Here is a 113961-nt window from a genome sequence, read left to right on the forward strand (position 1 = left end):
TGTCGGCTCCGGCCCCTTCCCGACCGAGCTCCTCGACGAGCAGGGGATCTGGCTGCGCACCCAGGGCCACGAGTACGGCGTCACCACCGGCCGCGACCGCCGCTGCGGCTGGTTCGACGCGCCGATCGCCCGCTACGCCACGCGCGTCAACGGCATCACGGACTTCTTCCTGACCAAGCTCGACGTGCTCACCGGCCTGGACCGCATCCCCGTGTGCGTGGCCTACGACGTGGACGGCGTGCGTCACGACGAGATCCCGATGACGCAGACCGACTTCCACCACGCGACGCCGATCTACGAGTACTTCGACGGCTGGTCCGAGGACATCACGGGCGCGCGCAAATTCGAGGAGCTCCCCAAGAACGCGCAGGACTACGTGCGTACTCTTGAGAAGATGGCCGGAGCCCCGATCTCCGCCATCGGTGTCGGGCCGGGCCGCGAGGAGACCCTTCAGCTGCGTTCCCTGGTCTGACCGGCGACCACCCGTTCTTCCCTTCAGTAGAAGAAGAGGCCCACTGTAGTGAAAGCCCTCGTTCTCGGCGGCGGAGGCCGCGAGCACGCACTCGTCCGAGCTCTGTCCCTTGATCCGGGCGTCACCAGCATTCACAGCGCTCCCGGCAACCCGGGGATCTCCGACCTGGCCGAGAACCACGTCATCAACGTGACGGACGGGCTGGCCGTGACCGAACTGGCCGCGCGCCTGCGCGCCGAGCTGGTCGTGATCGGCCCGGAGGCGCCGCTGGTGGCCGGGGTGGCCGACGCCCTGCGCGACCGCGGTATCCCGGTCTTCGGCCCCGACAAGGAGGCCGCGCACCTGGAGGGCTCCAAGGCCTTCGCCAAGGAGGTCATGGAGGCGGCCGGGGTACCCACCGCCAAGGCGCGCGTGTGCCGTAGCGCCGGCCAGGTCTCCGAGGCCCTCGACGAGTTCGGGGCACCCTACGTCGTCAAGAACGACGGGTTGGCCGCGGGCAAGGGCGTCGTGGTGACCGAGGACCGCGCGCTCGCTGAGCAGCACGCCCGCGAGTGCGGCCGGGTCGTCATCGAGGAGTTCCTCGACGGCCCCGAGGTCTCGCTGTTCGTGCTCACCGACGGCGCGCACGCGCTGCCGCTGCTGCCCGCCCAGGACTTCAAGCGCGCCTACGACGGCGACCAGGGCCCCAACACGGGCGGTATGGGCGCCTACGCCCCGGTGCCGTGGGCTCCCGCCGGTCTGGTGGACGAGGTCATGGAGTCGGTCGTGCGGCCGACCGTGTCGGAGATGAACCGCCGCGGCCACCGCTACCAGGGTCTGCTCTACGTGGGCCTGGCGCTGACCTCGAAGGGTCCGCGCGTGGTGGAGTTCAACGCGCGTTTCGGCGACCCGGAGACCCAGGTCGTGCTGGACCGGCTGGCCACCCCGATCGGCGCGGTCCTGCAGGCGACCGACACCGGTGGTCTGGGTTCGATCGGTTCGCTCCAGTGGAAGTCGGGTGCCGCGGTGACCGTCGTGGTCGCCGCCGAGAACTACCCGGGCGACCCGGTCAAGGGCGACCTCATCGGCGGCCTGGACGCCGCGAACGCCCTTGAGGGCGCCTACGTGCTGCACGCGGGCACCGCCTGGGACGGGGTGCGCGACATCAAGTCCAACGGCGGCCGCGTGCTGAACGTGGTCGGGACCGGCGCGGACCTGCGCCAGGCCCGTGAACGCGCCTACGAGGCGGCCAGCCGCCTCGAACTGCGCGGTTCGTTCTACCGCACCGACATCGCCGAACGTGCCGCGGCCGAGGTCTAGTACCCGGAAGCGACGCGAGAGCGTGAGAGGGGCCCTCGGCAACCGCCGGGGGCCCTTCGCCGTGCGCGGGCGGGCCCGCTGTATCGCGCACGCCGTGTCCCGTGCGGTCCGTGGGGGCCGCCTGAACGTTCGGAACAGCGGGAACGCGATACTGGAGGGGTTCGCACCGAAACCCAGAGATTGGCATCCTCCCCGCCGGGTACTGACGGGGATTCCGACTCGCCCTCGCGGGCCAGTGGCACTGCGCGCCTCGCGGCGACAGCTGGTTCCTGTTTCACCGGCCTGTGCCGGAAAAGCGAGTTCCCCGGTCTTACCTGGCCTCCGCAGGCATTTCACGTCTCCGCCTGCCCGGCGGCGACGCAGCGACAAGTGTGGTTATCACCAGCCACCAATACAGAACGTACGTAACCATGAGCGCATCGTGCAAATCAGACCCGATTCACCTCCGGGCTGAAGGCCGGAGCACTCTCGACAAGACAGGTAGCGTCATGAGCGGCTTCGTCACCGTCCCCGAGCCCGTCGAGGTTCCGGGGCTCACCCACCTGCACACCGGCAAGGTGCGCGACCTGTACTCGACGGCCTCCGGCGAGCTGGTGATGGTGGCCAGCGACCGGGTCTCGGCGTACGACTGGGTGCTGCCCACGGAGATCCCCGGCAAGGGCCGCCTGCTCACCCAGCTGTCCCTGTGGTGGTTCGAGCGGCTCGGCGACCTGGTGGCCAACCACGTCGTCTCGGACACCCCTCCCGAGGGCGCACCCGCCGACTGGGCCGGTCGCACGCTGGTCTGTGAGCGGCTGGACATGGTCCCGGTGGAGTGCGTGGCCCGCGGCTACCTGGCCGGTTCCGGACTGGCCGAGTACCGGATGGACCGCACGGTGTGCGGGGTGCCGCTCCCCGAAGGGCTCACCGACGGCTCCGAACTGCCCGAGGCGATCTTCACCCCGGCCACCAAGGCCGAGGTCGGCGACCACGACGAGAACGTGTCGTTCGAGGTCGTGGCGGACCGGCACGGGGAGAAGCTCGCCGCGGAGCTGCGGGACCTGACCCTGCGGGTGTACGGGCGCGGCCGGGACATCGCCCGGGAACGCGGTGTCCTCCTGGCCGACACCAAGTTCGAGTTCGGCCGCAACACCGCCGGTGACCTGGTGCTGGCCGACGAGGTGTTCACCCCGGACTCGTCCCGTTACTGGCCGGCCGACGAGTGGAGCCCGGGACGCGCCCAGCCGTCCTTCGACAAGCAGGTCCTGCGCGACTGGCTGACCTCGTCGGCCTCCGGCTGGGACCGCGCGTCGGACACGCCCCCGCCGGAACTTCCGGCCGACGTGGTGGAGCACACTCTGTCCCGTTACACGGAGATCTACGAGCGCTTGACCGGCACCAAGCCCGCCCTGTGACCGACGCCGTCCGCGTGATTCAGCGCACGCGGACGTCGTTTCGGCTGTGGGAGCGCGTATGGTGGTGTGGTCGTATGCAACGCCGAAGTAACGGACAGCCATGCGTACGACCCTCGGTCTCTCCCTCCGGCGTAATGCCTCTTTGGCCGTTTGGCGGGACTTCAACCGCGATCTGCGGGTATACCACGTTCTGGGCCTGTTCATGTGTAGTGCTTGCTATAGAGTCATCGCGAACCCACCGGTTCAAGGCTGCGCAGGTCACACGCAAGATGGCCGCAACATTTCGGGGCAAACCCGCGTCTTAAACGCAAACAGGCGAAACCCGACGAGGGTGTCCCTCTTTTTCACATCTGCCTCACAAAGGAGCACATGAGCATGGGCCAGGAGGTTCGTTACCGCGTCCGCGGCGGACGCCCCCTCAGCGGAACGGCGTTCATCCAAGGCGCGAAGAACGCCGTCCTGCCGATGATCGGAGCCGCCCTGCTGGCGGCCAAGGGCCGTACTGTGCTGCGGAACGTTCCGGTCATCGAGGACGTCTACCGCGCGCTTGAGCTCGCCGAACACGTGGGAGCCAAGGTCGCTTTCCACGAGTCCGAGCGCACCGTCGTCATCGACGCTTCCGGTCTCAACGACCCCGAGCGCGCAGTCCTGCCCGCCGACATCGCGGCCCGCTTCCGCGGCTCCGTGCTCTTCGTCCCCGCGCTGATGCACCGCACCGGCCGCGCCCGCATCGAGGGCGTCGGCGGCTGCAACCTCGGCAGCCGGAACCTCGACTTCCACTACCGCGGCTTCGCCCGGCTGGGCGCCGAGGTCACCGAGGACCTCGAGCTGAACCACATCAACGTGGAGGCCAGCAAGCTCCGCGGCGGTCACCTGTACCTGGACACCCCGTCCCACACCGGTACCGAGAACCTCCTCATGGCGGCCGTGCTGGCTCCCGGCACCACCGTCATCGAGCACGCGGCTCTCGAGCCCGAGGTCATCGACGTCATCAACTTCCTCTCCGCCATGGGCGCGAAGATCAGCGGTGGCGGCACCGGCCTGATCACCGTCGAGGGCGTCGAGGAGCTCACCGCCGTCGAGCACACCATCATGTCCGACCGCATCGACGCCGGTGTGTTCGCGATGACCGTCGCTGCCACCGGTGGCGAGGTCAGCCTGGTGGGCGCCAACCTGGACCACCTGGGTGTGGCCCGTTGGAAACTCGAGCAGATGGGCGTCGGCTTCTCCCAGGAGGGCGCCGTCCTGCACGTCCAGCGGGACCCGTCCGTGCCGCTGCGCCCGATCAACGCGGTGACCTCGCCGTTCCCGGGCTTCGCAACGGACCTCCAGTCCCCGCTGATGGCCCTGGCCACCCTGGCCGAGGGTGAGAGCTACATCCACGAGGCCATCTACGACGGCCGCTTCGCGCTGGCCGACGAGCTCAACAAGATGGGCGCGAAGATCGAGGTCGAGGGCACCCGCGCCATCGTGCACGGTTCCACGAACCTGCACGGCGCCGAGGTGATCGCGCACGACCTCCGCACCGGTGCGGCCCTGGTTCTCGCCGGACTGGTCGCCGAAGGTGAGACAATCGTGGCGCCCGGTTATCTGGTGGACCGCGGTCACGCTCAGTTCGCTTCGCGGCTCGCCGCGCTGGGCGGCGACGTGGAGCGCGTCACCGTCTCGTAGAGCCGTAAGCGCAGTTCAAGCCGGGGTGGGGGGCTTCCTCCCACCCGGGCTTTCGGCGTTGATATGCAAAACGATCTTCTTTGGCCCCGCACAATGGGTACGATCTCGGCAATCATGCCGTGACAGAGATCGGGTCGGGAAACCAGTGGGCGCACATAGTGAAGAGCGTGGAATGGTAGCGGGGAGCAGCCCGAGGTGAGTGCGCAGCGTACTGGCGATTTGACGATCGGCGTCATAGGACCCCATGAGGTGGTCGAACGGGTCATGCTCATGGGTCCGGGGTCCACCGGGCCCCTCAACGCCAGACTCATCGCCGCCGCCTACCGAGATGAGCAAGAGGCGACGGACAAGGTCGTCAGGCTGGGGTCGGCGATCGATGCCTATTTGTTCGCCAGCCCCGTGCCCTACGAGTTCGCACGGAAGGCCGGCGTGTTGACCATGCCCGCGACCTTCGTGCCGCTCGGCGGGGCCAGCCTGCACGAAGCCCTGCTCCGAGCGACCCTGGACGAACGGTTCGACCCGACTAGAGCGAGTCTCGACGTGCTCAGCCGCGCTGACGTGGTCGAGGCCTACTCCGAGGTCGACCTGCCCGTGGACGGTATCCACGTACACGAGGAGCTGACCAACACCGCCCAGCTCACGTCCTTCCACGAGGGACTGTGGCGGCGCAAGGCCACCAAGATGGCGATCACCTGCGTGCGCGGGGTCGCCGAGCGGCTGGAGGCCATCGGAGTTCCGGTGATCCGGCTGCGGCCCACCAACGCGGGTGTGCGCAGCGCGCTGCAGACCGCCGGTCTGCTGGGCGCGCACCACCGTTTGGAGGAGGCCCAGCTCGGAGTGGTCGTCGTGGACGTGCCCACACTGCGCGACTCCTCCCGGCGCTCCACCCCGCGCTACTGGCGCGAGGAGCTGCGGCTGTCGCTGCACCGGCTGCTGCTTCAGGAGGCCCACCGGATCAACGCGACGGCGCACCGGCTGGACGACCACTCGTTCATGGTGACGGCCACGCGTGGTTCGCTGGTCACCGCGACCGAGGGCTTCCGGCAGCCGCCGTTCGTGGAACGGATCAAGGCGGAGCTGGGCATCGCGATCGAGGTGGGTATCGGCATGGGCCGCACCACCCAGGACGCGGAGTCGCACGCCCGCGCGGCGCTCAACCGGGCCCAGGCATCCCGGCAGAGCTTCGCGGTGGACCGTGAGGGCCGCTCGCTGGTTCCGGCGCAGCGCGCCCCGGCCCGCCAGTCGTCCGAGCCCCTGCGTACCAAGGGCCGCGAGACCCTGGTGCGGCTCTCGGAGAAGATCGCCGAGGAGGACGGGCCTCTGGTCGTGGACGCGGAGAACGCCGGGCGCATGCTCGGGGTCACCTCCCGGACCGCGCGCCGGCTGCTGCGCACCCTGGTGGAGGAGGGCCTGGCCTGGCCGCTGCCGCCCAACCGCACCCTGCAGCCCGGCCGTCCGCGACAGCTCTACCGGCTGATCGTGGAGAAGCTGGACAAGGACGCGGCGGGCAAGTAGCACGCAGCTACGACGGAGCGGGGCAGTCCCACGGGGCCGCCCCGCTCTTCGGTTCGAAGCCGCCGGTGCCTCCGCGAGGACCGCGTAGCTTGCTAGATTGCTGGCAGCCTTGAATTCATCACATCCGTATCACCAGGTCACCGATGGCGGCTACGACGTGCGCCTGGCTCGGACCAGAACCGCTGATCGGGGGATGCAGTGCTCACTCGGCTAGAGGTCGACGGGTTCAAGAACCTACTGGGCCTCTCAGTGGATTTCGGGCCTTTCACCTGCATCGCGGGCGAGAACGGTACCGGCAAGTCGAACGTGTTCGACGCGATCCAGTTCCTGAGCCTCCTGTCCAGCCGATCACTGATCGAAGCCGCCTACGAGGTGCGGGGGTCTACCGGAGGTGAGCGTTCCGGGAATCCGCGCGAGCTGTTCTGGAACGGGTATGAGTCCCAGGACAGGCACATGGTTCTCGCTGCCGAGATGATCGTCCCGGAGTACGTGGAGGACGACTTCGGACGCGAGGCCCAAGCGACCAGCACCTACCTGCGTTACGAGGTGGAACTGGGGTTTCAGCCACCCTCCGGAGCGAACCGGACCGGTGGTTTGGTCCTCCTCGGTGAGCGGCTGAAGCACCTCAACCACAGTGAGGCACGGGACCGGCTGCGTTTCCCTCACAGCAAGGTCGAGTTCCGCGACAAGCTTGTGAAGAAGGGGCGAAGCAGCCCGGACTTCATCTCGACCACCTTTCATGACGAGCAGGTCGTCATCAACATCCATCAGGACGGCGGCAGCCGAGGCCAACCCAAGGGGGCTCTCGCCTCACGGGCACCGGCAACACTTGTGAGCACGGTGACGAGCAGTGACGCACCGACGATCCTCGCGGCTCGCAGAGAGATGCAATCCTGGCGTCGGCTCGCACTGGAGCCCACCGCCCTACGTGCCGCGGACCGCTACACGGACCCGCAGACGATGGATGTCAACGGGCAGCACCTGCCGGGAACCCTGTTCCGCATCGCTCAGCAGGAACCGCACGGTGACCCCGAACGCGTCTACGCCCGGGTGTCCGGCAGGCTCGCCGATCTGGTGGGGTCCTCTGTCGACCAGTTGAGCGTCGTCGAGGACGAACTACGCGAACTCCTGACCATCCAGCTCAAGGAATCGAACGGGCTTCGGCTGCCCGCTCGCAGTCTGTCCGAGGGGACTCTCCGTTTCCTCGCGCTTTGTGTCCTTCTCGAGGACACTTCCGTCGAGGGGGTGCTGTGCATGGAGGAACCCGAGAACGGCATCCATCCAGCCCACCTTCCCGCGATGGTGGAACTGGTGCGCGACCTCGCGGTGGAACCGGAGTTCGCCCCCGGAGAGGACAACCCGTTTCGACAGGTGCTGGTGAACACCCACTCACCTGGCATCGTGCGTGCTGTCGACACGGCCGACCTGCTCTTCGCGGACACGGTGCTACAGAAACGCCCTGACGGAAATCTCGCCCGCGCTCTGCGGCTACGTCCTATGACAGGTACGTGGCGGGCGGCGAGTCCGGAGACGGACGCCGTGGCACGTCCCGACATCCTCCCCTACCTGACGTTCGCTCCCGGCGCACAGCTCACTCTGGAGGAGCTGTGACTGTCCGGATCCTCTTCCTCCGCGAGGGCACGAGTGACGATGGAATCGCCGAGCACATCGAGAACATCGCTGCGGGCCTGGGTATCGAGGTCGCTCTCACCAATCCTGACCTGGACCGTCTGAACGCCCAAGGCCACACCATCGGCGACAAGCTCAGTAGGGTCTCGGAGCTAGGTGGCGTCTACGAACTAGTGGCCGTTCACCGCGACGCGGACAACGTGGGTCGTCAGCCCCGGGTCCTCGAGATCGAGGATGCCGTGCGTACGCACATGCCCGGGGTGGTCCACGTGCCCGTGGTCCCCGTACGCATGACCGAGGCCTGGCTTCTCGTGGATGAGTCGGCCATCCGCAGGGTCGCGGGAAACCCCAATGGGCGCTGCGCGCTCGGCCTACCCCAGGTCAGCAGGGTGGAGACGATAGCTGACCCGAAGAAGCTCCTGAAGGAGGCGTTGGCAACTGCTTCAGAGCTTTCTGGCCGCAGGCTCAAACGGTTCAATGACCGCTTCTCCGAAAACCGCCGACAGCTTCTTCAGCGGCTGGACACCGACGGCCCCGTCACCAAGCTGCCTTCTTGGCAGGCTTTCGTCAGATCTGTGGAAGACGGCTTGCACCAGTGCGGCGGTTAGAGGTCAGTAGCACGCCCGAAGGGGGCGGCTCCGGTACCGGAGCCGCCCCCTTCGGCGTCGCGGCGGTGGTGGCCGGTCAGCGGCGCTTGGCGTAGGAGGTCGCGACGGAGAGGAACACGTCGTTCTCCTCGGCGGTGCCGAGGCTGATCCGGGCGCCCTCGCCGTCGAACGGACGTACCGAGACGCCCTCCTCGGCGCAGGCCGCGGCGAAGTCCATGGTGTCCTCATCCACGCGCAGCCAGACGAAATTCGCCTCGGTGGGGGGCACGGTCCACCCGGAGGCCACGAGGGCCTCACGGACGCGCTCACGCTCCTTCACGGTGGCCTCCACCCGCTCGAGGAGCTCGGGTTCGGCCGCGATGGACGCGATACCGGCCGCCTGGGCCAGGTGGTTGACCGCGAAGGGCACGATCGTCTTACGCACCGCGGCGGCCACGTGGGGGTGGCCGACGAGGTAGCCCAGGCGCACGGCGGCCAGACCGTAGGCCTTGGAGAAGGTACGCAGGACCGCGACGTTGGGGCGGTTGCCGTACAGCTTCACGCCGTCCGGGACCTCGGGGTCGCGCACGTACTCGCGGTAGGCCTCGTCGAGGATGACCAGCACGTGGTCGGGGACGCGGTCGAGGAAGTCGACCAGCTCCCGCTCCCGGACCGTGGTTCCGGTCGGGTTGTTCGGGTTGCACACCAGCACCATGCGGGTGTTGTCGGTGATCGCGGCTAGGAGGGCCTCGAGGTCGTGGGTCTCATCCTTGAGCGGGACCCGGACCGACGTCACCCCGGCCAGTTCGGCCAGGAGCGGGTAGGCCTCGAAGGAGCGCCAGGCGTAGACGACCTCAGCGCCCGGCTCCCCTACGGCCTCCAGGAGCTGCTGGAGCACACCCACGGAGCCCGCGCCGAGCGCGACGTGGTCCTCGGGCACGCCCAGGTGCGCGGCGAGCCTGGCGACCAGCTCGGTGGCGCCCGGGTCCGGATAGCGGTTCAGGTCGGCGGAGGCCTCGGTGATGGCCTCGCGCACGGACGGGAGCGGCCCGTAGGGGCTCTCGTTGGAAGACAGCTTGATGGAGCGTCCGTCAGGCCCGACAACCCTGAGACCGGGCTTGTAGGCGGGGATGGACTCCAGTACCGCCCGCAGATATGGCGATTTCGACTCCGACACCATTGTCCTTCCTCAATACTTTGTGCTAACCCCGCGACACGCTCAGCAATGAGGTGCCCGGGACGGCCACCGCTCCAAGCGGAAATATCGCACAAACGAGGAGATATCACCATGCGTTTGCGTCATAGTCCTGTCCGCTCCGCATCGAACACGGCCCTGCCCGCCGCAATCGCGATGACCTGTGCGATCACCCTGGCGGCCTGCGGCGGAGCGGACGGGGAACAGGGCGAGGACCCCAACGCCGAAGCCGCCGCGCAGCTGCACGAGGCGCAGCCGATCAACGTCGGAGACGTGACACTGCTCCCCGAGAGCAGCGAGGCCGGAACCTACTCCGAGCTTGTCACAGTGCAGTATTCGGAAGAAGTGCGGGCCTCCACCGAACTGGACAAACCCGAGTGCATGGACGCCGCCAACCGGTGGGGCGACCTGGACACCGTGCGCGAGGCCCCCGCCTCCGTGGCCGCCTACGAGTGGGACCTGGGCAACGTATCGAGCATCCTCGTCCAGCTCGACGAGGACTCCGCGGCCGAGGCCCTGGCCGTCAAGCCCCCGGAGGCCTGCGCCGAGTACACCGCCACCTACGAGGACGGCAGCAGCTCCGACTACGGCGTCACCGACCTGGACGTCCCCCGGATCGGAGACGAGTCGCGCGCCTTCAGCATCCAGGTCAGTGACGACGACGGCCAGAACCACATGTACACCGTCATGTACCGCAACGGCGGCCTGCTGGGCACCACCTCCGTGATGGGGCCGGGCGAGGCCGAGGACTACGAGCAGATGCTCGTGGACTTCAGCGAGGCCGCGATCAAACGGCAGGGCCAGATGCTCTGACGTCGTCCGGGGCGTCGTCCGGAAGGCCGCGCCCGGACTCGCCCGGGAGCGCCTTCGCGAGGGTCCCCGGTCTGGCCGCGCCCCGCCCGTCGGTCTCGTCCCGCCTGGCCGCCTCGCGCGGCGGGGGCAGCCTGCGCGGCGGCCCCTGGAGGTCGAGCGTGGTCACCGCCCCGAAGGAGGCGATCACCGTGCCGCCCTCCCGATCCATCAGGACCGCGCGCACCCCGGTCCGGCGCGGGCCGCCGATCCGCACCGCGTAGACCACGTCCACCCGGTGACCGTGCCGCAGGCCGTCGTAGCGCAGGAACCGCCAGCAGCCGTGGCGCCAGGTCTCCTCCGGCTCGGACCTGAGCATGAGCTTGGCGTTGGTCCGCCAGACCTCGCTCCGGCGCAGGCGTCGGGTGGTCGACCGCTCGGAGACCTCGCGCAGCGCGCACGGTTCGCTGGTGGTGACCCGGGCCGCCGCCTCACGCAGTTCGGGACTGAGCAGGGCCAGCAGGAGCAGCTGCACGCCCAGGACCGCACCGTGGACCGGAGTGGGATCGGCGGCCACCTGCCAGCCAGTGGGCGCCAGCCCGACCGTGGCCAGCGCGGCCACCGCGAGCAGGGACGCCCGGGCGAGCGTGCGCCACCCGATCGGTGCCTGGCTCAGCCCGCCGAAGCAGCCGCACCCGGCTTCGGGGTCGCGGCGGCGGGCCACCAGCAGCAGGACCACGGACACCGCGAACATCAGGGCAGTGAACAGCCGGGCCGCCTCACCCAAAGCTCCGGTCGCGGTCAACAGGGCCACCGCGAGAGCGGCCTCCAGCAGGCAGGTGGCCAGGGTAGCCGGTCTGCGCAGCCGTTCGGGCAGCAGGACGGCCACGCCGGTCCCGGCCGCGCGCGGGCTGGCCTTGGCCGCCGCGCCGAGCAGGAGCAGGGCCGCGAGCAGCGGTAGCTGGACCTCGCGGACCGCTTCGAGAACCTCCGGGAACATCGGTTACCCCTCCTGGTTGGCGACGGTCATGGTCGCGTTGAAACAACCCGCCTCCAGCCGCCCGCCCAGGGCGACGAAGGAGGTCATGGTGAGGGAGGCGAGCCGGCCCGCGCCCTGACTGCCGCAGGCCGGGCACAGGTCGCACAGCCAGCTGTCGGCGGCCGCGCAGTCCACCACGGGGACCACCGCGGTGTCCCGGGTGCAGTCGTTGCGCAGGCTGAGCGCGGCACCGGTGGACAGCAGCGGCAGTGGCACGCAGGAGGTGCGCCGGTCGCAGGTGCTGTTGTGTTCGCCCTCGTGGCCGACCGGGTCGAGCGCAGGGTAGGCGGCACCGGCGGCCAGGGCCCGCGGGTACAGGTGGCTGGAGCGCCCCCAGGCGGGGTCGTACCAGGTGGCGATGCCGGTGACGGTCGTCGAGTACTGCCGGGTGGGCGGGCGTCGCGGAGTGGCGCTCAGCGGGTAGGGCGGCTGTGTGGTGACCGGCCGCGAGGCCTGGATCTCGCCGTTCTGCCAGGTGCCGACGGCGTCGAAGAGGTAGCCCGGTTCCAGGCGTGGGTGCCGGACCGCGATGCGCCCGGAGGAGCGGTAGGGCAGGACCACGGTCAGGCGGGGGCGGCCGTGACCGGGGTCGACCTGGAGGGTGTCGCCCTCCCGGGCGGTGATCACACCGGTGGCCCGGGCGGCCTGGGCCCAGACGCGTTCGGCGACCAGGCGGCCGTCGTGCGAGCACAGCACCACGGCGTCGTCACCGGGGCGCAGCTCGGTGGGGCGGACCTCACCGCCGCGCCAGAAGCTGGTGACGCGTTCGTAGAGGAAGCGCTCCTCCCCCTGCGGAGTGGCCAGGCAGAGCATGTACGAGGTGGCGTCGACGACCACTCCGCGCGCGACGCGGTGGTGGACCGGTGTGGGCTCGGGTGCGGCCGCGGCGCCGAGCACGGCCGCGGTGAACCGTCGGCGGTCCCGCCCGTGATCCCGACCGCTGTCCGTCATCACTGACATGTCCTTCGCGCCCCCTTGTAGACCGACTCGTCCGTCTGTGCCCATTGTCGCCCCCGACCCCCGTAACGGCTGTTCACACGCCGACACGGACCGGTTCGTGTCGGTGACATGTCCGGGGCATTGCACTGCGGCGCGCCTTCGGCTTCCCCTGTGACCAAAGAAGAACTCCACGTAAATCGCCCACACTCCGGGGTCACCGGGTGCGAGCATCCGCGTACAGCCTGTGGCCGCAAGGTTGTCGATGTACTCCCCGCACTCCCCAGTTCCAGAAAGAACGCGAGACATGAACAAGAACCGCGCCCTGCGCAACACCGCCGCCGTCGCCGTCGCCGTGCCCCTCGTCCTGATCGGTCTGGCCGCCCCGGCCGGCGCCGCCGAGCTCGCGCCCATCGCGGGCGCGGTGGACCACCTGGTCGCGGTGACCTCCGAGCAGCTAGGCCTGAGCACCCTGCTCGCCTACCTCGGTTTGTAGGATCCAGGCCCGTAGGACCTGGTCAGGGTTCTGCGGGCCCCGGCCGGGCCCGGCCCGGTCGACGGGATCGGATCCGGCCCGGTGAGGACGGCGGCGAAGGGGGGGTAAGGCGCCCCCTTCGCCGCCTTTTGTGCGGTTTGTCGGCACGTGGCGCACAGATTCCTGGGCGTTTGCGTTCGCTGTGTGAGAGTGAGAAGTCCAGGGCGGCCGCGGCCGCCGTGCAACACAGCGACGGCGCGCGACAGAGTTCCGCGCGGCCCGTGAGGGGCGGTGAACGGCGTGTCCGGAACTACTCAGACGCCCAGGTCCGAGGAGTTCAGTCGCTACGTGTCCGAACGCGGACCGGCCCTGCTGCGGATGGCCCGCTCCCTCACCAACAGCCACGCGGACGCCGAGGACCTCCTCCAGGCCGCACTGGTCAAGACCTTCCTGGCCTGGGGGCGCATCGCCAACCCCCGCGCCCGCGACGGCTACGTCCGCCGGGCCATGGTCAACACCCAGATCTCCGAATGGCGCCGCAAGCACCTGGACGTCTACCCCACCGACGAGATCCCCGAGCAGCGGGTGGACGATCCGACGTGGCGCAGCGACCTGGCCGACGTGGTGGGCCGCTCCATCGAGCGCCTACCCGGCCGCCAGCGCACCACGGTGGTCCTGCGCTACTACGACGACCTCACCGAAGCGCAGATCGCCGAACGCATGGGCGTGACCATCGGGACCGTCAAGAGCACCCTGTCCCGGGCCGTGGAGAAGCTGCGCAGCGACGCCGACCTCATCATCGAGCGCACCACCAGCTGAGCGCACCACCCAGCCGAACCCGACCTGGCCACCAGGTTCTTCGAGCCGTTTCAGCCGGGTCAGTCGTACTCCGGTTTTCGGCCCCCGAGCCGCCAGCCACCGGCACCCGCCCCCGGTGCTTTGCGCGCGGCCGATTCGTACAGGTATTCGGATCGTGACTATCCGAGGAAATCCGGCCGGCGCCTTCCGCGCCCCTCCCCCGGCCCGCGCACACCCCGTCCGGACCGGCCGTGATCCGGCCCGTCCGCAACCTCTGAGCCTTCCCCGCGGCGTCGACCCCCCGGGCCATGATCGGCACCGCCCGAACCCGCCCCGACCGCCAGGAGGAACCACCGTGCGCACCACCCACTCCCCCGAGGACCGGGGGTCGGACACCCCCGACCCGCACACCCCTGACGATGGCCCCGACAGCACCCCCGATGGCGGCTTTGATCTGCCCGAACTCGCCCCACACAAGTGGAACCGGCACGGCGCCGCCGTCGCCGAGGCCTCCTGGTTCCGCATAGCCCGCCGCATGCCCGCGCTGGTCGCCCAGGCCGCCGTCCTGGCCTGGCAGAGCGGCCGCCGGGACGTCGTGACCACCGTCCTGTTCAACATCGGCTCCGGTGCCGCCACGGCCTGGGCGCTGATCGCCACCACTTCCGTCCTCACCGAACTCTTCGCTGAGGTGCCCACACCGGACCGGGTCTCGGCCGCGCTCCCCTCTCTGGCTCTGCTCGCCCTGGCACTGGTCCTGCGGGGCTGCTGCGGCGCCCTGGCCGGTCGCGCCCAGGCCCGCCTCACACCCAAGGTGGTCCTGGCCGCCGAACGGCGCCTGCTGCGCGACGCCACCTCCGTGGAACTGCGGGCCTTCGACGACAGTGACTTCCATGACCACTTGTACCGCTCGCACACCCGGGGCTGTGACGAGGCGGGCTCCCTGGTCCGCCAGACAACCGACCTGCTCACCGCGCTGGTGGGCATCGCCGCCGCCGCCGGGGTGCTGACCGCCCTGCACCCGGCGCTAGTGCCGCTTCTGCTGCTGGCGATGGTCCCCCAGTGGTGGGGCGCGGCCGCCTCGGCCCGGATGCGGTACCGGATGATCCTCGCCTTCACCGAGGGCAGCCGCCGCAAGTACATGCTGGAACAGCTCATGACCGCACGGGAGAGCGCCGCCGAGGTGCGTTCGTTCACGATGGAGCGCCGCCTGCTCGCGGAGTTCGACCGCGTGGCCCGCCGCGAGCTGGACATCCACCTGGACCTGGCCACCCGCCAGTCCGCCGTCCGACTGGCCGGGGACACCGCCAGCGGTCTGGTGACGGCCGGAGTGTTCGCGGTGCTGGCCGTGCTGCTGGTCCAGGGCGTGGTGCCGATCGCGGTCGCCGGGGCCGCCGTCGTCGCCGTCCGAGTGGCCCAGGGGGCGTTGAGCAACGCTCTGTACTCGTTGACCAGGCTGTACGAGTCGGGGCTCTACTTCTCCGACTTCGTGGCCTTCCAGAACGAGGCCCGCACCCGCCTGCCCCGCCCCGACCTCGCGCCCGCCCCGGCGGGGTTCGAGGAGATCAACCTGCGGAACGTGACCTTCGGCTACCCCTCCAGCGAGGTCCCCGCCCTGAAGGACGTGAACCTCACCCTCCGCCGCGGCCGGACCGTGGCGTTGGTCGGGGAGAACGGCTCGGGCAAGAGCACCCTGGCCAAACTGCTGTCCGGGCTGTACACGCCCCAGCAGGGCAGCGTGCGCTGGGACGGCACCGACCTGGCCGGGGTGGACGGCGTGAGCCTGCGCGAACGGATCTCGGTGATCGCCCAGGACCACACGCACTGGCCGCTGACCGCACGCGGAAACACCGTGATGAGCAGCGCCGAGTGCCCCGACCGCTTCTCCCGTGCCGCTGCGGCCGCCCAGGCCGACGCCGTGGTCTCGGGGTTCCGGAACGGCTGGGACACCCTGCTGGACAAGCGCTTCGCTCACGGCGTCGAACCCTCAGGAGGTCAGTGGCAGCGGCTTGCCGCAGCCCGCTCCTTCTACCGCGGTGACGACGGCACCGAGGTGCCCCTGCTCATCGCCGACGAACCCACCGCCGCCATGGACGCCCGCGCCGAGCACGGCTTCTTCACCTCCGTGCATGCCCATGCCCGCCGCACGGGCGCGACAGTGGTCCTCATCACGCACCGCCTGGCCTCGGTGCGGATGGCCGACCACATCGTGGTGCTCGACAAGGGGCGGCTGGTGACCCAGGGCAGCCACGCCGAGCTGATGTCCGAGGGCGGCCTCTACCGGGAACTGTGGGAACTCCAGGCCAGCGCCTACCGGACCCCGTCCGTCCCGAGGCCGCGCACGCCCTGATCCACCGGGACCCGCCGGAACCCGGGCGGGGAGGGGTCGCCGACCAGGGCCCCTCCCCGTCCGGGGGATTCGTTTTGCGCAGGACCTCCGCGCTCTGTAGTCTGGTCGCAGCCAGGAGGATTCGCCTAGAGGCCTATGGCGCCGCACTGCTAATGCGGTTAGGGGGCAACCCCTTCATGGGTTCAAATCCCATATCCTCCGCGCTATGACCTGGGGCTTCTCGCATCGCGAAAGTGAGAGAAGCCCCAGGTCTTCTTATGTTCAGGGGTCCACTGGCACAGGATCCGTGTCATGTACGCACACCAGCCGCCCACAGCCCTCGCTCCAGGCCACTGACCTGTGAGGACGAGCCCCGGGGTTACCTGAGGCCGAGAGTGTTGCAGAGGGCATGTGACGAAACCCAGCGCACCCGACGGCCTCAACGGGTGACATCGATCCTGGTCACAGGAGGATGTCTGGGCCAGGCAAACCCCTTGAACACAACAACGGAGCCCCGTTAGCAGGTCAGGAACTCTCACAGCCCTGGCCCTCACAAGGACTCCGTCGCACTCCCAGTCTGCCGCGCCCTCCTCCGCCCCGTCCGCGCTCGCCCAAGAGGAGACCCCCGGTCGGCGAGGCCACCACCGCCTGGGCTGCGTCGGCCTGATCTGCCTGTGCGCCGTGCGCTCCGGAGCCCGTTCCCTGACCGCGATCAGCCAATGGGCACACAGCGCCCCCAACACACCATGGTCCGGCCGGGAGCCCGCATCACCTGATCCCGCTCTCGGGATCCGCCGACCTCACGGCTCAGCCACCATCCGTCGGGGACCGACCAGCCTGGACCCCGCCACCCCGACCCGCACGAGCACTACCGCTGACCTGACCGTGCTCATCATCGAAGGCAACAGCGTGCGGGACTCGCGCACCCACCGGTCCCAGGCCGTGCACCTGCTGGCCGCGATGGCTGAGGTGCCCCGCGTGTGCGGACCGGGTATGGCCCGCAGAACACGGCGACGCTGCACAGCCTGACGATCCCGCTGCTGACCGAGTCGTGGATGGCCAGCCTCCCCGAGGCGGTGCGCTGGGTGCCCTACGAGACCTTCACCCGTCCTCTCGAGCTACTCCAGATTCCATGAACAGGAGCAGACCCATCCCTCACCCGGTTTTGCAGCAGCCATGACGCGGTAGGGGCCCTTTGTTCATGTCCGGAGCGCCTCGGCTCAGGCGAGATCAGAGCCAGCCCTCTTCCTCGGCGATGCGCACGGCGTCGATGCGGTTGCGGGCCCTGAGTTTGTTCACAGCGGTGGTGAGGTAGTTCCGGACCGTCCCCGGGGTGAGGAAGAGCTGACGGGCAACCTGGGGGACGTCGACGCCCTCGGCGACCAGCCGCAGTACCTGTGTCTCCCGGTCCGTGAGCGGGCTCTCTCTCGATTCGAGCGCGGACAGGGCGATCTGGGGGTCGATCACCCTCTCACCTTCCATCACCGCGCGGATCGACGTGGCCAGGCGGCCCGGGGGGATGTCCTTGAGGAGGAATCCCGAGATCCGGGCGTTCAACGCGCGCCGCAGGTGCGTCGGAAGGCCGAGATTCGTGAGGATGATGACCCGGCACGACGGCAGCTGCTCGCGCAGCTGTCCTGCGGCGCTGATCCCGTCGGTACCGGGGAGGTCGATGTCCAGGAGCGCCACGTCGGGCTTGACCTCCAGGGCTTCGGGGAGGATCGCGTCGCCCCTCTCCAGGCTCGCAACCACCTCGATACCCTCCTCCAGCTCCAGGAGTGAGGTCAGGGCCATCCGGAGCAAGCGCATGTCCTCGGCAATCAGGACACGAATCATCCCGCCTCCCCGGATCTATGAATGCTGGACATTCGCTCCACCTTTCCTTGCCTGCAGGCCCCCACGACCACACGTAATCGCAGGTGGCAAAGGAAACGGCGACCCACGAGAACGGGACTTAGGGTTCAACCAAAACAGTTGAAAAAAATCATTAAGATCACCTCAGATCGATTTTGCAACAACCTCCCCATGTCCAACTTTTGCGGGCTGCGAACAAGAGTAGCAAGTCCATTCCAAGAGCGTAAGAACCCGCGAGGAGGGGCGCGTGGCGCCGACCGAAGCCTCCCTGGACCGGATTTCTAGCGAATCTCCAACGCGGCTCGAACCCCTGGCCAGAACGTGTGAGCCAAGAGTTGAAGCAACGCGGACGATCGGAGTGACCATGCGAATACAGAAAGAGATAATCCGACTACAGGGCATTATCGACCTCCCCTTCGGAGAGCTCCACGCGCGGGTCGAGGGTTTCTACGCCCGGCACATGCAACTCCTGGACTCGGGAAGAGCCGAAGAATGGGCGGCGCAATTCACCGAGGACGCCGTGTTTGACGTGCCCACTCTGCCGGAACCGGTGAGGGGCAGGGAGGGCCTCATCGCCTCCGTTCGCGAAGGGCGGCGCAGGTTGGCCGAAAGCGGACAGAGGCACCGCCACTGGCAGGGCGTGATAGACGTCCAGCGCCAAGACGACGGGACGTTGCAGGTCCGCGCCTACACCCAGGTCCTCGCCTCGACTGTCGGGGAGGGACCGGAGGGCGGGAGGTCATGGCTCCACAGGGTCTGCGTATGCGAGGACGTCCTAGTCGTCGAAGGGGAGGCGTTCCTCGTCCGTTCCCGGAAGGTGACGAGGGACGACCTTGCCTGAGCGAGCAGAGACCATCACACCCGACGACCCCCGTTACGAACCGCTGGCCCAACGCTCCGCGAACGGGCGCTTCCCCTGCCGCCCGGAAGCCTTCCGTCTGGCGCACCGCGCGGAGGACGTGGTGAGCGCGCTGGAAGAGGCGGTGGCGGCCGGGCGGCGCGTCACGGTCCGCAGCGGCGGCCACTGCTACGAGAATTTCGTCTCCGACCCCTCCGTCCACACGGTCATCGACCTGTCCTCGATGGACGGCGTCTCCTTCGCCCCCGAGCGAGGGGCGTTCGAGGTCGGCCCCGGAGCCCGGCTGCTCGACGTCTACGAGAAGCTCCACGACGGCTGGGGCGTGACCCTTCCCGGAGGTGCCAGCAGATCCGTGGCCATGGGAGGCCACGTCCAGGGCGGCGGCTACGGAGCGCTTTCCCGAAGCCACGGGACCGTCGTGGACCACCTCCAGGCCGTCGAGGTCGTCGTGGTCGGTCCTTCCGGGCGGGCCCGGACCGTCGTCGCCTCGCGTGAGGAGGACGACCCGCACCATGACCTGTGGTGGGCCCACACCGGAGGCGGAGGGGGAAACTTCGGTGTCGTGACCAGGTATTGGTTCCGCACCCCCGGCGTCACCAGGACGGACCCGTCCCTGCTGCTCCCCCGCCCTCCCTCCCGGGTGCTGACCCACAGCACCCTGTGGGCCGGCGAGGACATGGACCGCGGCTCCTTCCGCGCGCTGGTCGGCAACCACGGCCGCTGGCACGAACTGAACAGCGCGCCGGACTCGCCCTACACAGGACTCTTCAGCGGGTTGGTGCTGTTCGGCCGCGGAACCGACGGCAACCCCCTGGCCGCCGCGGCGTTCGCCCACATGGACGCCGACGTCCCCGAAGCCCGTCGGCTGCTCGAAGAACACCTCCGTGCACTCACCGACGGGGTCACCGCCGCGCACCTGTCCTCGACCACCGAGACGCTCGCCTGGCTCCCCTCGGTCCGGGCCCTCGCCGACGCTCAGGACAACGAGACCGGCCGACTCAAGATCAAGGCGTCCCACCTCCGGCGGGGCTTCAACAGGGACCAGATAGACACCCTCTACGACCGGCTGCTCAGGGCCGACCACAGCGCCGCCAGCGCCTCCGTGTCCCTCCAGTCCTACGGGGGCCGCGTCAACTCGGTGCCCTCGCACGCGACGGCCCTGCCCCAACGCGACTCCGTCCTCAAGGCCCTCTTCATCAACGCCTGGCACGATCCGGCGCTCGACACGGCCAACCTGGCCTGGATACGCGAGCTCTACCGAGACGTCCACGCCGCCACCGGCGGGGTCCCGGCACCCGGTGAGGCCAACGACGGCTGCTTCGTGAACTTCCCGGACAGCGACACTCTCTCGGCGGAATGGAACACCTCCGGGGTCCCCTGGAGCCGCCTGTACTACGGGGACGGCTACGACCGCCTGCGGCGTGTCAAGGCCCGGTACGACCCCCTGAACGTCTTTCACCACGCGATGTCCGTGAGCCCGTGACGACCGACGGAGGATCCATGCGCCTCATTGACCTGTCCACACCGATCGACGCCGCGGGATGGGAGCCGGACCCGGTCACGCACGAGATCGTGTCAGCGGAGGAAGGAGCCCACCACATGGCGCGGGAGATGCGCAAGCACTTCGGGGTGGACTTCGATCCGAGTGCGCTGCCCGGCGGCCAACTGCTGTCACTGGACCGGATCAGCCTGACGAGCCACACCGGCACCCACGTGGACGCCCCCTCGCACTACGGCCCCCCCGAGGACGGGGGCCGTCCCGCCGACATCGACGAGATGCCCCTCGACTGGTTCGTGCGACCGGGGGTGGTCATCGACATCTCGGATGCCGAGGTCGGGACCGTGGGCCCCGACCGGCTCGAACGAGGGCTGAAGGAGGCGGGCTGTATCCCCTCCCCCCTGGACATCGTCCTCTTGCGGACCGGAGCCGACCGCCATGCCGGCACCCGGCGCTACTTCACCGACTTTGTCGGACTCGACGGTCCCGCGGTCGAGTTCCTGCTCGACCTCGGTGTCCGCGTCATCGGCACCGACGCCTTCAGCCTCGACGCGCCCTTCACCCACATGATCGGCGCGTACCAGGCGACCGGCGACCCTTCCGTCCTGTGGCCGGCCCACCTGGTCGGCCGACGCCGCCCCTACTGCCAGATCGAACGCCTGTCCCGCCTGGAGGACCTGCCGTCCCCCCACGGGTTCACGGTCAGCGCGCTACCTGTTCGGATCTCCGGTGCGGGGGCGGGTTGGACCAGAGCCGTCGCTTGGGTGGACCGATGAGCGCCCGGGAACGGCCCCTACTGCTCTGCTTCCACCACGCGGGTGCCGGTCCCTCCGCGTTCACGGGCTGGTCGCGCGTGCTCGACGGTGCCGCCGAGGTCCTACCGGTCCGGCTTCCCGGACGGGGTACGCGTTTCCGGGAACCGAGGATCACCAGCCCCCCGGACCTGGACCGGTATCTGAAACACCTGTTGGACCCGGTGGTGGGCCACCGTCCCCACGTGCTCTACGGGCACAGCCTCGGCGGCCTCGTGGCTCACCGGTGGGCCCTGCGCCGTGAAGCCGAAGGCCACCGGCCACCGGACCTGGTGGCCCTGGGCGCGGTGTCCCCGTCTCCGCCACGACCGCCGCTGAGCGGCACCGAGCTGACCGACTCGACGCTACTGGAGTTCACGGCGTCGCTCAGGGCTCCGACCGACGGCGCCGCAGTCGACCAGGGCATCTGGAACAGGTTCGTACTGCCGGTCCTGCGCGCCGATATCCGGTTGGCCATCGCTCTGGCCGACTACGCCCCTCCTCTTCCGGAAGGTGCGACGTCGAGCCCGATCCTCGCCGTCAGCGGGCTCGACGACCCCCTCGTACCCCCAGGGGAGATGGCCGGCTGGGCCGACCGCACTCGGGCGGGCTTCACGGAACGCACGGTACGGGGCGGCCACTTCTTCGCCCGCGACCCGCGGGTCCCCGCCCTGATCGCGGAGGAAGCCGGGCTGACCGGAGCGACGGGCCAATCGCCAGACCAAACGAGAGTCCGGGCGATGCGCCTGGAGGCAGGGAGAGCGGAATGAACCGGCGTGTTGTCATCACAGGTATCGGAGTGGTCGCTCCCGGCGGAAGGAACACCAAGGAGTTCTGGGACCTGCTGACCGCGGGCCGTACCGCAACGCGGACGGTGTCGCTGTTCGACGCGGCACCCTTCCGCTCGCGTATAGCGGCCGAGTGCGATTTCGACCCTGCGGCAGAGGGCCTGCCCGAACCCCGGGCCCGGGAAATGGACCGGGCGACCCAGTTGGCCGTGGTCGCCGCACGTCAGGCGCTGACCGACAGCGGGTTCGCGCACCCTCCCGAACACCCTTACCGGACCGGCGTCACCATCGGCACCGCCGTCGGCGCCACCATGAGCCTCGACACCGAGTACTCGGTGGTCAGCGATCACGGGGCGAAATGGCTCGTGGACCACGAGCGCGCGGCCCCGAACCTCCACGACCACCTCGTCCCCAGTTCCTTCGCGGCGAGGATCGCCTGGGAGGTGGGCGCGCAGGGGCCGGTCTCCGTGGTCTCCACCGGGTGCACCTCGGGTCTGGACGCCGTCGGCCACGCAGTCGAACTGATCCGGGAGGGGTCCGCCGACTCCATGGTCGCCGGAGCGACCGACGCGCCCATCTCACCGATCACGCTCGCCTGCTTCGACGCTATCCGGGCGACCTCGCCGCGCAACGACGACCCCGAGCATGCCTCGCGCCCCTTCGACCGCACCCGGAACGGCTTCGTGCTGGGCGAGGGCTCGGCGGTCTTCGTCCTGGAGGAGCTGGAGTTGGCGCGGCGGCGGGGCGCGCACGTCTACGCCGAGATCACTGGCTTCGCCTCGCGTTCCAACGCCTACCACATGACCGGTCTGCGCACCGACGGTTCCGAGATGGCCGAGGCGATCCGCGCCGCCCTGGACAGGGCGCGTCTGGACCGTACCGACGTGGACTACGTGAATGCCCACGGTTCCGGCACCAAACAGAACGACCGGCACGAGACGGCCGCTTTCAAGAGCGCCCTGGGCGAGCACTCTTACCGGGTGCCGATCAGTTCGATCAAGTCCATGATCGGCCACTCCCTCGGTGCCATTGGTTCCCTGGAGATCGCTGCCAGCGCCCTGGCCATCGAGAACGGGGTGGTGCCACCCACCGCGAACCTGCACGAGCCGGACCCGGAGTGTGACCTCGACTACACGCCGATCACGGCGCGGGAGACCAGGGTCGACACCGTCCTGACCGTCGGCAGCGGGTTCGGCGGTTTCCAGAGCGCCATGCTCCTGGCCAAACCGAAGAGGGGATGACGATGGTTGTTCAGACACCGATGGCGGAGGCGGCCGGGCCGGACCGGGGTGACCGGAGAGCGGCCGCACCGGTCGTCACCGGGATCGGCGTGGCCGCCCCGAACGGGCTCGGCACCGGTCCGTGGTGGCGGGCGACCCTGGCCGGCGAGCGCGCGATCGGCCCGATCACCCGGTTCGACGCCGGCTCCTACCCTGCGCGCCTGGCAGGGGAGGTGCGCGGGTTCGACCCCGGCGAGCACCTGCCCAGCCGACTGATACCGCAGACCGACCACATGACGCGGCTGGCGCTTACCGCAGCGGCAGAGGCCTTCGCCGACGCGGGTGTGGAAACGTCCGCTCTGCCCGACTACGCGGCCGGAGTGGTGACCTCGGCCTCGGCGGGCGGCTTCGAGTTCGGCCAACGCGAGTTGCAGGCCCTGTGGAGCAAGGGCAGCCGACACGTGAGCGCCTATCAGTCGTTCGCGTGGTTCTACGCGGTCAACACCGGCCAGATCTCCATCCGGCACGGCCTGCGCGGGCCGAGCGGAGTGCTGGTGACCGGTGAGGCTGGAGGGCTCGACGCAGTTGCTCAGGCGCGGAGGCGGCTGCGCGAAGACGCCGATCTCATGCTGACCGGCGGGGTGGACGGTTCCCTCTGCCCCTGGGGGTGGACGGCTCTGCTCTCCTCAGGCCGACTCAGCACGTCGGACGACCCGGAGCGCGCCTACCTGCCCTTCAGCGCCGATGCTCGGGGACACGTCGTGGGTGAGGGCGGGGCTCTCCTCGTCCTGGAAGCCCCCGAGGCCGCCCGGGCGCGCGGCGCGCGCGTCTACGGCGCCCTCGCCGGTTACGCGGCCACCTTCGACCCCGCACCCGACACCGGCGGAGAGCCCGGCCTCCGACACGCGATCGAGCAGGCCCTCGACGAGGCGGACGTGACACCGGACCAGGTCGGTGTGGTCTTCGCCGACGCCTGCGGGGTTCCCGACGACGACCGCGCGGAGGCCGACGCCATTTCCGGGGTCTTCGGCCCCCGGGGTGTGCCCGTCACCGCTCCGAAGACCCTGACCGGCCGGTTGTGCGCGGGCGGCGCCTCACTCGACCTGGCCGCTGCCCTGCTCAGCGTCTACGAAGGTGTCGTGCCCCCCACCGCCGACATCGGCGCACAGGCGGAGGGAGTCCACCTCGACCTGGTGACCGGAGCTCTCCGGTACGGCCGGGTCGGTGCGGCGCTCGTGCTCGCCCGGGGCCAGGGCGGGTTCAACGCCGCGGCCGTCGTACGGGCCGCTGACCTCTGACACGGACGCCGTGGGCTTCCCGACAAGACTTTCCCCGACAGACAACGACGACAGGCAAGGAGAACAGGACATGCCCACCATGGCTCTGACCGAACTCATGCGCATCCTGCGCGACTGCGCGGGACAGGACGAATCCATCGATTTCGAGGGTGACATCGCCGACGTGCCCTTCGAAGAACTCGGCTACGACTCGCTGGCGCTGCTCCAGGCCGCGGGCATGGCGGAACGCGAACACAACGTGCGCCTGGACGACGAGGCCGTCGCGACGGCCACCACCCCTCGGGAACTCCTCGCGACCATCAACCAGAGCATGGCCGTGGAGAGCCTCTGACCAGCGACCCCATCCCTCCGTCCGAAACGGACGGCCGAACAGCCTCGGAGAGGAACACACATCATGAACAGCGACGAGAGGAAGGTCGCGCTGGTCACCGGAGCGACCAGCGGGATCGGTCTCAGCACGGCGCGGGCCCTCGCGGAAGCGGGCATGCGGGTCTACATCTGCGCGCGCGATGCGAACCGTGTCTCCACAACCATCGCGAAACTGCGCGCCGACGGTCTGGACATCGACGGGGTCCCGGCCGACGTGCGCGACCCGGATCAGGTCCGTGCACTGGTCAAGGGCGTGGTCGAGAGCCGCGGGCGGATCGATGTCCTGGTGAACAACGCAGGGCGCAGTGGTGGCGGACCGACCGCGCAGATCCAGGACGAGCTCTGGTACGACGTCATCGACACGAACCTCAACGGCGTCTTCCTGGTCACCCGGGCCGTCCTCAACGAGAGCGGCATGGGTGAACGCGGGTGGGGGCGGATCGTCAACATCGCATCGACCGGCGGCAAGCAGGGCGTCGAGCTGGGCGCCCCCTACTCGGCCTCCAAGCACGGTGTCATCGGGTTCACCAAGGCGCTGGGCAAGGAGCTGGCCAAGACCGGGGTGACCGTGAACGCGGTCTGCCCCGGCTACGTGGAGACCCCGATGGCCGAACGGGTCCGCCAGGGCTACGCCTCCGCTCTGGAAACGGACGAGGCGGAGATACTCCGGCGCTTCCAGGCCAAGATCCCGCTCGGCCGTTACTCGACACCCGAAGAGGTGGCCGGCCTGGTCGGCTACCTCACGACCGATACCGCCGCATCCATCACTGCTCAGGCGCTCAACGTCTGCGGCGGCCTCGGCAACTACTGATCCCGACCTCCGGAAGGAAAATCCCCGTGTCCGCAGCAGAGCACCGCATGAGCCACAGCATCACCGTCGAGTCGCCCGCCGCCCGGGTCTACCAGATCATCTCAGCGGTCGAGTCGTGGCCCCTGTACTTCGAACCGAACATACACGTTGAGGTCCTGACTCGCGGTGACACCAACGAACGTGTCCGGCTCTGGGCCACGGCCAACGACGAGGTCAAGTCGTGGACCTCGCGCCGGGAGCTGGATCCGGAGCACCTCACCGTCTCCTTCCGTCAGGAGGTCTCCCAGGCCCCGGTCGCGTCCATGGGCGGCGAATGGAGGGTCGTCCCGGTGACGGACGAGCGCTGTGAGCTCTGGTTGGACCATGACTTCACCGCGGTCGGCGGGGATCCTGAGCTGACCGAGTGGATCACCAGGGCCGTGGACCGCAACAGCGACTCCGAGCTGGGCGCCGTGAAGTCCCTGGCCGAGTCCGGCGACGGCCTGGCCGAACTGGAGTTCTCGTTCGAGGACACCGTCCGGGTCGACGGGGCCGCCGCGGACGTCATGGAGTTCCTGGACCGCGCCGACCTTTGGCCGACGCGCCTAGAACACGTCAGCCGGTTGGAGCTGAGCGAGGACGGGGCCGGTGTCCAGAGGATGTCGATGGACACACGCACAGCGGACGGTTCCGTGCACACCACGGAATCCGTGCGCGTGTGCCTGCGCGACCAGGACCGGATCGTCTACAAGCAGATCCGCACCCCGACCCTCATGCGGGCTCACACGGGCGAGTGGCGGATCGCGCGCGCACCGGGAGGAGGGCTCGACGTCACCTCCCGCCACTCCGTCATCATCCGGGCCGAGGCCGTGGCGGACGTGTTGGGGGAGGAGGCGACCGTAGCCGACGCACGCTCGTTCGTCCACCAGGCCCTGAGCCGGAACAGCGGGGTGACCCTGGCACGCGCGAAGGAGTTCGCGGAGGGGCGCTCCCGGTCGGGCTCGGCCACCGCCTCGGCCTGAAGGCCGGTCCCGCGGTGCCGCCTTCTCGGCGGGGCCGCGGGACCGGCCCGAGCGGTTCAGCCCAGGCTCTCCGGCTCTGCGGCCGTCCTCTCCAGGAAGGGCGTGTAGAGGCCAGGTGCGCTTGTGGCGAGGGCGCGCAGGATTCGCGCGTGCGGTTCGAAGTCGGGGTGCCCCACGGCCTTGCGGAAGGAGTCGACGTCCCGCCACTCGGCCAGGTTGACGTAGTGGCCGGGGCGGTCCAGGTGCCGGAGCATCCTGTGGCTGACGAAACCGGGCTGTGCGCGGAAGAAATCCGAGGTCGCCTCGAAGGCGCGCTCGAACTCCGCCACCGGACCGCTGACCTCAAACCTGTTGACGAAAGTGACCATGACCTCTCCTGGGAACCGTCGATCCTGCAAGAACCCTTTCGACGGTGGGCCACGGGCCTGGACCCCCGCTAGAAGACGAACGGACGCGCGCCCGTTGCAGTCGGGCCCCGTCCGGCCATCTCACACGGGCTGGCCACGGAGACCGCCGTTCTCCGGTACCGCGGGGGACACGGGCAGTTCCGCCGACAGCCGATAGGTGTCACCACCGCACGGCTTCGCGGTCAGGGTCCCGCCCAGGGCCTTCACCCGTGCGGTGAGGTTGCTTATCCCGGTACCACCGAGGTGCCCGCTGTCGCCCCGGTCCTCGTTCAGGTGGTTGGGACCCCGGCGGGCCAGGCCGTCGTTGACGACGGTCAGCCAGGCACGGCCCTCCGAGCACTCGACCCGGATCTCGCAGACCTCGGCCCTGCTGTGGCGAAGGACGTTAGTGACGGCCTCCCTGAGGACGATGGCCAGGACCGTCTCACTCCGGTCGGTGAGACTTCCCTCGGGCACATCCATGGAAATCGTCGACCGTATGCCGGCCGCCGCCAGGATCGAGGCGGCCGAGGCCACCTCCGAGTCCAGGGACATGCTGCGGAGGCCCTCCGCGACAGACCGGACGTCGGCCAGGGCGCCTCGGGCGGATTCGAGGGCTTTGGCAAGCTCGCGGTGGGCACGCTCGGGTTGCGTACTGATCAGGCGGGAGGCGAGCTCGCACTGGAGGGTCAGGCTGGACAGGCTGTATCCCAGCAGGTCGTGGAGGTCCCGGGCGAACCGCAGCCGTTCCCGGACCAGGACCAGGTGGGCCAGGTCGGTCCTGGACCTGTGCGTCTCCGTCACCAGGTCGGAGAGCTTGCTCAACGAGTAAACGACCATGCAGGTCATCAAGGTGGACACCGTGCTGTAAGCGAGTTCTCCGGGGGAGAAGCCCAACAGGAAGTGAATCATCTGCATGCTGAACGTGGTGGCTCCCACCAGGACCCACGAGAGCGGTGCGCGCAGGATGAGCAGGAACGAGGCCGCGAGGAAACCAGGCATGCCCAGCCACGCCTCCCCGAACACCAGGAACGGGAGGTAGGTGAGCAGGGCTTGGGTGCCCAGTGTCAGGTACCGGTAGTGGCTCAGCCGCGGCGCTAGGGAGGGGAAGGAGTGCAGCATCTGAAGGCACAGCAGCAGTGCGAGTAACGACAGCGCCGCGGGGATCGCCCCGGAGGCCCCTCCCGAGGAGACGTCTCCACGCGGAAGATAGGAGACCGCCACACCGAAGAAACCGAGAATGACCACCATGGTGATGGCTTTCGCCATACGGGGTTCGGGTTCCGTCCCACGCACGACCTCCTGGTACTGAGGCCTGTTCGGTGCTCCTCTGTCAGCAGACGAGGGAATGGAGCTCAAGATTCCTCCGAGTCAACCGTCCTGAGGCGTGTCCGGGGCGGGCGGACACTGAATTGCGCGCACCGGAAACGGTGCTTCAGCACCTAAGCATCCACCAATACACCGTCGACGGGAACAGCGTCGGAAGCGGGTGTGGAAACCTTTTCCCGGGCGCCCCGGGCCCACCCGCCTCTCCTTCCCCCGCCGTCACAGGTCAGGTCACTGACAACCCTCCGTCAATGGTCACCACCGTGCCGTTCACGTAGGAGGCTTCGGGCTCCGACAACCGGACGACCCAGTTCCCGATCTCCTCCGGCGCACCGACCCTGCCCGACGGGATACGCGGTGTCATCCCCGCCAGGAAGTCGTCGTAGGCTTCCCGGGTCATTCCGGCTCGGACTCCGACACCCGTGTCGATCAGACCCGGAGCGATACCCACCACGCGTACGCCCCGGTCCGCCAGTTCCACTGCCCAGGTGCGGGTCAGGTGGTCCAGGGCGGCTTTGGTGGCGCCGTAGACGGCGTTGCCCGGCAGACTGCGCAGACCGAGCGCCCCGGCGGAGCCGACGTTGACCACCACTCCCCCGGAGGCCTCCAGGGCTTTGAGCGCTTTCTGGGTGAGCAGGATCGGGGCCACCAGGTTAGTCTGCACCTGGGCCTGGACGCTCTCGTGCTCCAAGCCCGGGAGGTCCGCGAAACTCGCGGTCGCCGCGTTGTTGACCAGAACGTCCAGCCCGCCCAGGCGCTCCAGGGCGGTATCGACTACGGTCCCCGGCCCCTGCGGCTCGCAGATGTCCGCTACCAGGTGCAGAATCCGAGGGTGTGTGTCGGCGGTCTCCCGGAGCGTCGGCTCGGAGCGCCCGACGACCAGGACACGGTCTCCCCTCTCGGCGAAGGCGCACGCGGCTGCCCTGCCGATACCGGTTCCCCCGCCCGTGACGACCACGGCACGGGCGTGCGTTCTGTCAGAAGAAGTAACCATGCCCAGAAGCTAGATCGCTGCGCTTGAAACAGGGTCGAGCCCGGTCGGGGCCCGCACCTTCGAGGCTCCAGCGGTTTCCTGCCGCCCTTCCAGAAGCCGTGGTGATCCTTACCTGGAGCAAGCGTCGGCCCTGTCCGCCCTCACCGAGGCGGACGGGGCCGGGCAGCAACCGACGAACGGGAGCCGGAACATGGCGACAGCAGCTACGAGCGCGGGACAGCACGCGATCACGCACGAAGAGGCCACGCAGCGCGCGATCGACGAGATAGTGGCGACCGGCGCCGCCGGTGTGCAGTTCCGCGTCACCAAGGAGGGCCACCAGTTCACGGTCACCTCGGGTACCGCGAAGCTGGGCACCGACGAACCGGTCCCCGCCGACGGGCACTTCCGTATCTCCTGCATCACCAAGACCTTCGTGTCAACCGTGGTCCTCCAGCTGGTCGCCGAAGGGCTCCTGAAGCTGGACGACAAGGTCGATCAGCACCTGCCGGAGCTCCTGCCGGAGGGGCACCGGATCACCGTCCGGAACCTCCTCCAGCACACGAGCGGCCTGTACAACTACTCCGACGCCTTCCAGAAGCCCGGGGACCGCTTCCTACGCGACCGCCACAACCACTACGACCCCCGGGACCTCATCGCCATCGCGACGGGCAAGCCACTGGGGTTCGAGCCCGGCAGCGAGTTCCAGTACTGCAACACCAACTACTTCGTCATCGGGCTCCTCATCGAGAAGCTGACCGGCCGCTCGTACTCAACGGAAATCCGTGAGCGCGTCATCGACCGGCTAGGTCTGAGTAACACGCACCTGCCCGGTGACGACGAGAACGTACCCGAGCCGCACGCGCGCGGCTACATGCAGATCGGTGGCTCGTCCGTGGACGTCACCGTCATGAACCCATCCGAGGCCGGGTGCGCGGGCGAGATCATCTCCACAACGAGCGACCTGGACCGCTTCCTGGTGGCTCTCTTCGACGGAACCCTTCTCAGCACCAACGAGCTCTCCGAGATGACCACGCCCCTGCCAGAGGAGATGATTCACGACCTGCCCATGGGCATCGGCTACGGCCTGGGGTTGATGCGCCTCGCCAACGACACAGATCTCGACCTCTGGGGACACGGCGCCGGAATCCCCGGCTACGCGACGTTCGCGGCCACGACGCGGGATGGCGCCCGACGTATCCAGTGCTCCATCACCCTGGACCAGGAGTTCGATGAGGCCCAGGAGAAGGCCGTGATCCGTGCACTGAACGTCGCGGTCTGCCACTGACGCCGGCATACCGGAGGAAGCGGAACGCGGCCTCCGGACGGCGGAATCCGCCGTCCGGAGGCCGCGTTCCGTCTACCGCGGCACGCGTGCGGTGACGTAGCGGACCGGAACCTCGATGGTCAGGGGCCCGTCACCAGAACGCATGGCGTCCAGGCCGGTGATGAGGGTCCGCCGCAACTCCCGGCTCTGGGCCTCCGCGAGGTGCTCCCACAGCAGGCGCATCCCCTGTGTGTGCGACCAGTCGACCCACGCCTCCCCCGACCGCGCGACCATGTCGATCTGTTCGTCGACGACGCTCACCTCGCGGTATCCGGCCGACTCGACCGCCCGGACCAGGTCCTCAGGGTCCTCCAACCAGGAGTTGAAGCGCTGTTGGAGCCGTTCGGGGTGCCACTCCGGCGGAAGGTCGCGCAGGAGCGACCGCGGGATGAGGTCGGTGAAGACCGGGGGCAGGAACGGGAAGGTGCCGGAGTCGAAGACCGGGGTGCTGAAGGCCAGCCGCCCGCCGTCAGCTGTCAGGGGGACGTAGCGGCTCAGGGCGGCCGGCGCGTCCGGCAGGAAGATGACGCTGTAACCGCCCATCACCACGTCGAAGGAGCGCTCCGGCAGGTCCGGGCGCTCGGCGTCCATGACACGCGCAGTGACGTTGTCCCGGCCCTGGGCTCGGGCCTGTTCCACGGTCTGCTCCACCATCGCGGACGCGATGTCGATCCCCAGGACACTTCCCCGGGGGCCGACCCGGTCCGCGGCGGGGAAAACGGACGCACCCGCGCCGCATCCGATGTCGAGGACCCGGTCCCCCGGCTCGGGCCGCGCGTGGTCGACCAGACGCCTCGCCATCGGGGTGAAGAACTCGACCCCGAGGCGGTCGTAGCGCGCGGCCGCCTCATTGAACGCGCTGGTGACTTCCCCTTTGTATGTCGCCCTGTCCACGTCTTCCTCCCAAGTACCCGGACACCGCAGAAAAATACGGCTGCCCAACCAGAAACGAATACCCATTCTTTTCCATTCACCATCTTTCCCAAAAATGCCTGGCCCCCAGTAGAGCCCGAGTGGAGTGCTGTTAGAAAACCATTAATGCGGCAGTGGAGGGAGAAAAAATAAGACAGCAACCCCTTGCATTCACATTCACCGGAGCGCAGTATCTCATTAAGAAATTCCCCTCCCCGAATCGAGGAAAATATGTCAGCGAAGTTCGACGCGGTGCGCCGCATGGTCAGGGCGTACAACACGGGCGAGACCGACGACGTGGCCGAGTACATCCACCCCGAGTATCTGAACCCGGCGTCCATCGAGCACATGGACCTCGTCGGCCCCGCCTCTTTCGCCATGGCGGTCAAGTGGCTGCGGATGACCTTCTCCGAGGAGGCCCGACTGGAGGAGGTCTCCCTGGAGGAGCGGGGCGACTGGGTGCGCGCGAACCTGGTGCTGTACGGGCGTCATGTCGGCAACCTCGTCGGAATGCCCGCCACGGGACGGGTGTTCTCCGGCGAGCAGATCCACCTGATCCGGTTCGTGGACGGCAAGATCCGGGACCACCGCGACTGGCCCGACTACCAGGGCACCTACCGCCAGCTGGGTTCCCCGTGGCCCGAGCCGCAGGGCTGGCGTCCGTGAGCCCCGCGAGAGCCGGTGGCAACCCTCCCGGGGCGACGGCGCCCCGGTCCCGTCAGCGAGGGAGAGAGCGATGATCCTGGTCCTGGGTGCGACCGGCACGGTCGGCCGCCCCGTCGTCGAAGAACTGGTGGAACAGGGCCGCCGGGTACGGGCGCTGAGCCGCACGCCCGAACGCGCCGCGTTGCCGGAGAAGGTGGAGGTGCTTCGGGGCTCGGTCTCGGACGGGGCCCGGTTCGTGGCGGCACTGGAGGGGGTGCGGTCGGTCTTCGTCATCCTGAGTGGTGACGTCGCGGGCCAGGCCGCCGCCCTCGCCGAAGCGCTCACCGGCTCCGCCCACGTCCGGGAAGGCCGTCTGGAGCACATCGTCCTGCTGTCCTCGGCCTCCGTGCTGCATCCGTTGGAGCACGGCATCGCCGACGACCACCGCCGTGCTGAGAAGGCCGTCCGCGGTATCGGGGTGCCCTGGACCTTCCTGCGCCCCGGCCCGTTCCACTCCAACTCGACGTGGTGGGCCGAGGGCATCAGGGAGACGGGGGTGGTCCGCTGCCTCATCGGCAACCAGCCGGGCGCCCCGATCGACGAGTCCGACATCGCCGCGGCCGCGGTGGCCGTCCTCACTGGCGAGGGGCACGAGGGCCGCTCGTACGAGCTGACCGGCCCGGAGGTCATCACCTCCGCAGAACAGGCCACCGTTATCGGTGAGGTGCTCGGTCGGGACCTGGGCTTCGAGGTCGCCCCGCCGGAGCGGGTCGTGGACGTCTTCACTTCGATCACGGGTGACCGGGAGGCAGCGATCACCAACGTCCGCGCCCTGCACAGCCCCCAGGTCCCCTGGGCCCGGACCAAGGACACGGTCGAGCGGCTCACCGGCCGCCCGCCACGCGCTTTTCGGGAGTGGGCGCGGGAGAACGCAAGCCTCTTCCGATGACCGGCGACGAACCCAAGAAAGCAGGTAGGGCCACATGACCAGTGCGAAGATGACCATCCTCGTCCTCGGCGCGACCGGGCTCCAGGGCGGTGCGACGGCGCGTGAGCTCCTCGGCCGGGGCCACCGTGTCCGCGTGCTCACGCGGACCCCGGAATCGGCGGCGGCGCGACGGCTCGCCGAGGCCGGGGCCGACGTCGTCCGGGGCGACCTCGACGACACCTCGTCGGTCATCCGGGCGATGACCGGCGTGGACGGGGTGTTCAGTGTGCAGACGTTCATGACGCCGTCCGGAATCGGCGGTGAGATCCGCCAGGGCAAGGCCGTGGCCCGGGCCGCGAAGGAAACCGGGGTGGGCCACGTGGTCTACAGCTCGGTGGGGGGTGCCGAGCGCCGCAGCGGTGTCCCGCATTTCGAGTCCAAGTGGACCATCGAGCGGTGCTTGAGGTCGCTGGACGTGCCCACGACGGTGGTGCGGCCCACGTTCTTCATGGACAACTTCGTCCGGAACGGGCCGCGCCGCGGCGAGGACGGCAACGTCCTCTCCCTCGCCCTTCACCCTGACACCCGGGTCCAGCTGGTCGCCACGCAGGATATCGGCGCCTTCGCGGCTGACGCCTTCGAGAGCAGGGAGGAATACCTGGGCGCCAGTGTGGAGCTGGCGGGGGACGAGTTGACCGCAGATCAGATCGCCCGGGTATTCCAGCACGTCACCGGGGAGCCCACGAGGTTCGAGGAACTGCCCGCCGACGCGGTGGCGGCCAATCCCCGTATCCCCTACTCAAGCGAGATCGCTCTCATGTTCGAGTGGTTCCAGGAGTTCGGTTACCGGGCCGACATGTCCGCGCTCCGAGCCCGGAGGCCCTCGCTGCTGACGTTCGAGGAGTACCTACAGACAGTGGGTCACACGGCACCGGTCGGCTGAGCCGGACCGGGCCCCGATCGGTCGGGGCCCGGTCCGGCTCACCGGAGCCGACCCGGTCCTCACATGAAAAGGGGGACGGGGTTCAGGTCCGCGTAGGCCGTCGGCTCGGGGAGGCGCCCCAGGCGTACCGGGACGTCGTACAGGCGGCCGGGGCCGAACCGGGCCCAGAACGGGCGGAGCCCCGGCACCAGTACCCGGACCACGGGCAGACCGATGTCGGGCCGGGTCTGGTCCAGGACCAGCAGTTCCATACCGAGCCCCCGGACGAGCTCACCCGACGCGTCCACGTCGTCTCGCAGGTCGTCACGGGGTTCGTGAGGGAAGTGGTCCGGTGTCCTGGCGTCTTCCCCCGGGTCGGGGATCAGGTGGGGGTCGCTCCCGACGGTCGCCCGACACCACCAGTCCAGTACGTCAGGGTCGACCAGAGCGTATCCGGAACCGTCCTCGCGGGCCCGGGCCACCGGCGGAAGCATCTGGTTGAGCTCGCTCAGGGCGCGCCGCAGGGCGATTCCGGCGTCGAAGTGGGAGCCGAAGCCGAGCACGATGTCCTGGGCCGGTTTGTCGATCCGCCGGGAGAGCGCCGCCATGGTCGGGATGCCGAGGTCACTGGTAATGTCCAGCGCCCAGACACGCCTGTCCAGGCCGCGGTGGACAGACACCAGCTCGTCGATCCAGGGGTCCTTGAAGGAGCCCAGGTCCACCCCGGGCTGCCGGAGGCGGTTGTACCACCACAGGGCCACGGCGTCGCGCTCGACGAGTTCGAGGAACCCCTGCACGACGGCCTCCTCCCTGCACGCCCCCGCCGCGGTGCCGTTGGAGTGCGCCCAGCAGTACCTGCGTCCGTTGTGAGCGGGCGCGTTGTAGTACAGCAAGGACGTGGGGAGCAGCCGGTGCCGCTGGGCGGTGTGCGACCACACCGGGGTCCAGCTGATCTCCTGGTCCTCCTCGAAGGGGTCGCAGACCTGGTGGAAGGCACCGTGTGCGGCATTCCACTCCCGGCGCCCGGCGAACTGCCGGGGGTGGAACAGCTGGACCTCGTCCGGGTGCACCGCGTCCCCGGCGAGGGACCGGTAGTCGCCTGGCACGGTCTCCTCGTCACCGTGGAAGAACCCGCTGTGCCGTTCGACCGCCTCGCAAAGGGCGCTCACCCGTGCCTGTATCTCAGTCGCCCCCTTGCCCGAGCTCCGGCCGCGCAGCCCGGCCCGAACCGTTCCCAGCGTCGGGGAACCGACCACGGGATTGTGACCGGAGTGGAAGCAGTTCAGGAAGCGCGGCCCCCTCCGGTCTCGCTGGATGTCGCGAACCACGCCCGTAATCGGGCTGACCAGGTGTTCATAACGGTCCAGGAGCTGTTGCGGAGGCAGGGACCGGTCCCCGGCCTCCCGGTACCTCTTGACTCGGGAGGCGAACTTCATAGGTGACCGATCGCGCTCGGCGATCAGGCCGGGATCGCCGCACGCGCTGCACTGCGGTCGGCGGCGGACCTCGTGGCGCCGACCGGTGAGGGACAGGCTGTCCAGCGTCCAGACCGCGTTCTGCCCCGGGTACCGGTATCCCGCCACCCACTTCAGTGCCTCCGCGGCAATCAGCTGGGCTGCGGCTGCGGACACCGGGGCGAGCCCAGTGGGTGGCCCCGAGACGGGCTCGGTCCGGGCGAGGACCGAACGCAGGTGCGCCTCCGTCGGCCGGTTGTGACGCAAGGGATGTTCCAGGCACCACCAGCACGGACCCTCCCCCGGCTGGAAGACGGGACCGATCCACGGATGGGCGCCGTCCGGCCGAGCGAGGAGCCAGGGGCGACCGGCCGCACGGTGCTCCCGGTCCACTTCCCCGAGCCTGGGGCTGAGGTAGTCCTCGCAGAGCACGACCGTCAGCTCGGCCCCCGCTGACTCGGGGCCTTCCGCTAGCGCTCCGGAAGCACGCAACGCGGCCCGGAGTCCCTCCGCTCCGATCTCACTTCCCAGGGCTGTGACCGCCACCCCGGGTCCGGGCGGCCGGGCGGCCGGCCCGACCGCGTCCAGCCCGGCCAGTGACCAGTAGGCGCGCTCGGCGGCGGACGCCGGGCCCGGGGCGTCCTGTGCGCCCGGCTCGTGGACGACCCCCGCTGCCACCAACCGGTCCACCGCAGCGGCGACCGCCTCAGCGGACATCGCCGACGCGGCGTCCCGGACGAGCACGCCCCTGTCACGGGTCCCGTCCAGGAGCACCGCTAGTTCGTTGACACCGGTGCCGCGCAGGAGGGTGGTCCCGTTCTCGGACACGAGATACACCCCTTCCTCTGGTACGACCTCAGCCCGGAAATGGGGCCGGAAGGCGATGCCGGACCCGCTTCGGTCCGGCACGGCCGCCCCATCGTCGGTCAGTGCTCCCGGCGGGAGTTGTCTGTTCGTCATTGGCAGCTCCAAAGCGGCAGCGGTGAACGTCATCCGAGGACGGACCAATGCGGTCAGGCGTCCAGAACAGCCTCGTTCCAACAGAGGCACATACCGCTCGCAGCCTCCTCGTAAGCATTCCCGTCAAGGTTCTCGATCAGGATTTCGCCGCTCTCGGCGTACGGTTCGATCGGGCTCATGGTTTCGCTCCCTCCTCGTTCTCTTCGTCATGGGTTCCGCCCCGGACGTCCGGTGGGGCTGAGTCGCACCAGAATCATTGACCAGCCACGACGGGAAGAGCAAGTGCGACCGCACTCATCCTTTCGTGAATTTTTCATATGAAAGGCAGTCATCTCTCCTGGCGGACTCCGTCATCGGTCTCTAGACTCCACCGCTCCCCGAGTGGAACATTTAGCTGTCGCAGGGCAGCCAGATCTGACAGGAGAAAGCCATGGAAATAAGGGTCCTTGGCCCTCTGGAGGCCGAGATCAATGGAAAATCATTTCTGCCAACCGCGGGAAAACCTCGACAGGTGCTGTCGATACTCGCACTCAATCCGAACCAGGTAATCACCGCCTCCACTCTCATGGAAGAACTGTGGGGAACAGAGCTCCCCCGCAGCGCCCTGACCACACTGCAGACCTATATCCTCCAGATCCGGCGCCACCTCGGCGCGGCCCTCGACCAGCGGTCGGGGCCGGGCCCCAAGAGCGTTCTGGTCACCCAGCACGGCGGTTACCGGTTGAACATCGACCCCTCGGCAGTGGACGTACGCGGGTACGAGCGGCTGGTGTCGGAGGGCCTCGGCTCGGCCGAGGCGGGGAAGGACGTCCGGGCCTCGGAGCTGTTCGACCGCGCTCTGGCCATGTGGCGGGGGGCGGTGCTCGTGGACGTCGGCAAAGGACCGGTCCTGGAAATCGAGGCCATGCGCCTCCAGGAGAGTCGTCTCAGCACCTTGGAGCACCGAATCAAGGCTGACCTGCGGCTCGGGCGCCACGCCGAACTACTGACCGAGCTGACCGCGCTGACGGCCCGCCACCCTCTCCACGAGGGGCTGCACGCCCACCACATCGTGGCCATGTGCCGGTCGGGCCGCCAGTGGCAGGCGCTGGAGATCTACCAGGCGCTGCGCGACCGGTTCATAGCCGAACTCGGCCTGGAGCCGTCTCCGCGACTGCGGAGACTCCACCAGGCCGTCCTGGCCTCCGACCCCGCCCTCGACATCATGCCGAAGCCGCGACGCGAGGAGAGCGAACCGCACCTGGCCTTCTGATCAGCGGGGAGAGGCCCGGACGTACGGGGAACGCGACCTGTCGCCACGAAAGCCGGCAGGCTGCGTTCCCCGTCGGGGCCCGGGTGCCTCACATCAGATCGGCTGGTACCTTTCCGAGGTCTTTGAGCATAGGCAGGTAGTTGAAGACGTCCCAGTGCTCGACGACCTTCCCGTCCACGAATCGCAGTTCCTCGACCATGAACCAACGAACCCCGCGCCCAGTGGCGGGCTCACCGAGGAATTCGTCCTTGTTGGTGGCGGTCACCGTGATCCGCAGGGTCACCCGGTCGCCTTCGGCGATGATACTGCGCACGTCCAGGTGCAGGTCGGGAAAGGCGCGCAGCCCCGCCTCCATTCGCTGGATCATTTCACCGGAGTCCACCGGCTGGTCCTCGGAGTAGTGGACGACGTCATCCGCCCAGTGCTTGATGACACCGTGGATATCCCAGCGGTTCCAGGCCGCGACCATGCTCAGGCACAACTCCTTGTTCCGATCGGTCACGCTCGCGTTGTTCTCCGTCTTCGACATGACGACTCCTCGTGATTCTGTACTGGTGGTTGGGAACATACGGAAGGGGGCGTTCGCGCTCAGGGAACGAGCACGAGTTTTCCGACCACGCCGCCGTCCATGAGACGACGCGTCGCCGTACCCGCCTCCGAGAGCGCGTACCGCTGGGCGACCGGGGGCCGCAGGTCACCGGAGAGGGCCAGCCGGTACATGGCGCCCAGGTCCGCCCGGAACGCCGCTCCGGGCTTGACGTAGTACATGGACATCCGCCGTCCACCGGTCAGGCCCAACAGGCGTTTGAGATTCCACACGAGGGCCCGCCGCATCGCGGGGACGTGCGGTCGGAACCACTGGCCCGGCGAGTAGCCGGACACCGATGAGTCGAAGGAGACCAGGACTCCGCCCGGTGCCAGCATCGACCAGCCCTGGTCAAGGCCGGGGCCTCCGATGTGGTCGAACACGGCCGCCAACCCGCCCGGGGCCAGCTCGCGCACCCGGTCGGGGAGATCGGGTGCGCGGTAGTCCAGGGGATGGGCGCCCAGTGCCCGGACCTGTTCGTGTTTGCCTGGGGAGGCCGTGCCGATCACGTGGATCCCGTGCCGGACCGCCAAGGCGGTGAGCAACGTCCCGACACCGCCCGAGGCTCCGTGTACCAGCACGCTCTGGCCGGCCCTGACTCGGGCGAGGCGGTGCAGCATCTGCCACGCGGTCACCCCGTTGGTCACCAGCGCGACGGCCTCCGCCGGGTCGATCCCCTCGGGCACCGGGGCGAGGCACTTCGCAGGCACCTCCGCGAACCGGGTCCACGCCCCCTTCCTGGGCATGGCCGCCACTCGGTCACCGGGCCGGACCCCGACGACCCCCCTCCCCCCCTCGGTGACCCGGCCGACCAGGTCGTAGCCGGGGACGAAGGGGAAACCGGGCGGGAAGGGGTGCAGGCGTCCGAGCATCTGCACCTCCGCGTAGGAGATCCCGGCGGCCTCGACCTCCACGACGACCCGGCCGCGACCGGGGCGGGGCATAGGGGCCGGGCGCAGGGCCATGCCCTCCGGCGGCCCCATAGCCGCTACCACGACCTGTGCGTTCGCCGCGGTCCCCGCGGGTTCCTGGATGTTGTGGTCTTCTGTACGCATGGCCTCTTCCTGAGTTCTGGTGACGGGGGCCGGGCGGGGCTCAGACGAAGTCAGACCTGTGGTCCTCGACCCACTGCTTGAACGTGCGCGCGGGCCTGCGCAAGACTTCCTCCACCACGGGCGACACCCGGGGCGGGGAGTGCACCGCCTCGGCCAGGTAGCCGAGCACCATGTCGACCACCGGCTCCGGCATCGAGCCGAGCATGGCCGCGCGCCCCTGCTCGTGGGTGAGCTCCTCGAAACGGACGTCCCGCCCCAGCGCTTCCCCGATTACGCGCACCTGCTCGGCCTGAGTCAGGGCTTCGGGTCCGGTGATCAGATAGGCACGACCTTCGTGCCCCTCCTCCAGCAGGGCGGCCGCCGCGACCTCCCCCACGTCGGCCTCGTGGATCAGCACGCGCACGGCGTCGGCGTACGGTGCGCGCACCACGCCCTCCGTGCGGATGGAGGCGCCCCACTTCCACAGGACGTTCCCGGCGAACTCGTCGGGGCGCACGAACGTCCACGCGGCACCGGACTCCGCCACCGCCCGTTCCACGACCCGGTGGTACTCGCCGCTGTGGTTGTCCCCGCTCTCGTCCAGCACCGAGGAGGAAGACAGCACCACGATCCGCCGGACCCCGGCTTCGACCGCGGCCCGCACCACCGCCCGTGCGGTCGAGGGCTCGGGAAACAGATAGAGGCGGTCGACCCCGGCCAGAGCGGCGGCCAAGCCTTCCGGCCGTTTGAGGTCACCGCGAACGACCTCGACGCCCACGGGCAGTCGAGCGTTCTCGGGGTCCCGGGTCAGCGCCCGCACCCTCTCTCCCGAACGCAGGACCGCGTCCACCACCCGTCGGCCCACTCTTCCCGTGGCTCCGGTGATCAGAATCGTCATGGATAACTCCCTGGATCTCGTCGTGTGGATGACAAGCCGGTTCTCGGTGCCTGGCGCCGGGGGCGCGGCGGCGGAGCCGCCGGACAGGTCGCCGTCCGGAGACGGTCGAACTCCTGGCACCAGTCCCGCGGGGTCGCGCGCCTCAACAGGCCCGTACCGACCAACAGCCCCGCGTATCCCCGTTCCAACATCTCCGCGGCGTCAGAGGGGCGTTCAAGCCCGCTCGCGCTCACGGGGCACGGTGTGCCCCCGCGTCTCACAGCGGCGAGCAGGTTCCTGCTGCGTTCCAGTTCCGCCGCCCCCTGTTCTCGCGCACGAATGTCCTTGTTGTTCACGGCGACCACGCATTCCCCGGCACGGGGGACGTGCAGCGCCTCCTCCTCGCTCACGACCTCGACGAATGGGGTGAGGCCCAGACCCAGCGCCTGGTCGACCAGGCGGCCCAGGGTGGAACGCGCGAGAAGCGCCGAGGTGAGCAGGACGGCGGACGCGCCCAGGTCCCTGGACCTGGCCAGGCCGGTTTCGGAGGTGACGAAGTCCTTGCGCAGGATCGGCAACGCGGTCAGCCCCGCCACCTCCGCCAGGAGTTCCTCGGTCCCCCCGAACCATCGGCCGGTGACCACGGACAAGCACGGCGCCCCCGCGGTTTCGTAGGCGGCGACGGTCTGGGCGACCGTCCGGCCGCCCAGGAGTTCGGAACCATCGGAGGCGCGAAGCTTGACCTCCATCACCACCGGCCGGTCAGAGCCGACCAAGGCCTCGATGAACCGGGACGTCATACCGGACCGCCCCCGTTCCGGCCTTCGCGCCATGCGTGCAGCAGGTCCCTTACGCGGTCCCGCCGGATACGGCCGTCACCGCCCCTGACCGCCGAGTCCACGTCGATTCCGAGGAAACGCGGGTGCGCCACCACGTCTCGCAGGCGCTCCCTCGACTCGGGTCCCAGCCCTCCCGCCAGCATGAACGGGAGGCGGACGTGGTCGGCCAGGGCCAGTACCGCCACCGGGTCGAGGGGCGACGCGGTGCTTCCGACGCGCCCGTCCCCGGTCACCGCGTCGATGAGGAAGACATCCGTCCCCGCCCGCTGGTAGGACTCGATCAGGGGCTGTTCCTGGCACCGCCCGCCCTGCACGTGCAGGACCTTCATGAGAGTCGTCCCCCGCGGCGCGATGCGTCTGAGCACGCGGACCGTGCCGGGCGGCTGGTATCCGTGCAGTTGGACCCAGGAGGCCCCGGAGTCGGCCACCGCCTGCGACAGCCGCCCGGGATCGGCCTCGAAGGTCACCAGGACCGGGCGCGCGCGGCGATCACGCAGCACGGCCGCCGCGACACCGATCAGCCGGGACAGACCGAGGTTCGCGTGTCCGCCGGGGACGGCGTGCCAGAGACCGACGAGATCGGCCCCCGCCGCGGAGGCCACGTCCTGTTCGGTGGCGGCCCCGCACACCTTGATGATCACGGCCTCGGCCCCGGGGGCTCGGCCTCGTCCGCCAGGCTGCCCGGTGCCACGGCCACGCCCGCGCCGGGGAAGAGACCGGGGTGGGCCTGGCGGAGGTCGCGGAGGACCATCGTGTGGGGAAGGTCCTCGAAGGTGCCGTGAGTACGCAGGAACTCCATGCCCCCGCCTTCCGCGCCGGGGTAGGGGTGGTGGACGCTGTCGGCCGTTCCGTCGAACTCCAGCGGCCGCATCCTGTAAAGCGCGCAGAGCACACGGTTGAACACCGGGGTCACCGTGAGCCATCTCCCCCGGAGGTGGAGGGCGGTCAGGCAGTGTTGGTGGAAGACGTCCCCGCCGACCAGGCTCCGGAGCCGGAGCGATGACAGGTGGTTGCGCACGTCCGTGAGTACCAGGCGGCTCGGCACCCCGACGCGGCGCAGGCACGCCGCGTACAGGACCGACTTGTGCAGACACATGCCGGAGCCGGACCTGACGACGCTGCTCGCCCGCAGCCCTTCCCTGGACAGGTCCGCCCCGTAGACCTCGTAGCGGATGCCGTCCCGCACGCGGTAGTAGAGGTCCACGGCGCGCCGGGTCGGTGTGTTGGAGCCAGGGGAGAGCGCGGCCGCCACGAAGGCGCCGACCTCCGCGCTGTCGTGGTCGAGGAAATCGGTCGCCCTCAGCGACTCCGGGGAGGGCGGGGTCCGTGACGTGTCGGGGCTCATACCGGCTCACGCCCCGTCCCCGGGCCGGGGTCCCGCCGTTGACGTCCGGGTTCGCGACGCCCGCGTCCGCCTGTGCCCCCGTGCAGCCCGAGTGCGGCCGCGACCCGGCTCCGCTGGATCTCCGTGGTGCCCGAGTAGATCGTCCCGGCTACCGCGGCCCTGACGTCCTTCTCCAGACCTGACTCGCTCAGGTATCCGTTCCCTCCGAAGACCTGGACGGCGGCCAGCGCGGAGGAGACGTTGTTCTCGCTCGTCACGAGCTTGGCTATGGCGACGTCCGCGGTGACGTCCTCGCCCCGGATCATCCGCTCCGCGGTCCGGTAGAGCCACTGGCGTGCGGTGTCCACGCCGATCCTCATGTCGACGATCTTGTGGGACACAGCCTGGAAGGACCCGATCGGGGATCCGAACTGGCTCCGGGTGCGGGCGTACTCGACACAGCGGTCCAGCCGGTGCTGCATCTCTCCCACAGTCGTGACGAAGGAGCAGAGCACCTCCCACCGCATCACGTGGTCCAGGATGAGGAATCCGGCCCCGGGTCGCCCGATCACGTTTGCCCGGGGAACCCGGCACCCGTCCAGCGTCAGTTCGCTCAGCGGGGAAGTCCGCAACCCCATCTTCGCCATGGGCGGCCCCACACGCAGGCCCGGTGTACGGGCCCCGACGAGGAAAGCGGTGAGGCCGAGCGGGCCGCCCCCGGAGCCAGTTCGGGCGTAGACCACGAACTGGTCGGCCACCGGCCCGTTGGTGACGAAGGCTTTGGCACCGCTGATCACGTAGTCGTCGCCGTCGAGGACGGCCCTGGTGGTCATGGCCAGCGCGTCCGAACCGGCCTCCCGCTCGCTGATCGCGTGTGCACCGATCGTGCGGCCCTCGACCACCCCGGGCAGGTGGGCGTCCTTGATGCGATGGGAGCCGAACTTCTGGATCGGAATCCCGGTGCTGACCATGTGGGTGACGGCGGAGAAGTTCAACCCGGGGTCCCGGCACACCAGCCCCAGCCCTTCCAGGACGTACATCGTCGTCAACAAGTTCTGGCCGGAACCGCCCCATCGCGCCTCGAAGGGCAAGCCGAACAGCCCACTCCGGCACAGGGTCTTCCAAGGCCCTTCGGGAAAGCGCATGTCCGCCTCGCGTGCCAGGTGGCCGTCACTCAACTCATCGCCGAGGCGCTCCAGACCCACGCGCAGGGCCCGCTGCTCGGCGCTCCAATCAAACATCCGTTCACTCCTGTCGGAGATGGTTCAGTAGTGGGAGAAACCGTCGGCGTCGAGGTCGTGCCGTTCGTCTCCGGTCAACGCCGGTGAGAACACGCAGACGAGCCGCAGGTCGGCGTGGGGCGACGCGATCAGGTAGTGCGCCTCGTGCTGGTCGAGCGCGTACAGTCGGCCCGGCGTGATCGAGTGGGAGTCGCCCGAGGCGCTGACGACCTCTCCCGAGCCCTCGATGCAGTAGCACGCCTCAAGGTGACTCCGGTACTCCAAGCGGGACTTGGTGCCCGCGCGGACGATGGTGTCGGTGACCGAGTACCCCATGCCGTCGCTTTCGAGGAGCAGTCTGCGGCTGAGCCCGTTGCCCCACTCGACGGTTTTCGCGCTTTCCAGATCACGGATGATCATTCCTGTGGGCCTTTCCCTGAGAGCTGCCCGCGCCTGTTCGGGCGGGGGTCGGGGACTCCGCCGAATGCGGGCGGAGCCGGCGGACGAGGTCTTCCAGCGCGGGCACGACGTCACGGCGTTCAGTCAGGGCCCTCTCCACGCTCTCGACCGCGGCGCTGCCGACGACCACCGCGTCGGCACCCAGGCAGTGCATGCGTTCGGTGTCAGCGGCTCCTGACACTCCGAACCCGACCACGATCGGAACATCGGTCCGTTTTCGCAGCTCCACCGCGGTCGCCGCCACGCTCCGGGGGTCGACACGTCCTGAGCCACCGCTCCTGCCGTAGTAGGCGACGAGGTAGACGAAGGCAGTGGCCTCCGCCGCCGCCCTAGCCACCACCGCCGGGTCGGAACCCGCATAGCAGGTCGTGACGGAGGGCAGGCCCGTCTCACGTACCGCGGTCAAATACGCGTCGCGGCCCCGGGGCGGCAGCCCGTGCACGAGCAGCCCGTCCGCCCCCTGGTCACGGACCCGCCGGACGAAGGCGCCGGTGCCCACGGGCCACACGGTGTGGCGCCAGTCGGCCAGGAGCACGATGCGCATCCGGCGCATCCGGGGCCGGATCCGTTCGACGGCGGCCAGGACCCGGTCGAGATCGGCCCCGTCCGCCAGTGCCCTGCGCGCGGAACGGCGGATCACGGGCCCGTCGGTGGCCGAGTCCGGGAAGGGAACGGCGAGTTCGAGGCAGTCCACGCCCAGCGTGTCGAGCGCCTCCGCCAGACGGGGCAGGTCCCGCAACGGCGGGTCCCCCGCGTTCAGGAACAGGACGAGCCCTGGCGTCCCCGGCGGCCTGCCCGTGAAGAAGCCGTTCACGAAGCGGCCTCCGGAACAGGCGGGGGCCCGGGCCGTGTCCCGGTCGTTTCCCTGAGTTCGTGGAGGAGGCGGACCGCCGCACCGCTGTACACGGCGTCGGCCGCGGCACCCACCAGGTCCGGCCAGGACCCGGAGTTCCCGTTCGCGCGGGCCAGGGCGGCCGCGTTCAGGCAGACGGTCTCCGTCGCCGCGCGCGATCTGCCACCGCCCAGCAGGTGAACGAAATCGCGGGCCACCGCCTCCCGGCCTTCGACGGGACGCAGGTCGTCGAGGCTTCCGGGGCCGAGCCCGAGGTCCCCGCCGTCCAGGTTGTACGTGTTCACCCCGGTGCCGCGCACCGTGTTCGGGCGGAAGCTGAGCAGCTCGTCCACCCCGAGGTCGTTGGAGCACAGCCACAGCGCCCTCCCAGACGCCCGCGCCACGTGGAGCAGGAGGTCGGCCAGGGCGGGCTCGCTGACCCCGGTGACCTGGGCCGTGGTGGGCACCGCAGCCAGCAGGGGACCGACACGGCTGACGAACCGCCCCACCGTGCGCATGTCGAGCGGGTAGACGCTCCGCGCCAGGAGCGCCAGCTCCCTCGGGAAGACGAAACCGCTGGGGAAGGCCAGGCCGTGACGGTCCAGGAACTCCCGGGTCCGGTCGTGGGACGTGGTCAGGGGGACCCCCAGGAAGCCGAGCAGGTCGACGGACCCGACCCCGCTCGTATAGGCGCGGGAGCCGGTCTTGAGGACCCGCACACCCGTCGCCGCGGCGACGAACGCCGCCGCGACCGACACGTTGAAAGTGCGCGGACCTCCACCGGTTCCGACGATGTTGACCGTGTCAGGGAACGGCCCGGCCTCCTCGAGGCGGCGGTCCATGTCCAAGGAGGCCAGCAGGGAGGACAGGGTGTCGGCCCCGGGGCGGCGGGCCGACAGGCCGGCCAGAACCGCCGCAGCCTCACCCGGGACCGGCTTCCCGGAGCGCAAGCGCTCCCAGAAGGAGTCCCACTCCGCCTCCTCCACGGGACGTCCCCCGTTGACGAGTGCGTCGATGAGCTCGGACATGGGTCACTCCGCTTCCGACGGGCCGCGGTTCGCCTGTTCGAGGAACTCCGCGATGGACGCGACGGACCGGAACCGTTCGGGGGTCAGGTCCTCGTTCTCCGCCAAGACGCCGTACCGCTCCTCTAACCAGGCGATCACCTTGAGCAGCCCCAGGCTGTCAACGATCCCGCTCTCCAGGAGGTCGAGATCCATTTCCAGTTCCCCGGTGCTCACGTCCGGGAGGAACTCCGCCACCACGAACTCGCGGATCGTCTCGGCGTGCCTCATATCTGTTCTCCTTGTTCGTTTGGTCGATCGGGCTCGAAGTAGACCCGTGCGATCCGCTCACGGTCGGGCTTACCGGTCGAGGTACGGGGCAGGGAATCGTCCGTGATCCGCACGGTGGAGGGCAGGGCCGCCCGAGGAAGCCTGGCGGCGCAGTGGCGCCGCAGCACGAGGCTGTTGAGTCCGCTCCCGGGTGCCCTGCGGGCCACGAGGTGCAGCAGGCGGCCGGCGACCGGATCCCGCCGGGCCAGGGCGACGGCCTCGACGACGTCGGGGTGGTGGAGCAGGACGTGCTCGACTTCCTGGGTGTTGACCCGCACACCGCGCACCTTGACGTGGAAGTCGCTGCGGCCTTCCAGGGTGATCCGGCCCGTCTCGTCCCGTCGGACCAGGTCACCCGTACGGAAGAAGGGGCCGCCGTTCCGCCTGCCAGAGCCCGGGTCGTCAGCGAAAACCGTCCGGTCATTGGCCCGGCCCAGGTAGCCCAAGGTCTGGAACGGTGTACGCACCCACAGCTCCCCCACACCGGGGCCGCGGAGCGGTCGGTCTTCGGAGTCCACGACCACGACGGTGACTCCGGGCAGGGGCGAGCCCAGCGGAAGAGGGGCGCCGCCCCCGTCCCCGGGTTCGATCTCGTGGATGAGGCTGTCGTTGGTCTCGGTGCACCCGTACACGTTGTAGAGGCGAGCGTTGGGCAGCAGGGCCGGTATCCGGCGCCGGAGCGGTCCGGGCACGCTGTCCCCGGTAAGGATCGCCTGCCGCACGCCGGGTAGGGACCGTCGTTCCGCAGCGGCGTCGGCCACCAGCCGGTAGAACAGGGGCACCGCCTGCACGGTGGAGACCTCCCAGCGTGTGACGAGGTCGAGTAGGTAGTCACCCCGGGCAGCCAGGCCGGGATCCACCAGAACCGAGCAACCGCCGTGGGCCAGGGTCGCCCACACGTCCAAAAGACACAGGTCGAAGTGGAGCGGTGCGTAGCTGAGCACCCTCGAACCGGGGCCCAGGGCAAACCTTCCTCCGGCCCACCGGATGAACCGGTCCACAGCCCCGGCGCTCAGCGGCACGACCTTCGGCATCCCGGTGGAACCGGACGTGGTCAGCATGAACGACGTGTCCTCGGGCAGCGGAGGCACCGCACCGCCCGCACCCGCGGGCACGCGGTCCCGTGGCGTTCCCTCAGGGGTGAGGACCGCGCGGCAACCGCTGAGGTCGATCAGCCCACGGAGCGCACGGGCGCCCAGGTCCGGCGGGGGTATGAGAAAGGCGCGCCGCGCCATGAGGCAGGCCAGGACCATCGCCACCGCCTCCGGCGACTTGGTGGCGAGGAGGCAGACGGGTTCGTTCGACGGAACACCCATCGCCCTGAGCCGGGCACCGACCGAGTTCGCCCGGCTGAGGAGATCGCCGTAACCGATCTCCTCTTCCCGCCAGACCAGGGCCGGCGCCAGAGGCTGTTCGCGGGCGTGTCGAAGGAACGCTTCGACCAGCGAGTACGTGCGCATCTTTCCCTTCCCAGTCCGTGCCGGTGCACCGAAGTCTCAGTGCTCGGGCTAGAGAAGCGTCAGAGAACCGGTGTACGCGCGGCGGACCGGCCTGATCACGAACCTTTTCCAGCGGTGCTCGACAGGGGCGCGAGCGGGTGCGGACACCGTTGGCCGCGCAAGCAGCAGCCCACGATGCATCCGGCCCAGTCGAGAAGGGGACTCCATGAAGGCCCTGGTCCTGTCCGGGGGGTCAGGCACGCGCCTGCGCCCGTTCAGCCACTCCATGCCCAAGCAGCTCGTCCCGGTGGCGAACAGACCGATCCTCGGCCACGTCATCGACAGCGTCCGAGAGTTGGGGATCACCTCGGTCGCGGTGGTCGTCGGCGACCGTTCGGAGGACATCCGCGCGGCCCTGGGAGACGGTTCGTCCCACGGCGTCGACATCACTTACATCAGGCAGGAGGCGCCGCTCGGGCTGGCGCACTGCGTGCGGATCGCCCGCCGTTTCCTCGGGGACGACGACTTCGTCATGTATCTCGGGGACAACGTGCTCGCCGGGGGGCTGACCGAGATCGCCGACCGTTTCCGGGCCGACCGCAGCGACGCGCACCTGGCCGTGAGCAAGGTCGACGACCCGCGCCAGTTCGGGGTCGCCGAGGTGGACTCCGAAGGCCGTGTGCTCCGGCTGGTCGAGAAACCCGAGCACCCCGTGAGCGATCTGGCTGTGATCGGTGTCTACTTCCTGACCGCCGCCGTGCACGATGCGGTCGCGGCGATCACGCCGAGTGAACGCGGTGAGCTGGAGATCACCGACGCGATCCAGTGGATGGTCGACCGGGGAGACGATGTCCGCACCAGCGTTCACCAGGGATTCTGGCGGGACACCGGGCGGGTCCAGGACGTGCTGGACTGCAACCGCGAACTGTTGGCGAGCCTGAGACCGCGGATCCTCGGTGCGGTGGACCCGGACAGCCGGATCGTCGGCCCGGTCTTCGTGGGCGAGGGCACCCGCGTCATACGCTCCCGCCTGACCGGGCCCGCGGTGATCGGGGCGGGGACAATCATCTCTGACAGTGTCGTCGGGCCCTACGCCTCGGTCGGTGACGGCTGTGTCCTGGAGCGGGCGGGGGTAACGGATTCCATCGTGTCAGAGGGCGCCACTGTCCGCGGCGTCAGCGGCGTGCACGGCTCGGTGATTGGGCGCCGCGCGTCGGTGGCCGAATCGCCCGTCACGGACCGGCGCACCCTCTTCATCGGCGATGACAGCAAGGTGGAGGTCCACGGATGAGGGTTCTGGTGACGGGGGCGGCCGGGTTCATCGGATCGCACTACACGCGCACCCTGCTGGCGGGTGGCTACACCGGGCTCGACAGGATCGACGTCACAGCGCTGGACACCCTGGGATACGCGGGGCGCCGGGACAACCTGCCCGCCGAGCACCCCCGGCTCACCTTTGTCCGGGGAGACGTATGCGACCCCGCGCTGATGCGCGACATCGTCCCGGGCCACGATGCCGTCGTGCACTTCGCGGCCGAATCGCACGTCGACCGCTCCTTGGAGGCGGCCGGGGTGTTCGTGCGGGTCAACGTCCAAGGCACGCAGAACCTGTTGGAAGCCTGTCTCGGCGGTGGCGTCGAGCGTGTGGTGCACGTGTCCACGGACGAGGTCTACGGCTCCCTGTCCGAGGGGAGCTGGACCGAGGATTCCCCGCTCCTGCCCAACAATCCCTACTCCGCGTCGAAGGCCGCTGCCGACCTGGTCGTCCGTTCCTACGTCCGCACCCACGGACTCGACGCGTCCATCACCCGCTGCACCAACAATTACGGTCCGCGCCAGCACGTGGAGAAGTTCGTCCCGAGGTCGATCACCCGCCTGCTCACGGGTGGGGAGATCACGCTCTACGGCGACGGTTCCCATGTCCGCGAGTGGCTGCACGTCGACGACCACTGCCGTGCTGTCCACCTCGTCCTCATGAAGGGGACGGCAGGCCGGGTGTACAACGTCGGCGGGGGTGACGGGCTCACCAACCGCCTTATGGCCCGGACGCTGCTCAACCTGTGCGGAGCGGAGGAATCACGTGTCCGGGCGGTCGCCGACCGTAAGGGCCACGACCGGCGCTACTCACTCGATGACACCCGTATCCGTGAGGAGTTGGGGTATGCCCCCCAGGTGCCCTTCGCGGAAGGGCTCGCGCGAACGGTCTCCTGGTACCGCGACCACCCCGAGTGGTGGAATACCCCCGGGTGAGCGCCCGTCCGCGGGCTGACCGCGGGTGCGGGGTCCGGTCCCGCCCGGCCCCCGCACGCCTCAGCTTCAGGCCTGGTGGAAGGGCAGGAGACCGTCCGCGCGGGCCCGAGCCAGAGACGGTGCCGCGCGGTCGCGCTCCGACAGGGTCGGGGCGAGGTCATCGGGCCAGGGAAGCGCGAGCTCCGGGTCGAGGGGGTGCACGGTCCGTTCCAGCCCGGGTACGTAGGGCGAGTCGCACAGGTAGAGCATCACCGCCTCCTCGCTCAGGGCGACGAAAGCGTGCCCCAGCCCCACTGGCACGTGGACGGCGCGCGGGCGGGAGGCGTCCATCCGCACCGACTCCCACCTGCCGTAGGTGGGCGACCCGACTCGTAGGTCGACCGCCACGTCGAGTACCTCGCCCGACACGCACGTAACGTACTTCGCCTGGCCTCCCGGGTCCGCGAAATAGTGCACCCCTCGCACGACCCCCCGGCGGGACACCGAGTAGTTCACCTGTCTGACCGTCATGAGCCGCCCGCTCTCGGCGGCGAGGCGTTCCTGGTGGAAAGCCTCCACGAACCGGCCGCGGGCGTCCTCGTGCGGACACAAACCCACCCTCCAGACATCGGGGACCACGGAAGCCGGCCCCTCATCCCCGGGCAGGCCCCCCTCATCGTTCATCGCGGAATCCGAACCCATGACCACAGCTCCCGTCCCCCACTCGCCGTCGCAGGACACCGTCGCACCGTCCGGTCGAGCCGGACTTGAGCCGTTCTGTGTCAAGCGGGTCTCGAGGTCATCTCTGGTAGAGGTGGGAAAGGTGTTCCTATGAGACAGAACCCGTCCAGCAGCCGCTCCACCGGACCGATCGGCATCGGGGTCCTGGGGTGCTCGGACTTCGCTCGCCGCCGCATGCTCCCCGCGATGACCGGCATACCCTCCCTGCGCGTGACCGCCGTCGGAAGCCGTCACACCGGCAGATCGGAACAGTTCACCGACGTATTCGGGGGCGCCCCCGTACTCGGTTACCAAAACGTCGTGGACCGGGCGGACGTCGAGGCCGTGTACATACCGCTCCCCTCGGGGCTCCATGTGGAATGGGCGGCCCGCGCGCTGCGGGCAGGCAAGCATGTCCTGGTGGAGAAACCGTTCGCCCCCACCCTGGAAGAGGCCGAGCGGCTGACGCGACTGGCCGACGAGCGAAAGCTGGTCGTGATGGAGAACTTCGCCTTCACGCACCACTCCCGTCACCTGGCCGTGCGCTCGATGGTCGAGGAAGGCCGCATCGGTGTGCCCCGGCTCATCACCGCGGACTTCGGCATCCCCCCGCGGCCGGCCACCGACATCCGGTACCGTGCCGACCTCGGCGGTGGAGCCCTGTTGGATGTCGGGGTGTACACGGTCCGGGCCGTCCAGGAATTCTGCGGATCCGAGCTGACGGTGGAAGCCGCGCGGGAGGACCTCGACGAGGAGTCCGGAGTGGACGTGACGGGTCAGGCGCTCCTAGCGGCTCCGGAACTTTCCGCCCGGGTCGGCTACGGTTTCGCCCACTCCTACCGAAGCTCCTACGACATTTGGGGAAGCGAAGGACACATCAGTGTCGGGCGTGCCTACACGCACCCTGGTGACGTCCCCTCACTCGTTCAGGTCGAGAGCGGGGGGAGGTCCCGGACTCTGGAGTTCGGACCGGAGGACCAGCTCGTGTCATTGCTGACGGCCTTCGTCGGCGCCGTTCACGGGGATAGCGACCCCGAGCCCCACCGGTCGGCGGTCCTGGCGCAAGCGGCCCTGGTCGAGGCGGTGAGCCTGCGGTCGAAGAACCGACCGCGCTCCGGCCCCGGGGACCGGACGGAGCCGGACCACCGGGTCAGGGTCGAGCGACCAGGCTGTACAGACAAGCCATGAGCGTGCGCGCCTCCACGTTCAGATAGTGACTGTGCCGGACCAGTTCGGACAACTGGTGGAGGGTCACCCAGCGGAACCCCGGTGCCGCGGACACCTCTCCGGGAGCCGCCTCGACGATCATGTAGCGGTTGCGCGTGTGGAAGAAGCGGCCGCCTTCCTCGGACAGAACGGTGTCGAACCTGATCCGATCGGCCGATGCTCCGAGGACCTCCCTGAAAAACGGCGGTTCGGGACGGCCTTCCCACACTGGCCCGTACTGCACGGTGGGACCGAGCTCCGCCACGTCCGCGTAGCCAGGCTCGACCCTCGTTCTCACCAGTACGTGGAGCAGCCCGCGGATCCTGGCCACCAGGAAGGCGGCCGTGCCCACTCCGCGCGCCGCGAACATCGGCTGGTCCCAGCCGACGACTTCGCGGCCCCGGGCCCGGACACGCACCCCGATGACGTCGAAGTGGCGGCCGAGCCCATGGCTGATACGGCCGTCCTCCCAACGCCAGCCGCGCACGTCCCCGAGGGGCACCGAGGTCACGCTGACCTCGGTCATGGAGCGCACGCAGCTGATCCAGCCGAGGATCTCGTCAATCCCGTGCAGAGGGCGCGAGCCGGGCAGGCACGACCGCACGAGTGCCTCCCGGAACCCGTCCCCGTCACACAGGAGCGCCCCCGGGTCAGGCCCTGAGGGGAGCAGGCAGGCAAGCACCGTGCGCGCGTCCATATTGACGAGGTTGTCCTCGGACAGCAGGCGGTACACCTGTCCCAGGGTGAGCCACACGAACCCGTCGAGAACCTCCACCTCGTCCGTGGCCTCGACGACCATGTTCCTGTTGTGCTTACGCACGAACCAGGTTCCCTGTTCCGACTGGCGCACGTCCGCGATCACCCGCTCAGGCGCGGCGTTCAGAAAGCGGTCGACGTAGGGCACCGCGCGCCCGCGGTGCACACCGGTGAAGTTGCTGCGGGTCGCCTGAACGGTCGGTGAGAGCTGGAAGCCTCCGCGGTTACCCGGCTCGGTCTTGGCCTGCATGAGCAGGTGCGCGACCCCCGCGAACCTCTTCACCAGGATGCCGAGGACCCCGGTCTCCGGTTGGTGGATGATCGGCTGTGTCCAGCGGGGCACGTCGGCGCCCGGCATCTCCACGTCGACCCCGCCGATACTGAAGAAGCGCCCGCTCTCATGACGGATCTGACCGCTGTCGGCGTGCAGGGACCAACCTTCCAGTTCCTCCAGCGGCCGCCGCGTCACCCGCATGGGGGCCCGGCCGAACCGGTCCACGAGCCGTCGGCGGGTCGCCTCGTCGGAGTTCAAGACCCCGTCGCTGGCCGCGGCCGACGAGGCCAGGTCCGGCGAAGCGGCCGAACCGTTCCCACGCCCGCCGTGCGGGCCGGGCGTTCTTCGTGTGCTCACCGGCCCCCGGCCTCCCGTGAGGCCCTGTGCTGGGACACCCGGCGCTCGAACAGTGTGACGGCCTCGTTCAGGGTGGGTTCAGCCAGCATGTGCTCGCGAAGCGTCATCGCGGACCTGGTGAAGGAGGGTTCCGTCAACAGACGCCGTACCGCGTCGCCCACCTTGTCCCGGTTCGCCTCCGTCAGCGGCAGGCGCAGCCCGGCGCCGGCGGCCTCGATCGCGTCCGCCTTCACCGCGGTGTCCCAGCCACCGGAGAGCAGGAGCTGAGGTACCCCGTGGAGGTAGGCGGTGGCCGTCGTCCCGATCCCGCCGTGGTGGACGATCGCCGCGCAGGTCGGCAGCAACTGGTCCAACGGGGCGAACCCGACCGCCCGGACGTTGTCCGGAAGCACTCCCGCCACGGCGACCTGTTCCTCGGTGAGGGTGGCGATGACCTCCGCGTCGAGGTCGGCCATCGATTCCAGGACCTCGCCGAGCGTGGCCCCCATCCGCTCCGCCGTGCCGCTCAGCCCCAGGGACAAGCAGACTCGGACCCGCTTGGGCTCCTCGCGGGTCCGCTCGGGTACCACCGTGGCCGGGCCCGGGTAGGGGACGTACCGGACCCCGATCGTGTCCAGCCCCAGATCCAGGCGCACCGGGGCCGGGGAGGGGTCGATCGTCCACTGGCCGGTCAGCACCTCCTCGTCGAAGTTCCCTCCGAAGCGTTCGAGGGACCAGCCCAACCACTCCGCGGTCGGATCCTCGCGGTGTTCGGGCGGCTGCTCCGACGAGCGGCGCAGGAACTCCCGGCGCGCGCGGAGCGCGACGTCCGCGCCCCACACCAGGCGGGCGTGGGCCGCGCCGACCGCGCGGGCCGCAACGGCGCCCGCGAAACTGTAGGTCTCCCAGATCACCAGGTCCGGTCGCCAGTCGCGGGCGAGGTCTACCAGGTCGTCCAGGGTGGGATCGTTGTTCATCGACGCGAACAGGGCGGGGGCCATGATGTTCTCCAGCGCGAGCAACCCCTCCCACGTCCACTGTTCCCCGTCCCGGCGCGTGTAGTCGAAGTACTCGGCGTACGGTGAGCCCTCGGCCAGCAGCTCCCCCAGCGCCTCCGGGTCGTACGGGTCGTTGCTGTACCACTCAGGTGTGCCGACGCTGACCCCGGGCAGCCCGGTCCGGGCGATGGTGTCGGCCAGGTCCGGCCCGCTGGCGACCCTGACCTCGTGCCCGGCCGTGCGCAGCGCCCAGGCCAGGGGCACCATCGGGAAGTAGTGCGTGTCGTGCGCGAAGCAGACGAACAAAACCCTCATGGAAGTCCTCAACTCTCGGCGGTCGGCTGATTCGTGTACAGAGGCAGCCGCGCGAGGCGCCCGGTCAGCGGTGACCTGGGGTGGCTGGTCGCGGGCCCCGCACCGGACAACCGGGGGAACGCCGCCGCCAGAGCGTGTAGCTGGCCCTCAGCCAGGGCACGCGCGAAGGGAAGGGCGCTCCCGTACGGCGGCCCCGGGACCAGGGCCTCCGCTCCCCCGCCTCGGTCGGGGTCGAAGACGTCGGGCCGATCGAACACCTGCGGGTCGCGGTTGGCGGACGCGATCACCACGGCCACCCGGCCACCGGCGGGTATCCGCTCCCCCTGAACGGTGAGTTCCTCGTGCGCGCGCAGGGTATACACGCGCACCGGGGGATCGTGGCGCAGGGTCTCCCGGATGACCGGGCCAGCCCGGCAAGGATCGGCGGCCAGCCCCGACCACATCCCCGGGTGGCGGAGGAGGGCTCGCACGGAGTCGGCCAACAGGTCGTGCGCGATCCGCAGACCGGCCACGGCCATCAGCATGCCCGTCTCCCGGGGCGGGCCTCCGAGGGGACCGTGCGCGGACCGCCCGCGGAACCGGCCGGAGAGCCGTTCGAGCCCGGTGACGGCGTCGGCCAGGCGCCGGCTGACGCCCAGGGTCTGCGGGCTGAGCGACGCATCCAGTGCCGCCTCGCTCCCCTCGCAGGCAGAAGCCAGGGCGGGAAAGTCCGTCTCACCGACGCCGAGTGCCTCGGCGAGCAGTTCCGCCCCCACCGGACGGGACACGTCGGTCACCAGGTCGAACTCCGCGGGCAGGACCGCGAGCCGACGCGCGCACAGGCGCTCGGCCGCCGCCCGCCACCGGTCCGCGGTGGTCAGGGGCGGTTCTTCCGCTCTCTCCACCACCGTCCCGGAGAGGACGCCCTTGAGCTGGACGAGCCGGTCACGTACCGAGGCCGCGGCCGCGGCCTCCGCGCTCAGGGAACGGTGCGCGAGAAGCGCGGTGCCGGTCACGTGGTCACCCGTCACCCACGCACCCGTGGCGCTGAGCCACAGCGGACCTCTGGCGAGAATCTCGGCGCGGTGGCGAGCTGTGTCCTCGGGGTGTCCGCACAGCAGCGCGGCGTAGGGGTCTCCGGTGCGGCGTCGCAGCCAGTGCAGCCCGTGGGCGAGCTGCAAGCGCCGCCCCAACTCCTGGTCGAGCATGGACATGTGGTCCCTTCCCGGTGTGCTGGTTTGGGGGGTCAGACCGGAACCGGAGCGGAGTCACGGCGCTCCGCCGGCCTGCCGGTCCGGCTCGGCCACCAGGCGAGGCAGAGGCCGAAGAGAATGACGAGCATGCCCGCCCACTCGCGACCGCTGACCTCCTGACCGAGAATGACGGTGCTCAGGAGGATGAGCACGATCGGCACGACGTACATGACGGATGAGGCCATGGTCGAACCCTCGTCCCTGACGAGGCTCACGAAGAGCCAGTACACGAGCCCGGTGTTGAGAACTCCGGTGACGGTGACTCCCAGGACCACGGTGAGCGACAGCTGTGGGACCTCGATGCCGCCCAGTGGCAGCGCGAGACCGATCCACCCGGCGCCCAGCAGGGCCTGCCCCGCTGCGAGGGCCAGCGGGGTCAGCAGCCCCCTTTTCATCAGCCACTCCATGTAGAGCATGGAAAGTCCGTAGAAGACAGCGCCCACCACGGAGATGAGCACCCCCCAGGTGAGCAGGCGCCCGGCACCCGCTTCCCAGGGAGCGAACAGGAGCAGCACCCCCGCGAATCCGACCACCAGCCCGAGCGGAAGACGGGCGCCGAGCCCGCGTGCGCGCCCCCCGAGCACGAGCAGCACGACGACGCACAGCGGAACGCTGGCGTTGAACACCGAGACCAGGCCCGAGTCCGATCCGGTCGCGTCCCCAATCTCCAGCAGGATCACGGGCAGCAGGTGGGAGAGGAAAGCCAGGACCAGAAGGTGTCCCCACACCCGTGACCCCCTGGGCAACGCGACACCACACACCGCCAACGCCACCGACAGTGTGGCCGCGGCGATCACGATTCTTCCGAAACTGAACTGCACCGTGCTCAGTCCTTGCAAGGCCAGCATGATCCAGAACATGCTGGAACCCCACATGAGTCCGACCACGCCGAAGCGCAGCATTCCACTGACGCCCACAACGTCCTCCCCTGTTGGGCTCCGCGCCTCCTTGGCTGGCGCTCGTCGGAACTCAGACTCGTGAGCCCTCCTCGGGCCGCGCTGGAGCGGTACTGGACCAACCCGGCTCCACCGGGTTTCAAGAGGCGGGAGCGACCATCGGCGGGCACCGCATGTCTCGGAAACGAGGAGGAGCCCGATGACACCGCTGATGAGGATGCTGCGCGAGATGGTTCGTATTCGCACCGTTGAGACAGCACTGGCCGAGCTGTACCGGGACAGGCAGGAGATGCGCACCCCCACCCACTTCTCCGTGGGCCAAGAGGCGACCGCTGTGGGGGTGTGCTCGGCGCTACGCCCGGATGACCGCGTCTACAGCGGTCATCGGAGCCACGCCCCCTATCTGGCCAAGGGCGGGGACCTGCGCGCGATGGTCGCCGAGCTCTACGGGAAGCGCACCGGCTGCGCTGGGGGCCGGGGCGGATCAATGCACCTCGTCGACCTGAAAGCGGGGTTCATGGCCGCGTCGATCCTCGGCGAGACCATCGCGGTCGGCACGGGCACGGCTTGGGCTGCGGCGATGAGGGGGTCCGACGAGGTGACGGCGGTCTTCTTCGGTGACGGGGCTGCGGAGGAGGGAGTCTTCCACGAGTCCCTCAACTTCGCGGCGCTGCACAGCCTTCCGGTGCTTCTCGTGTGCGAGAACAACGGCTACTCCATCACCTCACCGCTGACCGCGCGCCAACCGCGGGGCACCACCGTCTGGGAACGCGCACGCGGCTACGGGGTGTCCTCCGCGCTGGTGGACGGCAACGACGTCGAGGCGGTGCACGACGCCGCTGTCGGGGCGGTACACCTGTGCCGGCGCGGGCGCGGACCCTACCTGTTGGAGCTGACGACGCGCCGCCTCCTGGAACACGTGGGGCCCCATCTGGACCGCGACGCCGAGCACGGTGCGGAGACCGACGTGCGGACTCGCTCGTGTCCCGTCGCTCGGACCTCGGCCGCGCTCCGTCCCGCGGACCTTGACGGCGAACACCCCGACCGGGTCGTCGACCGCTGGAGGCAGGAGGCCGAACAGGAGGTCCGCCTGGCGGTGGAAGCGGCCAGAGCCGCTCCTTTCCCCTCCACCTCGACCCTGCTCGACGGCGTTCACCACAGCTGAGGAAGGACCTGACCACATGCGCGAGCTCACCTACGCCCAAGCGATCAGCGAGGCCACTGTCCAGTGCATGGCCGCCGACCCGAGCGTGTTCGTGGCGGGCCAGAACGTCGATGACGAGAAGGGGACGCACGGCACTACCCGTGAGGCCTTCGAAGCCTTCGGGCCCTCCCGCGTCATCGATGTCCCCAACGCGGAGAACGCCTTCGCGGGCATCGCCCTGGGCACTGCCGCGGCGGGCATGCGCCCCCTGGTCGTTCACACCAGGGCCGACTTCATGTTCCTCGCGATGGACTCCGTGATCAACCTGGCCTCGAAATGGCGTTATGTCTACGGGGACACCGCCGGGGTCCCCCTGGTCATGCGGGGTGTGGTGGGACGCGGCTGGGGGCAGGGGGCGACACACTCCCAGAGCCTCCAGTCGGTGTTCGGCCACTTCCCCGGGCTTCGTGTGGCCACCCCCGCGACCCCTGCCGACGCCAAAGGGCTGATCATCAGCGCCCTCCGGGGCCGGGACCCGGTAGTACTGCTGGAGAACCGCGGACTCTACCCGTTGAAGGGCGAGGTTCCCGAGGAAGCGGTGCCCGTCCCCTTCGGTAGGGGACGCGTGGCCCGGCGGGGCGACGACGTCACCATCGTGGCGGCCTCGCTCATGGCGCACGAGGCGGAACGCGCCGCCGACCTGCTCGCTGACGCGGAGGTAAGCGCCGAGGTGATTGACCCCCGCAGCGTGCGCCCCCTGGACCGCGACCTCATCACGTCGTCCGTGACAAGGACCGGGCACCTGGTCGTCGCGGACACCAGTTGGGCGCCGTTCGGGTTCTCCGCGGAGGTGGCGGCGATCGTGGCGGAGAGCGTTCCCGGTGCTCTGCGCTCCCCCGTGGTAAGGGTGACACCGCCGGACTGTCCCGCGCCGGTGTCGTCCCCCCTGGAGGAAGCGTTTCACCCCGACGCGGAACGGATCGCCCGCGCGTGTCTCAAGGCCCTCGGGCGGAACGGATCAGGGTTCCGGGCACCGCACCCGATCACCGCCGAGTTCAGCGGGCCGTTCTGAGCCCTCGTCTCCCCGAGTGGGGGGAGCCGATTCAACCGGTTCCCCCCGTTCCGCCGCCTCCGCCCTCGAGCGCACGAGTACATCGATCCCGTCCAGGACACGGGCCAGCCCGAACTCGAACCCGTGCAGCGGATCGTAGGCGGACCCGTGCGCGGCACCCGCGATGGCCCCCACCCGCGCGGCCGTGGGAAAGAGTTCGACGTCCGCGATCCTACTCAGGACGGGGGCGTGCGCCCGCCACCACTGCTCGTCGGTGATCCCGGTGCGGCGCTCGGTCTCCTCACCGGCGACCGCACGCGCTACGGCCCCTTCGACGTACCCGTTGACGAGACCGACGACCGAGTCCATCTCGATCTCGTCGAGCCCGATACCCTCCAGTTCCCGTAGCTCGCGCTCGTACTTCGCGACGAGATTGGGACCGAGGACCGGGCGCCCCCTGACCACCTCCAGGATCCACGCGTGGCGCCGGTGCAGGTCCCAGGTCAGGTGCGCGGTCGCGTGCAGGCGGGCCCGCCAACCCCGCACATGCGGCCCGGGGGCTTCGAGCTCACCGTGGACCGAGTCGAGCATGACGTCGACCAGCTCGCTCTTCCCGGGGACGTAGGTGTACAGGGACATGGTCCCCACACCCAGTCTCACGGCGACCTTTCGCATGGAAAGCGCCTCCAGGCCCTCGTGGTCGGCGATACCGACGGCCGCCTCGACGATGCGGTCGATGCTAAGCCCCGGTTTACCCCTGCTGTTCACCCGTTCCCCGGTGCGCCACAGGAGTGCCAGGCTGCGCGCCGGATCAGCCGCCCGCCTCGGACTTCCCGCCATACCCTTAACCTCCTGCCCGCCGAAGGCCGCCCGTGCGCGTCACGGGAGACCGTTCCCGGCCAGCAGTTCCGCCAGGACAGCCGCGGGGTCCGTGTCCGGCGGCCCGGCCGGGAGCCAGGCCCCGCCTTCCCGCCGATACGGGTACCACCTCAGGTCCCGGCCGTACCGCAGCTGCACTCCCCGGTTCCACACCGTCCACCGGTTGCGCCAGACCCGGATGTCCGGCTGTTCCTCCGCGGCCCCCTCATCCCAGGCGTGCTCCATCTCCGTACGCGCACGGGCCGCCTCCCGACGGTCCGGGGCCCAGGACGCCTCCAGGGTGTCCAGACCGTCGGCTCCGCCGTACCGCCACGCCGACACGGCGGCCGAGACCTCTCCCGGGAACCTCTTCCCCAGACGTTCCGCGAGGGCCGGATCGTCATTCGCGGCGACCATCCGCACGGCGTCGCGCCACTCGTCCGGGTCCTGTTCAAAAGCCATGCCGTCGGCGGCGACGGCCTCGAACGCGCGGGCCGATGCGTCGAAGACCAACCAGTCCAGCCGGGCCGGTTCGGCCTCCCCGGTCTCGTACCCGAGGTAGGACGGGAACATCCTGGCGGCGGTCACCTCCGGCCGGGGCGGCAGCTCCGGCAGGGCGGAGACGTCCGCAGCGAAAACATCCTCTGCGGACACGCTCTCGTCCGCGGAAGCCACCTCCCCCTCGGCGGCATTCAGCCGGCTGATCTCCTCGACGAGTTCGTCCTCGGTCCGGCCGCGTAGGAGCAGCAGGACGAACGGGTCCTCGTCCAGGAGGCGCGCCAGCTGGTAGCTGAGCGCCGCGGCGTGTTTGCAGGGCAGTTCGAAGTCGAGGCACGTGCACTCCGGGTCGAGGTCGCCCACGCCCGGGAGCAGCCGTACGTCGGCCTCCTCTGCGTCCTCCGCCACTTCCTGCGGCATCTTCCGTTCCAGCAGGTCGGCGGTGTGCCCGGCCTTGACCGCGACCTTCTCGAGGAACCGGCCCCACTCGTCCTCGGAGAGCTGGTCCAGCAGGACCACGGCCTCCTGGGCACTGTCCTCGTCGAACACCGTCGCCGCCGCGCGCCCGGGGCTGACCGTGACCGTGCCGACGTGCCCGGCGGCGGCGTACCGGCGCCCCTTCTTCAGCGGTACCGGGTCCAGGGCGGTGTCGACCATGGCCTTGATCCACGCGTTGCCCCACCAGCTCTGCGCGAAGCGCTTCCCCTTCTTGTAAGCGGGTTTGGGCGGGAAGGACTTCGCTCGTTCGTCGTACTCCGTGCTCATCGCGTGTGATCCCCCAGTTCCACGAGCGCGGCCAGCTCCGTGTCGGACAGTTCGCTCAGCGCCGCCTCACCCGAGGACAGCACCGCATCGGCCAGGTGCCGCTTGGAACGCAGCATCGAGGCGATACGGTCCTCCAGGGTCCCTTCCGCGATGATCCGGTGCACCTGGACCGACCGGGTCTGGCCGATCCGGTAGGCGCGGTCGGTGGCCTGTTCCTCGACCGCCGGGTTCCACCAGCGGTCGAAGTGCACCACGTGCCCGGCACGGGTGAGGTTGAGCCCTGTGCCCGCGGCCTTGAGGGACAGCAGGAACACGGGGACCTCGCCCTCCTGGAAGCGCTGCACCATCTCCTCCCTTCTGGGCACCGGGGTTCCGCCGTGCAGCAGCTGTGTCGGCAGGCCGCGTTCCCGGAGCCTGGCCTCGATGAGCCGGGCCATCGCCACGTACTGTGTGAACACCAGTACCGCGTCGTTCTCGGCGACGATCGTCTCCAGGAGCTCCTCCAGGAGTTCGAGCTTCCCGGAGCGCCCGCGCAGCCGGGGCCTCTCCTCCTTGAGGTACTGGGCTGGGTGGTTGCAGATCTGTTTGAGCCCCGTGAGCAACTTCAGGACGCGGCCCCGGCGAGCGATCCCCTCGCTGGCGGCGATCTCGGCCATGACCGAACTGACCGTGCTCTCGTAGAGGTGGACCTGCTCGGCGGTCAGGCCCACCGGACGATCGGTCTCGACCTTGGGCGGCAGCTCGGGCACGATGTCCGGGTCGGTCTTGCGCCGACGTAGCAGGAAGGGTCCGACCATGCGGGAGAGCCGCTCCGCCGTACCGGCGTCGCGGTGCTCCTCCACCGGACGCGCCCAGCGCGCACGGAACTCGGACATCGAACCGAGCAGCCCCGGGGTGGTCCAGTCCAGGATCGCCCACAGCTCGGACAGGTTGTTCTCCACCGGGGTACCGGTGAGGGCTACTCTGGCGGCTGCGGGTATCCCGCGCAGCGCCCTGGCCGTGGCGGACCTCGGGTTCTTGACGTGCTGGGCCTCGTCGGCAACGACCAGATCCCACTCGACCCCGGCCAGACGCTCGGCGTCCAGGCGCATGGTTCCGTAGGTGGTGAGGACGAACCCCTCAGCGGCCTCCGGCAGGGTCCTCCCGGGGCCGTGGAACCTGCTGACCGGTGTCCCGGGCGCGAACCGCGCGATCTCGCGCTCCCAGTTACCCAGGAGCGAGGCGGGGCACACCACCAGGGTAGGCGGCGCGTGCGCCGAGCCGCGGCTCCGTTTCAGGTACAGGGCGATGAGCGTGATGGTCTTGCCGAGGCCCATGTCGTCCGCCAGGCAGCCGTTCAGCCCGAGCGAGGTCATACGGTCCAGCCAACGCAATCCTCTGAGCTGGTAGTCGCGCAGCCTCGCTTCGAGCTCGACCGGCTGGGCCAGGGGTTCGTCCCCGCTGTCCGGGCCGACGATCAGGTCCCGGATCGCGGCGAGCCACCACGAGGGGTCCACGTCCACCCACTCCGGACCGGTCCCGTCATCGATCTCGACTGCGCCGAGCAGGGCGGCGCCCAGTGCGCGCATGGGCGCCTGGGGTTCCAGTTCCCACTCGCGCGCCTTGCGACCCAGTTCCATCGGGAGCAGCAGCCAGCGGTCCTTCAGGTACACGAAGGGGCGATCGGACTTGGCCACGTAGGCCATGTCCCCGTCGTCGAGCCGGTCGCCGTCTACGTACAGGCGCCAGTTGAGACTGACCCGGTCATCACCGCGGAAGAAGGCCGCGGGGTCCGCGGGCGCCGGGTCGCGTACGCCAATCTCCGCACGCGCCTCCAGCACGCGGGCGATCTCGTCGGGCCACTGGATCTCCACCCCCGCCTCGTGCACCGCAGCGGCGTCGTCGCCGACGAGGCGGAGAACCTCGTCATCGGACAGCTCCAGTTCATCGGGGACCGAGCGGTCGAGCAACCGTTCCAGGGGCGCCCACGCGGTCGCCGCCCGTCGGACGGCCATAATTGCGTGGAAGCGTCCCTGCGACCCGAACCGGTCGTCGCCGCCCTCCCAGAGGTCGACGGCGTCGACGATGACCGTCGGGTCGGCGAGGCTGCGCGTCCGGACCACGGCGCGTACGGGTGTGCTCCCCCCACCCCGTTCCAGCGCGTCGACACCGCCGGGGATCTCGAGGCGCAGGGAGATCCGCACACCGACGTCCTGACCGACAGCGATACTCTCGGCCCATTCACGCAGCTCTTCGGAGGGCCGGGGTTCCGGGACGGCGAACGGTTTCCCGCCGGAAACCAGCTCAGCGGCGGGTGTGCGCGGCATCGTGTCGGCGACGGCGTCCAGGCACCGGCGAAGCAGCCCCTCCGCGCGGTGGAGGGCCACCGGCTCGACGCCCGGCACCGGAACCGCGCGGGCCCGGGCGGGCATCGCGGCGGCCAGTTCCCTGATGCGTTCCATGTCAGCGATGTCCAGGGGGCCAAGGCGCCAGGCGTCGAAACCCCCGTCCGACACCCCGGGCAGCAGGCGACCGCGCGCCACCAGGTCCAGGGCGATGAGGCAGGCCGCTCCCCAGAAGGCGGCCGACGGGTCCGGGTTCCGCTCCACATACGCGTACCGCGCCCTGACCAGGGTGGTCAGGGCGTCCGCGACCGGGACCCTGACCACCTGTACGCGCCGCACCCGGACGCGGCCCCGGTCGGGCTCCGCCACGTCGAGCTCCCCTGGTTCTCCCACCCGGGCGGGAAGTGCCGTGCCGTCGGGCCGCCAGAAGGCGAAGCGCCCGTCGCGCGGCGGGTCCGCGGCCTCGAACACCACGGCGCAGTCCTCCAGTGCGGAGTGTTCCGGCCCGTGTCCGTCCGCGTTCCCAGCCGGTGTCCTCACCATCGGGCTCAGTGCCCCTTTCTCGCTGTTAGCCAACGTGACGGTCACACCACTCCCGTGCCGCGGAGAACCAGAGGTGCGCGGTCCGGTGCAGGTTGAGGGCGTGCCCCGTGTCGGGCACGATCAAGGCTTCCAGGCGGGCCTCAGGGGAGTACCACCTCGACTCCTGCTCCAGGAACCCGGTGGAGCTGGCGGAATCGGTTCCACCCTCGCCGCACAGCAGGCGGTCGTTCTCACCGACCACGATGAGGACCGGAACCCTGATGGCCGCATTCTCGGTGGGCAAGGGGAAGTCCTCGCTGTAAACGTCAGCCGCCTTGGCCCGTTCGTCGGCCGCGATGACCTCGGGATCCGCAGTGGGGGCATGGTAGAACCACTCCTCACGCGTACCGGGCCTGGTCGTGTAGTAACCGGCGTCAACGCCCCGGTCAGCCAACCGGGGGTCCTGGTCCGCCGCGCACAGGGCGGACTCGAACTCCGCGAAGGCCGCCTCGTCTGGCTTGCTGCACTCCCCCGTCAGGATGAGGCCGTCAACCGCATCCGGCTCCCTGATCGCCAGGGAGCGCGCCAGGGTGGAACCGTAGGAGTGCCCGACCAGGACGACACGGTCGAACCGGAACCCGGCGACACCGTTCCCGCGGAGCCGGCTCGCGATCTGTGACACCACATGGACGTGGGTCCCCTTGCGGAACCCACCCGAGGGCGGGACCGAGCTCCTCTCCCCGGCACCGAACCTGTCCACGGCCAGTGTCGCGTATCCGGCCTCGGCCATGGCCTCGGTGTAGGAGGGACGGTCCGGGTCACCGCGCGTCAGCCAGTACTCGCTTCCATACGTGCCCCCGGGAACCAGCAGCTGCACGGTGCCCGCGGGTTCCCCGCCGGGGAGAGTCAGCAGCCCCGCGACCACGTGGTCGCAGGGCAGGCCAGGGGCGAGGGACACACTGATCATGACCTCGACCTTCGAAGGCCTCAGGTCCTGTCTCTCCGTCGATCCAGCAGTGGACATCGGTACTCCTCGGGTACGGGCCATGGCGGTGCCGGACGGTGGCACCGCCATAGCCGGGGTGGGGGTCCGTCAGCTACTGACCGAGCCTTCGGAACCGCTGAACACACAGCGGGAAGAAGATCGCGACGATGACCAGCGGCCAGACGACCGCCATCAGGATCGCGTTCTGCACGATCCAGCTGTCGCCGCCCCAACCGGGGTTGCCGAACAGCTCGCGGGTGGCGGCGACGGTCGAGGACAGCGGGTTCCAGTCCGCGATCGTGCCCAACCACAGCGGCATGGTGGCGGTCGCAACGAAGGCGTTGGAGAGGAATCCCAGCGGGAACTCCAGCGTGTGCACGGCCATGATGGCGCTCTCGCCCCGCATCACCAGGCCGACGTAGATGCCCATCCAGACCAGGGAGAAACGGAGCAGCAGGAGCAGCCCGATCCCGGCGGCGGCCTCGCCGGCCGTACCGTTCCACTGCCAGCCCACCAGCAGACCGCATCCGATGAGGAGGAACAGGGTGATGGTGGACTTGAGCATGTCCGCGACGCAGCGGCCAACCACCACCGCTGAGGGCGCCATCGGCATGGAGCGGAAGCGGTCCGTGACCCCGCGGGAGGCGTCATGGGCGACGGCGGTGACGGTCTCCCCGATGCCGAAGACCATCGCCATGGCGAACATGCCGGGCATCAGGAACTCGCGGTAGTTCCCGCCTCCGGGCACGATCATCGCACCGCCGAACAGGAATCCGAACATCAGCACCATGACCACGGGAAACAACAGCCCGGCGATCAGCTGTCCGGGTTGGCGCACCCAGTGGATGAGGTCTCGGCGGGTGACGGTCCACCCGTCCACGAGCGCCCACCGGAGCCTGCCGCCGGTGTTGGGCGACCCGACCTGGGCCGCGATCTTGGTGTCGTTCATCGGGCTGAGGCCTCCTGGGCAGTCTCGGGAGTCTGGGAGGCGGCCGTACCGTCACTGGTGAGGTGCAGGAACACCTCGTCCAGGGTCGGACGCCGCAGGGCAATATCCTCAACAGCGATCCCGGCGCCCTCCAGCGCCCTCGCCACCTCGGTGAGCGCGGTGACGCGGTTGTCTACGCCGACACTGATCCGCCGGGTGTCACTCTCGACCGACGGCTGTCCGCCAGCCACCCGCTCCATGATCCGCGCGATCTCCGCCAGGGTCTCGGTGTCGTGCGCGACGACGTCGATCCGGTCTCCGCCGATCTGGGTCTTCAGGTCCCCGGGGGTCCCCTCCGCGACGACGGTGCCGGAGTCGATCACCGAGATCCGGTCCGCGAGCTGATCGGCCTCCTCCAGGTACTGGGTGGTGAGCAGCACCGTCGTGCCCTCGCTGACCAGCCCGCGGACCGCCGCCCACACCTCGTTGCGGCTACGGGGGTCCAGCCCCGTCGTGGGCTCGTCCAGGAAGAGCACCGGCGGGGAGAGGATCATGCTGGCCGCCAGGTCGAGGCGGCGCCGCATGCCCCCGGAGTAGGCACTGACCGCCTTCTTGCCGGTGTCGGTGAGCCGGAACTGCTCAAGCAGCTCGTCAGCGCGGCGTCCGGCCTGTCGAGCGCCCAGATGGTAGAGCCGCCCGAACATCTCGAGGTTCTGACGGCCGCTGAGCACCTCGTCGACGGCCGCGTTCTGCCCCACCAGCCCGATCTGATGCCGTACCTGAACGTCCTGGGTGGCGATGTCGTACCCGGCGACCCGGGCACTGCCCTCGTCGTGGCGCAGCAGTGTGGTCAGAATGCGCACCGACGTGGTCTTGCCCGCCCCGTTGGGGCCGAGCAGACCGCACACCGTGCCGCGTCGCACATTCAGGTTGAAGCCCTTCAACGCCCAGGCCTTGCCATACCTCTTGCCCAGGTTTTGTGCCGTGACCGCGAACTCGGTCGAATCCAAAGCATCCTCCTCAGAGCCAGCAACCGACCCTGCTTGTCGTACGCTGTACAGTACGGCATACGGAATCATGGACGCAAGGGATTCCGCAAAAATTCCCGTACGTTGTACGAAACGTGTCTTCGACCCTCCCTCCACAGACGTTAGGAAGAAGGAATAGAGGCACGCTTGGGACGTACTCGGCCCGATCAGCAGGGAAAGGACGAAACCGGTCGGCCCGGACGGAGGTAAAGAGCGAGGCAATCTCCGCCGCGCGATGTTTGGGCTGGGCGGCGAACGGCCAGGCAGGGGAGGGAGGCCACCATCCACGGGAGGAGACTTACATGAGCCCAAACACTCCGTCCCTGCGCGTCTTCGCCTCACCCGACCGCTACGTCCAGGGGCGGGGCGCGATGGAGCAGCTCGGCGCTCTGGTCGGCAAACTGGGGTACAAACCCCTGATCCTCACCGACGACGTGGTGCGGGACCTGGTCGACGACACGTTGACGCGCTCCTTCAAGGAAGCCGATGTGCCGCTGACCTTCGAGCGATTCGGCGGAATCCCCACCAGAGCCGAGTCCGAACGGGTCGGCGAGGTCATCGAGGAGAACGGCCACGACGTGATCGTGGGTCTGGGCGGCGGGGCGGCGATCGACGCCGCCAAGGCCGCGGGCGACAACGCCGGGGTGCCCTGGGTGAGCGCCGCCACCGTGGCCTCCACCGACGCGCCCACCTCCGCGCTCTCCGTGGTCTACACGGAGGAGGGCGCCTTCGAGTCCTACCGTTTCTACGACCGCAACCCCGCGCTGGTGGTGGTCGACACCCAGCTGGTGGCACAGGCCCCCGCCAAGTTCCTCGCGGCGGGGGTCGGCGACGCCCTGGCCACCTGGATCGAGGCCCGCGCCCTGCGGGGCACCGACGCCCCGAACATGGTGAACGGGCTCCCCACCAGGGCCGGAACCGCGCTGGCCCAGCTCTCCTGGGACATCCTGTGGGAGTCCGCCCTGCCCGCGCTGGACGCCGTGGAACGGAACCTGGTGACCCCTGACGTGGAGGCGGTGGTGGAGGCCACCACCCTGCTGTCCGGGCTGGGCTTCGAGTCGGGTGGGCTGGCCGCCGCGCACGCGGTGCACGACGGCCTCACCGCGGTGGACGAGACCCACCACCTGGCCCACGGCGAGAAGGTCAACATCGGTTCCCTCACCCAACTGCTCCTGGAGGGCGCCGCCACCGCCGAGGTAGAGGAGTTCGCCGAGTTCACCGCGCGGGCGGGCCTGCCCACCACGCTCACCGAGGCGGGTCTGGGCGATGCCGACGACGCGCTGTTGGACCGGGTGGTCGAGGCCACCATGGCCCCCGAGGAGACCATCCACAACCTGCCGTTCACCCCCTCCCACCGGGACGTGCGCGACGCGCTCCGCGCGGTGGAAGGGGTCGGCCGCAGGGTCAGGGAACGCGTGGGACTGGGCGCGCCCAAGGCACCGGAGAAGGACTGAGCCCGGAGCGGATCACCCCGGTTCACCCGGCCCGCCACAGTCACTGAGGGCCGTAGCCGCCCTGTGGGTCGGGGCCGCGCAGGCGGGACAGGGCCAGGGGGATCCAGCCGAGCAGGCTGACCACGGCGCCCACCGCGAGGGCGGTGCGCACGTCCCAGAGCTCAGCCACCGCGCCCGCGTACAGGGCCCCGACGGTGAGGGATCCGGTCATCAGGAACCGCAGGGTCGCGGTCATCCGGCCGAGCATCCGGTCCGGGGTGAGCCGCTGGCGCAGGGTCACCTGGACGACGTTGAGCGTTCCGATCCCGAACTGGGAGAGCGCCCAGATCACGCTGACCGCCCAGAAATTGGTGGCGGTCAGGAAGGGCACTGCCAGAGCGCCGATCCCGGTGACACATGAGGTGAGCAGCAGGGTCCGCCCGGTACCGAGGCGAGCGGCCAGGCGTGTGGAGGCCATCGAGCCGAGGAGGACCCCGACCGCGCCGACCATGAAGAACAGGCCCGCGCGCCCTTCGCCCAGGCCGAGGTCGGTGACGATCAGGACCGGTGCCATCACGATCAGCGGGCTCAGGCCGAGGTTGACGATCAGGGTGGACGCGGCGATCGGTCGCAGGATCTCGTGGCCGAACACGTACCGCACCCCCTCGCGGATCTCGGTGAGAAGGCGGCGGTCGCTCCGCTCCGGTCGTGGCTCCTGGGCCCGGACAGCAGCAGTGAGCAGTGACGACGCGCATTGGGCAAGGCCGTTGAGCAGCAGGACGACGGGGGAGCCCAGGAACTGCACCAGGTAACCCCCGCCGCCCCGCCCGACCAGGATCGCGGTGGACTGCAGGCCGGTGAGCGCGGCGTTCGCGGGCATCAGCCGGTCCCGGCCGACGAGGGCGGGCAGGAAACCCTGCTGGGCGACGCGTGAGAAGAGCGCCGCCGCTCCGCCCAGGAGAGCGCACACGTAGAGCTGGGTGAGGGTCAGGCCCCCCAGCGCCCAGGCGAGCGGGATCGACAGCAGGATCAGGCCGTGCAGGAACTGGCTGACGACGATCACCGGGCGGCGGCGGAGCCGGTCGGTCCAGACCCCCGCGGGCAGGCCGATGATCAGGTAGGCGGCGGTGGTGAGGGCGCCCAGCAGGCCCACCTGGCCGGGGGTGGCGTCCAGGGTGAGCACCGCGAGCAGCGGCATCGCCAGGGCGCCGACCTCGGTACCCGTGTCGGCCATGGTGCGGGCGGCGAAAAAGCGGCGGAAGCCTACGGACGCGAACGGCCCGCGGGCGGATCCTGGGGTGGATTCGGGACTGGTCGTGGTCATACGGGCATGGTGCGCGGACCGACACCTGGGGCACCATGAGTTCGGACATGGCCGATCTGCGACCGCGGCGGAGGCGTGATGATCGAGCTGACCTTCAGCACCGAGGAGATCACCGGCAGCCGGTTCGCCGTCTCCCCGCTCTGGGAGGTGGTGGCCGCGCGCATCCAGCTGACCAGGGCCGCCCCGGATCCGGTGCACCGGGTGTGGGCCGGGGAGGTCTCGGACCGGGTCAGGAGCTCGGAACGGGAGTGGCCGATGTTCAGCGAGCTGGTTCGCCCGGGTTCGCGGATCGTACCTGCCCTGGTGTGCCCCGTGCCCTCCCTCGCCATGCCGGACCTGCCCCTGGAGCTGGCCTCGGTGCGCGCCCAGTCAGCGGAGTTCGTGCGCGCCTCGCTGGAACTGGTCTCCGAGGTCCGAGGCCCCCAAGTGGACCGTCTGCGGGACGAACCGGAGGACGGGCTGCGGCAGCTGGCCGACGAGGTCGAGGCCTACTGGGAGACAGCGGTCGCGCCCTACTGGCCCCGCGTGCTCTCACTGTTGGAGGGCGAGGTGCTCTACCGCGCCCGTCGGCTGGCGGAGGGGGGCGTGGGCCATGCGTTCGCGGACCTGGACCCTCGTATCCGCTGGAAGGGCCCGACCCTGCGAGTGCCGAGCAAGGTGGTCGACGGCCCGCGCGACCTGGACGGACGCGGCCTGGTCCTGACCCCGTCGGTGTTCGTCCATCCGGGTGTGTGGCACATCCTTTCGCCACTGGCCCCGCCGACCGTGCGCTACCCCGCACGCGGTGTGGGCACCCTCTGGGAGCGGCGGACGTCCGCGGTCCCCGAAGCCCTGGCCGGGGTACTCGGACGGACCCGGGCACTGCTGCTGTCCGAGCTGGACACTCCCGCGAGCCACGGGGACCTGGCCCGGCGCACCGGGAGGTCGAAGGCTTCGGTCTCGGAGGCCCTGACGGCACTGCGCCGAGCGGGGTTGGTGAGCGCTCACCGCACCGGCCGCTACGTCCTGCACGCACGCACCGGCGTCGGTGAGGCCCTGGTCGCCGGGGTCCGTCCGGATCCGGGTGCGGGTGCAGGTGCGGCCAAGCCTGCGGATCAGCCCACGATCGGACGCTCCTCGGGGAGCTCGTAGGCCCGGCTACGCCGCCGCATGGCCAGTGCCGAGGCCAGGGTGATGGGGCCGATCCGACCGACGAACATCAGGAACACCAGGATCATCTGCCCCAGCACCGGCAGGTCACCGGTGATGCCGGTGGACAGACCGACGGTCGCGAAGGCCGAAGTGGTCTCGAAGAGGATCTGATCCAGGGTGAACGGCGTGATCGTCATCAGGGCGAGAGTCGCGGACAGCACCAGCCCCAGCGACAGCAGTGCGACGGTGGTGGCCTGTGACACCGTGGCCTGGCTCAACCGGCGACCGGCCGCGTGCACCGTGGGCTCACCGCGCACGTTGCTGTAGATCACCAGCATCAGGACCGCGAAAGTGGTGACCTTGATACCGCCCGCGGTGCCCGCGCTGCCGCCGCCGATGAACATCAGGATGTCCGTGACCAGGAGCGTCTGGGTGTTCATCGCACCGAAGTCCAGGCTGTTGAAGCCGGCGGTGCGAGGCATGACCGCCTGGAAGAAACCGGTCAACAGCTTCTCCCGCACGTTCAGGGCCCCCATGGTGGCCGGGTTGTTCCACTCCAGGGCGAGGAAGGCCGCAAGTCCGATCAGCAGCAGCGCCGCCGACATCCCGGCCGTCAGCTTGGCGTGCACCGACCAGTGCCGTGCTTCCCCCCGCTTCCGGGAGAACCGCCACAGCTCCACCCAGATCGGGAAGCCGAGCCCGCCAGCGATGACGGCCAGGGCGATGGGCACCGTGATCCACGGATCCGTGGCGAACCCCTCCATGCTGTCGGAGTAGAGGGAGAACCCGGCGTTGTTGAACGCCGAGATCGAGTGGAAGATCCCCGTGTACAGAGCGCTGAAGAAGTTTAGGTCGTAGGCGAGCCACCAGCGCAGGGTCAGCAGGACCGCCAGCGCGCCCTCGAACATCAGGGTCACGTAGAGCACCCCGGTGACCAGTTGGCGTACCTCGCCCAGGGAGACCCCCTTGGCCTCCGTACCGGTGTAGACGGCCATCCGCAGGCCCAGTCGGCGGCCCACCACCAGAGCCAGCACTGTGGCCAGGGCCATGACTCCGAAACCGCCGACCTGGATCAGCAGGAGGATCGTCACCTCGCCCAGAACGGACCAATACCCGGAGGTGTCCTCCACCACCAGCCCCGTAACGCTCGCCGCGGAGACGGCGGTGAACAGGGCCGTGGACGGAGCCGCGGGCTCACCGGTCTCGGTGGCTTGGGGAAGCGAGAGCAACCCCGTGCCCAACAGCACCAGGGCAGCGAAGGCCACCACGGTGAACTGGGGAGGACTCGCCCAGAACCACCTTCCCTTCCGGAGCCCGGACCCCGACCGAAGGCGTCGACCCAGGATCACGAGTCTTCCTCCGTCGTCCTGAAGCGGTACCCCAGACCCGGCTCGGTGAGGAAGTAGCGGGGTCTGGGCGGGTCCGGTTCCAACTTCTGCCGGATCTTGGTCATGAACACCCGCAGGTAGTTGGTCTCCCGCCCGTAGTTGGGGCCCCAGACCTCCTGGAGCAGCTGCCGGTGGGTGACGAGTCTGCCGCGGTTGCGCACCAGTACCTCCACGATGTGCCACTGCCTGGGAGTGAGCTGCACGGCCTCCCCGTTCCTGGTGATCCGCTGCGCGGCCAGGTCGACGGTGAAGTCCTCGGTCGCCACCGACACCTTCTCCTCCGTGGCCGTGGTCCTGCGCATAGCCGCACGGATCCGGGCGAAGAGTTCGTCCATACCGAACGGCTTGACGACGTAGTCGTCGGCGCCCAGGTCCAGAGCCTGGACCTTCATCGGCTCGGTATCGCGACCGGACAGGACGACGATGGGTACGTCCGTCCAGCCACGCAGCCCCCGGATCACATCCAAACCGCTCATCTGCGGTAGTCCCAGGTCGAGTAGTACGAGGTCGGGGCGGTGGTGTGCGACGAGTTTGAGCGCGTGCTCCCCGGTGTCGGAGATCAGGGCGGTGTAGCCCCGCGCCCGCAGGTTGAGATCGAGCGCCCTGAGCAGACGGGGGTCGTCGTCGACGACCAGGACCGCCGGCGCGGCGGTGTTCCGCTCGTTCATACGGATCCGTTCTTCACGAAGTCGGTGCGTCCTTCTCTCAGGGGCGCCTGAACTGGTGTTTCGCCGCTTTCGTCCGGCGTCAAGATGGTAAGGGGTGCGCACCGGGCAGAGCCCGGCGCACACCCCGCGGGCGCTCCTCCGGTTCAGGGGGCCGCCTCGTCCAGGGCGAGGTTGAGGTTGAGCACGTTGACCCCTGGTTCGCCCAGCACTCCGGCGGCGCGCGGTGCGGTGTGCTCCCCGATCAGGGCCTCCACGTCCTCGTGCGGAACCCCCCTGGCCTCGGCGACCCGGTCGGCCTGGAGCCGGGCGTTGGCCACCGAGATGTGCGGGTCCAGCCCCGAGGCCGACGCCGTGACGGCGTCCACGGGGACCTGGTGGTCCTCCGCGAGCCCGTTGACGGCCCGGTACTCCTCGGCTCGGGCGGCGAAGTCCTCCAGCAGCCCTTCGTCCAGGGGGCCGAGGTTGGCGCCGCCGCTGGCCGCGCCGTCGTGGTCCACGTCCGAGGGACGCGGGTGGAAGTACCCCTGACCGGTGAAGCCCTGGGCGAGCTGCTCCGAGCCCACGACCCGGCCGTCCCGTTCCAGCAGGGAGCCGTTGGCCTGGTGGGGGAAGACGGCCTGGGCCGCCCCGGTGACCGCAAGCGGGTACGCCAGTCCGGTCACGAGGGTGAACAGCGCGAGCATGCCCGCGGCCGTGATGAGGTTGCGGACCATGTCAGAGCACTCCCAACGCGATGATGGCCGTGTCGATGACCTTGATGGCGACGAACGGCGTGATGAGTCCGCCCAGGCCGTACACCAGCAGGTTGCGCCTCAGCGCTGTGGTGGCCGATCCGGGCCGGAAACGCACTCCGCGCAGCGACAGCGGCACGAGCGCGATGATGACCAGGGCGTTGAAGACCACCGCGGAGAGGATGGCCGACTCCGCCGACTGCAGGCCCATGATGTTGAGGCTCTCCAGCCCGGGCAGGGCCGCCGCGAACATCGCGGGCAGGATCGCGAAGTACTTCGCGACGTCGTTGGCGATGGAGAAGGTGGTCAGCGCCCCTCTGGTGATGAGCAGCTGTTTGCCGACCTGGACGATGTCGATGAGCTTGGTCGGGTCCGAGTCGAGGTCGACCATGTTGGCGGCCTCCCGGGCGGCCTGGGTGCCCGTGTTCATCGCCACGCCCACGTCGGCCTGGGCCAGCGCGGGGGCGTCGTTGGTACCGTCACCCGTCATGGCCACGAGCGCCCCGCCGTCCTGCTCCTGGCGGATCAGCCGCAGTTTGCGTTCGGGGGTGGCCTCGGCCAGGTAGTCGTCCACCCCCGCCTCGTCGGCGATGACGGCGGCGGTGCGCCGGTTGTCTCCGGTGACCATGACCGTACGGATGCCCATGGCGCGCAGCTGCGCGAAACGTTCGCGCATGCCCGGTTTGACGGTGTCCTTGAGGTGGACGACCCCGAGCGCCCGGGCCGGGGCGCCCGCCCCGGGGACCTCGGCGACGGCCAGCGGGGTGCCGCCCTGGTCGGCCACCGCCGCGGACAGCCGATCCAGTTCCGCGGGCGCCTCGCCGCCGTTCTCGCATACCCAGCGGGCGACGGCGTCGACCGCTCCCTTGCGGACCAGGCGGCCGTCCTCGTCCAGGCCGCTCATCCGGCTCTGGGCGGTGAAGGGCACCGGGGTTCCGCCGATCTCTTCCGGCCGCCGGAGTCCGGGGTACCGGGCCGCGGTGAAGTCCACGATGGATCGGCCCTCGGGCGTGCCGTCCGGGAGGCTGGAGCGGTGCGCGGCAGCGGCGAGCTGATCGTCCGGCACACCGGGCAGGGGCAGGAGCTCGGCAGCCTGCCTGTTACCCAGGGTGATGGTGCCGGTCTTGTCCAGCAGCAGTGTGGTGATGTCACCGGACGCCTCCACAGCCCGCCCGGAGGTGGCCAGTACGTTGCGGCGCACCAGCCGGTCCATGCCCGCGATGCCGATCGCCGACAGCAAGGCGCCGATCGTCGTGGGGATCAGGCAGACCAGGAGGGCTACCAGGACGAGGGGGTCCTGCCGTGCCTGCGAGTAGACGGCCATCGGCTGGAGGGTGACCACCGCGATGAGGAAGATGAGGGTGAGCCCGCCCAACAGGATGTTGAGGGCGATCTCGTTGGGGGTGCGTCGGCGTTCGGCTCCTTCGACCAGGGAGATCATGCGGTCCAGGAAGGTGTCGCCGGGGCGGCTGGTGATGCGCACGGCGATGGAGTCGGAGAGCACGGTGGTTCCGCCGGTGACAGCGGAGCGGTCTCCCCCGGACTCACGGATGACGGGCGCGGACTCACCGGTGATGGCGGACTCGTCCACGCTGGCGACGCCCTCGACCACCTCGCCGTCTCCGGGGATGGTCTCCCCCGCCGCGACGACGCACGTGTCACCGACCCGTAGCTCGGTTCCCGGGACGCGTTCGGTGGTGCCGTCGGGGTGTCGGACCAGGGCGGTCGTGCTTCCGCGCACGGCCCGCAGGGCGTCCGCTTGGGCCTTGCCCCGGCCTTCGGCCAGGGCCTCCGCGAAGTTGGCGAACAGCACCGTCGCCCACAGGAAGAAGGTGATCAGGGCACCGAAGACCAGTCCTCGGGTGTCCGTCGTCCCGGCGTTGACCAGGAACACCACCGTGGACAGCACGCTGCCGACCATCACCACGAAGATGACGGGGTTGCGTACCAGGGTTCGTGGGTCGAGCTTGCGCAGCGCCTCGACCAGTGCGCGGCGCAGGACCGGTCCCGAGGTCAGTGATCCGTGGGTCGGTACTGGTACCGGCCCCTCCTCGGAGCGGGGTGCGTCCGGTGTGTCGGGGGGGCAGGGGGCGGTGGCGGTTCCCCCCGGTCGGGGGGAGGGTGTGTTCTCGTCCATGTGGGTGCTCACAGTGTGAAGTGTTCGGCGAGGGGGCCGAGGGAGAGGGCGGGGAGGAAGGTCAGACCTGCGACGATCACGACCACGGTGACGGTCAGCCCGGCGAAGAGCGGGGTGTGCGTGGGCAGGGTTCCGACCGTGGCGGGGACCGGTCGTTTTCGGGCCAGCGACCCGGCGAGCGCCAGGACCGGGATGATGAGCAGGAACCGGCCGACCAGCATGGCGATGCCCATCGTGACCGTGTACCACCAGGTCGAGGAGTCCAGGCCCGCGAACGCCGACCCGTTGTTGTTAGCGGTGGAGGCGTAGCCGTAGAGGATCTCCGACAGTCCGTGTGGCCCCTGGTTGCCGAGTGAGGCCAGGGCGGCGCTGTTGACCGCCGTGGCCGCGGCGAACCCCAGCAGGACCACCGGCATGGCCAGGACGTACAGCATGACCAGGGTGATCTCAGTGGAGGTGATCTTCTTTCCGAGGTACTCCGGGGTGCGTCCGATCATCAGTCCGGCGATGAAGACCGTCAGGACGGTCATCACCAGGAGGCCGTTGAGTCCCACGCCCACACCGCCCGGACTGAGCTCGCCGAACATCATGTGCAGCATGGTCGCTCCGCCACCGAGCGGGGTGAGGCTGTCGTGCATGGCGTTGACCGACCCGTTGGACGTCCCGGTGGTGGAGGCGGCCCACAGGCCGGAGGCCGCCGGTCCGAACCGGGTCTCCTTGCCCTCCATGTAGCCGCCGGACTGCTCGGCCGTGACGGACTGGTCCACCCCCATGGCCTCCAGCCGCGGGCTGCCCGCCCCCTCGGCCCCCATGATCACCAGCGAGAACGTCGCCCAGACGGTGAACATGATCCCGAAGACCGCCCACCCCTGGCGCCGGTCCCGGACCATGTGGCCGAAGGCGAAGGCCAGCGCGAAGGGGATGACGAGGATCGCCCACGTCTGGACGAAGTTACTCAGGACGGTGGCGTTCTCGAAGGGGTGCGCTGAGTTCATGTCGAAGAACCCGCCCCCGTTGGTGCCCAGCTGCTTGATGGCGACCTGGCTGGCGGCAGGACCGCCGGGGATCGCCTGGGCCCCTCCCTCCAGGGTGGCCGCCGCGGTGTGCCCGTTGAAGTTCTGGATCACCCCCTGGCTCACCAGTACGAACGAGACCAGCAGGGAGAGCGGCAGCAGGACGCGCAGGACTCCCCGGGTCAGGTCCACCCAGAAGTTGCCGACGGTGCGGGCCCCTCGGCGGGCCAGACCTCGGATGAGAGCGGCCATCACCCCCATCCCGGCCGCGGCGGAGACGAAGTTCTGCACCGTGAGCCCGCTCATCTGGCTCAGGTGCGACATGGTCGACTCGCCGCCGTAGGCCTGCCAGTTGGTGTTGGTCATGAAGCTGACCGCGACGTTGAACGCCACGTTGGGGTCGAGACCGGGCAGCCCGAGCGGGTTGAGCGGCAGCGCTCCCTGGGCCCTCAGCAGCGCGTACAGGGCCAGGAAGCCCACCGCGCTGAAGGCTAGGAGGGACAGCGCGTACCTGGTCCAGTGCTGCTCCTTATCGGGGTCGATCCGGCAGATCCGGTAGACCAGTTTCTCCACCGGGAGGAAGAACCGGTCGCCGGGTGCCTTGACGCCCTCGCCGTACCCGTAGACCTTGGCCATGTAGCGGCCGAGCAGCGGAGCCGTGGCCAACAGCACCGCGATCAGCAGGGCGAACTGGGCCCATGCGGTCGCACTCATCAGAACCTCTCCGGGAAGAGCAGGGTGGCCAGCAGGTAGAGGGCCAGGGGGAGGGCCACGGCCAGGGTGAGGGCCTCGTCCCAACTCATGACGTCACCGTCTTCTGTACGCCGGTACGCCCGGCGTGGTCCGTCGCGTCCCCGCGGGCCCCGGCGGGTCCCACCGGATCGGGATGGGGATCTTCCGGGTCCGGACCCAGGAGGTGCTGGCACATCCGCACGTAGACGGCGCACAGGGCGATGAAGCCCGTACCCGTCAGCAGGAGGAGTAGGTCCGCCATGTTCTCGTCCATGTTCCTTGCTTCGATCGAACGCGGGGCGGGTGCGACCGCCCCGGGGCGTGAGAGCGCCGCAGACGAGGTTGGGTCGGCAAGGACGGCGGGCGGCACACCGGTAGCGCTCCCTTAACGTCCATCCGGGGGGATTTAGCGGACAGTTAGCGCCAAACGCCCCAAAAACGCACGGCGACCGGTGAGGATGGTTCCGGAGGAGGAACTGCTGTGACACGTGGAAACTTGCGGGTCTATCTGGGGGCGGCACCCGGGGTGGGCAAGACCTACCGGATGCTGGACGAGGCCCACCGGCGCCGTGACCGCGGCGCGGACGTGGTCGTGGGGTTCGTCGAGTGCCACGGTCGGGTGATGACCGAGGCGATGATCGACGACCTCGAAGTGGTCCCGCGCACCCGGATCACCCACCGGGGCCGCTCCTTCGAGGAGATGGACCTGGAGGCGGTCCTGGAGCGCCGCCCCCAGGTCGTCCTGGTCGACGAGCTCGCGCACAGCAACGTCCCCGGCAGCCGCAACGCCAAGCGCTGGCAGGACATCGAGGCGCTGCTGGACGCGGGCATCACCGTGCTGTCCACGCTCAACATCCAGCATCTGGAGTCCCTCAACGACGTCGTGGAGCGAGTCACCGGGATCCGCCAGGGCGAGACTGTGCCCGACGCCTGGGTGCGCGCCGCCGAGCAGATCGAGCTGGTCGACATGACCCCCGAGGCCCTGCGCAAGAGGCTCGCGCACGGCAACGTCTACCGGCCGGAGAAGATCGACGCCTCCCTGGGCAACTACTTCCGCAGCGGCAACCTGTCCGCCCTGCGGGAGCTGGCCCTGCTCTGGCTGGCCGGCCGGGTCGAGGACGAGCTGGAGAGCTACCGCAGCGACCACGGTGTGACCGACACCTGGGAGACCCGGGAACGGGTCGTGGTCGCGCTCACCGGCGGGGCCGAGGGCGAGACCCTACTGCGCCGAGCGGCCCGCATCGCCCGACGCGGCAGGGGCGCGGACCTCCTGGCCGTGCACGTGGCCCGCAGCGACGGCCTCACCGGAGCCGACCCCGCCTTGCTGGCCCGGCAACGCGTCCTGGTGGAACATCTGGGCGGCACCTATCACCAGGTCCTGGGCGAGGACGTGGCCCGCTCACTGATCGCGTTCGCACGCGGGGTCAACGCGACACAGCTGGTCCTGGGGGCCAGCCGTCGCGGCCGGATCGCCCGACTGCTCTCGCCCGGCATCGGGGCCGCCACCACGGCCCTGTCCGGACCGATCGACGTCCACCTGGTCACACATGAGCACGCGGGGACACGGCCGCCCGCGGGCCGCCGGGCCGCGCTCTCCCGACGCCGCCGGTTGCTCGCCTGCGCGGTGGCGCTGCTGGCCCTGCTCATCGTGGGGTTCGGCATCGTCACTCCGGCGAGCGAGGCCTTCCTGGGCAGTGCGATCGCGCTGGTGTTCGCCACAGTGACGGTGGTCGCCCTGGTCGGGGGGATGTGGCCCGCGCTGCTGACCTCGGTCAGCGGCTTCGCAGTGCTCAACTTCTTCTACACAGAGCCCTACCTCACCTTCACCGTCGCCTCCATGCAGAGCGTCCTCGCCCTGGTCGGCTTCGTGGTCGTGGCCGTATCGGTGAGCGTGGTGGTGGACCAGGCGGCTCGCCGTACCAGGGAAGCTGCCCAGGCGGGGGCGGAGGCACAGGTTCTGGCGACCGTCGCCGGCAACGTCCTGCGGGGCTCACGCCCGCTGGAGGCCCTGATGGAGCGTCTGCGGGAGACCTTCTCCCTGACCTCGGTGGCCCTCCTGCAGCGCAGGCCCGGTTTCTCCGCGCGTCCCGACCAGCGCCAGGACCGCCGGAGGTGGGAGGTGGTCGCCGCCTCGGGCGAGGACCACCCCCTCTCCCCGTCGGAGCAGGACACAGAGGTACCGGTGGACGACGACCTCACCCTGGTACTGCGCGGCCGGCGGCCCGAGGCAGGTGACCGCAGGATCATCGAGGTCTTCGCCGTCCAGGCCGCGGTCGCCCTCCGTCAGGAGCGGCTGGAGCGGGAGGCCGCTGCGGCCAGACCCCTCGCGGAGGCCGACCGGATGCGGACCGCCCTCCTCTCAGCGGTCAGTCACGACCTCCGAGCACCGCTGGCCTCGGCCAAGGCGGCGGTGACCAGTCTGCGCAGCCGCGAGGTGGACTTCAGCGAGCAGGACCGGGAAGGGCTGCTGTCGATGGCGGACGAGTCCCTGGACCAGCTGACCCGGCTGGTGACGGACCTGCTGGACATGAGCCGCCTCCAGGCCGGGGTGTTGGGTGTGACGGCACGCCCGCTACAGGTGCGGGAGTCCGTGTTCTCCGCGTTGGACCAGTTGGACGGGGCCGCGGCGGACGGGGTAAGGGTGCTGGTTCCGGAAGAGCTCCCGGACGCGGTGGCCGACCCGGGACTGCTGGACCGAGTACTGGTCAACATCATCGGCAACGCCCTGAAGTTCAGCCCGCGGGACCGCCCTCCGGAGGTCTCGGCGTCCTGGAGCGGCGACCGGATCGAGGTGCTGGTCGCCGACCACGGGCCCGGTGTCGCGGAGGAGGACCGGCAGAGCATGTTCGTACCGTTCCAGCGGTTGGGTGACTCCGACAACCAGAGCGGCCTCGGGCTGGGCCTGGCCCTCTCACAGGGTCTGGCCGAGGCCATGGGAGGTTCCTTGGCGGCCGACTCGACCCCGGGCGGCGGGCTGACGATGCGTTTGACCCTGCGGGTGCCGGAGTGCACGCAGGAGGCGGCGGGGCCGTAAGGGCCCCGCCGCCGGAGAAGGACGCGGTACCGGTTCCTGGTACCGCGACGGCAGGTTGCCGCGGTACTAGTTCAGGCCCTTGCGGGTGAGCAGGGGCTCCATGCGGGGCTCGCGGCCCAGGAAGTCAGTGACGGCCTCCATCGGGTCGACGCTGCCGCCGCGGGAGAGCACCTTCTCACGGAAGGCGTCGCCGCCCGCGCGGGTGAGGCCGCCGTTCTCCTTGAACCACTCGACGCTCTCGGCGTCCAGGACCTCACTCCAGACGTAGGAGTAGTAGCCCGCACTGTAGCCGTCGTCGGAGAAGATGTGCTGGAAGTACGTGCTCCGGTAGCGGGGGCGGACCAGCGGGTGCAGGGCGCCGACCGCTTCCAGCGCCTCGGCCTCGAAGGACGCGGGGTCCTCCACGGTCTCGCCGGGGGCCAAGCGGTGCCAGGACCAGTCCAGCAGCGCGGCCGCGAGGTACTCGAAGGTGCCGAAACCCTGGTTGAACCGGCTGGCGGCGGTCAGCCGCTCCACGAGGTCGGTGGGCACCGGCTCGCCGGTCTCGTGGTGCTTGGCGTAGTTGGCCAGGATCTCCGGCCAGAGCGCCCACATCTCGTTGACCTGCGAGGGGAACTCCACGAAGTCGCGGGGCACGCTGGTGCCCTCAACCCGGGGGAAGCGCACCGCGGACAGCAGCCCGTGGATGGCGTGGCCGAACTCGTGGAAGGCCGTCTCGACCTCGTCGAAGGTGAGCAGCGTGGGCCCGGACACCGGCTTGGTGATGTTCAGGTTGTTTACCACCACCGGCTTCTCTTCCAGCAGGAACGACTGGTCGACGAGGTTGTGCATCCACGCGCCGCCGCGCTTGGTCGGGCGGGCGTAGGGGTCTAGCAGGAACAGGCCCAGCGCGGTACCGTCCTCGTCGAACACCTCCCAGACGCGCATGTCCGAGTGGTAGCCCTTGAGGTCGGTGCGCTCGGCGAAGGTGACCCCGTACAGCAGGGTCGCCGCGTGGAAGACGCCGTCCTCGATCACCCGGCCGAGTTCGAAGTAGGGCCGCAGCACGCTCTCGTCGAAGTCGTAGCGGGCCTTACGCACCTGTTCGGTGTAGAAGGGCCAGTCCCACGGCTCGATGTCGTGCCCGGCGTGCTCGGCCAGGACCCGGGCTTCCTTCTCGACGTTGCGGCGGGCCGGACCGACCAGCTGGGCGAGCCGCTCCTCGACCGCCTCGACGGTCTTGGCGGTCTGGTCGGCGACCTTGTACGCCGCGTGGTCGGGGTACCCCAGCAGCTGGGCCCGCTCCGCCCGGATCTCGGCCGTGCGGGCGGCGATCTCCAGGTTCTCCGGAGCGCGTTCGGTGCTCAGGGTGTACAGGCGCTCGCGGACGGCCCGGTTGGTGAGCTGGGCCAGGGCGGGCTGCACGGTGGTGTTCAGCAGCGGCAGGACGTACTCGTCGCCCTGCTTGATGGCGCTGATCTGGGCCTCGTCCAGGCCGTCCAGGTCGGCTGCGTCGGCGGTGACGAGGGCGTTCTCGCTGGTCGCCTTGACGACGTTGCGGGAGAACTCGGTGCCGAGCTCGGCGAGCTGGGCGTTGAGGTCGCGCAGCCGCTCCTGCTCCTCGTCGCCGAGGTCGGCCCCGGCCTTGACGAAGTCGAGTCGGTACCGCTCCAGCAGCCAGGACTCCTGGGGGTCGTCGGTGGTGACCTGCTGGATGCGGGCCCACAGCTCGCGGTTGAGGGAGATCGCGTCCCGGTGCCGGGCGGCGAGGGGGACGATCTTCTCCTCGATCTCACGGATGCCGTCGGTGGCGTCGGAGCCGGTCAGGGTGTGCAGCACGACCTCGACCCGCTTGAGGGTCGCTCCGGAGCGCTCCAGCGCGGCGATGGTGTTGTCGAAGGTCGCGGGCTCCGGGTTGCGGGCGATCGCGTCGACCTCGGCGAGGTGCTCGGCCACGCCCTGTTCGAAGGCGGGCAGGTAGTGCTCGTCACGGACCGCCGCGAAGTCGGGCAGCCGGTACGGGAGTTCGCTGGGTGACAGGAACGGGTTGGCGGTCAAGAGGTGGTGCTCCTCGTTTTTCAGGGTAGGGCGCTCGTGCCGTTCTACCCTGCCGCCGACCGGCCTGTCACCCGCGGGCGGTCTCAGCTCGCTCCGATGACGTACGGATCCGGAAGCGGCTCCCGGCTGTCTCCCAGAGGGAGCTCGACGATGGGGACGTATCTTCCGATCGCCTCACCCGAGCTGCCGGTCGATCTGTAGCTGAGCGTTCCGCCCCCGGCCTCGACCGGGTACTCGGAGTTGAGCAGCATCAACATGCTCCGCACCGCACGGGGGGTCAGGGGGCCCTCCACCCCCTCCTCGTCATTGGTCATCCGCACCGCGCTGGCGGCCACCGCCACGGCGTCGTGGTTGGCCAGCGCGTAACCGTTGACAAGGCCTTCGACCTCGGCGTCCGGAAGATAGTGCAGGTAGGCGTTCCGAAACTTCTCGTACCCCTCGGGAACAGCCTCCGAGCCGGGGGGAGCGGTCTCCCAGCGGGTGTCGAACCCGGACGCGTACACGAGGTTAATGTCGTTCGCCTCCGCGATCCCCATGGTCTTCTCGTTGTTGGCGGCGCTGAGGCCGGTGGCGACGAACAGCACGCGCAGGGGTTCGTCGAGCCGGCACGGGATGGAGTCCAGGCTGTCCAGGAAGACGTCCAGGTCAGGCGCGCGACCGGCGTAGAGGACCGTGTTGACCCCGGTGTTGCACACGTTTCTGGCGATGATGTTGAATTTCGCCTTGCTCGGGGTGTCACCGAGCGTGGTCCCCTCGAACGGCTGCTCGTAGTCGTCGGCGTCGAGGTAAGCCGAGAGGTGTTCCTCGTAGGCCTCGCGGAGCGTGTCCACGAAGAGGTCGCGTTCATCGGTGTCGTTGTCGTACACGATGAGTGCCCGGACCGGATCGGGTTCGGCGTCGAGGTAGTCGCCGAGCGCCCTGACGTATTCGTTGTTGCTGGGCACCACCCGGATCACGCCGGGCAGCGCCGGGTTCTCCTCGTCGCCGCCGTCGTTGATCCCCCCGGGGCCGTGGGCCAACCCGTCGGCGGTGACGGCGGAGGAGATCATGGGGATGCTCTCCTCGTTCAGCCGCTCAGCGATGTCGCGCGTGCTGGTGACGCTCACACCCATGCCGGTGACGGCGACCAGGGGCCGGTCCCTGTCGTCGGACATGGCCACGAGCTGTTCCACCACCGGCTCCCACTGCTCCTGCCGGCTGCCCACGTTGGCCAGGACCAGTTGGATCTGCGGGGACTGGTCGCCGAAGTTCTGGGTGTCGTTGGCCCGCCGCACGGCGGTGTAGGCGCCCTCCAATGAGCGGAGCATCCGTTCGGGGTCCATCGGGCTGACCTCGCCGAAGGTCAAAATACCGAGAAAGGCCACCCTGACCACGGGGTTTTCCTCATCAGCCAGGTCCGCGACCCGGTCGTTCTCCGCCTTGATCCGTTGTTGGATGTCCTCGAACTCGGGCCCGAAGGGAAAGGAACCGTCGGTGACGCCGACGCACTCGCCGCCCACCTCCCGGACCCCGCTGCCGGGGCCGCCACAGGTGAACTGGTCCCAGAAGGCCACGGTGGTCGTGACGAGGACGACGGTGAGTACGCCCGCGAACCCCAGGAGCAAGACGCGTTTCCAGTCCTTGCCGCCCGTGTCCGCCATCCGTGGCCACCTCTCCTTTTCCGCGCTCCTGGGGCACAGGGCCTCCGCTGGACCATCAAGGATTTATGATGCGCGTTTTTCCTCGATATATGAGCGAAAGCCCCTTTCGTGACTCAGGCGTTATAAGAATTCCCTCCCTTGCATCGCCGAAAATCACTGATGCGACTTATTCGACCCTTAGTCGGATACGGGACCTGGGTTCCGAAACAGTCACACCACGCCAATAACGTCACTGGCCCACACTCATCCCTCTCGGACAGACCCCGCCGAAGGCCCCTTGCGAAGCCCTGGTTACATGAGCGTGAGCCAACCCGCACGGAGGTGTCACTTGCCCGATGCGACGGGCGTTCCCCCCAGTGCCACGGGTGTTCCCGGCCCCTGGGGAACCCGCCCGCTCCCCCGCTCGGCCCTTCCCCCCGTCGGCGCTCCTGACCTGCGCGGCCCGCTGCGCTTCGTGTGGTGGCTGATCGCCGAACAGCCCTGGCGAGTCCTGCGCGGCACCTTCTACAGCACCCTGTGGATGGTCGGGCTGGTGTTCCCGCCCTACGTGCTCGCCCGCGCGATCGACGACGGCCTGCGTGCCGAGAACCCCCGCGCGCTCTTCCTGTGGGCCGGGACCGCCGCCGCGGTGGCCGTGGCGACCGCGACCGTGTCGATCCTGCGGCACCGGACGATGTCCCTGATCCGGACGGACGCCGCCCACCGGACCATGCGCGCGATCACCCGGCACTCCACCGTGCTGGGGTCCTCCCTGTCCCGCCGGGTCTCCTCCGGTGAGCTGTCCACCGTGCAGGCCAGCGACGTCCTGAGAATCGCCAACATCCTCACCATGACCGGCCCCGGGGTGGGCGCAGTCATCGCCTACGCGGGCGTCTCGGCCCTGCTGTTCACCATCTCCCCGCTGCTCGCCGCGATCGTCGTGCTCGGCGTCCCGGTGCTGGCCGTGGTCATCGGCCCGCTGATGGGGCGGCTGCACGGGCGGCAGAGCGTCTACCGCGAGCACCAGGGGAACACGACAGCACTGGCCGCGGATATCGTGTCCGGGCTGCGCGTGCTGTGCGGGATCGGCGGCAAGGCGCACTTCGCCCGCCGCTATGAGGAACGGTCCGGGGAACTGTTGGAGCAGGGCTACCGGGTCAGTGAGACCACCAGCTGGTTCCACGCCGTGAGCGCCTGCCTGCCCGTGGTCTTCCTCGGCGCGGTCACCTGGGTGGCCGCCCGCCTGACCGTGACCGGGCAGATCACCGTCGGCGAGACCGTCGCCGTCTACGCCTACGTGGCCATCCTCATCCTGCCGGTGTTCTTCCTCATCGAAGGGGCCAACAGCATGATCGAGGGGCTGGTCTCCGTACGCCGGGCGCTCGACCTGCTCACCCTCCGGCCCCCGGACACCGGCAGCGGCAGGGACCGCCCCGGCCCGGAGGAGGGCTCGGAGCTCATCGAACCGGACTCCGGGGTGCGCGTCCCGCCGGGCCGGACCACCGCCCTGGTCAGCGCGGACAGCCACCACACCGCCGACATCGTGGACCGGCTGGGCCGCTACACCGCCTCCGACACCAGCTGGGGCGGGGTGCCGTTGCGCGACCTGGAGCTCGACGAGGTCCGCCACCGGATCCTGGTCTCCGATAACGACGCCTACCTGTTCGCCGGTTCCCTGCGCGAGGTCCTGGACCCGCACGGAACCCGTGACGACACCGAAATCCACTCCGCGCTGCACGTCGCGGGCGCTGACGACGTGGTCACGTCCATGCCCGACGGCCTGGACTCCGCGGTCGAACCCCAGGGCCGCAACCTCTCCGGCGGCCAGCGCCAACGGGTCCGGCTGGCCCGGGCCCTGCTCGCCGCCCCCGAGATCCTGCTCCTGGTCGAACCCACCTCCGCCGTGGACGCGCACACCGAGTCCACCATCGCCGAACGGCTGCACGAGGCACGGGCCGGGCGCACCACCGTGGTCACGGGCGCCTCACCGCTGCTGCTGGACCGGGCGGACCGGGTGGTCCTGCTCGTGGCCGGGAAGGTGGCGGCGATCGGCACCCACGGCGAACTGCTGGCCGAGCGCCCCGACTACCGGGCGCTGGTCTTCCGCGGCGACCTGGGTAAGGAGAGCCCTCATGAGTGAACGACTACCGGTCGCCGACCGCGCCCAGGCACGCCGCGACACCGTCCAGCTGCTGGGCGCCGAGCGCCGACGGGTCACCCGGGTCGTCCTGCTGACCTGCCTGGCCACCGGCGCCGGACTGGTCGGCCCCTACCTGCTGGGCCGGATCATCAACATGGTGGAGGACGGCACCGCCACCCCGGGCATGGTGGACCTGCTGGCCGCCGGTGTGGTCGCCGCGGCCTGCGTCCAGCTCCTGGTGACCCGTTACGCGCGCCGCGCCGTCTACCGGTTCGGCGAGCACGTGCTGCGGCGCCTGCGCGAGGACTTCGTCGGCCGGGTGCTGTCCCTGCCGACCCGGGTGGTGGAGCGCTCGGGCACCGGCGACCTCACCACACGCGCCTCCGCCGACGTGGGGACCGTGGGCACCAGCCTGCGCGGGGCACTGCCGGAGATCAGCATGGCCCTGCTCCAGGCCCTGGTGCTGGTGGTCGCGATCACCTGGTTCCACCCGCTGCTGGGCCTGTGCGCACTGCTGGGGCTCCCGCTGATGTGGCCCGCCGCGCACTGGTACCTGAAGCGTTCCCGCGAGACCTACCTCGCGGAGGGTGCCGCGCTCTCCACCGCGTTGGAGAGCAGCACCGCCACCGCCGAGGGCGGCCGCACCGTGGAGGGCCTGGGCATCCAGGAGGACCGCCGCGGGGTGACCGACCGGGACGTCGGCGTGCTGTACCGGGCCCGCCGGGGCTCCCTTCGGCTGCGGACCGTACTGTTCCCGGTCGCCGAGTCGGTCTTCGTGCTGCCGGTCTCCGTCACGCTGCTGGTGGGCGGGATGCTGTACATGAACGGCGGGATCAGCCTCGGTGTGCTGGTGACCTGTCTGCTGTACGTACAGCAGCTGATCGACCCCATGATCGGCATCACCCAGCGGCTGGAGGAGCTCCAGCGGGCCGGGGCCTCGTTCGCGCGGCTGCGGGGCGTGCAGCAGCTGCCGGAGGAGTCCGCCGAACCGGGCCGGGTCCCGGCGGACGACAGGATCGAGCTGTCCGGGGTCCGCTACGCCTATGTTCCGGGGCACGACGTGCTGCGCGGGGTCGACCTGGAGGTGCGCCCCGGGGAGCGGCTCGCGGTGGTGGGCCCCTCCGGCGCGGGCAAGACCACCATCGGCCGCCTGCTGTCCGGGGCGGACGTCCCCGGTTCGGGACGGGTGCTGCTGGGCGGAGTCCCGGTCGCCGAACTCTCCCCGGAGGTACTGCGCGAGCGAATCGTGCTGGTCAACCAGGAACACCACGTGTTCACCGGGACCCTGCGGGAGAACCTGGCCATCGCCGCCCCGGGCGACGACGGCTCCGACGAAACCCTGCTGCGCGCCCTGGACGCGGTGGACGCCGACTGGGCGCGGGAACTGCCCGAGGGCCTGGACACCCGAGTGGGTTCGGGCGGCCAGGCCCTGGACCCGGCCCGGGCCCAGCAGGTGGCGCTCGCCCGCGTGGTGCTGCTGGACCCGCACACGGTGGTGCTGGACGAGGCCACCTCGTTGCTGGACCCGCGGGCGGCCCGGCACACGGAGCGTTCACTGGCGGCCGTTCTGGAGGGCCGGACGGTGATCGCGATCGCGCACCGCCTGCACACCGCGCACGACGCCGACCGGGTGGCCGTGGTCGCGGACGGTCGGATCACCGAGCTGGGCCCGCACGAGGAGCTCATCTCGGCGGGCGGGGCCTACGCCGCCCTGTGGAGCTCCTGGCACGGCACTGACTGATCCGGCGGCCCGACCCCAGCTGGGCGGGTTCGGGCCACTCGTCGGTCCGGTGCCGGGCTCGGTGGTGATACCGCTGGTCAAGCCAGCAGCCGAAGATCACACAGGGGTGATGAACTCCAGCCGGTTCCCGTTGTTGTCGTGGGTGTGGAACCGGCGGCAGCCCGGGAAGTCGTCGTTCCAGGTGATCTCGTGCCCGGCGGCGGTGACCCGCTCGGCGAGGGCGTCGAGTTCGCGGACGAGGATGCCGGGGTGGGCCTTGCGCTGCGGGGTGAAGTCCTTCTCCACGCCCAGGTGGAGCTCCAGGGCGTCGGCGCGTACCCAAAAACCGCCGCGCGCGGCCAGGACCGGAGGTTTGGGGATCTCGACGAAGCCGAGGACGCCCACGTAGAAGGCCCGGCACTCGTCCTCACCGCCCGGGGGCAGCGAGATCTGCACGTGGTGGAGCCCGAAACCGAACTCGGTGCCGGTGCCGGGCCTCGGCGAGGGGCGCTCGTGGATGTATTCCAGGCCGTCGATCTCATCCCACTGCTCGCCCACCCGCTCGAAGCCGAACCCGGCGATGGTGGCGAGTGAGGCGGTGTTGTCCGGCCGGATCGAGGCCCGGACCGACGCGACCTCTGGGGAGGCGTCGGCCCTGCGGAGCAGCTCGACCAGGATCGCCCGCGCGTAGCCGCGGCGACGCAGTTCCGGGACCACCGAGTAACCGATCTCCACCATCCGGCGCTCGTCCGGCGGACCGTGGAAACCGGCGTGGCCCACCGCGCGGCCGTCATCGGTGTCCACGACCACGTTGGCCAACCAACCCGCCCGGCTGGGCACCGCGCGGAGCTGCCCGAGCCGGTAGCGGCTCAGCCAGCGCATCTCCTCGGTGGCGAAGTGCTCGCCCAGTTCGGTACCGATCAGCGCACCGGCAGTCTCCGTGTCCCCTTCGGCCAGCGCGGCAAGCACGGGTTCGGTCATCTCCACCAGGCGGATTCCGCGGCCGCCGGCGCGGTCGGAAGAGGACGTGGGTGCGAGGCCGGAGGCGTCGGTGCGTCGTGGCCCGGGAGGTGTGTCGGTGTCTGTCACGTTTCCATCCTTATCCCCGGGACCCCTGCCGCCACAACGGGTTTTCGTTCTCCCGCGCCCTGCCGTGTCCCGCCGCTCCGGCGGCCGACTGTCACCGGGCTCCGGGACGATGGGGGTGCCCGCCCGAACCACCGCACCGAGGAGTACCCCGTGACCGACAGCGACGACCGCCGCTGCGATTGGGCCCGGAACACGTCCGAGCTGATGACCGGCTACCACGACACCGAGTGGGGGCGGCCCTCGCACGACGACGGGTACCTATTCGAGATGCTTGTGCTGGAGGGTGCCCAGGCCGGCCTGTCCTGGTCCACCGTGCTGAACAAGCGCGAGAACTACCGGCGTGCGATGGGCGGTTTCGACTTCGAGCGGATCGCCTCCTACGGGCAGGCCGAAACAGACAGGCTCCTCGCCGACCCCGGCATCGTCCGCAACCGACTCAAGGTCGCCTCCGCCGTACGCAACGCCCAGGCCTTCCAGCGGGTGCGCGAGGAGTTCGGCAGCTTCGACGCCTACCTGTGGGGGTGGGTCGAGGACACACCCGTGGTCAGCCACTGGACCGTCTCGGAGGAGGTCCCGGTGACCACCGACCTCTCTGACCGGCTGAGCAAGGACCTGAGGAAGCGCGGGTTCAACTTCGTGGGCAGCACGATCATCAACTCCTACCTCCAGGCCACCGGCGTGTTCGACGACCACCTGGTCGGCTGCCCGGCCAAGCGCACCTGAGTCCTCCGCCGAATGCCCGAGCCTTGCCGTGCGTTGTACTGTACGTACTGCGGAAAGGTTGCGCCGTGAGCTTCCTCGCCTCCGGGGCCACCGGCACCGTCGGCCGCGGGATCGCCCGTCAGCTGGTCGACGCCGGGCACCGCGTACGCGCACTCAGCCGTGATCCCGAACGCGTCACCGGCCACCCGGCCGCACCTTCACCCGGTGGGCCACCGAACACGCCGAGGAGTTCACCCGCCAGCGCATCTCCTGCGCTGGAATGCCCGGGCGAGGGAGCATGGGCGGGTCACTCCGATCTCCCGAAGGAAGGCATGGTCGTGGCTGACCACCCGCAGCGCGCCCGTCACCAGGGCCGTAACGTCGTGGGGCGCTGCTTCAACATTCCCAAGCGATAGCGAGAGATCGCGACACGCTCAGACAAGACCGCCCGCAGCTAGCGCACCGGCCCCGGCCCCGCCGAGACACTCCGCTGGCTCACTCTCGGCTTTCGCGGCTTAACCGGAGATCAGTACTCCTGAAAAGCCGGAGCCTGAGCTCGCTGTGTGGCTGTCGCCTGAGAGTTGAGCCCTTGGCACCAGCTCGGGTACAGGCGGAATCCGCGTTTTCCCGGGCCTCTTCCCGAGGTAACGCCCAGCTCCGCAAGATGCCTGGCGGTGAATCGGAACACCCCGCGCTTGCCCTCCTGCTCCACGAAGACAAGCAAGCCAGCGGCGGGATCGTCCGCACCGAAAGGCACGGTCTTCCCGCTCCCGTCCCGCCGCCAGAAGGCAACGAACACTCCGGGCTTGGTCGGGGTGTTCCGTGCGGTGCGGACGTGCCACGTCTCACCGTCGATCTTGATCAGGCCCGACTCGTAGTCGCTGTTTTGCGATTCCGGAGTGACCGAGCCTGTTATGCCCGATTCGGACGCGTATGCCTCAAATGCGCTGAACACCACGAGCAACAATGTTACAGCGGCGCCCCGTCGCTCCCGAGGCCGTTCGGCCTCGACGCGCTATCGCTTTCCCTTCAGCAACACGTCCTAGTCGCCGAACTCGATGCTGCCGTCGCGTCGGCCCGACTCGGCCAGGTGGCGGAAGGTCAGGGCGGCGACGCAGAACCACACGGCCCCGACCACCGCTTCTAGGAGGGCGAGACGGGCGACGACCGCGCCGGAGGCCCCCGACAGGAGCTCGCGGACGGCGCTCAGCCCGTGTGTCAGGGGCAGGCCCTGCGCGACGAACTCGACCGCGGGAGGCCAGAAGGACACCGGCACCTGGACCCCGCAGACCACCATCAGGATCAACCCGCCGACGTTGCCGATCAGGTTACGCACGTGCATCACGCGCAACGCCAGGCCCGCCAGCACCAGACCGAAGGAGTAGACCGAGACATAGGTCAGGGCGATCAGCGGGACCACCAGCAGCGCGGCCGGCATCGGCAGGTGAACGCCGAAGACCGGAGCGAGCAGGAACAACGAGATCACCGCGCAGGCCAGGCCGTCCGCCAGCCACTGCACGCTGCGTCCGGCGAAGACGAGGAAGGGCGGCGCGGGGGAGGCGATCAGGAGGGGGAGGGTGCCCGCCATCCGCTCCCAGCTGCTGGAGGCGCACACGAACATCGTGGCGGTGACCCCCACGAACACCGCGTTCCCGACCAGCAGGTAGGCGGTGCGGTCCGGGGAGTCCAGCATGGCCCCGATCAGCGCGAAGAACGCCACCTGGCACAGGATGCGGATCAGCCAGCCGAAGAGCCAGGTCTTCCACGTGTAGAACGCCCGCAGATCGGCCAGGGCGCTGGTCGCCGACCAGCGCAGGATGCGCGCGGAGTCCCGGATAGCGCTCATGCGAGGCTCACCTCACCCGTGCGGCGCACCCGGCGCAGCACGCTGTTCAGCAACAGGATCCCGGCCGCGAACCCCACGGCACCGAGCAGGAGCACCATCCCCAGTCTCAGAGCGACGTTCTCCACCGCTTCGGGTCGGAGGCAGTCACGGAGCAGCTCGGTCGCCCAGGACAGGAAGATCACCTTGGTCACCGGTTGCAGCCAGTGCGGCAGGAACTCGGGCGGGATGACTGCTCCACCCAAAAGGTAAAAGGGATAGGACAGGGAGTTCTGGAAGATGCGGGCGGAGCGGTGCAGGACGAACACCGCCGCCATCACAACCGCGGTTCCGGCCATCGCCAAGGCCATGGCCAGCAGGGTCGCGGCGAACAACAGCGGGTGTTCGACCCCGATGCCCACCCCGAACGCGACCCGGGCGACCAGGACGGACTCCAGCAGTGACAGCATGCTCACCGCGGTGACCGTCGCGCCCCGGCCCAGAACGGTCAGCCCGATGGGCGCCGGGGCGGCGATCATGGCGTCGAGGGTGCCGTTGGCGCGCTCGCCGTCGATCAGCTCTCCCGAGACCAGCAGCGCCATGGACCAGACGGTGATCACCGCCGGTCCGAGGATCGCGTACGCCTCCAGGTCCGGGCGTTCGGCATGGCGCATGATGGCGAGGAAGGCCAGCGTGAGCAGCGGCGCGTTCACCAGGGCCATCAGCTGTTCCGGGTTCCGGCGAAACATCAGGAGCTGTTGCCGGACGGAAGCGGCGAGGACGACCATCACCGGAGTTTCAGCCCCCGGTCACCGATGACGTGGAGGTAGACGTCCTCCAGGGTGGGGCGTCCGGTGGACACCTCGGTGACACCGGCGTCGATCAGGTGCCGGAGCACCTGTCCCCCGGCGCCTTCGACGCTGGTCTCCACGATGGTCCGGTCCCCCTCCAAGAGCACCTGTGCCACCCCAGGGAGGGCACGCAGTTCCGCCACCACGTGCGACGGGACGGCTGTGGCGGTCACACGCTCGTGCGCGGAGAGCCATCCGCCGATGGTCCGGGGTTCCTCGGTGCCCAGCAGCTGGCCGCCGTCGATGAGGGTGACCCGGTCGCACACCGCCTCCGCCTCCGCCATGTCGTGTGTGGTGACCAGTACCGTCCGCCCCTCGCCCTGGAGTTCGGCGACCAGGGCGCGAAAGTCCCTGGCGGCCACCGGGTCCATGCCGATGGTCGGCTCGTCCAGGAGCAGGACCTCGGGGTTCCCGATCAGGGCCCGGGCGAGGTGGAGGCGCTGCTTCATCCCCCGGGAGAAGGTCTCCACCCGTTCGTCGGCCTTCTCCGCCAAGCCGATCCGGTCCAGGAGGTACTCCACCCTGGCCCGGGCCTGCCGGGTGCGCTGCCGGTACAGCGCCGACCAGTACATGAGGTTCTGGCGTGCGGTCAGCCTCGTGTAGAGACCGCGTTCACCGCCGAAGGCGATGCCGATGGTGCGCCGTACCTCGGCGGTCTTCCGCACCACGTCGTGGCCGTTGATCGACGCCGTTCCCCCTGAGGGCAGTAGGACGGTGGAGAGGATCTTGCACAGGGTGGTCTTGCCCGCCCCGTTGGGTCCGAGCAGCCCGCGCACCTCTCCCCGGCGCACCTGGAGGTCCACCCCGTCCAGGGCGACCGCGGGTGATCCGCCCCGGCGTTCGTAGACACGCCTGAGGCCTTTGGCCTCTACGGCGAAGTCCTGCGCCATGCGTCCTCCTCGGTCTGTTCCACGGGTGCGGGGAAGTCCTCTTCGCGCAGTTCGGGGGCGATGATCGGTGACCACACCCGTTGCTTACGGCCCTTCGCCACCCCGACCACGGAGGTCACGCCGGGCATGAGGGGGCAGGTGTGCGCGGGCAGCAGCTCCACCAGCTCTCCGACCCGTACGTCCGAGGCACGGAGCGGCGTTCCGTCGACGCGTGTCGCGGTGACGTCGGGGTCCCAGTCATGGCAGGCGCCCGCGAGGAGTCCGTCGGCGTCGGTACGCACCCGGCCGCCGCCGGTCCCGACCACACGGGCACGCACCCTGAGCGCCACGTCCGAGAGGTCGCACAGACCGATGGCCGCTGTTCCCGCATCATAAAGCGCATAAGCTCCCGAACATATCTCGGTGACACCCGCGGTGGCGAGGGCGGCGGCGGTGTTCACGCTTCCGCTCACCGACACCACCGGGCAGGAAATACCAGATGATCGCACATCTTCGGCGATCTCGACGAGAGAACCGGAAACTTCGAAACTGGTTTTCTCGATCCGACCAAGATCATCTTTTGTCGATGGACCCCAGTATCCGCAGACGCCGTCGAGCCGCACACCGGACGTGCGGTGAATATGTCGTGCCAGGCCAAGGGCCATGTCAATCGGAACACCCCGGTCAGCGGTAAATGCGACATCGACTCGTGCGCCGATCTCTGTTCCCAGCGCAGCGCACTCCGCGGCGAGGAAGGAAACGGTGTCCCGGTCGGCCACGTGCACGGAAACGGACGCCCGTCCGCCGCTGACCGCCGCGGCGTACGCCGCGAACCGCGCGATCCGCGGCAGCCGCCAGGCCTCGGTCCGGGGGCGCGCGAGGACGATGTCCCCGACCCCCCGCAGCAGGTAGCGCATGGCCTCGGGGGTGCTCTGGGACACGATCCCCACAGCTCCCGCCCGCAGCTGTGAGTCCGCGATTTCCCAGCTGCGATGCGCTTTGACGTGGGAACGGACCGTTTTTCCGGCGCGGTGGACCAGGTCGTGGAAGCGTCGGATGTTGCGCTCGACCACGGGCAGGTCGACGGTGACCTGGGGGGTGGTACGACTCACGGCGGCGGGCCCTCGGGGAAGCACGGACAGACAGAGCGCCGCTCCCCGGCGCGTCGCCGCCCGGGGAGCGGGTTACTCACCGACTCAGACGGTGGACGTGCACTTGACGACGGTGGAAACACACATAGGGAAACCCCTTCCGGTTGGAAAATCGGACTTGGCCACCAATCAGCCCACCCGCATGCGCGGGACGCACATTCATTCACATTGCGCACCCCGAGCCAGATCTCAGACATCGAGATTCCCCAGAACAAGCGGGCCGGCAAAGAAATTCAGGGCGACCGCAGCCGAAACATTACTTTCCCCGACCAAGCCAAACAAGAGACTGTGATGTGAGTCACATGGCCTGGACCGGTGCAACCACGTCCGCTAGCCTCCCAAAGGCCATATCGTGCCGAACTCCAGATATCAACTTTCTGAAATCGCAGCTCACAGGCGCGCGGCATTATTTTCCGCCACTTGGCGAATCCTTTTTGGCAGGTCATTTCCGCAGGTCATGTGAGGAATTTTTTCGTGTCGCTACCCGACAAGTTCATCGTGAACCTGTGCCCCACCGGCATGGTGCCCCGCAAGGCCAGGGTCCCGCACGTCCCCATCACCCCGGAGGAGATCGCGGCCGACGTCCGCCGCTGCCACGACGCCGGCGCTTCCGTGGTCCACCTACACGCACGGGACGACAACGAGGAGGCCACCTGGCGGCCGGAACGCTTCCGGGAGATCTGCGAAGCGGTCGTCGCCGAGGTCCCCGACATCGTTCTGGTGGTGACCACGAGCGGACGGAACTGGTCGGAGCTGGCGAAGCGAAGCGCCGTGCTGGACCTGGACGGCCAGGTGAAACCCGAGATGGCCTCCCTGACACTCGGGTCGATGAACTTCCCCACCGGCCCCTCCGTGAACAGCCCCGAAACCATCGTCGGGCTGGCCTCGGCCATGAACGAGCGAGAGATCGTCCCCGAACTCGAGATCTTCGACGCCGGCATGGCCGACTACGCCCGCCATCTGGCGGACCGGGGCGTGCTCAAGCCGCCCTACTACTGCAACGTCCTGTTCGGATCCAAGGGGACAGCGAGCCTGAGCGCAGCCAACGCCGCCGCCATGCTCGCCGCGCTGCCTGCCGGAGCCACCTGGGCGTTCGCGGGCATCGGGCGCTTTCAGCAGGCCGCCAACACCGCCGCTCTCGCCCTGGGCGGCCACGTGCGGGTCGGCCTGGAAGACAACCCCTACTACGACTGGTCCGAGCGCACTCCGGCGACCAACGCCCGTCTGGTCGAGCGCGTCGTCCGGATCGCCGCGGAGCTGGGGCGGGAACCGGCCAGCCCGGTCGAGGCCAGAGAGCTCATCGGCCTCGCCCCGGTCAAGCGGGACCTGGCATGAACCGCATCGGCGAACGGGCCAACGGAACGGAGTGTGCGGCGGTGGGAACACAGTGAGGGACATCCTCCGCGACCGCCAGCAGTGGGGCCGCAACGGCATGGTGTCGACCGGCAGCCCGCCGGCGACACTCGCCGCCCTGGACGTCCTCCGGGAGGGCGGCACCGCCTTCGACGCGGCGATCACCGCGTCAGCGGTACTGACGGTGGCCCTGCCCATGGCCTGCGGTCCCGGCGGGGATGGGGTCGCCGTCCTCCACCGGGCCGGACAGGACGAGCCGGTCAGTCTCACCGCTCTCGGCCGGGCACCGAGCGGGGCCTCGCCCAAGGCGTACCGGAGCCGCGGCCTGACGACCGTGCCCGCGACCGGCGCCCTCTCCCTCTCCACACCCGCGCTCATCGACGGGTGGTACCGGCTGCACCGCGAGTACGGCACCCTCCCCTTCGAGCGGCTGCTCGAACCCGCGATCGACCTCGCCGTGTCCGGGGTTCCGGTCACGGACCAGGTGGCCCGGTGGACCCGGGACAACCTCGCCGCCCTCGAACAGCCCAGGTTCCGTGATCTGTACCGGCCGCACGGGTCACCGGACGCGGTCGGCTCCGTGCTGCGCCAGCCCGGGCTCGCCGCCCTGTACTCGATGGTCGCCCCCGCGCACCGGACCCCCGAGACGCTGCGGGCCGAACTGGCGGACGCCATCACCCCGCTCAGTGACGAGCTCGGCGGGCTGATCGCGCGCGCGGACCTCCTTGTCGACCACGCGCGGGTGGAGCCCGCCGCGACCGTGCGGCTGGGCCAGTACAGCGTGGCAACCACCCCGGCCCCGACCCAGGGCCCCCTGCTCCTCCAGAACCTGGCCCTGTACAGGTCCCTGTCCCGAGGCCAGAGTTCGGATCGCCCCGACATGATCCACCTGCTCGCCGAAATCATCGACCAGACGTACGGGTGGCGGCTCAGGGAGTTCGGGGACCCGGAGTTCGTCGACTTCACCGACCCGCTCGACCCGGCGCTGCTCGCCTCGCTCGCTTCGGGTGTGGACCCGGACAAGCGGAGTCCGTCGAGCTGTCTGGGCCACTACACCGAGGGGGACACCTCCCACTTCGCCGTCCTGGACCGCGAGGGCAACGGTGTCAGCTGGGTGCAGAGCCTCGGCCTGGGGTTCGGGTCGGGTATCGGCGTCCCGGAACTGGGCCTGTTCCTCGGGAACCGGCTGGGACGCAGCGCCACCATCGACCCCCTGCACCCCAACGTCTGTGCCCCGGGCAAGAGACCGGTCAACACGATCTTCCCGTGGAGCTCCTCCGGCCCCGAAGGCCTGCGCTGGCTGGGCGGCACACCCGGGGGTGACGGGCAGACCCAGTGGAACGCCCAGGTCCTGCTCGGCCTGATCGAGGACTCCGTCAGCCCGCTCCAAGCGCTCTCCCGACCGAGGTGGACCTACTACCCCGGGTGCGACAAGGTCGAGGCCGCGATGGAACCGCAGCTCAGGGTCGACGACACCATGGACGCCGGGACTGTGGCCGAGCTCGGGTCCCGGGGACACGAGGTCGTACCGAAAGCGAGCGTCGGCGGGGTGGTCCGTGTGCTCGAACGCGGCCGGACCTGCGCCTGGGGGCTCGACGAGGGCAGACACGAGGGTCTGACCGTCGGTTGGTGAGGCGCGTGAGCGCAGTCGGGGCACAAGGGGCGCCCGTCCGGGACCTTTCCGGGCGGGCGCCCTTCGTATTACCCGGTCAGCACCTACTCGGGCGGGATGCGGCGCAGGCTCGACCTGGCCGCCGGGATGATCCTCAGCCCGCCCGGGATGTTCCTCGACGAACCCCCGTCGGCCTCGACCCGCGCGGGCTCGACGAGGTCTGGTCCGCCGTCCGCGACCTGAACGGCGGTGGCCCGGCGCGACGTCCTGCACTGGCGGCGCCAGCCGTGGGAGCTGCTCTTCCCGGTCCCCATGGTGCTGATGTTCGTGTACCTGCTCGGCGGTGCCATGTCGGCGCCCTGCGGCGGGGACTACACCGAATACCTCATACCCGGTATGTTCGCGATGGTCATGGTGTTCGGGCTCGGCAAGACCGTCACCGCCGTGACCACCGACTCCACCCGCGGGGTCACCGACCGGTTCCGGTCGATGCCGATGACCTCCTCCGCCGTGGTGGTGGGCCGCTGCCTGGCGGACATGCTCAGGTCCACGGTCATCCTGGTTGGTTTCGGGATGCTGGTGGGCTGGCAGTGGCACGGGAGCGCGGACGCGACCCTGACCGGGTTCGGGCTGCTTCTCCTGCTGCGGTTCGCCCTGGTGTGGATCGGCATCTACGTGGGCCTGGTGATGCGCGGCCAGGGCGGTATCGCCGTCATCCAGACCCTGGGGTTCCCGATCGGCTTCCTGTCCAACGCCTTCGTGGCCACCGCGACCATGCCGGTGGGGCTGGGCGCGGTGTTCGCTCCGCTGTACGTGCACCGGTACCGCAACCTCAGCGGCGGCCCCCTTCTGTCGGTGCTCGGCCCCGCCCCCGCCGACGAACCCCGGCGGCGGTTCCGTGCGGGCGTACACTGGCCCGTACACCCTACGGACCCCACCACCAGGACGGACCGATGCCTCCGCAGCACAGCAAGAGTGGCGATCCCGCGCGCAGTCTAGCCCTGCTGTGGCGCACCCAGGAGCCCGCGAGCCGACGCCGGGGCAAACCCGGGCTGAGCGTCGACCGGATCGTGCTGGCCGCCACGGAGATCACCGACACCGAAGGGCTCGCCGCGCTGTCCATGCGCCGGGTCGCCGAGGCCCTGGGCGTGGGCACGATGTCGCTGTACACCTACGTGCCGGGCAAGGGAGAGCTGATCGACCTGATGGTCGACGCCGCCTATGCCCACCTGGACTTCGGCGACCGCTCAGGCGACTGGCGGGAGCGGCTGCGCCGGATCGCGCACGCCAACCGCGACCTCTACATCCGTCACCCGTGGATGCTCCAGACCGTCACCACTCGCCTGCTCGGCCCGAACCTCATCGCCAAGTACGACCATGAGCTCTCCGCCGTGGACGGGCTCGGTCTGAGCGATATCGAAATGGACTCCACGGTCAGCCTGGTCAACGGTTACGTGGAGAGCACCGCCCGGAAGGTCCTGGGCTCGGAGCAGGTCGCCCGGGAGTCCGGTATGGACGACGAGCAGTGGTGGCGGACCTACGATCCTCTGCTGGCCGCCCTGATCGACGACTCCCAGTACCCGGTCGCCTCCCGGGTGGGCTCCGCGGTCGGCACCGCCCACCAGGCGGTCTACGACCCGGACCACGAGTTCTCTTTCGGCTTGGAGCGGGTGTTGGACGGCGTCCAGGTGCTGGTCGACGCCCGCTCCGCCGAGCGTTCCGCGGACTCCGCCGAGCCGGACGCACCGGACCGGACTTCCACGAGGCCCCGCGACCGCGGTTGCGGGCCGCTCCCCTCGTAGACACGCGGTGGTTGCGGGTGACAGCCGAAGGACTCCTCCCGCCCCCGCGCGCTGGAGCGCCGTCGAGGCGATGCGCGGCCGGGATCCGGGCAGCCTGGACGGCCGGTTGGACCTGCGGGTAGCGCTGATGTGCGGCCCGGAGGCGTGACGGGGCTCTGGGCCGCCGCGGCTCTCTCCCCTATCTGAGCTCGTCGTCGATGGCCAGCTCCAGTTCGTATTTGGTCATGGAGCCCGAGCCCGAGCCCGGGGCGGTGCTGTGGGTCCCGTCGGGGCGGACGAAGACCAGGGTGGGCGGGCTGGTCACCCCGAACCCGGCCCAGATGAGGCCGTGCTCGTCAACGATGTTGGACAGCGCGTCGAACCCGTGCGTCATCTCGAAGTCCAGGAGGTCGTCGGGTTCGCCGCGCCCAGGGGTGGATCAGCACGAAAGGACCCCTGGAATAAATATGCATATTTGCACATACTGTCCCAGAAGCCCTTCCGGCCCTCCGCTGGATCAAGCGGAGCAGATCAGCGGGCCAGCGCCGCCGCCTCCCGGGCGAGCTCGGTGACCTGGTCCCAGCGGCCCTCACCGACCAACGCGGCCGGGGTCAACCAGCTGCCGCCCACGCAGCCCACGTTCGGCAGCGCGAGGTAGTCCGGGGCGCTCTCGGCGGTGATCCCGCCGGTCGGGCAGAACTTCAGCTGCGGCAGCGGACCGGTGAGGGACTTGAGGAACTTCGCCCCGCCCGACGCCTCCGCCGGGAAGAACTTGAGCTCCGTCAGCCCCAGCTCCAGCAGCGCCATCGCCTCGGACACCGTAGCCACCCCCGGCAGGGCGGGCAGCCCGGTGTCGGCCATCGCCCGGGCCAGCTCCGGGGTGCAACCGGGGCTAACCAGGAAGCGCGCCCCCGCCTTTGCGGCGGCCCCGGCCTGCTCGCCGTTGACCACGGTGCCCGCGCCCACCACGGCCTCGGGCACCTCCTGGGCGATCCGCTCGATCGCGGACAGCGCCGCCGGGGTCCGCAGAGTCACCTCGATACCGGGCAGGCCGCCCGCGACCAGGGCGCGGGCCAGCGGCACGGCGTGCTCGACGTCCTCGACCACCACCACGGGCATGACCGGGGCGAGGTCGAGGACGTCCGCACCGGAGCGGGGGGTCGTCGTCATGGCTATCTCCAAAGGCTCAATGGGAAAGGCTCGGCGGGAAGGGAAGAGTGCGACGGCTCGGCTCGCAACGACTCGGCCAGGGTCGCGCGGCTCAGTGGCCGAAGACCCCGGCGCCGCTCTCGGCCGGGCCCACCGCCCCGCGCAGGGCGGCGAAGAGCTCACGGCCGGTCCCGGCGGAGGAGTCCACCGTGGGCCGGGCGTCCTCGCGGTCGCCGAGGTCGGCCAGGACCTCCAGTGTGCCCCGGGCCGCATCCAGCCGGATGACGTCGCCGTCGCGCACCCGGGCCAGCGGGCCGCCCGCCTCAGCCTCGGGCGAGACGTGGATGGCGGCGGGCACCTTGCCGGAGGCACCGGACATACGGCCGTCGGTGACCAGCGCGACCTTCTGACCCCGGTCCTGGAGCACGGCCAGCGGCGGGGTGAGCTTGTGCAGCTCGGGCATGCCGTTGGCGCGCGGCCCCTGGAAGCGGACCACCGCGACGAAGTCCCCGGTCAGCTCACCGGCGGAGAAGGCCGTCTGGAGCTCGGCCTGGTCGGCGAAGACCTTCGCGGGGGCCTCCACCACGTGCCGCTCGGGCGCCACCGCGGACACCTTGATCACGGCGCGGCCGAGGTTGCCCTCCAGCATGCGCAGCCCGCCGTCGGGAGCGAAGGGGTCACCGGCCGGACGCAGCACCGTCTTGTCCGCGCTCTCGGCGGGGCCGTCCACCCAGATCAGCTCGCCGTCCTCGGTCAGCTGGGGCACCTGGCGGTAGCGGTTCAGCCCGGGGCCGGCGACCGTCCGGACGTCCTCGTGCAGCAGACCGGCGTCCAGCAGGGTGCCGATGAGGAAGGCCATGCCACCCACCTCGTGGAAGCGGTTCACGTCAGCGGCGCCGTTGGGGTACATGCGGGTGAGCAGCGGCACGGCCTCGGACAGCGCGGCGAAATCGTCCCAGGTGAGCTGGATCCCGGCGGCGCGGGCGATGGCGACCAGGTGCAGTGTGTGGTTGCTGGAGCCGCCGGTGGCCAGCAGGGCGACCACGGCGTTCACGATCGCCTTCTCGTCGATCTGCTCGCCGACCGGGGTGTGGTGCTCGGTCAGGGCGGTCAGCCCGAGCACGCGGCGCCCGGCCTCCGCGGTGAGGGCCTCGCGCAGCGGGGTGCCGGGCTGTTCGAAACTGGCCCCGGGCAGGTGCAGGCCCATGACCTCCATGAGCATCTGGTTGGAGTTGGCGGTGCCGTAGAAGGTGCAGGTGCCCGGCGAGTGGTAGGCGGCGGACTCGGCCTGGAGCAGCTCGCGGCGGTTGACCTTGCCCTCGGCGAACTGCTGGCGGACCCGGGCCTTCTCCTTGTTGGGCAGGCCGGAGTGCATCGGACCGGCGGGCACGAACGCCGTCGGCAGGTGCCCGAAGGACAGGGCGCCGATGAGCAGGCCGGGCACGATCTTGTCGCACACGCCGAGCATGAGGGCGCCGTCGAACATGTCGTGGGACAGGGCCACGGCGGCGGCCATCGCGATCACGTCGCGGCTGAACAGGGACAGCTCCATGCCCGCGCGGCCCTGGGTGATGCCGTCGCACATGGCGGGCACGCCGCCGGCGAACTGGGCGACGCCGCCCGCCTCGGCGACCGCCTTCTTGATGACGGCCGGGTAGGTCTCCAGCGGCTGGTGCGCGGAGAGCATGTCGTTGTAGGCGGAGACAATCGCCAGGTTGGGGGTGACGTCCCCCGCCAGGGAGAGCTTGTCGCCGACCCCGCAGGCGGCGAAGCCGTGCGCGAGGTTGGCGCAGCCCAGGGAGGTGCGGGCCGGGCCCTGGCCGACGGCCTCGCGGATGCGGGCCAGGTAGGCGGCGCGGGTGTCGGCGCTGCGCTCGGTCAGCTGCCGGGTGACCTCGGCGATCACCGGGTGGACGCTCATCCGAGGTCCGGGGGTGCCGTTGTCGGAGGTGCTGGGGGTGTGCGCGGTCATGCCTGCTCCTCTTCGTGCCACGTGTTGCCGGTGCGGCCGATAAGCCGCTGTGCTCCTGCGGGACCGGAGCTTCCGGCGGGGTAGGTCTCGGGTGCGGTGCCGAGGCCCTGCCAGGCCTCGATGATCGGGTCCACCCAGCGCCACGCGGCCTCGACCTCGTCGCGGCGCATGAAGAGGGTGGAGTCCCCGGCCAACACGTCCATCAGGAGCCGCTCGTAGGCCTCGGGAGAGCGGGTGGCGAAGGTGTCGGCGAAACTGAGTTCCAGCGGGACCGGCCGCAGCCGCAGCGCACCGGCGCCGGGCGTCTTGGTCAGCATGGTGAGGTGTATGCCCTCATCCGGTTGGAGGCGGATGACGAGGCTGCCCGCGCCGGACGCGGTGGCGGCCCCGGGGAAGATCGTGTGCGGGACGTCGCGGAACCGGATGACAATCTCGGAGCGGGCCCGCTCCATGCGCTTGCCGGTACGCAGGTAGAAGGGGACGCCCGCCCACCGCCAGTTGGCGACCTCGGCGCGCAGGGCCACGAAGGTCTCGGTGTCACTGACCGCCGGTCCGCCCGCCTCGTCCAGGTAGCCGAGGACATCCTCGCCCTGAACCATGCCGTTGGTGTACTGGCCGCGGACGGTGTGCTCGGCGACCTTGGCCGCGGGGATGGGTCTCAGGGACTGCAGGACCTTGAGCTTCTCGTCCCGGACGGCGTCGCGGTCGTAGCTGGCCGGGGGCTCCATGGCGGTGAGGCAGAGCAGCTGGAGCAGGTGGTTCTGCACCATGTCGCGCATGGCGCCGGAGGAGTCGTAGTAGCCGCGCCGACCGCCCACGCCGACCGTTTCGGCTGCGGTGATCTGCACATGGTCGATCCACCGGGAGTTCCACAGGGGTTCGAGGAAGACGTTGGCGAACCGCAGCACGAGCAGGTTCTGCACGGTCTCCTTCCCCAGGTAGTGGTCGATCCGGTAGGTGCGGGACTCCGCGAAGACCGCTCCGACCTCGTCGTTCACGGCCTGGGCGGAGGCGAGGTCGCGGCCCAAGGGCTTCTCCATCACCACGCGGGACTCGGGGGTGACCAGCCCCGCGTCCTGGAGCCCGCGGCAGATGGCGCCGGAGATCATCGGCGGCACGGCGAGGTAGAAGACGCGGTCGCGGCCGGGTGTGAGCGCGGCGGCCAGGTCGGCCCAGCCGGAGGGGTCCCCGCCGACGTCGACGGTCACGTGGGAGAGGCGGCCGAGGAAGCGGCGCAGCACGTCGGGCTCGACGACCTGGACGGCGCTGTGGCCGCGGACGGCGGAAGCGGCCTTGTCGCGCAGGTCAGCGTCGGTGAGACCGTCCCGGGAGACCGCGATGACCCGGGTCTCCCCGCTCAGATGACCGTCGCGGTCCAGGAGGTAGAGGGAGGGGAGCAGTTTACGCATGGACAGGTCACCGGTTCCGCCGAAGACCACCAGGTCGGTGGGGCGGGGCGCGGGCTGCTGCGGCATTCGGTTGGCTCCTGCGGGAGGGAGTACGGAAGGGAGAGGAGAGGTGGGGGGTGCCGGGCGGAGGGGACGCGGGGCCCTTGCCCAGGTGTCTTACGGCCTGGTTTCGACCTTAATCCCACTATGGTAAAAAGACCAGCACACTTCAGAACATTAATTTACATAAGTGAACGGCCTTCCAGGCGCCCCGCCGAGTGAATGGTTCAATGAGGCATGGCCAGAACCCCCGGACGCTTGTCCTCCACCGCCACTAGCGGCCACATCCTGGAGATGATCCGCACCGGCAGCGCCACCAGCCGCTCCGAGATCGCCCGGGCGACCGGGCTGTCCCGCCCGTCCGTGGCGCTGCGGATCACGGAACTGATCGAGGGCGGTCTGGTAACCGAGGGGACCCGCGCCGCTTCCAGCGGCGGCCGACCACCCACGCTCCTGGAGTTCAACGCCACCAGCGGACTGATCCTCACCGCCGCCCTGGGTATGGCCCGCAGCCAGGCCGCCGTGTGCGACCTCGACGGGCGGGTGCTCCTGCGCACCCCCGGCTCACCCCAGATGGAACAGGGCCCCGACGCCACTGTGCCCTGGCTCCTGGACACCTGGTCCGAGCAGGTCCGCGAGCTGGGCCGCTCCCCCGAGGACGTCCGCGGCGTCGGCATCGGCCTGCCCGGCACGGTGGAGTTCCACGCCGGACGGGCGGAGGACCGCCCCTTCCTCGGCAAGTGGGCGGGCGTGGCTCTGGGCCCGCTGGTCGCCGAGCGCTTCCCTGTCCCGGTGACCGTGGACAACGACGTGAACGTGATGGCGCTGGGCGAGCACATCGCGGGCGGGCACGGCCACACCGACGACATGGTGTTCGTGAAGGCCTCCACCGGAATCGGCGCCGGCCTCGTCTCCGGCGGCAACCTGCTGCGCGGCGCCCTGGGGGCGGCAGGAGAGATCGGCCACATCCCCGTGCGCGACGGCGGCGGCCTGCCGTGCCGCTGCGGCAACACCGACTGCCTGGAGGCGGTGGCGGGTGGGCGCCGCCTGCTGGTCCGTGCGGCCGAACAGGGGAGGGAGGTCGCCGGGATCAAGGAGCTGGTGGCGCTGGCCGCGGAGGGCGACCCGGTGGCGGTCACCCTGGTGCGGGAGGCCGGCCGGCGGCTGGGCGAGGCGCTCGCGGGCGCGGTCAACCTGCTCAACCCGGAGCTGATCGTGCTCGGCGGCGACCTGTCCGAGGCCTACGACCACCTGGTGGCGGGCGTGCGCGAGGTGGTCTTCCAACAGTGCACCGCCCTGGCAACCCGGCAGCTGCGGATCGTGGCGAGCACCCTGTGGGACGACGCCGGGGTGCGTGGCTGCGCGGCCATGGTCAGCGAGGAGATCCTCTCCCCGGAGGCCGTGAACAAACTCCTGGCCGGATAGGGCGCGGGCGAGGGCCGGGAAGAGCCCGGAGAAGGGCTCCGGAAGGAACAGACAAGGGCGAGCGGAACGAGCCGTTGTCCACAGGCTGTGGACAACGGCGTTTACTCGGATCGAGGCCGGGCAAGCGGTAGAAGAGGGCGAATCCCCACGACCATGCCCATAACCGCCCTGACCTGTGCAGGCGCTGTTTCCACGAGCGCCCGGTTCGTCATGACACTTGACAACAAGTACTGATCTGCCGAATAGTCACGCACCCGAGTACCGCCTGGTACTCGCCCGCCCTCCGTCACCCCGCACCAGTGCCCCCACCAACCCCGTGGCCATGTCCCGTGCGGACCACCGCCCGGAAAGGTCTCCCGTACACATGCTCGACAACACCGTCGTGCTGGTCGTGATCGGCGCCAGTATCAGCCTCGTCACCAGCGTGGTCGTGACCGCGCTGCACGCCCGCCAGATCCGCCGCGCCGAACTGCGCACCAGCACGCGCACCTCCGCCCGCAACCTCACCAGCGCCTTCATCGCGGAGCGCGACGGCACCGCGGACGACACCGACTTCCTGCGCGAGTCGGAGCTCACGGTCATGTCCATGACCGACCGCAAGACCCGCGAGCGGCTCAGCGCCGTCGTCCGCCTGCTGCGCGAACACGACCTCCCCGAGGTCGAGCAGCTCAGCGGGGTCAGCGCCACCAGCGCCAAGCGCGTCCTGTGTGACCACGCCCTGGACGTCCTCGGCGCCCACCTGCGCTCGGACCGCTTGCCCGAGGTACCCGCCGTGATGCGCAAGCTGCTCAGCGTGGAGGAGGAGGCCCTGAGCATTCACTCCGGCGAGGCCCCCAAGCCCAGCGCGCCGATCGAGAAGAGCCCGGTCACCCCGCGCCCGCGTCACACCGGTACCGCCAAGAGCCCCGGTAGCGGCGGCGGCACCGCCCGCAAGACCACCAAGAGCACCAAGACCGCCGCCAAGCCGACCGGCAAGAGCGGCGGGCGCACCACCACCGCCACCACCGAGGAGGAGGATCCGAAGAAGGAGAGCACCTTCTGGGACGACTGATCCCACAGGCGACAACGCGTGATATGTGCGGCGAAGGGTACTTCAGCGCCAAGAACCCGCGTATCACCGGCGGGTCAGAAGTGATTCCCTCGGGTACGGATGAGACAGTCGGAGAGGAAAGCCTCAGGCGACTTCCACCCGGCGAAGGAATTGTGCGGCGCAATTGTGGTCAGGAACCGCGCGCATGGACAACCCGAACGCGCACTCGAAGAGAACTTCACCTAGGATCACTGCCACGCGTGGGTTCCGGCGTCCTCGGCAACCCCTGTCCGCCGGTGTCCCGGCTTTCCACACGGACTCGACACACCCCCTCGGCGACTTTTCGGTCAGGATTCCGGTCTGCCCGCGCCCTTCACCCGCGCGACCTCCGCCCTCACCCGGACACGGATGCGTGACCCAACCGGGTCGGTGTCCGGCCGTTGGCACACCCAGCCGTCCGAACTCACCGAGATTGTCACGATGCCCGCTGACGAGAACTCCGCCGACTCCGGCGCGGACCACACACCAGACGAGACCCCCGAGCCCGATCCCCGGTCTGAGAGGGCTGAGGGGGATCCCGCCGAGCAGGACGCAGAGCAGGACAGGACGGACGGGGACTCCGCCGAGCCAGCGGCCGCCGAAGCCGTGACCGGGGCCGACGGGCCAGACGGGCCAGACGGGCCGGACAGGCCGGAGACCGTCGTCAACGACGTCGACACGCCGGTCGAGACCACAGCGGACCGCCCGGCGGAGAGCGCCGAGGACAGCCCGGCAGAGACCACCGCGGACAACCCGACGGAGAGCGCCGAGGACACTCCGGCAACCGCTGCGGAGGACCCGGAAAGCAGCGAACCGAACGCTCAGGAGTCGAGCACCGGAGAACCGGACGCCGAGACCCCGGCTGCCACGGCCACCGCCATGGGGAACAAGCGCAAGCGGAGCCGACTGCGCCGGGTCGTCCTGTGGACCGCCGCGTCCCTGGCGCTGATCATGCTCGCCGGGGTGGGCACCGCCTACGGCTACTACTACTCCCTGCGCTCGGGCATGGTGCAGCACGACATCGGTTCGCTGCTCAGCGAGGATGAGCGGCCGGACAAGATCAGCGACGCGGTCAACATCCTCTTCATCGGCTCGGACGGTTTTGAGGAGGACAGCCCCGCCTACTCCACGGAGTTCGAGGGCGAGCGCTCCGACTCCCTGATGCTCGCGCACATCTCCCCGGACAACCGCGTCTCGGTGATCAGCTTCCCGCGCGACTCCCTGGTGCAACTCCCCCAGTGCGACGCCTACGGGCAGGCCGACGGCACCTACGGCTACTTCGGCATGATCAACACCGCGCTGTACCACGGTGGCCCGCCCTGCGTGATCCGGACCATCGAGACACTCACCGACATCCGGGTCGACCACTTCGTCCACCTGAGCTTCGCCAGCTTCCGCGACGTCGTGGACGCCATCGGCGGGGTGGACATGTGCATCCCCGAGCCGATGCAGGACCGGCGCGCCAAGCTCGACCTCGACGCCGGTGAGCAGACCCTCGACGGCAAGCAGGCCCTGGCCTTCGTCCGCGCCCGGTACGAGATCGGCGACGGCGGCGACATGGGGCGCATCGACCGGCAGCAGATGTTCCTGGCCGCCCTCGCCGACCAGGCGACCAGCGGCGACGTGCTCAGCAGCCCGACCAAGCTCAACGGCATCCTCCAGGCGGTGGCCCAGCACAGCGCCACCGACCGGGAGCTGACCCTGGACCGGATGCTGTCCATCGCGGTCACCATGGCCGACGTGGACCTGTCCGACATCGAGTTCCACACCGTTCCCTGGTACCAGGCGCCCTACGACCCCAACCGGGTCATGTGGAACGAGGAGGACGCCGGAGAGCTGTTCGCCGCCGTGCGCGAGGACCGCCCGCTGCCCACGCTGCTCGCCGCCGACGACGCCACCATCCCGCAGGAGCCGCCGACGGCCGACCCGTCCGCGCTGGAGGAGGGCACCGAGGGGCCCACCGAAGGCCCCGCCGAGACCGAGGCCAACCCCTCCGCCCGCCCGGGCGAGGGCCGCGACGCCACCTCCAACCCCTGCCAGGACGGCCTGGGCTTCGGCACCGGCGAGTACGACGGCTGGTAGACGGACCGGAAAGCGCCCGACACGAGAAGGAGGCCCCCGCCGCGAACACTCGCGGCGGGGGCCTCCTCATACCCCTGGCAGGGCGTGTACGCCCCCAGCAGGGCGGGTGCCTCGGGCGGCGGGGACGCTTCCGTCCCGCTGGTACGCGCCGGAGAACCCCCACAGTTCCCACCGGCGCCTCCGTCAACGGGAGTGGTCCCGCTCACCGCCCGAGGCGTGGTGCGCCCGCCACGACCGACGGGCGCACGTTCTTGGTGACTAGCTGACGAAAGCCGGGTCGACGGGCTGCTCCGCGGCACCGGGCAGCTCGACCGGCAGCTCCGCGGGCAGGTCCTTGGGCAGGTCGGCGACCAGGCCACCCGTGGGCAGCTCATCGGCGAGGGGCAGAGTGGCGAACTCGGGCTCGCCCAGCTCGGGCAGGCCCTGGACGCCGATCAGGTCGCCGCCGGGGGTCTCCGGCAGCACGTTTTCGGACAGCACAGTGCCGACCAGGTCCGTCTCCGTGCCGGACAGCGGCAGGGTCTCCTCGACGCCCAGTCCCCCGACCGCGTCGCCGAGGTCCCCGACGGTGCTGTCGACGGCGTCCTCAGCGGCCCCCACGACCTCGAGGTCCTCGGGGGCGGCCATCGGCAGGGTGCCCTTGAGGTCCTGCGGCAGCAGGGTGGTCACCCCGCCGGTGAGGTCGGCGTTCTCACCGGCGTCCAGGCCCACCGGGTCGCTCATCGGGACGGTCTCGCCCAGCTGGGCGACGTCCAGGTCGTCCAGGCCGACCACGTCCAGGCTGGGCTCGTGCAGACCGGTCCCGGCGCGGCTGCCCAGTTCGGTGACGGTGTCGTCGACGACGGCCGCGCCCTGCTCCAGGTTGATCGGGGAGGCGGGCGCGCTCATCGGGAGGGTTCCGCCGCCCAGGGGCAGGCCGCCGCCGTCCAGGGCCAGACCGTCGAGCAAGCCGGTCCCGCCGAGCAGGTCAGTCCCGCCGAGCAGCATGGACAGGGGGTCGACCGCGCCGCCGGTGTCGCTGAGCGGCAAGGTGTCGGTGGCGGTCCCCAGGTCGAGCGGTCCGACGTTGGCGGCGTTGTCCTCGCCGGTCTGCAGCGGGGCGTCCGTGGACAGCGTGTCCGTGGAGACGGTGTCACCGACGATCGACCCGACGGGGTCGCTCTGGTGCTGGACCTCGGCGGACTGGTGCTGGAGGTCGGGCTGGGCGGAGATCTCGCCGGGCTGGACCTTGACGAGGTCGCCGAGGGGCGTGGTGACGCCTTCAGTCAGGGCGGTGGGGACCTGGTTGTGCAGGTCGCCCAGGGGGAGGCCGTCCGTGACACCGCCGAGCGTGTCGGCCCCGGCGATACCGGCGCCGAGGGCGACGAATCCGGCGGTGCCAGCGGCCAGCAGCAGGGTCCGAGCTGAGGAACGGGCGGTGTGGAACATGTGAGTCCTTCCGGAGTGTGCGTGTGTTCGGTTCGTGGGGGCGCGACGGAGCGGGTGTCGTGCCCCGTCGCGCCGGACCGTTTCCCTGGCCAGGGGAGGCCGGTCCTGAGGGTGGTACGGGCGAGCTCTCCGGTCGGTGAACCCGTGCGCCCCTGGTGGGGGCGGGTGGGTTCGATCCGGATTCAGTCGGTCGGTCTGGCGGACCACCGGCTGACGTGAACCTCGCGGTCGAGGTGCGGGGCTCACGTCAGCCCCCAGAAGTCACCGGGAAGGCTGGTGCGGCTGGGAACGGGTGCGGCTGGAGAAACCGTGCCGGGTCGGTCGCGTGCGGCGTGCTGGAGCTCAAAAGCTGGACAGAGCAGGGCACGGACGCGGGACGCGGATCCGGTGGGTGCGCTAGTCCGGGGAGAAGGTCGGCTCGTCGGCGGACTCGGCAGGCACCGAGCGCAGGACGTGCCGGGCGGCCTCGAACAGGCCGGGGGCGGGCGCCGGGGCGCCGGTGACGGGCAGGAACCCGGCCACGGCGGGCGCCGGAGCGCTGCCACCGATGGCGGGGGCGGTGCCGCTCGCCACGGTGTTGACGGTGTCGGCGCCGCGGGGGCCGGTGTCACCGGCCGTGCCGCGCTCCGCCGCACCCGAGTTCTGGGCGGCGGAGGCGCTCTGCTCCCGCACCGAGCTCAGGGCTTGGGCGGCGGGCTCTTCGGCCACCGCCACGACCTCTTCAGAGATCCGCGCCCGGCTTTCGCCGTCCTCGCGGGCTTCGTCGGAAGCGGCGTCGCCGCCGTCGACCTCCGGGGCGGGTGCGGTGACCTGCTCGGGCGCCGGGGCGACGAATTCGGGAAGCTGTTCGGGGCGCGGCAGGGAGGTCTCCCGAACCGCGTCACGGACGTGCTGGACGGGGTGGTCGGACACCTCGGTCTCGACCGCCTGGGCGGCCTCCGAGGCACCGTCCACCGCCTTCGCGGCGTGCTCGCCGACGGTGGTGACGGCCCCACTGATGGACCCGCCGAGGTTCTGGGTGCTCTCCACGAGCCCGCCCGAAAGGGCGTTCCCGGGCCCCGACAGCTCCGCGGAGTGCGCGGGAGCGGCGGAGGCGAGCCACACGGTGAACAGGATCCCGGTGAGCAGACCGACCAGCGTCAGGGCCCGTCGGAGTGGTTCCGGGCACACGGCGGGACGGACGCCTGTGGCGCCGACCGTACCGTGGTATCCAGACACCGGGGGTTTCCTTCCGCCGTGTGGGCCGGTCCGCTCCGGCGAAGTACCGAAGGGACGACAAGCTCATGGGGGTCATGTGAATGGCACCGGAAAAACTGGGATCCGGGTGCCCGACGCGAGGCCAGAGAGGCCTTCGTGCGCCGACTGACCGTGACGTTAGCATGAATTACCGGGCCGCTGTCCTCGATTCCAGAGGAATTCCCAGCCCCTCGGACAAGCTTCCGAGCAGCCAGATGTGGCAAATCGGGAAAAAACCAACGACAATTCATCCAATAGTCCTCAACCCCTCAACGGCTCTGCGGAGGTTGAACCACACATGACCGAGATCCCCCAGAGCCACCGGTTGTCCCCGAAGCCCCTGGACGAGCTCCTCGCGGAGGTGCATTCCCAGATGAACCCGGGGCTCTCCGCCCAGGGGAGGGTGCACTCTCTGCTTCAGGCGGTCCTGGACATCGGTGGCGACCTGGACCTGGCGACCGTGCTGCGTCGGCTCACGGAGGCCGCCGCACACCTGGCCGAGGCCAGGTTCGCCGGACTGGGTGTGATCGGTGAGGACGGCAGTTTCACCGAGTTCATCCCGGTCGGGTTTACCCAGGCCCAGGCCGAGCGGATCAGCCGCTTCCCCTACGGCAAGGGCGTGCTGAGCACCCCACTGTACGAACGGGCCCCGATCCGCCTGTCCGACCTGCGCGAACACCCGGACTTCAGCGGTTTCCCGGAGGGCCACCCGGGGATGTCGAGTTTCCTCGGAGTGCCGATCCAGGTGCGCGGCGAAATCTTCGGCAATCTCTACCTGACCGAGAAGGAGAACGGCGGGGAATTCGACGAGGAGGACGAGACCATCGTCACCGCGCTGGCCACCGCCGCCGGTGTGGCGATCGAGAACGCCCGCCTGTACGAGGAGACCCGGCTGCGCGAGCGGTGGCTGGGCGCCACCACCGAGATCACCACCCGGCTGCTGTCGGGGGCCGACACCGACGAGGTACTGGCCTACTTAGCGGCGCAGGCCAGGGAGATCGGCGATGCGGACACGGCGGTGATCATGCTGCCGGACCCGCACGCGCGCGGGCACCTGTTCGCGGAGATCGCGGACGGCCCGATCGCCCAGGAGATCCTGGGGACCCCGGTGGACATCCACGACTCCGCCTGCGGGTGGGTGTACGAGTCAGGCGAGGCCACGGCCATCCCCGACCTACGGCAGGCCAACTGCCCGATGCTCACCCACCGCGGGTACGGGCCTGGTCTGCTGGTGCCGCTGGGCACCCCGGGGAACACCCGCGGGGTCCTCCTGCTCGGCAAGCTCTCCGAGCGGGCACCCTTCGACGCCAACATAAGGCGCATGCTGCACGCCTTCTCCGTGCAGGCGGGGGTGGCGCTGGAACTGGCCGAGGCACGGAGGGACAGCGAGCGGATCGTGGTCCTGGAGGAACGGGACCGGATCGCCAAGGACCTGCACGACGTGGTGATCCAGCGGCTGTTCGCCTCCGCAATGACCCTGATGAGCACGGTCCGGCTGATCAACTCCCCGGAGGCCGAGGAGCGGGTCCAGCGCACCATCGACGAGCTGGACAGCACGATCCGCGAGATCCGCTCGACCATCTTCGACCTGCAGAACCCGCCGAGCCGGCGGGACACCTCCCTGCGCGGGCGGATCCTGCGGCTGGCGGAGAATACCGCGCACAGCCTGGGCTGCCATCCGGGGGTGAGCCTGGACGGGCCGATCGACGCGTCCGTGCCCGACGAGGTGGGCGAGCAGCTGCTGGCGGTCCTGGGCGAGGGTCTGACCAACGTCGCCCGGCACGCCCGGGCCACGGAGGTGCACGTCTCGGTGACGGTGGAGGAGACATCGGTGACCGGTCGTCCGACCACCCTGACCCTCACCGTCACCGACAACGGCGTGGGGCTGCCCGAGGAGGGCCGCCGCAGCGGCCTGCGCAACCTGGACCAGCGTGCCCGGGCCCTGGGCGGCGGGTTCAGCGCGGGCAAGGGCGAGGGCGGCGGTACCGTCCTGGTGTGGAAGGTGCCGGTGTCGGTACCTGACCCGGAGGTCTGAGACGGCGGGCGCGGAGATCCGGACTCGGAATCCTGAGCCGGGGGTTCACCGCCGAACGGGGCTGCCCACAGTCTGTGGACAGCCCCGTCGACACCGGGCGCGTGGTTGGGCACGCCGTTCAGCGCGGTGCTTCGATCAGCGCAGCGCCTGGGGCGTCCTTCCGGCCAGGAAGGCCGTACCGAGGGCGAGCAGTGCCACTCCCGTCCACACCCCCTGGTAGGCGATGAGCTGGGGTTCGTCGGTCCCGGCCGCCAGGAAGTAGCCGAGCGCCCCGGCCGAGACCGCCCCGCCGATGCTCCCGCCGAGGGTCTTCACATTGTTGAACACCGCCGAAGCGCTCCCCGCCCGGTCGGCCGCACTGGCCTCGACCACCAGTGTGGGCAGGGCTCCCAGCGCCAGACCGCAACCGAGTCCCACCACGGCGAACGACAGCAGGAACGACCAGAGCAGGGCCCAGGAGAACACCAGCCCCAGGGTTCCCGCTGCCATCAGCGCGAAGGCGAGGAAGACGGTCCTGCGGTATCCGAGGCGAGTGGCGACGGGTGCGATCGCGCTGGCACCGAGGAAGGCCAGGAGCGTGGGTGCCGTCACCGACAGGGAGATGGCCATGACACCCAGCCCGAAACCGTAGCCGACGGTCTCCGGAGAGGCCGACAGATACAGAACGATGACGCTCTGTCCGCCCAGCATCACCACACCCAGCGCCGCCCCGGCGGCGTACTGGGGAGCGACCGTGGCCGAGGAGACAGCGCGCACGTCCACGAGCGGGTGCTCCGACCGCAGTTCCAACCGGACCCACACCACAAACAGCGCCGCGGCCGCCGCGACCCCGCCGAGGAACAGCGGGGAGGTCCAGCCCCAGCTGTTGCCCTGGGAGATCGAGCCCAGAAGGGCCACCAGGGACAGGCCGAGCAGGACCCCGCCGAGCCAGTCCATGCCGCCCCGGGCCCGGTTCTGGGACTCGGGGATGCGCGGCGAGTACGACAGGCCCAGGCAGGCGATGGCGAGCACCGCCAGCAGTCCGAGGGTCAGCCGCACGTCGTCGAGCAGCCCCTGCACCACCCCTGCGACC

Annotated in this window: 102 protein-coding genes, 1 tRNA gene and 1 pseudogene (2 of these 104 running past the window's edge); 48 read left to right on the plus strand and 56 right to left on the minus strand. The window is 69.8% G+C overall.

All coding sequences use genetic code 11. From position 1 onward, the window contains the following. The 7 genes from D457_RS0103200 to D457_RS0103230 form a co-directional block, all read left to right on the plus strand. Window positions 1-472 carry the 3' end of an adenylosuccinate synthase gene (locus D457_RS0103200; protein WP_017579197.1) on the plus strand. The gene continues 812 nt to the left of window position 1, outside the view, so the window shows 472 of its 1284 coding nt (coding positions 813-1284); its start codon lies off the left edge, out of view; its stop codon occupies window positions 470-472. A 48-nt stretch (window positions 473-520) separates the two neighbouring features. Continuing rightward, window positions 521-1771 (plus strand): phosphoribosylamine--glycine ligase, encoded by a 1251-nt coding sequence (gene purD / locus D457_RS0103205; protein ID WP_017579198.1) that lies wholly within the window; start codon window positions 521-523, stop codon window positions 1769-1771. 488 nt (window positions 1772-2259) lie between these two features. Further along, window positions 2260-3165, plus strand: coding sequence for a phosphoribosylaminoimidazolesuccinocarboxamide synthase (locus D457_RS0103210; RefSeq protein ID WP_017579199.1), 906 nt, complete (start codon window positions 2260-2262; stop codon window positions 3163-3165). 375 nt (window positions 3166-3540) lie between these two features. Continuing rightward, entirely contained in the window at window positions 3541-4836 is a 1296-nt protein-coding gene (gene murA, locus D457_RS0103215; RefSeq protein WP_026116285.1) for a UDP-N-acetylglucosamine 1-carboxyvinyltransferase, read from the plus strand. A 249-nt stretch (window positions 4837-5085) separates the two neighbouring features. Beyond that, window positions 5086-6351 (plus strand): hypothetical protein, encoded by a 1266-nt coding sequence (locus D457_RS0103220; protein ID WP_026116286.1) that lies wholly within the window; start codon window positions 5086-5088, stop codon window positions 6349-6351. A 198-nt stretch (window positions 6352-6549) separates the two neighbouring features. Further along, window positions 6550-7962 (plus strand): AAA family ATPase, encoded by a 1413-nt coding sequence (locus D457_RS0103225; protein ID WP_017579202.1) that lies wholly within the window; start codon window positions 6550-6552, stop codon window positions 7960-7962. Beyond that, window positions 7959-8588, plus strand: a complete 630-nt coding sequence (locus D457_RS0103230) for a hypothetical protein (protein ID WP_017579203.1) — start codon at window positions 7959-7961, stop codon at window positions 8586-8588. The genes D457_RS0103225 and D457_RS0103230 overlap by 4 nt, the downstream gene beginning before the upstream one ends. A 76-nt stretch (window positions 8589-8664) precedes the next feature. Here D457_RS0103230 and hisC read toward each other — a convergent pair whose 3' ends face one another. Beyond that, complete coding sequence (gene hisC / locus D457_RS0103235) at window positions 8665-9747, minus strand: histidinol-phosphate transaminase (RefSeq protein ID WP_017579204.1); 1083 nt, start codon at window positions 9745-9747, stop codon at window positions 8665-8667. A 171-nt stretch (window positions 9748-9918) separates the two neighbouring features. Between hisC and D457_RS0103240 the strand changes: the two genes are divergently transcribed. Continuing rightward, window positions 9919-10575, plus strand: coding sequence for a hypothetical protein (locus tag D457_RS0103240; protein ID WP_017579205.1), 657 nt, complete (start codon window positions 9919-9921; stop codon window positions 10573-10575). On the opposite strand, the gene D457_RS0103245 is transcribed toward D457_RS0103240, so the two are convergent. Together D457_RS0103245 and D457_RS0103250 are read right to left on the minus strand one after the other, a co-directional pair. Continuing rightward, a complete protein-coding gene (locus tag D457_RS0103245) occupies window positions 10550-11551 on the minus strand; it encodes a MauE/DoxX family redox-associated membrane protein (protein ID WP_017579206.1) in 1002 nt (333 codons plus the stop codon). The two genes, D457_RS0103240 and D457_RS0103245, sit on opposite strands and share 26 nt — an antisense overlap. Before the next feature lie 3 nt (window positions 11552-11554). Further along, window positions 11555-12541, minus strand: coding sequence for a hypothetical protein (locus D457_RS0103250; protein WP_017579207.1), 987 nt, complete (start codon window positions 12539-12541; stop codon window positions 11555-11557). A 292-nt stretch (window positions 12542-12833) separates the two neighbouring features. Here D457_RS0103250 and D457_RS0103255 point away from each other — a divergent pair, with 292 nt between their 5' ends. From D457_RS0103255 to D457_RS36105, 5 genes are all read left to right on the plus strand, one after another. Further along, window positions 12834-13022 carry a hypothetical protein gene (locus D457_RS0103255; RefSeq protein WP_017579208.1) on the plus strand — a complete coding sequence of 63 codons (189 nt, stop codon included), beginning with the start codon at window positions 12834-12836 and terminating at the stop codon, window positions 13020-13022. Window positions 13023-13292: 270 nt separating this feature from the next. Next, on the plus strand, window positions 13293-13820 hold the full coding sequence (locus D457_RS0103260) for a SigE family RNA polymerase sigma factor (RefSeq protein ID WP_026116289.1): 528 nt from the start codon (window positions 13293-13295) through the stop codon (window positions 13818-13820). A 334-nt stretch (window positions 13821-14154) separates the two neighbouring features. Next, a complete protein-coding gene (locus D457_RS0103265) occupies window positions 14155-16146 on the plus strand; it encodes an ABC transporter ATP-binding protein (protein ID WP_017579210.1) in 1992 nt (663 codons plus the stop codon). A 114-nt stretch (window positions 16147-16260) separates the two neighbouring features. Beyond that, window positions 16261-16347, plus strand: a tRNA-Ser gene (locus tag D457_RS0103270). 758 nt (window positions 16348-17105) lie between these two features. After that, window positions 17106-17261 (plus strand): hypothetical protein, encoded by a 156-nt coding sequence (locus D457_RS36105; protein WP_017579211.1) that lies wholly within the window; start codon window positions 17106-17108, stop codon window positions 17259-17261. A 94-nt stretch (window positions 17262-17355) separates the two neighbouring features. Here the strand turns inward: D457_RS36105 and D457_RS0103280 are convergent, their stop codons facing one another. Then, window positions 17356-17961 carry a response regulator transcription factor gene (locus D457_RS0103280; protein WP_017579212.1) on the minus strand — a complete coding sequence of 202 codons (606 nt, stop codon included), beginning with the start codon at window positions 17959-17961 and terminating at the stop codon, window positions 17356-17358. A gap of 265 nt (window positions 17962-18226) precedes the next feature. On the opposite strand from D457_RS0103280, the gene D457_RS0103285 reads away from it, so the two are divergent. From D457_RS0103285 to D457_RS0103325, 9 genes are all read left to right on the plus strand, one after another. Then, a complete protein-coding gene (locus D457_RS0103285; RefSeq protein ID WP_239645998.1) occupies window positions 18227-18820 on the plus strand; it encodes a nuclear transport factor 2 family protein in 594 nt (197 codons plus the stop codon). Further along, complete coding sequence (locus D457_RS0103290; RefSeq protein WP_017579214.1) at window positions 18813-20321, plus strand: FAD-binding oxidoreductase; 1509 nt, start codon at window positions 18813-18815, stop codon at window positions 20319-20321. The genes D457_RS0103285 and D457_RS0103290 overlap by 8 nt, the downstream gene beginning before the upstream one ends. A gap of 17 nt (window positions 20322-20338) precedes the next feature. Beyond that, on the plus strand, window positions 20339-21112 hold the full coding sequence (locus tag D457_RS0103295) for a cyclase family protein (RefSeq protein WP_017579215.1): 774 nt from the start codon (window positions 20339-20341) through the stop codon (window positions 21110-21112). Next, the gene (locus D457_RS0103300) at window positions 21109-21897 is read left to right on the plus strand and encodes a thioesterase II family protein (RefSeq protein ID WP_017579216.1); all 789 of its coding nucleotides are present in this window, start codon (window positions 21109-21111) and stop codon (window positions 21895-21897) included. The genes D457_RS0103295 and D457_RS0103300 overlap by 4 nt, the downstream gene beginning before the upstream one ends. After that, window positions 21894-23156 (plus strand): beta-ketoacyl-[acyl-carrier-protein] synthase family protein, encoded by a 1263-nt coding sequence (locus tag D457_RS0103305; RefSeq protein ID WP_017579217.1) that lies wholly within the window; start codon window positions 21894-21896, stop codon window positions 23154-23156. Before D457_RS0103300 ends, D457_RS0103305 begins: the two co-directional genes overlap by 4 nt. Window positions 23157-23176: 20 nt before the next feature. Further along, complete coding sequence (locus tag D457_RS0103310) at window positions 23177-24433, plus strand: ketosynthase chain-length factor (RefSeq protein WP_017579218.1); 1257 nt, start codon at window positions 23177-23179, stop codon at window positions 24431-24433. Window positions 24434-24503: 70 nt separating this feature from the next. Continuing rightward, window positions 24504-24764 carry an acyl carrier protein gene (locus D457_RS0103315; RefSeq protein WP_017579219.1) on the plus strand — a complete coding sequence of 87 codons (261 nt, stop codon included), beginning with the start codon at window positions 24504-24506 and terminating at the stop codon, window positions 24762-24764. 63 nt (window positions 24765-24827) lie between these two features. Further along, on the plus strand, window positions 24828-25613 hold the full coding sequence (fabG, locus tag D457_RS0103320; RefSeq protein ID WP_017579220.1) for a 3-oxoacyl-ACP reductase FabG: 786 nt from the start codon (window positions 24828-24830) through the stop codon (window positions 25611-25613). Between the two features lie 26 nt (window positions 25614-25639). Next, the gene (locus D457_RS0103325; protein ID WP_239645999.1) at window positions 25640-26614 is read left to right on the plus strand and encodes an aromatase/cyclase; all 975 of its coding nucleotides are present in this window, start codon (window positions 25640-25642) and stop codon (window positions 26612-26614) included. A gap of 56 nt (window positions 26615-26670) precedes the next feature. Here the strand turns inward: D457_RS0103325 and D457_RS0103330 are convergent, their stop codons facing one another. The 3 genes from D457_RS0103330 to D457_RS0103340 all read right to left on the minus strand — a co-directional run bounded on the left by D457_RS0103330 (window position 26671) and on the right by D457_RS0103340 (window position 29320). Beyond that, window positions 26671-26982, minus strand: coding sequence for an antibiotic biosynthesis monooxygenase family protein (locus D457_RS0103330; protein ID WP_017579222.1), 312 nt, complete (start codon window positions 26980-26982; stop codon window positions 26671-26673). Between the two features lie 120 nt (window positions 26983-27102). Further along, entirely contained in the window at window positions 27103-28269 is a 1167-nt protein-coding gene (locus tag D457_RS0103335; protein ID WP_017579223.1) for a sensor histidine kinase, read from the minus strand. 283 nt (window positions 28270-28552) lie between these two features. Next, window positions 28553-29320 (minus strand): SDR family NAD(P)-dependent oxidoreductase, encoded by a 768-nt coding sequence (locus tag D457_RS0103340; protein ID WP_193374442.1) that lies wholly within the window; start codon window positions 29318-29320, stop codon window positions 28553-28555. Between the two features lie 190 nt (window positions 29321-29510). Here D457_RS0103340 and D457_RS0103345 point away from each other — a divergent pair, with 190 nt between their 5' ends. Beyond that, window positions 29511-30587, plus strand: coding sequence for a serine hydrolase domain-containing protein (locus D457_RS0103345; RefSeq protein ID WP_239646000.1), 1077 nt, complete (start codon window positions 29511-29513; stop codon window positions 30585-30587). A 72-nt stretch (window positions 30588-30659) separates the two neighbouring features. Here the strand turns inward: D457_RS0103345 and D457_RS0103350 are convergent, their stop codons facing one another. Next, entirely contained in the window at window positions 30660-31520 is an 861-nt protein-coding gene (locus D457_RS0103350; RefSeq protein WP_017579226.1) for a class I SAM-dependent methyltransferase, read from the minus strand. Window positions 31521-31769: 249 nt separating this feature from the next. Between D457_RS0103350 and D457_RS0103355 the strand changes: the two genes are divergently transcribed. The 3 genes from D457_RS0103355 (at window position 31770) to D457_RS0103365 (ending at window position 34054) form a co-directional block, all read left to right on the plus strand. Next, window positions 31770-32204 carry an ester cyclase gene (locus D457_RS0103355; RefSeq protein ID WP_017579227.1) on the plus strand — a complete coding sequence of 145 codons (435 nt, stop codon included), beginning with the start codon at window positions 31770-31772 and terminating at the stop codon, window positions 32202-32204. Between the two features lie 70 nt (window positions 32205-32274). After that, window positions 32275-33132, plus strand: coding sequence for an SDR family oxidoreductase (locus D457_RS0103360; protein ID WP_017579228.1), 858 nt, complete (start codon window positions 32275-32277; stop codon window positions 33130-33132). Between the two features lie 34 nt (window positions 33133-33166). Further along, window positions 33167-34054, plus strand: coding sequence for an NmrA/HSCARG family protein (locus D457_RS0103365; RefSeq protein ID WP_017579229.1), 888 nt, complete (start codon window positions 33167-33169; stop codon window positions 34052-34054). Window positions 34055-34113: 59 nt separating this feature from the next. On the opposite strand, the gene D457_RS0103370 is transcribed toward D457_RS0103365, so the two are convergent. Both D457_RS0103370 and D457_RS37430 read right to left on the minus strand, forming a co-directional pair. Then, window positions 34114-36315 (minus strand): TOMM precursor leader peptide-binding protein, encoded by a 2202-nt coding sequence (locus tag D457_RS0103370; RefSeq protein ID WP_017579230.1) that lies wholly within the window; start codon window positions 36313-36315, stop codon window positions 34114-34116. Window positions 36316-36500: 185 nt separating this feature from the next. Beyond that, window positions 36501-36626, minus strand: a complete 126-nt coding sequence (locus tag D457_RS37430; protein WP_017579231.1) for a hypothetical protein — start codon at window positions 36624-36626, stop codon at window positions 36501-36503. 332 nt (window positions 36627-36958) lie between these two features. Here D457_RS37430 and D457_RS0103380 point away from each other — a divergent pair, with 332 nt between their 5' ends. After that, window positions 36959-37699, plus strand: coding sequence for an AfsR/SARP family transcriptional regulator (locus D457_RS0103380; protein ID WP_017579232.1), 741 nt, complete (start codon window positions 36959-36961; stop codon window positions 37697-37699). An 88-nt stretch (window positions 37700-37787) separates the two neighbouring features. Here D457_RS0103380 and D457_RS0103385 read toward each other — a convergent pair whose 3' ends face one another. Genes D457_RS0103385 through D457_RS0103440 form a run of 12 tightly spaced genes read right to left on the minus strand, consistent with a single transcriptional unit; the run spans window position 37788 to window position 47664 of the window. After that, window positions 37788-38228, minus strand: a complete 441-nt coding sequence (locus D457_RS0103385; protein ID WP_017579233.1) for an ester cyclase — start codon at window positions 38226-38228, stop codon at window positions 37788-37790. A gap of 59 nt (window positions 38229-38287) precedes the next feature. Then, a complete protein-coding gene (locus D457_RS0103390; RefSeq protein WP_017579234.1) occupies window positions 38288-39340 on the minus strand; it encodes a zinc-binding dehydrogenase in 1053 nt (350 codons plus the stop codon). Window positions 39341-39380: 40 nt separating this feature from the next. Continuing rightward, a complete protein-coding gene (locus D457_RS0103395) occupies window positions 39381-40217 on the minus strand; it encodes an NmrA family NAD(P)-binding protein (protein ID WP_026116292.1) in 837 nt (278 codons plus the stop codon). Continuing rightward, window positions 40214-40996, minus strand: coding sequence for a beta/alpha barrel domain-containing protein (locus tag D457_RS0103400; RefSeq protein ID WP_017579236.1), 783 nt, complete (start codon window positions 40994-40996; stop codon window positions 40214-40216). The genes D457_RS0103395 and D457_RS0103400 overlap by 4 nt, the downstream gene beginning before the upstream one ends. Next, window positions 40993-41676 carry a phosphoribosylanthranilate isomerase gene (locus D457_RS0103405; RefSeq protein WP_017579237.1) on the minus strand — a complete coding sequence of 228 codons (684 nt, stop codon included), beginning with the start codon at window positions 41674-41676 and terminating at the stop codon, window positions 40993-40995. The genes D457_RS0103400 and D457_RS0103405 overlap by 4 nt, the downstream gene beginning before the upstream one ends. Next, window positions 41673-42380 carry a transglutaminase-like domain-containing protein gene (locus tag D457_RS0103410; protein WP_017579238.1) on the minus strand — a complete coding sequence of 236 codons (708 nt, stop codon included), beginning with the start codon at window positions 42378-42380 and terminating at the stop codon, window positions 41673-41675. The genes D457_RS0103405 and D457_RS0103410 overlap by 4 nt, the downstream gene beginning before the upstream one ends. Further along, window positions 42377-43600 carry an acyl-CoA dehydrogenase family protein gene (locus tag D457_RS0103415; protein WP_017579239.1) on the minus strand — a complete coding sequence of 408 codons (1224 nt, stop codon included), beginning with the start codon at window positions 43598-43600 and terminating at the stop codon, window positions 42377-42379. Before D457_RS0103415 ends, D457_RS0103410 begins: the two co-directional genes overlap by 4 nt. Before the next feature lie 24 nt (window positions 43601-43624). Then, a complete protein-coding gene (locus tag D457_RS0103420) occupies window positions 43625-43999 on the minus strand; it encodes an ectoine synthase (protein ID WP_017579240.1) in 375 nt (124 codons plus the stop codon). Further along, on the minus strand, window positions 43986-44852 hold the full coding sequence (trpA, locus tag D457_RS0103425; protein WP_017579241.1) for a tryptophan synthase subunit alpha: 867 nt from the start codon (window positions 44850-44852) through the stop codon (window positions 43986-43988). Before trpA ends, D457_RS0103420 begins: the two co-directional genes overlap by 14 nt. Then, window positions 44849-45898: a hypothetical protein gene (locus tag D457_RS0103430; RefSeq protein WP_017579242.1), complete on the minus strand. Its 1050-nt coding sequence runs from the start codon at window positions 45896-45898 to the stop codon at window positions 44849-44851. The genes trpA and D457_RS0103430 overlap by 4 nt, the downstream gene beginning before the upstream one ends. Before the next feature lie 3 nt (window positions 45899-45901). After that, complete coding sequence (locus D457_RS0103435; protein ID WP_017579243.1) at window positions 45902-46165, minus strand: phosphopantetheine-binding protein; 264 nt, start codon at window positions 46163-46165, stop codon at window positions 45902-45904. After that, window positions 46162-47664, minus strand: coding sequence for an AMP-binding protein (locus D457_RS0103440; RefSeq protein ID WP_017579244.1), 1503 nt, complete (start codon window positions 47662-47664; stop codon window positions 46162-46164). The genes D457_RS0103435 and D457_RS0103440 overlap by 4 nt, the downstream gene beginning before the upstream one ends. 205 nt (window positions 47665-47869) lie before the next feature. On the opposite strand from D457_RS0103440, the gene D457_RS0103445 reads away from it, so the two are divergent. Both D457_RS0103445 and rfbB read left to right on the plus strand, forming a co-directional pair. Further along, window positions 47870-48934, plus strand: a complete 1065-nt coding sequence (locus tag D457_RS0103445; protein WP_017579245.1) for a glucose-1-phosphate thymidylyltransferase — start codon at window positions 47870-47872, stop codon at window positions 48932-48934. Then, window positions 48931-49893 (plus strand): dTDP-glucose 4,6-dehydratase, encoded by a 963-nt coding sequence (gene rfbB / locus D457_RS0103450; protein ID WP_017579246.1) that lies wholly within the window; start codon window positions 48931-48933, stop codon window positions 49891-49893. Before D457_RS0103445 ends, rfbB begins: the two co-directional genes overlap by 4 nt. 66 nt (window positions 49894-49959) lie before the next feature. Here rfbB and D457_RS0103455 read toward each other — a convergent pair whose 3' ends face one another. Further along, the gene (locus D457_RS0103455; RefSeq protein WP_239646001.1) at window positions 49960-50556 is read right to left on the minus strand and encodes a dTDP-4-dehydrorhamnose 3,5-epimerase family protein; all 597 of its coding nucleotides are present in this window, start codon (window positions 50554-50556) and stop codon (window positions 49960-49962) included. A gap of 147 nt (window positions 50557-50703) precedes the next feature. Between D457_RS0103455 and D457_RS0103460 the strand changes: the two genes are divergently transcribed. Continuing rightward, entirely contained in the window at window positions 50704-51780 is a 1077-nt protein-coding gene (locus tag D457_RS0103460; protein WP_017579248.1) for a Gfo/Idh/MocA family protein, read from the plus strand. Here the strand turns inward: D457_RS0103460 and D457_RS0103465 are convergent. Genes D457_RS0103465 through D457_RS0103480 form a run of 4 tightly spaced genes read right to left on the minus strand, consistent with a single transcriptional unit; the run spans window position 51743 to window position 56626 of the window. Continuing rightward, the gene (locus D457_RS0103465; protein WP_017579249.1) at window positions 51743-53185 is read right to left on the minus strand and encodes an NDP-hexose 2,3-dehydratase family protein; all 1443 of its coding nucleotides are present in this window, start codon (window positions 53183-53185) and stop codon (window positions 51743-51745) included. The two genes, D457_RS0103460 and D457_RS0103465, sit on opposite strands and share 38 nt — an antisense overlap. Beyond that, window positions 53182-54477 carry an activator-dependent family glycosyltransferase gene (locus D457_RS0103470; RefSeq protein WP_039830922.1) on the minus strand — a complete coding sequence of 432 codons (1296 nt, stop codon included), beginning with the start codon at window positions 54475-54477 and terminating at the stop codon, window positions 53182-53184. Before D457_RS0103470 ends, D457_RS0103465 begins: the two co-directional genes overlap by 4 nt. 8 nt (window positions 54478-54485) lie before the next feature. After that, complete coding sequence (locus tag D457_RS0103475; RefSeq protein WP_017579251.1) at window positions 54486-55670, minus strand: cytochrome P450 family protein; 1185 nt, start codon at window positions 55668-55670, stop codon at window positions 54486-54488. Window positions 55671-55702: 32 nt separating this feature from the next. After that, entirely contained in the window at window positions 55703-56626 is a 924-nt protein-coding gene (locus tag D457_RS0103480) for a DMT family transporter (protein WP_239646002.1), read from the minus strand. A 178-nt stretch (window positions 56627-56804) separates the two neighbouring features. On the opposite strand from D457_RS0103480, the gene D457_RS0103485 reads away from it, so the two are divergent. Then, window positions 56805-57770 (plus strand): thiamine pyrophosphate-dependent dehydrogenase E1 component subunit alpha, encoded by a 966-nt coding sequence (locus D457_RS0103485; RefSeq protein WP_017579253.1) that lies wholly within the window; start codon window positions 56805-56807, stop codon window positions 57768-57770. 16 nt (window positions 57771-57786) lie between these two features. Continuing rightward, complete coding sequence (locus D457_RS0103490; protein ID WP_017579254.1) at window positions 57787-58821, plus strand: alpha-ketoacid dehydrogenase subunit beta; 1035 nt, start codon at window positions 57787-57789, stop codon at window positions 58819-58821. Here the strand turns inward: D457_RS0103490 and D457_RS0103495 are convergent. The 6 genes from D457_RS0103495 to D457_RS0103520 form a co-directional block, all read right to left on the minus strand. Further along, on the minus strand, window positions 58768-59640 hold the full coding sequence (locus tag D457_RS0103495) for a TetR/AcrR family transcriptional regulator (protein WP_017579255.1): 873 nt from the start codon (window positions 59638-59640) through the stop codon (window positions 58768-58770). The genes D457_RS0103490 and D457_RS0103495 overlap by 54 nt on opposite strands. A gap of 39 nt (window positions 59641-59679) precedes the next feature. After that, on the minus strand, window positions 59680-60921 hold the full coding sequence (locus D457_RS0103500) for an SWIM zinc finger family protein (RefSeq protein ID WP_017579256.1): 1242 nt from the start codon (window positions 60919-60921) through the stop codon (window positions 59680-59682). Next, window positions 60918-63788, minus strand: a complete 2871-nt coding sequence (locus D457_RS0103505; RefSeq protein WP_017579257.1) for a DEAD/DEAH box helicase — start codon at window positions 63786-63788, stop codon at window positions 60918-60920. The genes D457_RS0103500 and D457_RS0103505 overlap by 4 nt, the downstream gene beginning before the upstream one ends. Window positions 63789-63813: 25 nt before the next feature. Next, on the minus strand, window positions 63814-64734 hold the full coding sequence (locus D457_RS0103510) for an alpha/beta hydrolase (RefSeq protein WP_017579258.1): 921 nt from the start codon (window positions 64732-64734) through the stop codon (window positions 63814-63816). A 130-nt stretch (window positions 64735-64864) separates the two neighbouring features. Continuing rightward, the gene (locus D457_RS0103515) at window positions 64865-65701 is read right to left on the minus strand and encodes an ABC transporter permease (RefSeq protein WP_017579259.1); all 837 of its coding nucleotides are present in this window, start codon (window positions 65699-65701) and stop codon (window positions 64865-64867) included. Beyond that, window positions 65698-66690: a daunorubicin resistance protein DrrA family ABC transporter ATP-binding protein gene (locus D457_RS0103520; RefSeq protein ID WP_017579260.1), complete on the minus strand. Its 993-nt coding sequence runs from the start codon at window positions 66688-66690 to the stop codon at window positions 65698-65700. The genes D457_RS0103515 and D457_RS0103520 overlap by 4 nt, the downstream gene beginning before the upstream one ends. A 320-nt stretch (window positions 66691-67010) precedes the next feature. Between D457_RS0103520 and D457_RS0103525 the strand changes: the two genes are divergently transcribed. Continuing rightward, window positions 67011-68162 carry a glycerol dehydrogenase gene (locus tag D457_RS0103525; protein ID WP_017579261.1) on the plus strand — a complete coding sequence of 384 codons (1152 nt, stop codon included), beginning with the start codon at window positions 67011-67013 and terminating at the stop codon, window positions 68160-68162. Window positions 68163-68202: 40 nt separating this feature from the next. Here D457_RS0103525 and D457_RS31780 read toward each other — a convergent pair whose 3' ends face one another. Then, window positions 68203-69465 carry an MFS transporter gene (locus tag D457_RS31780; protein WP_051072852.1) on the minus strand — a complete coding sequence of 421 codons (1263 nt, stop codon included), beginning with the start codon at window positions 69463-69465 and terminating at the stop codon, window positions 68203-68205. Between the two features lie 78 nt (window positions 69466-69543). Here D457_RS31780 and D457_RS31785 point away from each other — a divergent pair, with 78 nt between their 5' ends. Then, the gene (locus tag D457_RS31785) at window positions 69544-70596 is read left to right on the plus strand and encodes an ArsR/SmtB family transcription factor (RefSeq protein WP_017579263.1); all 1053 of its coding nucleotides are present in this window, start codon (window positions 69544-69546) and stop codon (window positions 70594-70596) included. On the opposite strand, the gene D457_RS0103540 is transcribed toward D457_RS31785, so the two are convergent. The 7 genes from D457_RS0103540 to D457_RS0103570 all read right to left on the minus strand — a co-directional run bounded on the left by D457_RS0103540 (window position 70560) and on the right by D457_RS0103570 (window position 77539). Then, entirely contained in the window at window positions 70560-71864 is a 1305-nt protein-coding gene (locus D457_RS0103540; protein WP_017579264.1) for a TrkH family potassium uptake protein, read from the minus strand. The genes D457_RS31785 and D457_RS0103540 overlap by 37 nt on opposite strands. Window positions 71865-71941: 77 nt before the next feature. Further along, complete coding sequence (locus D457_RS0103545; RefSeq protein ID WP_017579265.1) at window positions 71942-72652, minus strand: response regulator; 711 nt, start codon at window positions 72650-72652, stop codon at window positions 71942-71944. Between the two features lie 143 nt (window positions 72653-72795). After that, the gene (kdpC, locus tag D457_RS0103550; protein ID WP_017579266.1) at window positions 72796-73365 is read right to left on the minus strand and encodes a K(+)-transporting ATPase subunit C; all 570 of its coding nucleotides are present in this window, start codon (window positions 73363-73365) and stop codon (window positions 72796-72798) included. Between the two features lies 1 nt (window position 73366). Further along, on the minus strand, window positions 73367-75520 hold the full coding sequence (kdpB, locus tag D457_RS0103555) for a potassium-transporting ATPase subunit KdpB (RefSeq protein WP_039830956.1): 2154 nt from the start codon (window positions 75518-75520) through the stop codon (window positions 73367-73369). 8 nt (window positions 75521-75528) lie between these two features. After that, window positions 75529-77247 carry a potassium-transporting ATPase subunit KdpA gene (kdpA, locus tag D457_RS0103560; RefSeq protein ID WP_017579268.1) on the minus strand — a complete coding sequence of 573 codons (1719 nt, stop codon included), beginning with the start codon at window positions 77245-77247 and terminating at the stop codon, window positions 75529-75531. Continuing rightward, complete coding sequence (locus D457_RS34485) at window positions 77247-77336, minus strand: potassium-transporting ATPase subunit F (RefSeq protein WP_017579269.1); 90 nt, start codon at window positions 77334-77336, stop codon at window positions 77247-77249. The genes kdpA and D457_RS34485 overlap by 1 nt, the downstream gene beginning before the upstream one ends. Beyond that, window positions 77333-77539 (minus strand): hypothetical protein, encoded by a 207-nt coding sequence (locus D457_RS0103570; protein WP_017579270.1) that lies wholly within the window; start codon window positions 77537-77539, stop codon window positions 77333-77335. Before D457_RS0103570 ends, D457_RS34485 begins: the two co-directional genes overlap by 4 nt. 207 nt (window positions 77540-77746) lie before the next feature. Between D457_RS0103570 and D457_RS0103575 the strand changes: the two genes are divergently transcribed. Then, window positions 77747-80299: a sensor histidine kinase gene (locus D457_RS0103575; protein WP_026116293.1), complete on the plus strand. Its 2553-nt coding sequence runs from the start codon at window positions 77747-77749 to the stop codon at window positions 80297-80299. A gap of 66 nt (window positions 80300-80365) precedes the next feature. Here D457_RS0103575 and D457_RS0103580 read toward each other — a convergent pair whose 3' ends face one another. Together D457_RS0103580 and D457_RS0103585 are read right to left on the minus strand one after the other, a co-directional pair. After that, on the minus strand, window positions 80366-82336 hold the full coding sequence (locus D457_RS0103580) for a M3 family metallopeptidase (RefSeq protein WP_017579272.1): 1971 nt from the start codon (window positions 82334-82336) through the stop codon (window positions 80366-80368). Window positions 82337-82419: 83 nt separating this feature from the next. Continuing rightward, complete coding sequence (locus D457_RS0103585) at window positions 82420-83976, minus strand: ABC transporter substrate-binding protein (protein WP_017579273.1); 1557 nt, start codon at window positions 83974-83976, stop codon at window positions 82420-82422. 295 nt (window positions 83977-84271) lie between these two features. Here D457_RS0103585 and D457_RS0103590 point away from each other — a divergent pair, with 295 nt between their 5' ends. Next, window positions 84272-86095 (plus strand): ABC transporter ATP-binding protein, encoded by a 1824-nt coding sequence (locus D457_RS0103590; protein ID WP_193374443.1) that lies wholly within the window; start codon window positions 84272-84274, stop codon window positions 86093-86095. Next, window positions 86088-87836, plus strand: coding sequence for an ABC transporter ATP-binding protein (locus tag D457_RS0103595; protein ID WP_017579275.1), 1749 nt, complete (start codon window positions 86088-86090; stop codon window positions 87834-87836). The genes D457_RS0103590 and D457_RS0103595 overlap by 8 nt, the downstream gene beginning before the upstream one ends. A 96-nt stretch (window positions 87837-87932) precedes the next feature. Here D457_RS0103595 and D457_RS36870 read toward each other — a convergent pair whose 3' ends face one another. Continuing rightward, window positions 87933-88904 carry a GNAT family N-acetyltransferase gene (locus D457_RS36870; protein ID WP_017579276.1) on the minus strand — a complete coding sequence of 324 codons (972 nt, stop codon included), beginning with the start codon at window positions 88902-88904 and terminating at the stop codon, window positions 87933-87935. Between the two features lie 150 nt (window positions 88905-89054). Between D457_RS36870 and D457_RS0103610 the strand changes: the two genes are divergently transcribed. Both D457_RS0103610 and D457_RS35575 read left to right on the plus strand, forming a co-directional pair. Next, window positions 89055-89627: a DNA-3-methyladenine glycosylase I gene (locus tag D457_RS0103610; protein ID WP_017579277.1), complete on the plus strand. Its 573-nt coding sequence runs from the start codon at window positions 89055-89057 to the stop codon at window positions 89625-89627. Window positions 89628-89692: 65 nt separating this feature from the next. Continuing rightward, window positions 89693-90022: an NAD(P)H-binding protein gene (locus D457_RS35575; protein WP_152514129.1), complete on the plus strand. Its 330-nt coding sequence runs from the start codon at window positions 89693-89695 to the stop codon at window positions 90020-90022. Window positions 90023-90132: 110 nt separating this feature from the next. On the opposite strand, the gene D457_RS0103615 is transcribed toward D457_RS35575, so the two are convergent. The 5 genes from D457_RS0103615 to D457_RS31795 all read right to left on the minus strand — a co-directional run bounded on the left by D457_RS0103615 (window position 90133) and on the right by D457_RS31795 (window position 94260). Next, window positions 90133-90564: a MepB family protein gene (locus D457_RS0103615; protein WP_026116296.1), complete on the minus strand. Its 432-nt coding sequence runs from the start codon at window positions 90562-90564 to the stop codon at window positions 90133-90135. A gap of 84 nt (window positions 90565-90648) precedes the next feature. After that, window positions 90649-91452, minus strand: a complete 804-nt coding sequence (locus D457_RS0103620; protein ID WP_017579279.1) for an ABC transporter permease — start codon at window positions 91450-91452, stop codon at window positions 90649-90651. Next, complete coding sequence (locus D457_RS0103625) at window positions 91449-92216, minus strand: ABC transporter permease (protein WP_017579280.1); 768 nt, start codon at window positions 92214-92216, stop codon at window positions 91449-91451. Before D457_RS0103625 ends, D457_RS0103620 begins: the two co-directional genes overlap by 4 nt. Beyond that, window positions 92216-93169 carry an ABC transporter ATP-binding protein gene (locus D457_RS0103630; RefSeq protein ID WP_017579281.1) on the minus strand — a complete coding sequence of 318 codons (954 nt, stop codon included), beginning with the start codon at window positions 93167-93169 and terminating at the stop codon, window positions 92216-92218. The genes D457_RS0103625 and D457_RS0103630 overlap by 1 nt, the downstream gene beginning before the upstream one ends. Continuing rightward, the gene (locus tag D457_RS31795) at window positions 93148-94260 is read right to left on the minus strand and encodes an alanine racemase (protein ID WP_017579282.1); all 1113 of its coding nucleotides are present in this window, start codon (window positions 94258-94260) and stop codon (window positions 93148-93150) included. The genes D457_RS0103630 and D457_RS31795 overlap by 22 nt, the downstream gene beginning before the upstream one ends. Before the next feature lie 513 nt (window positions 94261-94773). Between D457_RS31795 and D457_RS0103640 the strand changes: the two genes are divergently transcribed. From D457_RS0103640 to D457_RS31805, 5 genes and pseudogenes are all read left to right on the plus strand, one after another. Further along, entirely contained in the window at window positions 94774-95634 is an 861-nt protein-coding gene (locus tag D457_RS0103640) for a BKACE family enzyme (protein ID WP_017579283.1), read from the plus strand. A gap of 52 nt (window positions 95635-95686) precedes the next feature. Then, window positions 95687-97285: a gamma-glutamyltransferase family protein gene (locus tag D457_RS0103645; RefSeq protein ID WP_017579284.1), complete on the plus strand. Its 1599-nt coding sequence runs from the start codon at window positions 95687-95689 to the stop codon at window positions 97283-97285. A 72-nt stretch (window positions 97286-97357) separates the two neighbouring features. Beyond that, window positions 97358-97518 (plus strand): annotated as a pseudogene (locus D457_RS36875) (daunorubicin/doxorubicin resistance ABC transporter ATP-binding protein DrrA); the annotation flags it as partial. Continuing rightward, on the plus strand, window positions 97514-98263 hold the full coding sequence (locus D457_RS31800) for an ABC transporter permease (RefSeq protein WP_083926653.1): 750 nt from the start codon (window positions 97514-97516) through the stop codon (window positions 98261-98263). The pseudogene D457_RS36875 and the gene D457_RS31800, both read left to right, overlap by 5 nt. Continuing rightward, window positions 98218-99066, plus strand: coding sequence for a TetR/AcrR family transcriptional regulator (locus D457_RS31805; protein ID WP_017579287.1), 849 nt, complete (start codon window positions 98218-98220; stop codon window positions 99064-99066). The genes D457_RS31800 and D457_RS31805 overlap by 46 nt, the downstream gene beginning before the upstream one ends. Window positions 99067-99244: 178 nt before the next feature. Here the strand turns inward: D457_RS31805 and D457_RS31810 are convergent, their stop codons facing one another. From D457_RS31810 to zwf, 4 genes are all read right to left on the minus strand, one after another. Next, complete coding sequence (locus tag D457_RS31810) at window positions 99245-99439, minus strand: thioredoxin domain-containing protein (RefSeq protein ID WP_017579288.1); 195 nt, start codon at window positions 99437-99439, stop codon at window positions 99245-99247. Between the two features lie 137 nt (window positions 99440-99576). After that, window positions 99577-100215: a bifunctional 4-hydroxy-2-oxoglutarate aldolase/2-dehydro-3-deoxy-phosphogluconate aldolase gene (eda, locus tag D457_RS0103665; RefSeq protein ID WP_017579289.1), complete on the minus strand. Its 639-nt coding sequence runs from the start codon at window positions 100213-100215 to the stop codon at window positions 99577-99579. A gap of 91 nt (window positions 100216-100306) precedes the next feature. Beyond that, a complete protein-coding gene (edd, locus tag D457_RS0103670) occupies window positions 100307-102166 on the minus strand; it encodes a phosphogluconate dehydratase (RefSeq protein WP_017579290.1) in 1860 nt (619 codons plus the stop codon). Continuing rightward, window positions 102163-103641, minus strand: a complete 1479-nt coding sequence (gene zwf / locus D457_RS0103675) for a glucose-6-phosphate dehydrogenase (protein WP_017579291.1) — start codon at window positions 103639-103641, stop codon at window positions 102163-102165. Before zwf ends, edd begins: the two co-directional genes overlap by 4 nt. A gap of 210 nt (window positions 103642-103851) precedes the next feature. Here zwf and D457_RS0103680 point away from each other — a divergent pair, with 210 nt between their 5' ends. The 3 genes from D457_RS0103680 to D457_RS0103690 all read left to right on the plus strand — a co-directional run bounded on the left by D457_RS0103680 (window position 103852) and on the right by D457_RS0103690 (window position 108190). Further along, window positions 103852-105039, plus strand: coding sequence for an ROK family transcriptional regulator (locus tag D457_RS0103680; protein WP_017579292.1), 1188 nt, complete (start codon window positions 103852-103854; stop codon window positions 105037-105039). A 364-nt stretch (window positions 105040-105403) separates the two neighbouring features. Beyond that, window positions 105404-106090 carry a hypothetical protein gene (locus D457_RS0103685; RefSeq protein ID WP_017579293.1) on the plus strand — a complete coding sequence of 229 codons (687 nt, stop codon included), beginning with the start codon at window positions 105404-105406 and terminating at the stop codon, window positions 106088-106090. A 459-nt stretch (window positions 106091-106549) separates the two neighbouring features. Next, entirely contained in the window at window positions 106550-108190 is a 1641-nt protein-coding gene (locus tag D457_RS0103690; protein WP_026116298.1) for an LCP family glycopolymer transferase, read from the plus strand. A 258-nt stretch (window positions 108191-108448) separates the two neighbouring features. On the opposite strand, the gene D457_RS0103695 is transcribed toward D457_RS0103690, so the two are convergent. Continuing rightward, window positions 108449-109618, minus strand: a complete 1170-nt coding sequence (locus D457_RS0103695; RefSeq protein WP_017579295.1) for a hypothetical protein — start codon at window positions 109616-109618, stop codon at window positions 108449-108451. Window positions 109619-110014: 396 nt separating this feature from the next. Further along, a complete protein-coding gene (locus D457_RS0103700; RefSeq protein WP_017579296.1) occupies window positions 110015-110836 on the minus strand; it encodes a hypothetical protein in 822 nt (273 codons plus the stop codon). 316 nt (window positions 110837-111152) lie between these two features. On the opposite strand from D457_RS0103700, the gene D457_RS0103705 reads away from it, so the two are divergent. Continuing rightward, on the plus strand, window positions 111153-112889 hold the full coding sequence (locus D457_RS0103705) for a sensor histidine kinase (protein WP_017579297.1): 1737 nt from the start codon (window positions 111153-111155) through the stop codon (window positions 112887-112889). Window positions 112890-113024: 135 nt separating this feature from the next. Here D457_RS0103705 and D457_RS0103710 read toward each other — a convergent pair whose 3' ends face one another. Next, on the minus strand, window positions 113025-113961 hold the 3' portion of the coding sequence (locus D457_RS0103710) for an MFS transporter (protein ID WP_017579298.1). It continues 515 nt past the right edge of the window; 937 of the gene's 1452 nt are visible here — the last part of the coding sequence; its start codon lies off the right edge, out of view; it ends in the stop codon at window positions 113025-113027.

Source organism: Nocardiopsis valliformis DSM 45023, assembly GCF_000340985.1.
GTDB lineage: Bacteria > Actinomycetota > Actinomycetes > Streptosporangiales > Streptosporangiaceae > Nocardiopsis > Nocardiopsis exhalans.

What these genes read in the sequence shown, in the direction of transcription:
- D457_RS0103240 (WP_017579205.1), top strand. Translation starts at nt 9,919, where the DNA reads ATGACCTGTGCGATCACCCTGGCGGCCTGCGGCGGAGCGGACGGGGAA.
- D457_RS0103445 (WP_017579245.1), top strand. Translation starts at nt 47,870, where the DNA reads ATGAAGGCCCTGGTCCTGTCCGGGGGGTCAGGCACGCGCCTGCGCCCG.
- eda (WP_017579289.1), bottom strand. Translation starts at nt 100,215, where the DNA reads ATGACGACGACCCCCCGCTCCGGTGCGGACGTCCTCGACCTCGCCCCG.
- D457_RS0103705 (WP_017579297.1), top strand. Translation starts at nt 111,153, where the DNA reads ATGACCGAGATCCCCCAGAGCCACCGGTTGTCCCCGAAGCCCCTGGAC.
- D457_RS0103415 (WP_017579239.1), bottom strand. Translation starts at nt 43,600, where the DNA reads ATGTTTGATTGGAGCGCCGAGCAGCGGGCCCTGCGCGTGGGTCTGGAG.
- D457_RS0103620 (WP_017579279.1), bottom strand. Translation starts at nt 91,452, where the DNA reads ATGAGCGCTATCCGGGACTCCGCGCGCATCCTGCGCTGGTCGGCGACC.
- D457_RS0103245 (WP_017579206.1), bottom strand. Translation starts at nt 11,551, where the DNA reads ATGTTCCCGGAGGTTCTCGAAGCGGTCCGCGAGGTCCAGCTACCGCTG.
- D457_RS31780 (WP_051072852.1), bottom strand. Translation starts at nt 69,465, where the DNA reads ATGACCACGACCAGTCCCGAATCCACCCCAGGATCCGCCCGCGGGCCG.
- D457_RS0103305 (WP_017579217.1), top strand. Translation starts at nt 21,894, where the DNA reads ATGAACCGGCGTGTTGTCATCACAGGTATCGGAGTGGTCGCTCCCGGC.
- D457_RS0103335 (WP_017579223.1), bottom strand. Translation starts at nt 28,269, where the DNA reads ATGGCGAAAGCCATCACCATGGTGGTCATTCTCGGTTTCTTCGGTGTG.
- fabG (WP_017579220.1), top strand. Translation starts at nt 24,828, where the DNA reads ATGAACAGCGACGAGAGGAAGGTCGCGCTGGTCACCGGAGCGACCAGC.
- kdpC (WP_017579266.1), bottom strand. Translation starts at nt 73,365, where the DNA reads ATGGTCCGCAACCTCATCACGGCCGCGGGCATGCTCGCGCTGTTCACC.
- edd (WP_017579290.1), bottom strand. Translation starts at nt 102,166, where the DNA reads ATGACCGCGCACACCCCCAGCACCTCCGACAACGGCACCCCCGGACCT.
- D457_RS0103680 (WP_017579292.1), top strand. Translation starts at nt 103,852, where the DNA reads ATGGCCAGAACCCCCGGACGCTTGTCCTCCACCGCCACTAGCGGCCAC.
- murA (WP_026116285.1), top strand. Translation starts at nt 3,541, where the DNA reads ATGGGCCAGGAGGTTCGTTACCGCGTCCGCGGCGGACGCCCCCTCAGC.
- D457_RS0103585 (WP_017579273.1), bottom strand. Translation starts at nt 83,976, where the DNA reads ATGGCGGACACGGGCGGCAAGGACTGGAAACGCGTCTTGCTCCTGGGG.
- D457_RS0103390 (WP_017579234.1), bottom strand. Translation starts at nt 39,340, where the DNA reads ATGCGTACAGAAGACCACAACATCCAGGAACCCGCGGGGACCGCGGCG.
- D457_RS0103460 (WP_017579248.1), top strand. Translation starts at nt 50,704, where the DNA reads ATGAGACAGAACCCGTCCAGCAGCCGCTCCACCGGACCGATCGGCATC.
- D457_RS0103455 (WP_239646001.1), bottom strand. Translation starts at nt 50,556, where the DNA reads ATGAACGATGAGGGGGGCCTGCCCGGGGATGAGGGGCCGGCTTCCGTG.
- D457_RS0103365 (WP_017579229.1), top strand. Translation starts at nt 33,167, where the DNA reads ATGACCAGTGCGAAGATGACCATCCTCGTCCTCGGCGCGACCGGGCTC.
- D457_RS0103495 (WP_017579255.1), bottom strand. Translation starts at nt 59,640, where the DNA reads ATGGCGGGAAGTCCGAGGCGGGCGGCTGATCCGGCGCGCAGCCTGGCA.
- D457_RS0103300 (WP_017579216.1), top strand. Translation starts at nt 21,109, where the DNA reads ATGAGCGCCCGGGAACGGCCCCTACTGCTCTGCTTCCACCACGCGGGT.
- kdpA (WP_017579268.1), bottom strand. Translation starts at nt 77,247, where the DNA reads ATGAGTGCGACCGCATGGGCCCAGTTCGCCCTGCTGATCGCGGTGCTG.
- D457_RS0103440 (WP_017579244.1), bottom strand. Translation starts at nt 47,664, where the DNA reads ATGCGCACGTACTCGCTGGTCGAAGCGTTCCTTCGACACGCCCGCGAA.
- D457_RS0103490 (WP_017579254.1), top strand. Translation starts at nt 57,787, where the DNA reads ATGCGCGAGCTCACCTACGCCCAAGCGATCAGCGAGGCCACTGTCCAG.
- D457_RS0103505 (WP_017579257.1), bottom strand. Translation starts at nt 63,788, where the DNA reads ATGGTGAGGACACCGGCTGGGAACGCGGACGGACACGGGCCGGAACAC.
- D457_RS0103210 (WP_017579199.1), top strand. Translation starts at nt 2,260, where the DNA reads ATGAGCGGCTTCGTCACCGTCCCCGAGCCCGTCGAGGTTCCGGGGCTC.
- D457_RS0103510 (WP_017579258.1), bottom strand. Translation starts at nt 64,734, where the DNA reads ATGATCAGTGTGTCCCTCGCCCCTGGCCTGCCCTGCGACCACGTGGTC.
- D457_RS0103310 (WP_017579218.1), top strand. Translation starts at nt 23,177, where the DNA reads ATGGCGGAGGCGGCCGGGCCGGACCGGGGTGACCGGAGAGCGGCCGCA.
- D457_RS34485 (WP_017579269.1), bottom strand. Translation starts at nt 77,336, where the DNA reads ATGAGTTGGGACGAGGCCCTCACCCTGGCCGTGGCCCTCCCCCTGGCC.
- D457_RS0103500 (WP_017579256.1), bottom strand. Translation starts at nt 60,921, where the DNA reads ATGAGCACGGAGTACGACGAACGAGCGAAGTCCTTCCCGCCCAAACCC.
- D457_RS0103360 (WP_017579228.1), top strand. Translation starts at nt 32,275, where the DNA reads ATGATCCTGGTCCTGGGTGCGACCGGCACGGTCGGCCGCCCCGTCGTC.
- D457_RS0103355 (WP_017579227.1), top strand. Translation starts at nt 31,770, where the DNA reads ATGTCAGCGAAGTTCGACGCGGTGCGCCGCATGGTCAGGGCGTACAAC.
- D457_RS0103250 (WP_017579207.1), bottom strand. Translation starts at nt 12,541, where the DNA reads ATGACGGACAGCGGTCGGGATCACGGGCGGGACCGCCGACGGTTCACC.
- D457_RS0103470 (WP_039830922.1), bottom strand. Translation starts at nt 54,477, where the DNA reads ATGAGGGTTTTGTTCGTCTGCTTCGCGCACGACACGCACTACTTCCCG.
- D457_RS0103625 (WP_017579280.1), bottom strand. Translation starts at nt 92,216, where the DNA reads ATGGTCGTCCTCGCCGCTTCCGTCCGGCAACAGCTCCTGATGTTTCGC.
- D457_RS0103410 (WP_017579238.1), bottom strand. Translation starts at nt 42,380, where the DNA reads ATGAGCCCCGACACGTCACGGACCCCGCCCTCCCCGGAGTCGCTGAGG.
- D457_RS0103395 (WP_026116292.1), bottom strand. Translation starts at nt 40,217, where the DNA reads ATGACGATTCTGATCACCGGAGCCACGGGAAGAGTGGGCCGACGGGTG.
- D457_RS0103345 (WP_239646000.1), top strand. Translation starts at nt 29,511, where the DNA reads ATGGCGACAGCAGCTACGAGCGCGGGACAGCACGCGATCACGCACGAA.
- D457_RS0103515 (WP_017579259.1), bottom strand. Translation starts at nt 65,701, where the DNA reads ATGAACGACACCAAGATCGCGGCCCAGGTCGGGTCGCCCAACACCGGC.
- D457_RS0103295 (WP_017579215.1), top strand. Translation starts at nt 20,339, where the DNA reads ATGCGCCTCATTGACCTGTCCACACCGATCGACGCCGCGGGATGGGAG.
- D457_RS0103420 (WP_017579240.1), bottom strand. Translation starts at nt 43,999, where the DNA reads ATGATCATCCGTGATCTGGAAAGCGCGAAAACCGTCGAGTGGGGCAAC.
- D457_RS0103385 (WP_017579233.1), bottom strand. Translation starts at nt 38,228, where the DNA reads ATGTCGAAGACGGAGAACAACGCGAGCGTGACCGATCGGAACAAGGAG.
- D457_RS0103400 (WP_017579236.1), bottom strand. Translation starts at nt 40,996, where the DNA reads ATGACGTCCCGGTTCATCGAGGCCTTGGTCGGCTCTGACCGGCCGGTG.
- D457_RS0103340 (WP_193374442.1), bottom strand. Translation starts at nt 29,320, where the DNA reads ATGGTTACTTCTTCTGACAGAACGCACGCCCGTGCCGTGGTCGTCACG.
- D457_RS0103630 (WP_017579281.1), bottom strand. Translation starts at nt 93,169, where the DNA reads ATGGCGCAGGACTTCGCCGTAGAGGCCAAAGGCCTCAGGCGTGTCTAC.
- D457_RS0103685 (WP_017579293.1), top strand. Translation starts at nt 105,404, where the DNA reads ATGCTCGACAACACCGTCGTGCTGGTCGTGATCGGCGCCAGTATCAGC.
- D457_RS0103280 (WP_017579212.1), bottom strand. Translation starts at nt 17,961, where the DNA reads ATGATTCGTGTCCTGATTGCCGAGGACATGCGCTTGCTCCGGATGGCC.
- D457_RS0103485 (WP_017579253.1), top strand. Translation starts at nt 56,805, where the DNA reads ATGACACCGCTGATGAGGATGCTGCGCGAGATGGTTCGTATTCGCACC.
- D457_RS0103695 (WP_017579295.1), bottom strand. Translation starts at nt 109,618, where the DNA reads ATGTTCCACACCGCCCGTTCCTCAGCTCGGACCCTGCTGCTGGCCGCT.
- rfbB (WP_017579246.1), top strand. Translation starts at nt 48,931, where the DNA reads ATGAGGGTTCTGGTGACGGGGGCGGCCGGGTTCATCGGATCGCACTAC.
- D457_RS31810 (WP_017579288.1), bottom strand. Translation starts at nt 99,439, where the DNA reads ATGACGCACGGGTTCGACGCGCTGTCCAACATCGTTGACGAGCACGGC.
- D457_RS0103525 (WP_017579261.1), top strand. Translation starts at nt 67,011, where the DNA reads ATGAGCCCAAACACTCCGTCCCTGCGCGTCTTCGCCTCACCCGACCGC.
- D457_RS0103545 (WP_017579265.1), bottom strand. Translation starts at nt 72,652, where the DNA reads ATGAACGAGCGGAACACCGCCGCGCCGGCGGTCCTGGTCGTCGACGAC.
- zwf (WP_017579291.1), bottom strand. Translation starts at nt 103,641, where the DNA reads ATGCCGCAGCAGCCCGCGCCCCGCCCCACCGACCTGGTGGTCTTCGGC.
- hisC (WP_017579204.1), bottom strand. Translation starts at nt 9,747, where the DNA reads ATGGTGTCGGAGTCGAAATCGCCATATCTGCGGGCGGTACTGGAGTCC.
- D457_RS0103435 (WP_017579243.1), bottom strand. Translation starts at nt 46,165, where the DNA reads ATGAGGCACGCCGAGACGATCCGCGAGTTCGTGGTGGCGGAGTTCCTC.
- D457_RS31785 (WP_017579263.1), top strand. Translation starts at nt 69,544, where the DNA reads ATGATCGAGCTGACCTTCAGCACCGAGGAGATCACCGGCAGCCGGTTC.
- D457_RS0103595 (WP_017579275.1), top strand. Translation starts at nt 86,088, where the DNA reads ATGAGTGAACGACTACCGGTCGCCGACCGCGCCCAGGCACGCCGCGAC.
- kdpB (WP_039830956.1), bottom strand. Translation starts at nt 75,520, where the DNA reads ATGGACGAGAACACACCCTCCCCCCGACCGGGGGGAACCGCCACCGCC.
- D457_RS37430 (WP_017579231.1), bottom strand. Translation starts at nt 36,626, where the DNA reads ATGAGCCCGATCGAACCGTACGCCGAGAGCGGCGAAATCCTGATCGAG.
- D457_RS0103330 (WP_017579222.1), bottom strand. Translation starts at nt 26,982, where the DNA reads ATGGTCACTTTCGTCAACAGGTTTGAGGTCAGCGGTCCGGTGGCGGAG.
- D457_RS0103475 (WP_017579251.1), bottom strand. Translation starts at nt 55,670, where the DNA reads ATGTCCATGCTCGACCAGGAGTTGGGGCGGCGCTTGCAGCTCGCCCAC.
- D457_RS0103315 (WP_017579219.1), top strand. Translation starts at nt 24,504, where the DNA reads ATGCCCACCATGGCTCTGACCGAACTCATGCGCATCCTGCGCGACTGC.
- D457_RS0103255 (WP_017579208.1), top strand. Translation starts at nt 12,834, where the DNA reads ATGAACAAGAACCGCGCCCTGCGCAACACCGCCGCCGTCGCCGTCGCC.
- D457_RS0103570 (WP_017579270.1), bottom strand. Translation starts at nt 77,539, where the DNA reads ATGGACGAGAACATGGCGGACCTACTCCTCCTGCTGACGGGTACGGGC.
- D457_RS31805 (WP_017579287.1), top strand. Translation starts at nt 98,218, where the DNA reads ATGCCTCCGCAGCACAGCAAGAGTGGCGATCCCGCGCGCAGTCTAGCC.
- D457_RS0103690 (WP_026116298.1), top strand. Translation starts at nt 106,550, where the DNA reads ATGCCCGCTGACGAGAACTCCGCCGACTCCGGCGCGGACCACACACCA.
- D457_RS0103590 (WP_193374443.1), top strand. Translation starts at nt 84,272, where the DNA reads ATGAGCGTGAGCCAACCCGCACGGAGGTGTCACTTGCCCGATGCGACG.
- D457_RS0103430 (WP_017579242.1), bottom strand. Translation starts at nt 45,898, where the DNA reads ATGTCCGAGCTCATCGACGCACTCGTCAACGGGGGACGTCCCGTGGAG.